Origin of the sequence: Streptococcus sanguinis (assembly GCF_050220005.1) — a bacterium.
GTDB lineage: Bacteria > Bacillota > Bacilli > Lactobacillales > Streptococcaceae > Streptococcus > Streptococcus sanguinis_Z.
The window spans coordinates 978,403-1,093,745 of sequence record NZ_CP071413.1 but is presented as its reverse complement, the minus strand read 5'-3'; the positions used below and the strand labels follow the sequence as shown (position 1 = coordinate 1,093,745).

Genomic DNA, 115,343 nt, shown 5'->3' with positions numbered 1-115,343 from the left:
TGATTACTCTCCTCTTCCTGCAGAAAATGAAGGCTTTCGGCTCCTCCGTGAACTCGTCGCAGCTTATGCTCGCTTTCCAATTCATCCAAATCTCTTCTGACAGTTGATTCTGAAGTGTTTAAAGAATGTACTAGATAGTCTAAAGAAACAAATTTTTCTCTTATGACTGTCTCTAGAATAACTTGCTTTCTTTCCGACTTCAGCATAAAGCACCTCCTTTGGAATCGTTTACGATTATTATTATACCTCTTTATTTTCCAATGTCAAGCATTTTCTATCAAAAACTTTCAATTTCTATCTTTTTATCGAACAAAAAAAGCTGGACTATATCCAACTTCTTTCATATCATTGCATAGCTGCCAAATAAAAGGCAATTAGCTTTTATTGATCAAGGATACAAGATAGGCTGCCATAACAGGCAGAAAGGTTCCAAGAAAAGTAAACACAACCAGAACCCAGAACCAGACTGATTTAAAAGCCTGTCGGTAGGTTCCTGGGAGCGAACGATTGGCATCAATGTATTCCTTAAATTTTGGCCATTTCAAGATTAAGAGCAAAAGAAATACTGTGCTGCCAGCAATTAATAGGCCGTAAAAAACGATGTTAACAATAGGCTCCGGAGCTTTTTTTGAAAGAAAAGCTATACCTTCTGCTATGACAAAGTTATTGAGAGCATGAAAAATGATAGACCAGATAATCGAATACTCAAAAGCGATATAACCAAAGCCCAAACCAATCAAACTAGCAAAATAAAACTGATAAAGATTTTCGTGAAAGAGACCAAACAAAATCGCAGTCAGAAGAATGGCAAAAATCTTTCCATGCTTCTCTAACGCTCTTAATCCAGCACCTCTAAAAATGATTTCCTCCGTAACTGGAGCCATCAAAGATGAATAAATCAGCATGGTCAGTGTTTCAGAACCGCCGCCTCCTGATTCCATACTAGAAAGATCTAGATTGAAGAGTTGCATGATAGCCTGCATGATCTGATTGACAACAGCTGTAAACATTTGGGCGAATAAAAGGAAGCAAATCATATAAAAGAAAACTTTAGGAGTCATCTTCCGCCCCTTGCGACGAAGGTCATATTTAAAGAGCTGCTTACCCCGAGACACAGTGAAAGTAAGAACACCGAGACAGGAAGCTAGAATATAGGCTCCACCGTCCTTTTCCATGAATTTGGTAACAATGTCTTGCGTCTTTTGAATGTCCATACCTTGCCCTGGCATGATGACAAAAAAAGCAACAAATACGTAAATGAAGACAGCAGCAAGCATAACCCATAAATAAGTAAAGCAAGTCGCTGAAAATCGTCCTAGATCTTTTTTAGGATTTAAAGGTTCGGGTATATAATACATAAAATCTCCTATATTAAATTTTCTCTTTACCCTTTCTGCTCAGGAAATACAGGGTCAAAAAGATTCCCTCATAAAGCAAAGCAAAAAGAATAAAGGCGTGCATGAAAAATTCTTCTGGCAGAATCCAAATGACTGGATCCTTGGCTGGATCAAACATCCAGGTATTGTCTCCGGCAAAGAGAACTTGATGAAAGAGTGTAAAAAAATTATTAAAACCAATCATAAAAGCCAAGCCAGCAAAGACAAGCGGCAAGAGACTAATCACCAGAAAAGCCCGTCTGTAAAGACCCAAAAATCCCTTTTTAACCACTTTTTTGATAAAGAAAATCAAAACCGGCAAGGTTATTAGAAAAATAGCTTGCGCCAAATGAAAAAGATACTTGACCACCTGAAAATGATGTAGCCCTGCAGCTGACGAGCGAAAATCTGGCATCGCCAGTTTCTGACTAAAAGGATTGGTCAGGTAATTCATCAAAATATTAAAATTATACTGGATGGTCTCTGCTTTCAAATATACTTTATCTGGCAAGTTGAAATAAGAAATCTCCATCGGGTATAAGAGCCAAGCCAGATAAATGGTCAGCAGGATAGCTACTGCCAGCAAGCACAAAACGCTGGCTGAAAATCTCAACTTATCACGCATCGAAGTCCCACTCCGCTAGACTGGACAAGACATGCGTCGGTTGGATAGGCAGATTAGGAACCTCTTCTGGCAGGGTAAAACCTGTTGTGACCAAGAGAGTCGGAATGCCGTTGTCGATCCCCGCTCGAATATCTGTCAGATAGTTATCACCCACCATGACCACTTCTTCACGCGCCAGTCCTAGATGCTCTATCGCTTTTTCCATGATAATGGCGTTAGGCTTTCCTATAAAAGTGGGCTCAACCCGAGTAGCGGCTTCCAAGAGAGCATTGATAGCACCCGCTCCCGGCTGCAGACCTCTCTCCGTTGGAATATTGAGATCAGGATTGGTTCCGATAAAGTGAGCACCCTTTTGAATGGCCAGAGTCGCTATTGTCAGCTTCTCATAGTCCACTTCCCAGTCGAGACCTACTACTACGTAGTCAGGATTTTCAGTGTCTTCTATATAACCAGCTTCTTCTATGGCATGTTTCAGTCCGACATCACCGATGACATAGACTTTCTTGCCCAGATTTTTCTCCTGCATGTAGTCAATAGTAGCTAGAGTTGCTGTGTAAATGGTATCAAGTGGTGTCTCAATATTGAAATTTTTAGCCAGCATAGTCTGCACTGCTTCTGGCGTGCGAGTAGTATTATTGGTCACTAAAAGATAGGGAATATTGCGCTTCTGCAGCTCATGCACAAAGGCTTCACCAGCCGGAATCCGGCTCTTGCCCTTATAAATCGTCCCATCTAAGTCAATCAAATATCCTTTATAAGTCATTTCTGCACTTCCTCATTCTCTTGTTTAAACTCCTGCCATGTCACCAAAGCCTGGGCATTGACCTCGCTGTCACTGGAAATTTGGTGATTGCTCTGCAGACCTTCTAGGTCATAGCTAGAAGCAATCATGCCGCCCGGTCGAACTTCCTTGACATACTTAAGATGGACTTTCTTGGGAATGTGCTGGGTGAGGAAATCTGCTCCCATAACCTCAAAAATCCAGTCCAGATACTTGCTATTGTTGACATGGCCGTTCATATCCAAGTCGTAAAAGCGTACATGGTAGTCCTTGCTGACAGGATTTTCCAAAGCTGGATACTTAGGGCCGCGCAGTAATTTCTTGGAAAAATCAGATTGATATGGCGCTACAATCTCTGGATCTACCGGACGAACCTTGCGGCTATCTCGATCCATAAGAACAAAGGTTGCCATCATCTGAATAATAGCCTGACCTGCTTCATCAAAAATCGTAAAGCGACGGTAGCAAAAGAGCCGATTGTAGGTTAAAGCTTCTGTTTCAATGGTAATTTCCTCTGCAAAGCGTGGCAGACGTGTCACATCAATATCATAGTCCGTGATAATCCAGACTAGATTATACTGCTCCAGCATATCCTTGTCACTGACACCAAGCTCGATTGACTGCATTCCCGATACCTGCAAGGATAGCAAGATGACATCCGGCAGCTTGATATGGCCATTCATATCTGCCATATCAAAAGGAATTTTCATTTTCATTTGATAAGTTAAGCCCATGATTTACTCCAATATAAATTTCTCAGCAACCGTATCGCCCAAAAAGAGGCCTTGTTTGGTCATACGCACAATGTCTCTGTCAGGCACTAGCAAGCCCTGCTCAGTCAGCTCAGACACAACAGCTCCGTACTGGTCTTCAAAGGAAATACCGAATTTTTCCTCAAAACGTTTTTTTGACACGCCTGATTTCTTGCGCAGTCCTAGAAACATCTCTTCTTCCATCTTTTCATTCAATGTCAGCGTTTCTTCCTGCACACGGGCATTGCCCGCTTCCACTGCCTGCAGATAATGACGAATGGGTCCATGGTTTTTATAGCGGACACCATCGACATAGCCAGACGCTCCAGCTCCAATACCATAATACTCCGCATTGTCCCAGTACATGAGATTGTGGCGGCTCTCAAAGCCTGGCTTGGAAAAGTTGGAAATCTCATAATGCTCGAAGCCGGCCTTTTCCAGCTCAGCTATAATGTAGTCAAACATCTCCGCTTCCAAATCTTCCTTGGGCAGAGGCAGCTTCCCCCGCCGCATCCGATTCATGAAAACCGTATGATTTTCCAAAATCAAGCTGTACAAACTCATGTGAGGAATGTCCAAGGCAATGGCCTTGGCAACATTGGTTTTCACATCTTCCATGGTCTGCTTGGGCAGGGCGTAAATCAGGTCAATTGAGATATTATCAAAACCTGCTTTTTTGAGATTGGCAATATTCTCGTAGATGTCCTTTTCCGAGTGACTGCGGCCAATTTGCTTAAGCATGCGGTCGTTGAAAGTCTGTACACCCAGCGAAACCCGATTGACAGGCGAGTCTTTAAGTACAGCAATCTTCTCCTGATCTAAATCCCCAGGATTAGCTTCAATGGTCAGCTCTTCTAGATAAGATAAATCAAGCTTTTCCGTTAGCTTTTCCAGCAAAAAGGCTAATTGAGGCGCAGATAGAGCCGTCGGAGTCCCACCACCGATATAGAGGGTACGGAGCTTTTTGATATCGTAAGAATCATACTCCTCAATCAAATGCTCCAGATAAGAATCTACAGGCTGATTTTTGATAAAAACCTTGGAAAAATCGCAGTAATAACAAATCTGAGTACAAAAAGGAATGTGCACATAAGCAGAAGTCGGTTTGGTTTGCATAGTACTTATTATACCACAGTTTTAAAGAGAGGACTTATTTGATTATTAAACAAAGGAAAAAAGAGTGAGCCTGTAAAGACAGAAATTGTCCTCGCAAGCCACACCCTTTCCTATAATCTAAAAAATTGAAGATCTAAATCAATTCTTCCCCAACTCCTGCGTCCTCTTGTAGGCGGCTTGAACGGCATCCATGACGGTTCCTCGAAAGGCATTTTCTTCCAGACTGGCTACCCCAGCGATGGTCGAACCAGCCGGACTGCAGACCTGGTCTTTGAGTTGAGCCGGATGTTGACCACTGACCTGACTTAGTTTGGCAGCGCCTAAGAGAGTTTGATTGGCCAGTTCAAGCGATATATCGCGACTGAGTCCTGCTCGGACACCTGCATCCGCTAAAGCCTCTATAAAGAGATAGACGAAAGCTGGTCCACAGCCAGCAAGAGCTGTTGCCGCATCCAGCTGCTTTTCCTCTAGTTTGACCAAAAGACCAGCCGAAGACAGAAGCTCCTGTAACAAATCTTCATCCGCTTGATTCGCCTGCTGAGATAAGCTATAGGTAATAACACCATCACCTACGGCTACTGGTGTATTAGGCATTATCCGAATCCAACGATGGTGGCTAGATGTCAATTTTTCTAATAGCTCCAAGGTCAGACCAGCAGCCATCGAAACTAGCAAAATAGAATCCCGATTTTCTAGAATTTCTTGATAATCAGCCAGCAAGTCAGCAAATTGAGCTGGTTTGATTCCCAGAAAAATCACCTCTGCCTGAGCAAAAACTTCTGCATTACTGACCGGCAGGCCACCAACTTCCGCAGCAATCTTTTCAGCCTTGTTCCTACTTCGGTTGGCTAATAATAATTCACTTCTAAATCTTTCATCTTGGGCAACTAGACGGGCTAAACTGCCGCCCATATTTCCCAGACCGATAAATCCAATTTTCATCATTATTTCCTCACTTGACCAGTTCCTTGGATGACGTATTTATAGCTGGTCAGCTCTTTCAGCCCCATAGGACCTCTGGCATGCAGTTTTTGAGTAGAAATCCCCATTTCGCAGCCAAGGCCAAATTGACCGCCATCTGTAAAGCGGGTCGAGGCATTGACATAAACTGCTGCGCTATCCACCTGTTCTGTAAAGTAAGCTGCCGCTGCAGCCTTCTCTGTCACAATAGCGTCCGAGTGATGAGTACCGTGAGCCTCAATATGCTCCACCGCTTCTTCCAGCGAAGAAACCACCTTGACCGCTAAGATATAGTCCAAAAATTCCGTATCAAAATCTTCCGATCTAGCTTGCGAGCCAGAGATATACTGAGCTGCTTTCTCATCCAAACGAAATTCAACAGGATTTTCTTGCGCAGCATCACGATCTGTCACCAGCATCTTCTGCAAAGACGGTAAAAATTCTGCTGCAATTTCTTCATGGACCAGCAATACTTCCATGGCATTGCAGACAGAAGGACGACTGGTCTTGGCATTCTCAATAATCGCCAAAGCCTTATCTTGATCAGCATCCTTATCTACATAGACATGAACAATTCCAGTACCTGTCTCAATCACTGGCACAGTCGCATTTTCAACGACCGCCTGAATCAGTCCCGCACCTCCGCGAGGAATGAGCAAATCCAGATAATCCTTAGCCTTCATCATAGCCTGGGCAGAAGCCCGACTGGTATCAGAAACCAACTGGATACAATCCGGCGAAATCTTTGTCTGAGCCAAGCCTTCTTTCAAAGCTGTGACAATAGCTAGCGCAGTCTGATAGGCATCCTTGCCACTTCTGAGAACGACTGCACTGCCACTCTTTAAGGCAAGAGCAGCAGCGTCAGAGGTGACGTTAGGCCGGCTTTCGTAGATAATCCCGATCACTCCCATAGCCACCCGCTTTTTGCTAATAACAAGGCCATTATCCAGCTCGATCGTTTCTAGGACTTGACCTACAGGATCCTCCAAGTCAATCAGCTGGCGAATACCTTCTGCCATGCCAGCAATCCGCTCCTCGTCCAGATAGAGGCGATCCAGCATCACATCTGAAATCTTACCTTTAGCTGCGTTCATATCCGATTCATTGGCTGCTAAAATATCCGCACGAGAAAGCCAAAGCTGCTTTGCCATTTCTTCCAAAGCAAGGTTTTTCTCAGCTGTTGTGGCTGTATTAATCGTTTTCTTGACTTTCTGAACCTTTTCAAAAATCGCTTGTGTTGAGGTCATCGCTTCTCCTTTCCTCGTCTTCTAAAATTCTGCAAATAAATCATTTAACTCCGGTGTCAGAGAAATCCAGTCATCCCGATGAATGACGACACCCTTAGGCTTATTGGACTTGAGCATATCTTTAAGAGCAGACTTGCCAAAACGCACACGCCCTTTACCAAGAATAGCTCCGCTGCCTTCTTCATAAACGGTCACCGTATCCTGATAGGCAAAGTTCCCCGATACAGATACAAGACCGGATACCAACAAACTTTTTCCCTTATTTCTGAGAGCGTTGGCTGCTCCTTGGTCTACATAGATTTCACCTTGACTTTTAGCATAGAAAGCCAGCCATTGCTTCTGCGTTTTTAGACCTTTTTTCTGAGCCAAAAAGAGACTGCCATCCTTGGTTTCCTCCGCTGCTTCCAGCAGAGCATCAGTCTTGAGTGAGGAGCAGATATAGACCGGCACACCTGACATGGTCGCAAGCGTTGCTGCCTTAATCTTTGTCAGCATACCACCAGTTCCATTGCTCGTTCCTGAGCCGCCTGCCATATCAATCAGCTCAGAGCTAATCTTCTCAATCTTTTCAAGTCGGCGGGCATCTGGATTGGTAGAGGGATTGGCTGTGTAAAGGCCATCTACATCTGTCAAGAGCACCAGGAGATCCGCCTGAACCATAGCCGCTACTTGAGCACTCAGTGTATCATTATCCCCAACCTTAAGCTCCTCGATGGCCACTGAGTCATTTTCATTGATGATAGGAATAGCGCCGCGATTCAGTAAGATAGACAAGGCCTGGTGAGCATTCTTGTAACGCCTCTTATCTGCAAAATCATCCTGGGTCAAAAGAATCTGAGCAGAAATGATTTGCTTCAAAAGAAGATTGGTTGTATATTCCTCCAAAAGCAAACCCTGTCCAACAGCAGCTGATGCCTGTTTATCCGCCACCTTGGTTGGTCGCTTTTTAAAGCCCAGAGAAGAAAAACCTGCCGCAATAGCTCCTGATGAGACCAGGATCAACTCATGCCCCGCCTCGTGCAAGAGAGCCAACTGCCGAGTAATTTCCTTTACCTTGGCGCGTGACAGACTGCCATCTGCGTTTGTCAATGACGAAGTCCCCACCTTAAATACGATTCGCTTTGCTTTCATTTCCTTTTCCTTCACTGCTAGATTGTCTTATTATACCACGATTTACGTAAAATAAAAATGACCGTGATTGAAGCGGTCAAAGGAAAATTTGTATTTTAATAATGAATGGACCTGACTAATCTTGTCGCAATTTTTCTAAGGTTTCTTGGAAAATGGCTGGTACTTCAGCTGTAAATTCCAGCACTTCACCAGTTCGAGGATGGGTGAAGCCCAGCGTTCGCGCGTGCAGAAATTGGCCATGTCCTTTTAAGGTCTTGCGCGGTCCATAGACCTCATCACCAGCTACAGGATGTCCGATGTAGGACATGTGAACGCGGATTTGATGAGTCCGTCCCGTTTCCAGCTGAAGCTCAACCAGAGTATAGTCACCAAAACGTTCCAAGACTTGGAAACGCGTCAGGGCTGGCTTACCTTTAGCCGTTACGGCCTGCTTCTTGCGGTCTTTTTCACTGCGGCCAATCGGTGCTTCAATCACTCCACGGTCGTTAGGCAGATTTCCATGAACAATAGCCCAATACTTGCGTAGGGATTTCTTATCCTTAAGTTCATCAGCCAGAGCCACATGGGCTTGGTCATTTTTAGCAATCATGAGAAGCCCTGAAGTGTCCTTGTCAATTCGATGAACAATGCCCGGGCGGAGGACACCGTTGATGCCAGACAGATCCTTAATATGGTACATAAGGGCGTTGACTAGCGTACCGCTTGTATGGCCTGCAGAAGGATGGACGACCATTCCCTGCGGTTTATTGACAACTGCCACATCCTCATCTTGGTAGACGATTTCTAGCGGAATATCCTCAGGCACATATTCGACGCCTTCTGGTTCAGGCAGTTCATAGGAAACGACATCGCCTTCTTTAACAGCATATTTAGCTTTTTTGGCTTGGCCATTGACCAAAATCTGGCCGTCCTTAATCTGCTCATTGGCCAAACTACGGGATAGGTCTGTCAGCTCAGCAACCGCCTTGTCCAATCGCTGACCAGCTACCGAAGCCTCAATTCTTACTTCCATCTTTTTCTTCCTTCAAAATCATCAACAGTAAAATAGCTACACCAAAGGTCAGATACATATCTGCCACATTGAAAATAGCAAAATTGATAAAATCTAACTGAAACATGTCCACGACAAAACCTTGCCGAATCCGGTCAATAAAGTTCCCCAAACCGCCAGCAATCACCAAGGTCAGCCCGGTCAGCATCCACTTTGAGGCATTGAGGTGCTTGATGAGGTAGTAAACAGCTCCGCCGATGACCAAAAATGTCACCAAAGTAAAGAGCCATTGCTGATTTTCCAGCATGGAGAAGGCTGCGCCGGTATTCTGGAGATAGGTCAGACTCACCAGATGCGGAATGAAACTCTTGACCTGCCCCAGCTTAAAATCGCTGACAATATATAACTTAACCAGCTGGTCCACAACAATAAGAACCAAGACTGCAAAAGGAATAATAATTTTTCTTTTCATACTTTATTTTTTCTGTGCAAAATACTCTTTCATAACCGATACAAAGTCTTCCCCGACCTGAGTCAACTCCACATCTTCACGCTTGACATAGACCATATGGTTGTCCAAGTTGTCGCGAAGCTTGATGACAGTAATGCCATTCACACTGTTACTGTCCAAAAAGCCAGATCCAGTCGCATAAGCATCAGTTCGCTCCAAAATCCCATTCAAGGTTGCACGGTCCGTCACATTAAACATCTGTGAGCTGGCACTGGTATCGACAAAGTTCTCTGAATAATAGAGATACTCGTCCTTTTCCTGAGTGAAGCGAACAGTCTGCAAAGCAGCCAAATCTTCCATGACAAGCTCATTTTTCTGAGTCAGAGGGTGATCTTCCCGCAGGTAAATGTGGGTCTGAAAAGGAATGAGCTCAATTACTTCCAAGCCTAGCTTTTCCACCCGCTGCATAATGCCCTTGGTATTTTGATTATTGAGGTAGATAATGCCGATTTCACTATGGCCCTGCGCTACTTCGTCCAGAATCTGTACGGTTGTTGACTCAAAAATTCGGAAGTTCTTATACTCTGGATAGGTCTGAGAAAATTGAGTAATCAAAGGCGGCAAAAAATCATAGTGCTGACTGGCAATTGAGAACTCATCACGCTCTTCCTCGGGATTGGCATATTGATTTTGAAAGACATCAAACCCCTTGACCAAATCTTGAGCTTTCTCGTAAAACTCCATTCCTCGGCGAGTCAGAAAAGTACCGCTGCTGGTCCGACGAAAAATCTTGAAGCCCAGCTCTTTTTCCAGATCACGGACAGAGATAGACAGACTAGGCTGGCTGACATACATTTTTTCCGCGGCTTCTCGAAAGGTCCCACTGTTAGCAATGGCGACCACATAACGCAATTGTTGAATATTCATAACATTTTCCTTCTTTACATATCGTCTCATTATACCATAAAGCAAGGCAGAACAAAAGAAACCAGCTGTAAGAAGCCGGTCTCTTCGTTTAAGTTAATTAATAATCTGAGAAAAATTTGCTATTTTTTTAGATAAACAACCTCTGTCATCTCTTTGAAGCCTAGTTTTTTATAAAGTTTCAAAGCTCGGGTATTCTGCTTTTCTACGACAATCTGAAACTCCTGTCCATTGAGCTTATTTAAATCCTGCATACTTGCAAGCAAGAGATAGCTTCCTAACCCCTGCCCCTGAAAGTCTTGATCAACCGCCAAGCCAAAGAAATAATTGGTTCCAAAATCTGTATCAACTGACACAGAAGCCACAACTCTACCATCTTTCTTCAAGATATAAAGCAAGCTGGATGCGCTGCTGACGGCTTCTTGGGCATATTTCAAGGCAACATCGAGCGGTGTCTCAAAGACTTGGGACTGAAAAGCAGCAATCTCTTCTGACAAGTCCAAACTCCCCTGCAAGACCTCTATCTCTTCTCTTTCTTCCAGAGGAAAAGTTTGAGCAGGCTGCGCCAGCCAGATTTCAGCTTCATCTGCTTGGTAATCAAATCTCCGAGCAAAATCGGGATGACCGTTCAAAAAAGCCAGCTCCGCTACATACTCAATCTCGGTCAAATCATACTGATCAACTACTTTGGCAAAAGCAGCTAGGAGTTGATTAGCCACACCCTGACGGCGATACGATGGCAGAACATAGAGAGAAACCTCAGCTTGGCCAGGTTCATCCGCGTAGACTGATAAAAAGCCGATGGTCTGGCCATCCATCTCAACCAAGAAGAAGGCTGGCATTTCCGGAACTGCATTATAATTATTATCCAGATAGGGCAGCCGATAGCCTCCGTCTGCCTTATTACACTCTTGAACTAATTCAAACAATTCTTGCTTTTCTTTCTCAGGTAATGCACTATAAATACTTACTTTCATCTTTTTCACTTCCTTCCAGTATTTCTTTCTATTTTACTACAAAAACCTTAGTCAAGCCATTCAAAAAGGGACTGGAAAAATCCAGCCCCAATGTCGCTAAGTGAATCGTTTTTATTTTTCAACGTGGTCAGCAAGTTCTTCCTGGGCTTTTTTATTTGCCGCAGTAGCCTCTTCTTTCCATTTTTTCTTAGCTGCTTCGTATTCTTTGGTCGTTACAACATCCTTCTGAAGTTGGGTCAGCTTGAAGTTGTAACTTGAACCTTTGACACCAACTGGTGAGTAGGCCTTTGTAAATGGCACTGATTTAGTAACAGACGGTGTTGCCCCTTGTGAAACAGTCGGGATAATCAAGCCACTATCTAGCAACCAAGCTTCCGCTTCTGCATACTTTTCGTAACGCAACTGCACATCGTTGGTTTCAGCATTGGCTTCTTCCAGCATCTTGGTATAAGTATCCAAGCCTAGCTCTTTAATCTTATCATTGTCTTGACCTGGTTCAAATCCAAAGTTTTGCAAGCTTCCGCCGTTCTTGATATTGAGAGTATCAAGATAAGTAGATGGATCTTGGTAGTCACCAGTCCAGCCACCAGTAGACATATCATAGTCTTTCTGAGCAGCAGAGTTAGCAAAATAGGTGATATTATTAAGATCGTCTGTGCTCATCTTTTGCAGGTCAATGACGACATTTTCCGCTCCAAGAGCCGATTCAATAGACTGCTTGGTTGAGCTAGCCCATTGAACGCCAATTGTACTAGACTGATCCACTGGCATATCTAAGTGAATCGGGAATTCAACTCCCTTAGCCTGCAAGGCTTGCTTCGCTTCTGCAAATTTCGCCTTAGCTTTTTCAGGATTGTAGTAAGGATCTTGAGCGTCAGAGAGGTCAATTCCTTGCCATTGGCTGCCATAATTAACTAATTTTTCCCCAACAACAGTTCCAAAATCCTTGTCGCCAATTTGGACAAAGCTAGGTGGTACCAAGGTATTTCTCAAGACCTTAGTCGCTCCATCTTCACCATTTCCTTGCGCACCATAAGATGTACGGTCAAAGGCAAAGTTGATAGCCTGACGGAAGTCTTTGTTCATGATTGCTTCGTTTGTAGCAGACTTTTGAGCGTCTGTTGTTTTAGAAGTATGATTGTAGGACTGACGGTTGTAGTTGAAATTATAGTAATAAGAAGTAGAATCCTGCGGGCTGTATACGATATTGTCCGCATATTTCTTCTTGACTGAGGCAAAGCCTGAGCTATTCGGATAGAGACGAGCTGTGCTGTAAACGCCATCGCTAAAGTTACGAATCAGTGCTTCCTGATCATTTCCATCGTAATAGGTCAGCTTGATACTATCCAGAGTGACATTGTCTTTGTCGTAGTAATTTGGGTTTTTGACAAATTCCATCACAGACTTGGAAGTCAGAGACTTGAGCAAGTAAGGACCATTATAGAGGATGCTAGATGGCTTGACAGAGCCAAAATTGCTTCCTTCTGCTTTCAGAAACTCTTCATTGACTGGGAAAAGAATCGTGCTGGTCGTTTTAGAGTTCCAGTATGGCTCAGGGCGGGCCAGAGTGTATTGGAGTGTATGGTCGTCAATAGCCTTGACACCAACATTGTCAAAATTCTTATCTTCACCCTTGATATAAGCATCCAAGCCCTTCACAGAGTCCTGAACTAGATAAATAGCTTCAGAATTTTCATCCGCAGCATACTTCAAGCCAGTCACAAAGTCCTGGGCCTTTACTTCTGCATATTCTTCACCATCGGATGTGTACCATTTAGCATCATCACGCAGCTTATAAGTATAGGTCAGACCATCCTTAGAAACTGTCCATGACTTGGCGATTGAGGGAACTAGATTCCCGTACTTATCATTTTCAAAAAGTCCATCGACCAGGTTGGAAATGACATCACCTGTCGTTGCACGGTTTGTAGCAAGATAGTTCAAGCTGTCAGGGTCTGAACTATAAACGTAAGTATAATTATTTGTGCTAGATGAAGACTGGCTACAAGCCGTCAGCAATAACCCGGCACTCAGTGCAACTCCAGTCGCAATCAGCCATTTTGATGCTTTCATGGATAGAACCTCCTTTGATGTTACATTTTATAACATGAACCATTATACCAAAAAACGTATAAAAAGTAAATAGTAAACCGATGACAGATGAGTAAAATATTCAAGCCTGTGTGTTTTTAGGAAATACACAAAGCTTTCTGTTACCGCATTCCTGCAAATTTCCAAGCAAAAAAAGAAGAATCCGCTTTTACCGCAAACTTGCTTTGGATTCTTCCTTTTTGTTATGTTATCAAGAATAAGTAAAACTGTGAGCCCTTCAACACTGCTCGCTCATTCTTTTATTGATTATAGTCTGCGAGAAGACAAGTCATATAGATAGACAGCTCCAAACAAGAACAAAGCACCCAGCAAGGACAAGAACAAGCTGCTTCCGGCTCCTGTTTCAGGAAGTTGGCTAAACTGTGTAGCCTGCTGACTTAGTTGCCGACGAGAACTTACAGGTTCAACAGAACGCAAACTCAACTGAGGAGGAGTTTGTTGGCCTGGAATCGTGTTCTGCCCAGCTGCAGTAATCTGAATAAGCTCCTTATAATAACCTTCTCCCATGCCGAATTCTCTATCTTGACTGTCAATCAAGGTTAGGGAAAGCACTGGACTGAACTGACCCTCTACTAAACCTTTCAAGCTGATCTCAACCGGATTGGTATCATTGGCTTTTTTAGAAATCAGAACAGTATCGCCAGAGATGGTATAGTCAGGACTTGGCAGGATGTTGAAATGCTGAGTATCCATCTTAAGGGCAAGACGGTAGTCATTTTTCTCTAGACCGTTTAGTCCACTCAGGGTAACTGTAGCTGTAAAAGGCTGATCTAGCTGAGCTGATGTAGGAACATTGACTTTGATATCCTTAACTGGATCGGTATAAAAGAGACCATGCCCGATAGGATAGGCTACCTCTGTCTCTGACATGATACCATCCTTGATACTCGGCACATTTACCGGTAACTTCCCAACATGTTTTTGAACATTGAAAATCACTTCCACACCAGCTGGGATATTAGGGCCGAAGGCACTGTCCGGCTTCAGAGACTCGGTTGGATCCATTCCCTTGTTTCCATAAACTGCTACAATAGCCTTGGCATTAGGATAATTCGCTACATCATAAGGTTTGGAAATGCTCATGATAGCTGCTTGTTTTCCAGTTGCGTTTGCATAGTCCACGACTTCTGTCGGAACTCTTGTCAGCCAGAAATCGCTGGCTAGTTGAGATTGACGTCCAATTTCAGAGATTAAGACAAGGTGTGTCGCTTGGTCAATCTTCCCTTTCAAATCTTCTAACTTGGTTGTTTTGCTGTAGTTTAGTGCTTCATATGTGACACCTGCTGGAATCACTCCGTCTGCTATCAGACGTTTGACACCCAGCTCTAGTCCAGGCACTTCATCGTCATAAGCCGCTAACAGCAAAATCCTGTCGCCAGATTTGACCTTAAAAGGCAGAACAGTATCATCGTTTTTAACTATTGTCACTGCACTAGCAGCGATTTTTCGTTCAGTATCTCTGTTAAACTCTGAGCCAACAGTTGCTTCAGCCTTAGCTTGGGTACGTTCAGATGGGTCAAAGTCTAAAATACCTCGTTTTTCTTTTAGATTCAAGATGCGAGTCACTGACTCATCCAATCTGCTGACTGGAATATCGCCTCTCTGAACTGCCTGTTCAATATCGTTGATAATCTTATCGATTTTAGCTAAATCACTCTTGCTACGTAAGACGGTTGGCATCAGCACCACATCTACACCAGACTTGATTGCCATGATAGCCGCTTCAGATTCTCCGAAGTTTTTGGCAATCGCATCCATGCCCATAGCATCAGATACTACTACACCCTTGTAGCCAAACTTCTTGCGAACAATGCCGGTAATAATGTCATCAGACAAGGTGGCAGGGATATAGATGGTTTCCCCAGTTTGCTTAGATATAACCGTGTCTTTCTCAATCTGAGGATACTGAATATGGGCTGTCATCAGCATATCAGCGTTTTTGTCAATGGCAGCCTTGAAAGGCAGCAACTCCAGCGCTTCTAACTCCGCATAGGACTTATCTACAAGAGGCAGACCAGTATGAGAATCTACCGCCGTATCACCATGCCCAGGGAAATGCTTAGCCGCTACTGCGACATTGTATTTCTGAATCCCCTCCATCATAGCCGTTCCCAAACGGGCAACCACCTTAGGATCTGAAGAGAAAGACCGCAAACCAATAACTGGATTCTGCGGATTGTTATTTGTGTCAAAAACTGGGGCAAAGTTGACATTCAAACCTAGAGCCGATAGTTCCCGTCCGATGATTTGACCTGCTTGATTGGCTAATTCTGGATCTCGCGTCGCGCCAACTGCCATATTGCCTGGAAGAGCTGTCCCGCTGCCCAAACGATAGACGATACCACCTTCTTGGTCAATCGCGAGCAAAAGCGGCAGCTTACCATTATTAGCTTGGTTACTGATAGCTGCTTGCTGCAAGGCTTGAGTCAAGGCTAAGGTTTGAGCAGTTCCTTTCACATTCTCAGCAAAAAGAATAACTCCGCCAAAGTCGTATTTATCAACCGCTTCTGCCACTTCTTTATTCAGCTCCGTCATATCTGACTGGGTGGCTTGGCCCTCTTGCTGCCATTTTCTGAAATCAGGCATCAGCATCTGGGTAATCTTCTGACGAAGCGTCATATCCGCCACAAGCTCCTGTACCCTCTTAGAAGCCAATGGTGGATCAGTCGCTGCCTGACCTTGAGCTTGATTAGCTTCTGAGGAAGCTTCTGCAGCCTGAGCAGTCGCTGGTTTGGCAGAATTATCCACCAAATTTTCTGCATTGGCAGCTTGGCTTGAAGCAGCCGTTTCAGTAGCTGCAACTGACGGAGCATCAGAGACTGGCAAGGCTTTTTCAGCAATCTGACTATCCTGACTTGGCGTGTCCCTAACCCCAGCACTACTATCAGAAGAGTCTGTTACAACTGCAGTACTTGCTTGTTCAGACTGGTTGGCAGATTCCGGTGGCTGATTAGCCGTATCTGCTTTTATGGCTCCCAATGGCCAAAAAACTAGTAATGACAAGGCAAGCGCCAATAGCAATTTATACCTTTTCATCATAGGCATTCTCCTTTCATCCCTATAATAATAGCACAAAAAACGATGTTTGTAAACGTTTACATATTATCTAATTGTTGTTTGTTTTTATCACCAATTAGTAATACAATCTCTATAAAAATGAAATAGTATTACAATATTATAGAAATGTTACAGAGGTATAATTTTATAGAAATAACATAACCTAACTGTTAAAAACAAGATTCTTTTATCTTGTGCTAACAGTTGCATAGAAAGGATTTGCTATGAGACAAGAAAAGAAGACTAAAGTAATGCTCAACCGCCGCTACTGGCTGGGGCTTTCCCTGGCTTCTGCTGCGACTTTAGCCGCTGCTTTGATTTCCACCGGAACAGTTCGAGCGGAGAACAAGTCAATCCCTGACTGGGCTTCTAGACGTGAAGTTGGTATTTACGATCCTAGTGTACCAGATATTGAGGACGACCCTACTATCTTTGATGATCCAGGACCTATTAAGGTTCCGGAAGCACCTAAGAGTGAGTTCCCTAATGCTTTTTATGATGAGTCTGGCGAAAGAATTACAAATAGAATCGTTCTTCACGAGGGTAAATACTACGGCGCGGACCTCTCTGGTTATACATACAAAGTTCAAGATGACCCAGCAGAACAAATTCCGACGAATCTAAAAAATTCCTTCTATACCAGCCCAACTGGTAACGTCTATTATTTTGATAACAAAGGACAAAGGGTCATTAACTTTTACACTGTTGATGGCAAGCAATACTTCTTTGATTCTTACGGACGACTGGTTAAAAACAGATTTATTGATTTCACTGAATATACCTTCTACATCGGAGGAGATGGATCGCCTTATAAAAACGGACTTTATAAGATTGGCAAGTACTATTATTACTTTACCGAGTATGGCGATCTTTTGAGGCAAGGTTCTTTCGACTACAAAGGAAAGACCTATTATACTAATTGGCATGGCGTTGTCAATATAAAAGACGAAGAAGTTACACCATAACGAAAAATACCAGAAATGAGGACGTATGTCTTCGTTTCTGGTATTTATTTTATTCAAAATCACTCAAATAGAAAATTCATTTTTTATAAGCAGATGGTTATTGTTCTTTTGATTTTCTTACACTAATATCTAGCCCCAATCCAGCCAGAAGCAAACCAAGCCCCACAACACTATAGACTGCCTTTTCGCTACTTCCTGTTTTAGGAAGAGACTGTTCTGATTTGGCCAAAAGTGTTGGTGCCTGAACATGGTAGACGGTAGATGTAGGCATTGTAGTACGACGCTCAAGATAGAATTGATAACTATCTTTTATGATTTTATAGTAACGAGCTTCATTGACACTTTCAACAATCCATGAAGTGGTTCCCTTTGTCAGAGCATCAGCCAAGTTATTTTCGATATCAAGCACTCTGCCTTCTGTTGCAAAATTTTTGTAAATTCCCTCAATCGCTTTTACCGTCGCTACAGTTCTTTCTATACCAGCAGCTTTTAGAGCAGCAAGTGTATCAGCAACCGTTGGAATTGAAGGGTCTTCTTTCATTTCAGCATCTGTCAATAAAACGACGAATTTCTTATTTTTAGATGACTTAGACCAATCATAGGTTGAAATAATCTGGTTCAGGGCAGGAGTTGGTGTTTCTGGAGTATCTCCTCCACTCGCTATACGAATTGCAGCCAATGCTTTTTCGAGCTCAGCCGGATCAGTTGTAAAATAAGATGACCCAAACCGTGTTAGAACCGTATCTTCATCTTTGCTGCCAGAATTACGGCCGTAGACTTCATCGCTAAATGTTGCCAAACCAAAACGTGCTGTAATACCCTCTTTAGTAATATTTCGCACAAATTCATTAATATTTGCACGAACAATATCAATTGTGCCACCCATGGATCCTGAACGGTCGACAACAAAGACAATATCAGCTGAACCAGCTTTTGTCACAGTTGGTGGCGTTGAGGTGTAGGTGATGGTTGTAGTCTTATCTACTCGCTCATACTGCGTATAGGGATTCCCATTTTCATCAGTGCCAGATAAAGTATTTTCAGTACGTCTAGTTATTGGCTCTGGCGCCTTATCAACCTTTGCCGGAGCCACTTCTGTCTTTGTAACATCAACGGTTGCCGTTTCTACACGGACTGTTTGATTGCTTTCTTGACTTTCTTTGACATCAACAGGCGATACTTTTTTTGAGACATCAATCAAATCTCCTGGTTTCGCTGCAGATTCTTCAACAACAGGTTTCGTCGTATCAGCAGCAATTTCAGCACCAGCAGCTTCAATCGGAGAGCTTACTGCTTCAGTTTTTGCTATACCGCTTGAAGATGGTGTCCCAACCTGGTCTGCAAAAACATGCGAAGCTTGTGAAAAGGCAAATAGAAGAGTTGCTGATGCTAATCCAACTTTCAATTTGTACAATGAAAAGCTTGGAAGTTTAAATGATTCTTTTTCCATAATTTCTCCTTATCTTTTTAGATTTAGAAACATGATTGCATCTATTTTATATAGAATAACATAAAAAAATAGGAACTGCAAGCGATTTCAAATATTTATTAGTCTAAAAATTAAAATTTTAGAATATTATCAGAGTTTGTATGCTAAAATTGATGAGCATCATCATGAATCATTAAACAAATGCTTTATCGTGCCGTCTCTAATAAGAAATCCCCATGCTCAATTATCCGAGCATGGGGATTTCTTATTAATTATTTAGCGATTGGGTAAACAGAAACTTGTTTCTTATCGCGTCCTTTGCGTTCAAAGCGTACTACGCCTTCAACTTTTGCGAACAAAGTATCATCTCCGCCGCGTCCAACATTGACACCTGCATGGATATGAGTGCCGCGTTGGCGGTAAAGGATAGAGCCGCCTGTTACGGTTTGACCGTCAGCTGCTTTAGCTCCCAGACGTTTCGCTTGTGAATCACGTCCGTTAGATGTAGAACCTCCACCTTTTTTGTGGGCGAATAGTTGCAAGTTAGCAAGATTCATTTTTAACATAATGTTTTTCCTCCGTGTTAGTTTTCTGTGATAACTCTGGTCTGGACGAACTCAGAAGAGTCCTCCGATAAGTTTGCCATTCCTAGGAAAAATGATTCAAAGAAAAGCTGAGTCATTTCTCTTTGGTGCGACGGTATATCCTGAGGAATTTCAACCTTCAGATAACCGCCTTCTATTTCGTTTAATTCTAAGTTTGGTTCGTAGCCTGCGAATTTCTCAACTGAATTGACAAAATTAATGGCGAGCGTCGAAACGGACGCACACACGACATCAAAGCCGTATTCACCACTCGCGGCGTGACCTGTGATTTCTGCACGCCTCAGTTCGCCATCTTCGGCTCTTTCAAAGACTGCTTGTATCATTTAATCTCCTTAAAATTAAGCGTTGATAGCGTTGATGACAACTTTTGTATATGGTTGACGGTGACCTTGTTTACGATGGCTGCCTTTTTTAGGTTTGTACTTGTAAGTAACAACCTTCTTTTGCTTGCCTTGTTTTTCAACAGTTCCGACAACAGAAGCTCCAGCAACAAGCGGAGTTCCGACAACAGTGTTTTCACCACCAACAAGAACAACTTCGTCAAAAGTAACGTCTTGACCAGCTTCAGCGTTCAACTTTTCAACGTAGATTGCTTGACCAACTTCAACTTTAACTTGTTTTCCGCCAGTTTTAATGATTGCGTATGTGCTCATTATGCACCTCCTATGATTTTTAGGGTTTCCCCGGATTTTGTGAAGACTCGCCTAGCATCGTGGGACGAACCACTTAAGAGAAGAGCTCTAAGTATAACAAAGAATAAACAAGGAATTGAGCCGAAGGCATAACTTGTGTTAGGCAAGGTGACAATGACGAAGTTTAAATTTGTTATACGACGAGCAACGATGTTCGTGCGGTTGCACAGGAATGTGCATAGTCAACTCTATAAGTATAGCACTTCTGCAGCTCTTTAGCAAGCTTTTTCATCTCATGAAAACGGATTTTTAAGAATTATCTTTAGATTTTGTCTGCTAATGAACAAAGACTATTTCTGTTATCCGCTAACCGACTTGTTAAATAATGATTAGATAAAAAATTTCTAAATATAACGCCGAACCTTATCTTGATAGTCTTGTCTTGATAAGACTTTCCGAATTTTTCAAGACACCAGCGCTCCTCAGATAGGATAATCCAGTGGGCCGCAGTTTGAAAAATCACTAAAATCAGAATGAAAATCATTGACTTAGTCAAAAAAAGCTATTCCCAAAAAACAAACAAAGTAAGCTACATACATGGGATTACGGGAATAGCGATAAAGACCCTTTGTATTCATGCCGTTTGCATCTGGTCTAGCGAAATCCCTCATACTGATAGCACACAAAGCCAAACCAAGCAGATAAATAGCTATACCAGCATAAAAGAAAATAGAAAAATCAAACTTAATTTCAAGCAAAAAAGGCGTTATGAACAAAGCTAGATTGCTCAATTGATAAATCATATAAGCTATCTTTTCTTTTCCTTGGACCGGTGCAAAATAAGCCGTGCGAGACAAAGCGTTTTTGCCGAAATGACTCAATAAAGGAAAACGAATCAGCAAAAAAAGGAATTAAGAGAAAAACAGCAAGCATAAACGTCACCTTCTCTCGCTTTTACAACAGCCCCTCAATCATCTCATCAACTTCATCAGCCTCTGCTTGAGGTCTAATTTCTGAGATCATGATGCCTGCAACGGCACGCTCTACCAGGCCTTCAACATCTAAACGAGCTTCGTACTGCTCTGCATTCTTGATTTTTGGATTGGTTTTAGGCCGGTCTGGCGCAAAAATGGTACAGCAGTCTTCAAATGGCTGGATAGAGATTTGGAAAGTATCAATTTTCTCTGCAATCTCAATAATTTCCAGCTTGTCCATCGTCACAACAGGACGTATAATCGGTGTATTGGTTACAGCGTTGATAGCCTGCATACTCTCAATCGTTTGACTTGCCACCTGACCAAGACTTTCTCCGTTGATAATGACTTGAGCGCTCCGCTCCTCTCGAATCCGGTCCGTAATACGCATCATAAAGCGACGGGTCAGTGTCATGAGATAGGCTTCTGGAGCCTTGGCCTTGATTTCCTCCTGAATCTCTGTAAAAGGCACTTCGATAAACTGGATGTTGCCGCCAAACTTGGTTAATTTCCGAGTCAGATCCTGAGCTTTTTTCAACGCACCTGGACTGGTGTAAGGCGGACTTGCAAAGTGAACCGCCTCGATATCTACCCCCCGCTTGAGAGCCAAATAGCCCGCCACCGGTGAGTCAATTCCACCCGACAGCATGAGCATGCCCTTGCCAGAAGTGCCGACTGGCAGTCCTCCAGCACCACGAATCGTCTCGTAAGAGATATAAGCCGCTTCTTCTCGGATCTCGACGCGCAGTTCAATATCTGGCGCTTTCATCTTGACTTGAACATTGGGAATGGCCTCAAAAACAGCATCACCAAGTGTCTGGTTAAGCTCGCGGCTATCCAATTCAAAGCTGTGGTCACTGCGCTTGCTGGTAATCTTAAAGGCCATGCCCTCTTGATAGACTTCCTTCATGATAGATTGGACAGCTTCGATTAGGGCTGGTACAGATTTTTCAATTTTGTAAGACGGCGAGAAATTCTGAATCCCGAAGATCTGCTTGAGTGACTCAGCGACTGGCTGATAGTCTGTACCGTGCAGATAAACATGGGTCCGGTCACGATCAGCCTTGACATGGACCTGCGGATAGACTGACAAGACAGCCTGGATATTGCGTTTAAGTTTGTTGATAAAGCGCATGCGGTTCTTCCCTTTGGTTGAGAGCTCGCCGTAGCGCACCATAATTTCTGAATATTGCATTGTTTACCTTACTTTTCTGGTTTTTTCGTAAATAATTTTAAAAGTTGTTAAAAACTGCTCCATCTGACTCATATCGTTGTCAAGATCCAAACTGATACGGACAGCAGTTTGAGCCAGAGACTTTTCAACGCCCATAGCGATTAAAGTCCCCGCTGGCTTTCCAGCCTTAGAAGAACATGCGCTGGTAGTCGAGATATAGATCTCGTAGTTTTCAAACGCATGGACGACGACTTCACCCCGCACTCCCTTGATACCAAAGGTCAGTATATGAGGCGCAAAATTTTCCATGTCTGAGAAAATTACCACATCTGGATACTTCTGCAGCTCTTCAAGGAGAATTCTCTTCATCTGAGCCGTCCGCTGGGCAAATGCTTCTTGCTTTTCCATAGACAGCCTCAGAGCCTTAGCCGTCGCTGCAATGCCAGCTAGATTTTCCGTCGTTGAGCGCTTGTCCGACTCCTGGCCGCCACCAGTCAAGAGCGGGCTGATTTTCTTGCCAGACTTGATATAGACAAATCCTACGCCCCGGACACCGTGAAATTTATGACTGGAAAATGTCGCAAAATCCACACGGTCCGTCAGATAAGCAGCTGTTGGAATCTTCGTAACAGCTTGTACTGCATCCACATGAAAGGAAATGGTCGGCTTATCTGCTAGCAGTTCGGATATTTTCTGAATGGGCTGAATACTGCCGATTTCATTATTGACAGCCATGATGGAGATCAGAGTGGTGTCTGGTCGAATCAGCTCTGCTAGCTTGTCTACATCAACAAAACCTGCCTTATCTATTGGCGCAAAATCAACTTCAAACCCTTGACTCTGCAGCCAGAGGGCTGATTCTTTAACCGCGGGATGCTCAATGTTGGATACGATGATGTGTTTGCCAAAGGGAACTTTTTCAAAAGCAACTCCTTTAACCACCCAGTTGTCCCCTTCTGTCCCTCCTGACGTAAAAAAAATCTCCGACGAAGACTTGCCTAAAAGCTCTGCTATTTGCCGGCGTGAAGCTTCTAAGAGACGGGTTGCCTGATTGCCTAAACTGTGCAGACTGGATGGATTTCCCCAGATTTTAGAAGCAACCTCCGTGTAAGCGGCCAAAGCCTCGGGATAAGGCTTGGTTGTCGCTGAATTATCTAAATAAATCATTTTCTTTCCTCAAAATTTCAATACTCCTATTGTAACACGAAAGAGAAACTGGAACAAGAAAGAAAAAGCCCTAAATTCTGCTAAAACTTAGGGCTAAACTTCACCGGTCATAAAACTCATGTAATAAGCCAAAGAGTTCCTGTTGTTGAGCTAACAAGCTCTGACCGATGGTAGTAGATTTGATGAGGGTTCGTTCCTCTACATTTTCAATCACCTTTTTCAGGGAGGTTTGAGCAAACGGCGATTCAACGACTTTTTGAGCGTTTTGGAAAGGCTGATGGGTCACCAACTGGAAGCCATAGGAATTATTGAGCAGTGAATAGCCAGCCGTTCCAGTCTTCTTCTGATAGGCCTTGCAGAGGCCACCATCAATGACAAAGAGCAAGCCGCCACCACGGATAGGCGACTCTCCCTTGCCCGTCTTAACCGGAGTATGACCATTGACCATCCTAGACTCTTGAGAAAAGAGGCCAAATTCTTCCAAAATCAGCTGAAAGACTCTCTCAGAATTACGATAAGAAAAATAAGAATTTTCCAATTCCTTGTGGGTGCCCTTATCTTCAATGAAATAGCGCTCCAAGGTAGTCATCTTTTCTTTGCCAAACAGAGGAGACAACTTGCCTTTCCAGCAATACCAAATCAAATCAGTCGACAAATCATCACCCACCTCCTTGTTCTTGGCCGACTGTCGAATATGATACTCAAAAAAATCCAGCAATTCCTTGCCCGCATAATGGGCTTGATTGAGAATGAAAGGCTGGAATTCTCCTGACGGCTCCAGCGGGATGCAGCCGTGAAAAAGCAAGTGCTGGTTGTAAATCTTATACATAGAGCCCTTGTTCATCAGAAGGCTCATATGCTCCGCCATCTTAAGCGAACTTTGGAACGAGGCCAGCATACTGTCTACAGCTTGATTTTCTTCTGGTGTCAAAGCTGACGGATTTTCTGGATTAACCGTTTGGAAACAGGTGTTGACTAGGGCATGCTTGGTATCGTCAATCGTAACACTTTCTTCCCAATAGTCAATCTTGTCCAGCATAACATGGTCCTGCATCTGGAATTCAGGCCGCCGTTTGATGAGTTGATTTTCCAGCTTGAACTGGATAATCGCTAAGGCTTGGTGAACCTTTTCCAGCTGCAGAATTTCCTCATCTGAAAACTCCTGCTCTCTACCACCTAAAATGGGTCTAAACTTAGGATTAGACTGGTAAGTCTTGTCCGCAAAAAGAGTCAAGGAGCGCAGGTTTAAACCATAATCTTTCTCGATATCCCAGAGATAGCCATAGCGAGCTGCGATGCGCAGCACGTTGAGCAAACAAGCCTTGGAGCCAAAAAAGGCTCCCATCCAGATAATATCGTGATTGCCCCACTGAATATCGAGCGAATGAAAATGCTGCAGTTCATCCATGACCTGAGCACTGCCAGCTCCTCTGTCAAAAATATCACCAACCACATGTAGATGGTCAATCAACAACTGCCGAATACTTCGGGCCAAGCCCAAAATAAAGGGCACCGCTTCTCTCAGTTCAATCACATAAGTCAGGATATTCTCAAAATAGGATTTTTTATCAGCCAAAGCCCTGTCACTATAGAGGAGCTCCTCGATGATATAGGCATACTGGGGCGGCAAGGCTTTCCTGACCTTGGAGCGACTGTATTTCGCACCTGCAAAAGCCAGCAAGTTCAAGAGCTGGGGAATAGTTTCCTGATACCAGTCTTGGCCTTTAGTTTCTTCCCCCAGCACAAGCTCAGGATAGGAAACCAGCGCTGACAGCCGATCCTTATGAGCTTCTGACAAGCTGTCCCCAAAACAGTCCTTAATTTTCTCATTGAGGATACCTGCACAGCTTCTCAAAATATAGTCAAAAGCAGCAAACTCCCCATGAATGTCACTGATATACAGCTCCGTCCCTTTGGGCAGGTTCAAAATTGCCTCTAGGTTGGTCAGCTCTGTAATGACTTTCTGGCGACTGTCAAATTCTTTCAGTAAAATACGCTTATATTGCTCCATCTTCAGTCCTCACTCTATAACCGCTCTCTCAATCTTATCTCTTATCTCAATTTCTTCAAATGGTCTTCAATCATGAAAGCCGTCTCCTCGATTGATTTGTCCGTGATATTGATGATATGTGCCCTATACTTTTTAAAGACTTCTTTTGAGTAATCTAGTTCTTCGTATATCTTTTCCAGATCTGTGTAGCTGGTCGACTGGGTCAATCCCAGAGAATTCAAGCGATTGCTGCGTATCTTAGACAGTTTTTCTGGCTCACATAAGAGGCCGATAATCCGCTCCGGATCAACCTTTTCCAGGACCTGAGGCAGAGGTACTTCTGGAATCAAAGGCAGGTTGGAAACCTTATAGCCTTTATTTGCCAGATAAATACTAAGGGGTGTTTTGGATGTTCGGGAGACGCCCAAGAGCACCAAATCTGAATCCAAAAAACCTTGTGGTGCTTTGCCATCGTCGTATTTGACCGCAAACTCAATAGCGGAGATTTTATTAAAATACTCAGTGTCCAGCCGGTGCAAGGTACCCGGCACCTCTATAGGACTGGTGCCCGTCTTTTCTCTGATAATCTCAAAAAATGGATGCATCAAATCCAGATAAGCAAGGCCATTGGCCTGACTGAACTCTCTAGCTGCAGCTGCTAGCTTGCCATCAACCAGAGTACTAATAACAAGGGCATCGTCCTTGATGGCATCGCGCAGAATATCCAGCAATTCTTCTTCTTTGTTGATAAATGGAAAACGATAGCTGTTATTAAAAATAATATCTGGGTACTGGGCTGTCACCGCAGACAATAGCTTCTGCGAAGTCCCCCCCAAAGAATCTGAAATGCTGTAAACAATAATTTCTTTCTTCATGTTTAATCCTCTTATCTATTAACCTCAGCGCTTCTGGCCTCTTGAATAATATAATCCAACAGAGCTGACTTGGTCACAGTTCCTAAAATTTTACGCTCATTATCCTTATCCACTACCGGCAGTGAATCAATCGCAAAATCCTGCAAAACTGCAGCCGCTTCCAAAATGTTCATATCCTTGTAGCAAGTTTTAATATGGGGCATTCGGGTCATGCAGACCGCTACGGGAGTGCTGTCAATGTTAGTATTGAGCGAAGCCCGCAGCAAATCCTTACGCGACAAAATCCCTAATAGCAGCTTATGCTCATCAATGACATAGAGAACATCCGCATCATACATAAATAAGGTAATAATGGCATCTTGAATAAAAGAATCATGAGATACCAAAACGGGAGAAGTCATAATCTCTGCCACTTCCTTTCGAAAGGTATCGAAAAAGAAAAGCGTCTCTAAATCTGAGCCCGAGTATGTGTAACCAACTTTAGGCGTAGCCTTCAAAATCCCAACCAAGGTCAGAAAAGACAGGTCCGAGCGCAGGGTCGCCCGAGAAATATCGAGTAATTCTGAAATTTTCTCGCCGCTGAGTGGCTGGTGTTCTTTTACAATTTCTACAATTTTCTTTTGCCGTTCACTTAATTTCAAATAGGTTTGGCTCCTTCGTTCTTTATAATAGATGATTAGCCTGATTTCGCTTAAAATTTAGGAATTATCGCTCATATTTAAATTTCAAACGTTTAAATAATCATCATTTTGTAACACATTATAACAAAAAAAGAAAAATTGTCAATAAAACAGGATACTTTTTTCAGTTGACAAACATATGTGATGTATATTACAATGTATTTGTCCTACAATATGACACATATTTCATAATTTTGGAGGTAAATATGGCGAAATGGATTTACTCCTTTGAGGAAGGATGTGCAGATGACAAAGCTTTGCTTGGCGGAAAAGGAGCCAACCTAGCTGAAATGACCAATTTGGGACTGCCTGTCCCTCCAGGTTTTACTATTACTACAGAAAGCTGTATCGAATATTTAGAAAATCCTTATTTCTTTGAATCTTCTTTAAAAGAAGATGTTTTGAAAGCGGTTACTGATTTAGAAGAGAAAACAGGTAAATATTTCAGCGGCAACGACTCAGCCTTGCTCTTAGTGTCTGTGCGAAGCGGAGCCAAGTTTTCCATGCCGGGCATGATGGACACTATTCTCAATCTAGGTCTGAACGATTTAAGAACCCAGACTCTGGCTGAGCAGACCAATGCTGACTTTGCCTACAACTGCTACCGCCGTCTGCTGCAAATGTTTGCTGATGTAGTTTATGGCATTTCCAAGGATGAGTTCGATGACCTTTTGGGCTATTTTGAAAGGAATGCTGGCAAACAGGCCAAGGATTTTACATTGGAAGAACATCAAGCATTAATCGACCAGTACAAGCAGCTTTATCGTGAGCATCATCAAACCTTCCCGCAAAGCTCTAAAGAACAGCTCTATGCTGCTATCAAGGCTGTCTTCAAGTCTTGGAATAACCCTAGAGCTAAGGTTTACCGCAACTTGAATGATATTCCTCATGATTTGGGAACAGCGGTGAATGTCCAAACCATGGTTTTCGGAAATAGCGACCAAGCCAGTGGTACAGGAGTTGTCTTCACGAGAAACCCTGCCAGCGGTGAGCATCAGTTATTTGGCGAATTTTTGCTCAATGCACAAGGAGAGGATGTCGTAGCCGGCATTCGAACACCTGAGCCTATCGCTGCACTTGAGACAGCTCTCCCTCAGGCCTATGCAGCTTTCCAAGACTATGCTAAGATTCTCGAAAACCACTATAAAGACATGCAAGATATCGAATTTACCATCGAAAAGGGTAAACTCTATATTCTCCAAACTAGAAACGGTAAACGGACCGCCAAAGCATCTTTGAAAATCGCCTTGGATCTGGTAGACGAGGGCATTATCAGCAAAAAAGAAGCTCTCCAGCGCGTATCTCCTGCTACGATTAGCCAACTCATCCATTCTGTATTTGAAGAAAAAGCTCTGCAAGATGCTCCTTTCTTGGCTCAAGGACTGCCAGCCAGCCCTGGTGCAGCAACTGGCGAGATTGTCTTTACAGCTGAGCGCGCCAAAGACTACCACTCCTTGGGTAAAAAGGTCATTTTAGTACGGCAGGAAACTTCACCTGAAGACATTGAAGGTATGGTCGTCAGCCAAGCCATCGTAACCAGTCAGGGCGGCATGACCTCTCACGCAGCTGTCGTAGCTCGGGGAATGGGAACCTGCTGTGTGGCTGGCTGTGGAGAGCTGACCATCAGCGAGGATAGCAAGACCGTTTCCCGCGGAAGCCTTGTCTTGACTGAGGGTGATGTCATTTCAGTTGATGGTAGCTCTGGACGCATTTATAGCGGAGAAATTCCGACCGTCCTAATCGAAAATGACCAAGAACTTCACCGCTTGCTTTCATGGGCAGATGAGTTCGCACAACTCAAAGTCCGTGCCAACGCAGAGACCGTTCAGGATTTGAAAACAGCTATTAAGTTTGGGGCAAAAGGTATCGGTCTTGCTCGTACTGAACACATGTTCTTTGGTCAGGAACGAATTCTAGAAATGCGGCGCCTGATTCTAGCCGACAACGAATTGGAAACCAGATCCGCCCTCAAAAAACTACTGGAATTCCAAGAAGAAGACTTCTATCAAATGTTCCAAGCCGTACAGGACAAACCTATGATTATCCGTCTTTTGGATCCGCCTATGCATGAATTTCTACCTAAAGATTCACAGGAAATCAAGGCTTTGGCTGACAAATTGCACGAGTCGTCAGAGAAGCTGACTCGCCGCATTGAACAACTGCAAGAAAGCAATCCTATGCTGGGCCACCGCGGCTGCCGTCTGGGGATTACGCAACCAGAGATTTACAAGATGCAGGTCGAAGCAGTCTTCAAGAGTGCTATCAAGCTGATTCAGGAAGGATTGACCGTTAAGCCAGAAATCATGATTCCGCTGATTGCAGACAAAGCCGAGCTGGACTCTGTCAAAGCCTTTCTCACCCAACATATCAACAAACTCTTTAGGCATCAAGGTCTGGAGCCTTTCCCTTATGAAATTGGCACCATGATTGAACTTCCGCGCGCCTGTCTGGTTGCAGACCAGCTGGCTCAGGAAGCAGACTTCTTCAGCTTTGGTACTAACGATTTGACCCAGATGACCTACGGTTTCTCACGGGACGATATTGGAAAATTCATCGGCCACTACAAAGAGAAAGAAATCCTTCCTTTTGATCCTTTCCAAAGTATTGACCAGGACGGCGTTGGTGAATTGATGCGCATAGCTATCAGCAAAGGGCGTCAAGTCAAGCCTGAACTTCCTATCGGCATTTGTGGCGAGGTCGGTGGCGATCCTGCTTCCATCCCCTTCTTCCAAGAAATTGGCGTCACCTATGTCTCCTGCTCTCCTTATCGAGTTCCAGCAGCTAGGCTGGCTGTCGCTCAAGCGGCACTCCAAGATGAGAAGGCATGATTACTTTGCTATTCTAGCTCAAGAAGCTGCTCAACCAAAACTTGAGCAGCTTCTTTTCTTAACAGCAATCTTCTGTGTGCGTTTTCATAGATAAAAATTTGATTTTTTTAAGACATTTTCAGATAAAAAACGTATAATGAGAGATAAGAAATCATTGAAATTTTAAAAGGAGATTCTTGCAAGCATGGAAAACTATTCTCGCAGTAATAAAAACAAGACAAAATCATCTAAAAAACCTACTAAACAGCATATTAAAACAGGTCTTTCAGCCTTCCAAAAGACTATTGCAACGGTTGCCAGTATCTTGTCTATCATCATTGCCAGCATCACGATTATGAATCTGACTGGCCAAAAGGATGAAAAATCAAAAACTGATACCAGCAGCTCTACTGCAACGACTACCATTATCAAGGAAATCGAAAAAGAAACAAGCAGCCCTGCTTCAACAACTGCAACTGATACAACTGCTTCTAGCAGCGATACAGCAGCGGTTGAGACTAGTGCATCCAGTTCTGCGGCAGATACAGCAGCAGGCGACACTACTGCCTCTAGCTCTGCGGCAGACACTGCAACCAATACTCAGACAGAATCTTCAAACTAAGCAAGCAGAAAACGCCCAGCTCATTGAGCCAGGCGTTTTTCTTGTATTCATCAAGCAACCTTGCTTTACTATCACTTCCGATACATCTTGACTTGAAGATAGAGGTCGTTGTAGGTCCCCAGCCATTTAGGGCCCAACTGCTCATAAACTTCCAGATGTTTCATCGTTTCCTCAGTCGGATAAAAAGCCTCATCTTCCTGAATTTCCTTAGGCAACATGGCCTTGGCAGGAAGATTTGGTGTCGAATAACCAACATAAAGGGCATTTTTATAAGCATTCTCCGGTCTCAGCATAAAGTTAATAAACTGATAGGCCGCTTTTTTATTTTTGACGGTTTTTGGAATGACGATATTGTCAAACCAAAGATTGCTGGCCTCTGTAGGCACGACATAGCGCAGGTCTTCATTGGCTTCCAGCATCTGACGAGCCTCACCAGAAAAGGTCACACCGATAGCGGCATTGTTCTGAATCATGTATCCTTTCATCTCATCAGCCACAATGGCCTTGATATTTGGCGTCAAAGTGTAGAGCTTGTCGACAGCCTCCTGCAGCTGATCTGCATCTTTGGAGTTAAGACTATGGCCGTCTGAGTTAAGACCAAGTCCCATGACTTCGCGGGCTCCATCAATCATCATGATGGAATTTTTGTATTCAGGACGCCAAAGGTCATTCCAATGCTCTGGAGCTTTATCAACCATTTTTTCATTGTAGACAATGCCCAGCGTTCCCCAAAAATAAGGAATCGAATACTGATTTCCTGGATCGAAAGGTTGGTCTAAAAAGTCAGATCCGATATTTTCCAAACCTTTAATCTGGCTATGATCTAGCTTTTCTACCAAGCCTTCCTTCATCATCTTGGCAATCATATATTCACTGGGAATGGCAATGTCGTAGGTTGTGCCGCCCTGCTTCACTTTCGTATACATGGCTTCATTGGAGTCAAAGGTATCGTACTGGATTTGGACACCAGTTTCTTTAGTAAACTCAGTCAGCAGCTCAGGATCGATATAGTCACCCCAGTTGTAAATAACTAACTTATCGCTCTCCTTGCTCTGCGTCCGACTTTCAATCTGGTAACTGACACCCCACAAAACAAAGATAATCAGCAGAATTCCCGCTAAAAATGAATAGAGCTTTCTCATACAGTCTCCTCCTTCTCACGGGTGATAAAGTAATACCCAATTACCAAAGCAATGCTGAAGAGAAAGACCAAGGCTGATAGGGCATTGATTTCCAGAGAAATCCCCTGACGAGCGCGGGAGTAAATCTCAACAGACAGAGTAGAGAAACCATTGCCTGTAACGAAGAAGGTCACAGCAAAATCATCTAGCGAATAGGTAAAAGCCATGAAATAGCCAGCGATAATGGCTGGAGTCAGATAAGGCAGCATGATTTCCCTCAGCATTTGCAATTGGCTGGCACCTAGGTCATAGGCAGCCTTAATCATATCATCATTCATTTCCTTCAGACGCGGAAGAATCATCAGCACCACAATCGGAATGGAAAAGGCTACATGGCTAGCCAGCACAGACAGGAAGCCCAGCTGGAATTTTGCAGTAGTAAAGAGAATCAGAAAACTGGCCCCAATCATGACATCCGGCGCTACCATGAGGATATTGTTGATAGACAGAAAGGCATCCTGATATTTCTTGCGGGCTTGATAAATATAGATGGCTCCAAAAGTTCCAATCAGCGTCGCAATCAATGAAGACAGGAAAGCCAGAAAGAAAGTCTGAACCAAAATCAAAATCAGGCGTGAATCCTCAAAAAGATTTTGAAAATGACTGAGACTGAATCCTGTAAAACGATTCATGTCTTCCCCAGCATTAAAGGCATAAGCAATCAGGTAAAAGATGGGTATATAGAGCACCAAAAAGACAAAGGCTAAATAGAGATTTGCAATTTTTTTCATCGCCCTCTCCTTTCCTTGGTTGCCCACATGGTAAAGAGCATAGCAACAATCAGTACCACTCCGATAGTAGAGCCCATGCCCCAGTTTTGAGTAGTCAGGAAGTGCTGCTCAATGGCTGTCCCCAGAGTAATCACTCGATTACCACCAATTAAGCGGGTCAGCATGAAGAGACTGAGACTTGGGATAAAGACCGACTGCACTCCACTTCTGACACCATTCAATGACAAAGGGAAAACAACCCGACGAAAAGTCTCCCAGCGATTCGCTCCCAAGTCATAGCTGGCATTGATAAGATTTGGATCCAAATCATCCAGAACATTGAAAATGGGCAGAATCATAAAAGGCAGCTCGATATAGCTGGCTACAAAGATAAATGAAAAGTCCGTAAAGAGAATCTGCTGCGGCCCTACTCCGATAAAGGTCAGAAATTGATTAATTGAGCCATTCTGGCCGAAAATACCAATGAAAGCATAAGCTTTGAGCAGGAGATTAATCCAGGTCGGCAGGACAATCAGCATCAGCCAGAGCTGCTTGTGCTTGAGCTGAGTCAAAAAGAATGCGGTCGGATAGGAAATCAGCAGGGTTACGACAGTAATAATCCCTGCATAAAGGACCGAGTTCAGACTCATCTTGAGATAGGTCCAGTTCTGCGATGTAAAGTAGGTCTGGTAATTTTCCAGCGTAAACTGGCCTTCAATGTTAAAGAAGGATTTCCAGATAATCATGACAACAGGTGCCAAGACAAAAAGGAAAATCCAGAGCAGGTAAGGCAAGAGAAAAAGATTAGAGGTTGTTTTCTTCATCGCGTTCCTCCTCAATAGCATTGATCAGACCCGCTTCTTGCTCTTCTACTTCTACATATTCTTCGATACGGGCATCGAATTCTTCTTCTGTTTCATTGAGACGCATGATGTGGATATCCTCAGGCTCGAAATGCAGACCGATTTCTTCTCCGACAATGGCCTTACGAGTCGAGTGAATCATCCATTCATTGCCAAGCTCATCATAAGCGATGATCTCATAGTGGACACCACGGAAAAGCTGTGTGTCGACCTTAACCTGCAGCTTGCCTTCTTCTGGAAGAGTAATCCGCAAATCCTCCGGCCGAATCACCACTTCAACAGATTCATTTGGGCGCATCCCACCATCTACTGCTTCAAAGCGCTTGCCGTTAAACTCAACCAGATAGTCTTCAATCATCTTACCTGGCAGAATATTGGACTCGCCAATGAAGGTTGCAACAAAATGATTAATGGGCTCGTCATAAATATCAACAGGCGTCCCCGACTGAACAATCTCGCCGTCATTCATAACGAAAATCCAGTCGCTCATAGCCAGAGCTTCCTCTTGGTCGTGCGTGACAAATACAAAGGTAATGCCGAGACGCTGCTGCAATTCCCGCAACTCATACTGCATATCTGTACGCAGCTTCAAATCCAGAGCAGACAGCGGCTCATCCAGTAAAACAACCCGCGGCTGATTAATGATTGCCCGCGCGATGGCTACACGCTGGCGCTGACCGCCCGACAGTTTGCGAATAGAACGGCGCTCAAAACCTTCTAGCTGAACCATTTTCAGCACTTCTGCAACTCGCTCTTGAATTTCTTTTTTATCAACCTTGCGTAGACGCAGCGGGAAGGCAACATTTTCAAAAACATTCATATGCGGAAATAGTGCATAGGACTGAAAAACCGTATGAACGTCTCTTTTATTGGTGGGAATATCATTGATGCGGACACCATCAAGAAAAATATCCCCATCTGTCGCATCCAAAAGGCCTGCAATAATATTCAGAATCGTTGATTTTCCAGAGCCGGAAGAGCCCAGCAAAGTATAGAACTTCCCTTCTTCCAGCTCGAAATTAATATCTTTCAGAACGACAGTATTATTATCTTCAAAAACTTTAGAAACGTTTTTAAACTCGATGATTGGTTTTTTCAATTGTCATAAATTCCTTCTTTCTCGTATTAACAGATTAAGGGTTCTGTCAGACCGCTGCTACCTCGTGAGGGCTGTAAAGGCCCTTTATAAATTCCGTGTCGATAGGCTTTCACCCCCTTACTAAGTTGCAGCCAGCTGCAGTTCCTTATCCAGCATACTTCTACTGGAAATCATATCTGTCTTACAGAGATTCACCAATGATGCGGACTTCGCGCTCCAGAGTAATTCCTGAATTTTCCCGCACTCTTTCAATCACATGGGCAATAAGATTTTCATAATCTTGAGCCGTTCCTTTATTGACGTTAATCATAAAGCCGGCATGTTTCTCAGATACCTCTACACCACCGATACGATGACCCTTGAGGCCTGCTTCACTAATCAGCTGACCAGCAAAGTGACCCAAAGGACGCTTGAAAACAGAACCGCAGGATGGATATTCCAAGGGCTGCTTGAGCTCTCGCAGATGGGTTAAGCGCTCCATTTCCTGACGAATCGTTCTGTGAACACCAGGAGAAAGAGCAAACTTAGCAGAAATAACAATGTCGCCCGTTTCCTGTACCAGTGAGTGACGATAGCCGAACTTCATATCCCGAACATCCAGAGTTTTGACTTGCCCCTGAGAAGTCAGTACCTTGCAAGACACCAAGACATGAGCAATTTCGCCGCCATAAGCCCCAGCGTTCATAAAGACAGCTCCGCCGACACTGCCTGGAATACCACAGGCAAACTCAAAGCCAGTCAGACTGTTCTGCAGGGCGATATGGGTTGTCTGAATCAGATTAGCTCCAGCCTCTGCTTCAATCATATAGCCATCTACCGCTACATTGTTGAGCTTGTCAAACATAATCACGAAACCTCGGATACCACCATCTCGCACAATGATATTACTGGCATTTCCCAACACCATCCAAGGAATGTCTTCTTGATTAGCAAAATTGACAATACGAGCTAGCTCGTAACGATTACGAGGGAAAACTAAGAAATCGGCTGCGCCCCCGACCTTTGTATAAGTGTATTGGCTCAAAGGCTCGTTGAAGCGAATGTCGATTCCCTCTAATTCAGATTTTAATTTTTCTAGTTTTTGCATCATTTTCTCTCTTTTAAGTAAACAAAATACACTCTATTATATCAAAAATCTATGGCATTTACGATAGATTACAAAGAAAAAGCTGAGAAAGATCAGCTTTTAAATGCTTATAATTGCCTAGTAGCATAACGTTGTGTTTGAGTAGAAAGAGCATTCCTGATGGCGCCGAAAGCTAGCTCAGTCGCTAGGGCCTGTAATTCTAAATGATCCATAAAGTGAATTATCCTCCTTTAAGCTAGACCCATTATAGCACAGTTAGGTATAAAAAGATAGGGATATCAAATCCTTATTTTACAAAAAGAAAAAAGAGGTTCATAGAAAACCTCTTGATGATTTATTTTTCTACTCGCACACCCTCAGTATCCACCTGAAGCCGGAAGATTTGTCCCTTGAAATTCTGTTTTTGCAGAAGCTGATAAATCATCTCCGTCTTGTGCTTAGGCGATAAGACCATAACAGTTGGTCCCGCTCCTGAGATATAGGTTGCATAAGAGCCTTTTTTTCTGGCTAAGAACTTAATATCTGAAAATTCCTTGATCAAAGGTTGACGGTATTTTTCGTGGAACAAATCAGACTCGATAGCCCGACCAGCGATTTTCATATCACCTTTTAAAAGGGCTGCAATCGCAACATTGGCAATAGAGCTAGCCGCAACAGCTTCCTTGTAAGAAAGCCGATTTGGTAAGACTTGGCGGCTCTCAACCGTCCGAAGCTCATAGTCTGGGATATAGGCGATGAAGTCTGCGTCCGGAAAGTCCGCTACCACAGCCGATACCTGATTCCTAGACGAGCTAGATACGACCAAATTACCATAAATCGCTGGCGCAACATTGTCAGGATGACCTTCAATCTTTGTAGCGATTTTTAGCTTCTGATAATCCGACAAATTAAGGTGAGCCAGCTGGTTGGCCAATTCAATCCCAGCCACAATGACCGAGCTAGAAGACCCAAGTCCACGAGCCAATGGAATATCACTAGACATTTTCAAACGGCGTGGCTGAATATCTGGAGCCAACTGCAGGGCAATCTTAACCAGTAAATTGCGCCGGTCCTTAGGAATTCTCGGATTGAGGTCATGTTCAATCACCCACTCCTTACTTTCTTCCAAGACTTCAATTTCCAGATATTTTGACAGAGCTACCCCAACGGAGTCAAAGCCAGGACCGATATTGGCACTGGTCGCTGGTACAATAATTTTCATCTTAATCTCCTAATACTTTGAAGGTATTGAGCAAGTCAAACTCAGCAACTTCTTTGAGCTTAGCAGTGACATTTTCCAGCTGTGTCTTGCTGACAGCATGGGTAATAATCACCACGCGCGCTTTCTCACCGTCCGTACCTTCCTGTAGAATCTGCTTAAAGGAAACATCCTCAGCATTGAAAATCTCAGCCAAATGCAGAACTTGACCTTTCGAGTCAGGAGCCAAGATAGAGAAGTAATAGCTGCTCTTCACATCTTCAGGCTGAGCCAGTACTAACTCACGACTAAATTCATTAAAGGACTTGCCAACTGTTCCTTCATTCAAACGGCGGCTGATACGGACAATATCCGCCACGACACTAGTTGCAGTCGGTTTTTGACCAGCTCCCGGTCCATAATACATGGATTCTCCGATACCGATGGACTCAACAAAGACAGCGTTCATCACCCCATTGACACTAGCAAGCGGATGCGCTTTTGGCAGAAAAGTTGGAGCTACTTCTGCTGCAATACCCGATGCTGTTTCTTCGATAGAACCTACCAGCTTGACTACATAGCCCAGGTCTTGAGCAACAGCCACGTCTTCTGGTGTGATATGACGAATTCCCTGATGACCCACATCTTCAAACTTAACATTCATACCAAAAGCGAACTGGCTAAGAATGACCATCTTGTATGCCGCATCAATACCATCTACGTCATTGGTTGGGTCGCTTTCAGCAAAGCCAAGGCGTTGCGCTTCAGCAAGAGCATCTTCATAAGACCAACCCTCTTCTACCATCTTGGTCATCATAAAGTTAGAGGTTCCATTGACCACACCCAAGATACGAGTGATTTTGTCAGAAGCCAATGAATTAACCAAGGTACGGAGGATTGGAATTCCGCCGGCAACAGCTGCTTCATAGTAGAGAGCCACATTTTGCTTTTGAGCAATTTCCAGCAACTCCGCTCCGTGAACAGCCAGTAAGTCCTTATTAGCTGTGACCACATGTTTGCCAGCTTCAAGAGCACGAGTGATGAAAGTTTTCGCTGGCTCGATTCGTCCCATCAATTCTACAACGATAGTAATCTCAGCATCCTTCAGAATTTCTTCAACATTTGTGACAAAGTTAAAGTTATTTCCAGCTACTAAAAGACGCTCTTTTTCAGCATCATCTTTGACCAATACTTTAGCAACCTCAATCTCTGAATGAGCTGCTTGAACGATTTTTTCTCCGTTTTCTTTCAGCAAAAAAGGCACACCGCTGGCCACTGTTCCAAAACCAAGTAAAGCTATTTTAATAGACATGAAGCACTCCTTGAAAATTTCTTGTATAAAAAATATTATAACAAAATTATATAAAAATGCCTACAAAACTACTTCTTTATTTGTTATAATAGATGTAAATTTCCGCAAGGAATTGTAATTTTTTTTTAAAAAAGGAGATATTATGACAGGAAAACACAGAGGAAATCGCATGCAGCAACGCAAAGCTAGGAAACGAGCTATTTTACTTTCTCTGACAAGTTTATTACTTTTTCTCGTCCTGATTGTAGGTGGCTTTTCTTTACTAGCCAAGCTGCAAAACTCGCATAATCAAAAAGAAGCTAATAACGTGTCAACGAACCAGGTCAATACTTCATCTAAAACTTCGTCAGCACCGACTCGGGAAAAAAAGACGGCTTCGGATGACAGCAGTAAAGACAAGGTCAAATGGGTCAAGCAAGACCAGCCAGTTCAAGTTCCTATCTTGATGTATCATGCCATTCACGTCATGGACCCATCAGAAGCAGCTAATGCTGGTTTGATTGTAGATCCAGCTACATTTGAAAGCCATCTGAAAGCCTTGAAAGACGCAGGCTACTATCCACTAACACCAGCAGAAGCATACAAGGTACTGACGGAGAATGTCCTACCAGAAAATAAAAAAGTCGTCTGGCTGACCTTCGATGATAGTTTAAGGGATTTCTATACTAATGCCTTTCCACTTCTCCAGAAATATGACATGAAAGCAACCAATAATGTCATTACTGGATTTGTTCAAGCGGGTCGTGAAGATATGCTGACGCTAGATGAGATAAAGGAAATGAAGGACAAAGGCATGTCCTTTGAAGACCACACCGTCAACCATCCTGACCTCTCAGCGACTGCAGAAGACCAACAAAAAATTGAGTTAAAAGACTCCAAGTCTTACTTAGACAAAGAACTGTCTCAAACAACAACAACCGTTGCCTATCCATCTGGACGATACAGTGATGCAACCTTGCAGATTGCTGAAAGCCTTGGCTATAAAATGGGACTGACAACCAATAACGGACTAGCTTCCTTATCTAATGGCTTGCTCACACTTAACCGAGTACGCGTTAACCCAACCACTACTGCAGAAGACCTGCTAAATGAAATCGCAACAAACTAATCTTAAGAAGCCCGCTTCACTTGAAGTAGGCTTTTTTTATTCCTATGATTATAGCTACTTTCAAATATCAAAAAACACCAGTTGCAAAGAACTGGTGTAAAGGTTTATTTAGACTTGATGTAGTTGATACCATCCGCTTTCGGAGCAACTGATTTACCAAAGAAAGCGGCTAAAACAATGATTGTCAATGCATAAGGCGCAATACGAAGATAAACCGCAGGTATATGAGCAAGGAAAGGAATCTGAGTAGAAACAACAGCTAGGGCTTGGGAAAGTCCAAAGAAAAGACTTGAAAGCATAGCACCTATTGGATTCCATTTACCAAAAATCATAGCAGCTAAAGCGATAAATCCAGGGCCAACAATCGTCGTAGCAGAGAAATTAACCGAAGCAGATTGAGCATACAAAGCTCCACCTATTCCTCCCAAAAACCCTGAAATCAACACTCCATAGTAACGCATAAGATAAACGTTAATCCCTAATGTATCAGCAGCTTGAGGATGTTCACCTACTGAGCGTAAGCGAAGCCCAAATTTCGTCTTAAACATGATGAACCAAGCTAAAAATGAGAATCCAACAGCTATGTAACCCATCAAGCTAGTATTTTTAAAGAAAATATCTCCAATAACAGGAATATTAGACAAAATCGGAAAATCAAATTTACCAAAAGATAAATCAATATTATTAGTTTGTCCTTTTCCATAAATAGCCTTCACAAGAAAGACGGCTAAAGCTGGCGCCAGCAAGTTCAGTACAGTACCACTAACAACATGATCAGCACGAAAATTAATGGTTGCTACTGCATGAATCGCAGAAAAAATGAGACCAACTAAACCACCTGCGAGAAGAGAAAGCCAAATAGTCATTCCTCCTAAGCTTCCAGCGAAAGTCAGGTTAAAAACAACTCCTGTAAAAGCTCCCATGACCATGATGCCTTCCAAGCCAACGTTAACAACACCAGCATGCTCAGAGTAAGCACCTCCAATACTGGTGAAAATGAGAGGAGCTGCATAGACCAGCATATTTGATACAAGTATTGTTAGAATAGCAACAATATTCATCTTTACTCTACTCCTTTCATTCGTTTTTTCGGTTTGATATATTTTTCAATAATGTAGTGAGCACTTACAAAGAAGATAATAGAAGCTGTTACAATATTGACAAGTTCTGGAGGAATAGTAGCCGTTGTCATACCAGGCGCACCAGTTTGTAATGTTCCAAGTAGAAACGCAGCAAAAATGATTCCGATAGGAGAGTTGCTAGCAAGAAGAGCAACTGCCATACCATTGAATCCAACAGCCAGAGATCCTGCTTGAACATAAACGTTCTGGAAAGTACCTATACCCTCAACTGCTCCTCCAATACCACAAAGAGCTCCAGAAATCACCATTGAAAGAATAATAGTACGTTTCGCCGACATCCCTGCATAATCTGAAGCATTTGGATTAAGACCTACTGAGCGAATTTCGAATCCAAGCGTGGTTTTCTTTATGATAAACCAAATTACAGCGACAGCAATCAAAGCAATGAAAATTCCAATATTCATGCGTGACTTAGTAAGCTCTGTAAGAAAGTCTAGACGATAGCTAGCGTTTGCCGAAACAGGAATACTTGATTCGGAATCAACCATTAGTTTTTTAGGGAAATTCCGAATAATTTCATTCCCAGCAAAAAGAACAATATAGTTCATCATAATGGTAACAATAACTTCGCTTGTACCTAAAAATGCTCTTAACAAGCCGGGAATTAAACCAACTAAACCACCAGCAACTGCTGCTACAAGGACAGTCAGCGGTAACATTGCAAAACGAGGAATGGTTGGAAAAGATAGGGCAAACCAAACAGCTGCAATCCATCCTGCCAAAGCTTGACCAGGTAAACCTACATTGAAAAAACCAGCACGGCTAGCCACTGCAAACCCAAGAGCAATCAAAATTAGAGGCCCCATGGTTCGGAAAATTTCTCCAATATTTTTAATGGAACCAAAAGCTGTTTTGAACAACTCTTCATAACCCCACAAGGCATCATAACCAAAAATCCACATGATGATGGCGCCAAGTAAGATTCCTAAAAGAACTGAAATAAAAGGAATAGCAATTTGCTGTGTTTTTTTATCCATTAGAACCCTCCTTGATTTTTCCACCAGCCATGAGAATACCAAGCTCTTGCTTATTAGTTTCAGATGGTTTTACAATTCCTTGAATCTTTCCATCGTGAATAACAGCAATACGGTCTGATAAATTAAGAATTTCATCTAATTCAAAGCTGACAACAAGAACGGCTTTCCCTTTATCACGTTCAGAAATTAAGCGCTTATGAATATACTCAATCGCACCAACATCCAATCCGCGAGTAGGTTGACTGACAATTAATAGATCTGGATTACGATCAACTTCTCGAGCAATAATAGCTTTTTGTTGATTTCCCCCCGACAAAGCACCTGCTGGAACAAGTTCACTAGCTGCTCTAACGTCAAATTCTTCCATTAATTTACGGGCATATGAATTAATTTGATTATAATTCAAAACACCTTTGTTACTGAGCGGTTCTTTATAGTAAGTCTGGAGGGCAATATTTTCAGAAAGCATCATTTCAAGTACCAAACCATCACGATGACGATCCTCAGGTACATGGCTTACTTGCATTTCTGTAATCTTTCGTGGAGAAAGTCCTACAACTTCCCTTCCTTTGATTTTAATACTTCCTGATTTTACTTTTCGAAGTCCTGTAATAGCCTGAATCAACTCACTCTGACCGTTACCGTCAATCCCAGCAACTCCTACGATTTCACCTGCATGAACATCAAGCGAAAGCTCTTTAACAGCTGGTACACCACGATTCTCATTCACTATCAAATCAGAAATTTGAAGTACAACGTCTTTCGGTTTAGCTTCTTCCTTTTCAGTAACAAAAGAAACCGAACGTCCAACCATCATTTCAGCCAAATCTTTATTTGAAACGCCCTCAATGCTAACAGTTTCAATTGATTTTCCACGGCGAATAACTGTGACACGATCCGCTACTGCTCGAATTTCATCTAGTTTATGAGTAATCAGGATAATAGATTTCCCTTCTTTAACAAGAGTTTTCATAATATCCATTAATTCCAAAATTTCAGCAGGAGTCAATACTGCCGTTGGCTCATCAAAGATCAAAATCTCGGCACCACGATAGAGGGTCTTCAGGATTTCTACACGTTGTTGGGCACCCACAGAAATATCTTCAACCTTAGCTGTTGGGTCAACAGCTAAGCCATAGCGTTCTGATAATTCAAGGATATCTGCATTAGCTTTTTTCAAATCTAATACACCTTTATTCGTTATTTCGCTACCAAGAATAATGTTTTCAGCAACAGTAAATGCTTCAACCAACATAAAGTGCTGATGAACCATTCCTATTCCGAGAGCTGCAGCCCTAGAAGGAGAATCCAATTTTTCCGATTTTCCGTTGACAAAAATTTCTCCACTAGTTGGCTCTAAAAGACCAGCCAACATATTCATCAAGGTAGATTTCCCAGCTCCATTTTCACCAAGAAGTGCATGAATCTCACCTTTACGCAGTTGTAGGTTGATTTTGTCATTTGCAACAAATTCACCAAAAACTTTGGTTATCTCACGCATCTCAATGACATTTTCATGTGCCATTAGAGTATTCCTTTCTAGAAAATTATATTTTATTTCAGTAGAGCCTACTAATCAAGTTAGTAGGTTCTATTGAGACAAAATGTCTCAATACCCTAAAAAAGCAACCCAAGAAGGTTGGGTCGCTTCTGGATCTTTATTATTTTTCAGGTGCTTTTACACTACCATCAATAATCTGTTTCTTAGCATCTTCTACAGCTTTTTTAGCATCTTCAGATAGGTTAGAAGTTGTCAATTCAACTCCACCATCTTTCAAACCAAATGTAATTACTTTTCCACCCGGGAATTTACCATCAGCAGTTTGAGTAGCAATATCTTGAACAGTTTTGCCAACTTGTTTTAAGCTGGAAGCAAGTACAAAGTTAGATTCCTTGCCATCTTTAGACTTGTATTTGCCTTCTTCAGCTTGATCACGATCGACACCGATTACCCAAACTTTTTCGTCTTCATTTTTCTTCTCATTCAAGTCTTTTGCTTCTTTAAAGACACCTGCTCCAGTACCACCAGCAGCTTGATAAACTACATCAGCTCCTGCGGCATATTGGGTTGCAGCAATAGTTCTTCCTTTTTCAGGATTATTAAAGTCTTCAGCATATTGAATATCAACTGAAATATCTTTGTTAACAGACTTCACTCCTGCTTCAAAGCCTTTTTCAAAACGAGTTATAACTTCGCCACGTGCCCCTCCAATAAAACCAACTTTGTTAGTCTTCGTAGTTTTTGCAGCAGCAACACCTGCAAGATAAGCAGCTTCATTATCAGCAAAAACAGCAGATGCTACATTCTTCTTGTCTTTGATAACAGAATCAATAATAACATAATTAATATCAGCATTTTCATCAGCAGCAGCTGTAACAGCAGGTGCTAATTTATAACCAACGCCATAAACTAATTTATAACCATTTGTAGCTGCTTGACTGAAGTTATTTGCAAAATCCGCTTCACTTGTAGACTGGTAGTAAGTAAAGCCGTTATCTTTAGAAAGACCGTTTTCTTTACCCCAAGCTTGCAGACCTTCCCATGCAGACTGGTTAAATGACTTATCATCAACACCGCCAGTATCAGTTACGATAGCAGCCTTCAAATCAGTTTTCGCGTTTGAAGAATCTGAGCGAGAAGCACGGTTTCCACATGCAGCAAGTCCGAATGCTGCGACAGTTACTAGACCAAGACCTAGCCATTGTTTTTTGTTCATTTCTGAACCTCCTAAATAAGATGTGCAACACAGTTGCAAGTTTGAGTTTGGTCAGATGACCGATAACAGACTTATGTTAAATCTGTAAAAGAATATGGAAGTAATTCCTTGACCGTCATCACGACCGTCGATTTATCTTTAGCGACCAAGGTCACTTTTAGATCCTCAGCAAAAAATTCTGCCATTACTTGGCGGCAGGCACCACAGGGCGATATGGGTTTTTCCGTCTCACCATAGACAATCAGCTCCTCGAAGTCTAAAGCTCCTTCTGAAACTGCCTTAAATATAGCTGTCCGCTCTCCGCAGTTGGTCAGACCAAAACTGGCATTTTCAACATTAACGCCGGTAAATACCCGTCCATCTTTAGCGACTAAAACCGCTCCGATAGGGAAATGAGAATAGGGAACATAAGCATTTTTGCTTGCTTGGACAGCCAAGTCAATCAACTCAGTAGTCGCCACTAGCTTCTTCTCCCTTCATAATCGCCACACCAGCTGAAGTTCCGATACGAGTCGCACCTGCTTCAATAAAGGCCAGCGCATCTTCATAAGAACGAGCACCGCCAGAAGCCTTGACCCCCATGTCAGGACCAACTGTTTTTCTCATAAGGGCAACATCTTCGACTGTCGCACCGCCAGTTGAAAATCCCGTAGAAGTCTTAACAAAATCAGCTCCAGCTTTCTGAGCTAATTGGCAGGCCTTAACCTTCTCCTCATCTGTCAGCAGGCAAGTTTCCAGAATTACCTTGACCAAGGTACCGTTAGCAGCTTCTACAACCGCACGGATGTCTCGCTCTACCAAATCATAATTTTTAGACTTCAGAGCACCGACATTGATGACCATATCCACTTCGCCAGCACCCTTTTGGATTGCGTCCTTCGTTTCAAAAGCCTTTACATCAGAAGTGTTGGCTCCTAAAGGAAAACCAATTGGCACACAAACCTTGACATCTGAGCCTTTCAGCTGCTCCGCAGCAAACTCTGTCCAGGTTGGATTGACACAGATACTGGCAAAATCATAAACTTTTGCTTCTTCAATTAAGTTCAGAATCTGCTCTTCTGACGCTTCTGGTTTTAAAAGCGTATGGTCTATGTATTTGTTTAATTTCATGTTGGCTTCTCCTAGAATCAAGCAATAACTTCGATAATCTCGCTTACTGCAACGCTTTCATCACCTATTTTAACATTTTTTTGAAAATCTGTAACTAGTTCTTGAGAAATTTTTTCATTTGAATAAATTTTTGCGAAAACTTCTCCAATTTCGACCTTGTCTCCGACTTTCTTTTCGAAAACAATTCCAGTTTCATAATCCAAGTCGTCAGATTTAACTGCCCGTCCTGCTCCAAGTCTCATGGCAAAGAGTCCGAATTCCATTGCAGGTAGTTCAGTGATATAGCCTGCCTGTTCTGCTTTCACTTCTATAATATGAGCTGCACTTGATGGACGATAGAGGTCTTCCAAGTCACCGCCTTGAGCAGCAATCATAGCTTCAAATTTCTTCAAAGCAGCGCCATTAGTCAACTGTTCTCTCACTTCTTCCACCGTTTTCTCAACATCTGCCAGTCCGAGCATAATTTGCGCCAGCTCACAAATGAAAGTTGTGATGTCTTCACGGCCCTTGCCCTGTAAGATATCCAAGGCTTCTAAGATTTCCAGACGATTGCCAATGCTGGTTCCCAAAGGCTGACTCATATCTGTCAGAACAGCTACTGTTTTTCTTCCGACAGCCTTGCCCAAATCTACCATAGTGCGTGCTAGTACACGAGCGTCATCAATATTTTTCATAAAGGCGCCTTCACCGACCGTCACATCCAGAAGGATACTGTCTGCACCAGCAGCAATTTTCTTACTCATAACAGAGCTAGCTATCAGCGGAATGGTATCAACAGTTGCTGTTACATCTCGCAAGGCATAGAGCAACTTATCTGCCAGCACCAATTGATCTGACTGACCAATTACAGACAGACCAATTTCCTGCACCTGCTTGATAAAGTCATCCTGACTGCGCTCTACCTGAAATCCTTTAATGGATTCCAATTTATCAATGGTTCCACCAGTATGACCAAGACCGCGGCCGCTCATTTTAGCAACAGGCACACCAAAGCTAGCCACCAAAGGAACCAAGACCAGAGTTACCTTATCACCAACACCGCCAGTAGAATGTTTATCTACTTTTATTCCCGAGATTTCTGACAAGTCAAACTGTTCGCCGGTTCCAACCATTGTCATGGTTAAATCAGAAATTTCCCGAGTCGTCATGCCTTTAAAATAGACAGCCATCGCAAAGGCTGCCATCTGATAGTCTGGCACAGTCCCGTCCACATAACCCTCAATCAGCCACTGGATTTCCTGACTGGTCAGCTCAAGACCATCTCTTTTCTTTTGGATAATATCTACAGCACGCATCCTATTTTTCGCTCCTTAGTATATAGTAGCCTTTGTCTTTCTTAACAATCTCACAATTACCGAAGACGGCTTCCATCTTCGACTTGGCACTAGGTGCTCCTTGCTTCTTCTGAATCACAAGGGTCAAATCACCGCCTTCTGTCAAATGCTCATAGCTTCCGCTGATAACCTCATGTACTACCTGCTTACCAGCACGAATAGGCGGATTACTGATAATATGGTCGAAAATGCCACTGACCTTTTCATAAACATTTGACTGGAAGATATGAGCAGATACCTGATTCCTCTCAGCATTCTTCTGAGCCAAGTCCAAGGCCCGCTGGTTGATATCAACCATGGTCGCAGTTACTTCCTGCGCTTTGGCTAAGGTCAAACCTAAAGGCCCATAGCCACAACCAACATCAAGCACTCTTTCTCCAACTTCAAAGTCCAAGACAGACAAAAGGACCCGACTGCCATAATCAATCATCTTTTTACTGAAGACACCAGCATCTGTCAAAAAAGTCAGCTGCTGTCCTAACAGTTCTACATTTAATTCATGAATATCATGTTTGGCATCAGGATTTTCTGCAAAATACATTTTAGTCATACAACCATTTTATCATAATTTTCCTAGATTTGTAAATCGTTTTCATTTCTCCAAAAAGTATGTTATACTAAAGTCCATCATACAGGAGTAACTTATGACTAACGAATTTCTTCATTTTGAAAAAATCAGCCGCCATACATGGCAAAACCTGCACCGCAAAACAACTCCGCCCCTGACTCAGGCTGAACTTAACTCTATCAAGAGTTTCAATGATAAGATCAGTCTGCAGGACGTGACAGACATTTACCTCCCCTTGACCAATCTCATTCAGATTTATAAACGTTCTAATGAAGACTTGGCTTTTTCCAAGGGGATTTTTCTACAAAAAGAGAGCCGGAAACAGCCCTTTATCATCGGAGTTTCTGGCAGTGTGGCCGTTGGGAAATCCACCACCAGCCGTTTGCTGCAGATTTTACTTTCTCGGACTTTTTCAAATGCGACAGTCGAGCTGGTTACCACAGACGGCTTCTTGTTTCCTAATCAAATTTTAGAAGCTAACGGCATTTTAAACCGCAAGGGATTTCCTGAAAGCTATAATATGGAGTTACTTCTTTCCTTTCTGGATAGCATAAAAAACGGTCAGGATTCCCAAATTCCTGTCTACTCGCATGAGACATACGATATCGTTCCTCAAGAAATGCAAGAGGTAAAGGCAGCTGACTTTGTTATTGTCGAAGGGATTAATGTTTTCCAGAATCCACAGAACGAGCGCCTATATATGACAGACTTTTTTGACTTTTCAATTTATGTCGATGCAGAAGTCGAAAATATTGAAAACTGGTATCTAGATCGCTTTAAAAAAATGCTGACTCTGGCCGAAAACGACCCCAAAAACTACTACCACCGCTTCACCACTCAATCAGAAGAGGAGGTAGTAACCTTCGCCCATAATGTTTGGAAAAGCATTAACCTTGTCAACCTGCTAGACTACATTGAGCCAACTCGCAATCGGGCAGAAATTATCCTGCACAAAGCTGGAAATCATGAAATTGATGAAATTTACTTAAAAAAATAAAAAAGCTTGTCAAATCCTAACTTTTCATATATAATTAGATAGTTAGTATTTTCAATGGAGGTGAAACAACTTGGCAAACATTAAATCAGCTATCAAACGCGCTGAATTGAACGTGAAACATAACGAAAAAAACTCAGCTCAAAAGTCAGCTATGCGTACTGCAATCAAAGCATTTGAAGCAAACCCATCTGAAGAACTTTTCCGTGCTGCTAGCTCAGCTATCGATAAAGCAGAAACAAAAGGTTTGATCCACAAAAACAAAGCAAGCCGCGATAAAGCACGCCTTTCAGCTAAACTTGCTAAATAATGCATACAAAGGGAGCTCTCAGGAGCTTTTTTTGTTTCTCACACAAAGGAGAAAAGGATGAAAATAGCAATTATTGGTTATTCCGACTCTGGCAAATCCACTCTAGCAGCACTACTGTTCAACCACTACTCCATTCCCAAACTTCACATGGATAGATTGCAGTTCCAACCTGGCTGGAAGGATAGCGACCGTGATTGGATGAGTGAACAGATGGATAATTTTTTGTCAAAAAATACCGACTGGATCATTGACGGCAACTACTCTTGGTGTTTTTATGAACGGCGGATGGCAGAAGCCGACCAAATCATCTTTCTAAACTTCTCTCGCTGGAACTGCCTTTATCGAGCTTTCAAACGCTATCTAAAATACCGCAATCGGACCAGAGAAAGCATGGCTCCAGGCTACCCCGAAAAGTTTGACTGGGAGTTTATCTGCTGGGTTCTTTGGAATGGACGGCGTCAGACAGCACTGGCAAGATATAAGAAAATCCGACAAACTTTTCCTCAGAAATTCTACGAATTAAGGAACCAAAAAGAACTGACCAACTTCTTACAGAAGCTAAAAACAAGCGAGCCCTAACGACTCACTTGTTTTATTTAATTTTCTTTTTCTGCGGGAAGAGAGGTAAACCCAGAGAGGCAATTTTTTCAGCTGGAACCTTCATGCCATCCTTAATCCACTTGGAAAGAACGGAAACAACTGCCGAACTCCAGAAGGAATTCATGTAAGAGTTAGTCATTTTCTTAGCATTGCGATTGCGCTTTTCCAAAAAGTCAAACACAGCCTGAGTCAGTAACTTTTCAAAATTATAGTCAATGGCTAGACTGATAACCCGAGCTTCTTTCTTGGCTTCTTTAAAAAGAAAAAGCCAGATCTGGTACATCTCAGTTTTAAAGTTAAACTCTTCCAATTTATCCGTAATACCTTGAACAGTGTTTTTAAAAATCTCTTCCAGAATCTGCTCTTTAGAGCTATAATTGCGGTAAAATGCCGCACGGGAAACCCCAGCCCGCTCAACCAGCTCTGAAATAGTAATTTTTTTGAGTTCTTTCTTCTCCAGCAGCTGCATGAGAGAAATTTCCAGAGACTCTCTCGTGATTTGATTGGATTCCTGATTGTATTTCTTTAAATTCGCGAGTGATTTTTCCGATATTTTCTTTTCCGACATAACAATTTCTTCCCTCTTGTATCAGCTGACAGTTTCCGCTTTCTAGTAAGCATTCTTCATGTTATAATTTTAAAAAAAGACAGGTTTTTTGTCAATTTTTTTATTGTACATACTTGACAAAAAAGGAGAAAAATATGACTTGGAAAATTATAGCTGACTCTGGCTGTGACTTTCGTGAAATGGCAAACTTGGCCAAAGACACCCAATTTGAAAGTGTTCCCTTGACCATTCAAGTGGAAAATGAGATTTTTATAGATGATAAGCAGCTTGATATTGACCTGATGATGGAGAAGATGTATGCTTCTTCTGCTGCTTCAAAGTCTGCCTGCCCTAGTCCAGATGACTATCTCAAAAGCTTTGAGGGAGCAGACAAGATTTTTGTTGTAACAATCACAGGCACTCTATCTGGTAGTAATAATAGTGCACAGGTTGCTAAGAAAATCTTTTTGGAAGAACATCCTGATGCCCAGATTCATGTCATTGATAGTCTTTCTGCCGGCGGCGAGGTGGACTTACTTGTGACTAAACTCAATGAACTCATTCAGCAAGATCTCAGCTTTGATGAAGTTGTTGAAGTCATTAGTCGCTATCAAGAGAAAACCAAGCTTCTCTTCGTTCTGGCAAAGGTGGATAACTTGGTCAAAAACGGCCGGCTTAGCAAACTTCTGGGAACCGTTGTCGGCTTGCTCAATATCCGCATGGTCGGTGAAGCCAGCCAGACTGGCACGCTAGAGCTTCTGCAAAAGGCACGCGGTCCGAAAAAGGCTCTTGCTTCTGCAATCGAAGAGCTACTCAAAGCTGGTTACAAGGGCGGCCGACTGATCATTGCTCACCGCAATAACCAAAAATTCTGCCAGCAATTTAGTCAACTAGTACAAGAAAAGTATCCCCAAGCTCAAATCGAAACGGTGCCGACTTCAGGCCTCTGCAGCTTCTATGCTGAGGAAGGCGGAATCTTAATGGGCTACGAAATTTAATAAGGTATCTAAAAAAAGTAAAGGATTAGGCTCAAATAATTGACCTAATCCTTTACTTTTTCGATTTAATTCGCTATAATAAAAACAAGTAAAGGAGTTGATATTATGGCCAGAGGACGAGGCGCAGCAAGCCCCCAAGACAAGGAAGCAAGTCTTCTCATTTCGAAAAAACTTAAAGAACTTCTCAAGGAAACAGGCAAAAAACAAGTCGAACTATCGCGTGAAACAGGCATTCCTGCTAGTACGTTGACTGGCTATATCAAAGGGACATCTCTGCCTATCGCTGCCAATCTAGAAAAGATTGCTGATTTTTTTGGTGTCGAGGTAGAAGAAATTGACCCTCGTTATCGCCTCATTGCAGACATCCCTCAGCAATTCCCTGAATTAAATCGTATTTATCAACAACTTGACCAAGACAGACAGGAGAAAGGATTAAAGCTACTAGAAGCTAGCCTGACTGAGCAAGAAACACAAGCCAGCTTAAAGGATGACTACTTCCCCTACTTGGTCTATGAGAATTACTATCTCTCTCAGCATAAGCCAGAACAAGCTGATTTAGTCTGGCTAGATAGAGAAATCGACTACGATATTGCCCTTTGGGTACGAACTGACTCGCTGGAACCCAAGTATCCGAGAGATTCCGTAGCCCTAATCAAGCAGACTCATTTCGAGCTTGCCGGTGCTATCTATGCTATTGACTATGACGGTCAAACCATTATAAAAAGGGTCTTCAACGATCCATCCGGTATCCGCCTGATTTCCCTTAATAAAAAATACAGTGATAAGTTTATCCCGCATGAGGAAGAACCTAAACTTATCGGTCGAGTTATGGCGACTTTCATGCCACTGGATGTAGAAAAAATAAAGAAAAACAAATAACAGTTCTGCAAATGTACAGAGCTGTTATTTTTCTGATTTTCAGTCAAAAAATCAGAAAGTCTTTCGACTTCCTGATGCTTGTTTAATAAAATACTGCTAAATCTTCATTCAGCTTCTTCATGTAGTGTTTGTGGACTATGTAAGACAACACAGCTAAGCCTGCTAAAACTAGAGCAACTATCACATAAATTACCAGAGGCGCAAGAACATTGGATATAAAGAAGAGAAGAGTAATGACAATCAACATTCCTAAAATCAGAGCGATGGCTAAGAGAGTTTTCACCATATTATTATCTCGGCTCATCAATTCTGTGACATTGGACCAATTAGTCACAAAATGCTTGTAGTCTCGGTAGTAACCCCAAGAACTCCACATTAGGCTAATTAAGGCCCAAACAATCACCATGCCCAAGAAAGTCACTGGATGCATACCGGAAACAAGGCTAGTTATCAAAAGCAAGGTCAAAGGCAGGATAGACTGGACGGCAAAGAGCTGCCAAAACTTCAGACGAATATATTGCTTCAAATCAAAGGGGAGAACCTTGAGATAATCAAAATTTTCCCTTTCCAGAGAAATCCCAATAGCAGTAAGGTTGCTACCGCCTGAGTTTAGTGTTGCAATCAAAACAGCCAGAGCAATCATTGGCAAGAGAAAGCGCGGTCCCAGATAAGAAGTCAAAGACAGGCCGCCTTGTATCATCCCCATTCCCATACTGAAAATAACAATGTAAGGGAGAAAGGCCGACATAAAGATGGTCTGCATAATGACAGAACCCTCGCTCAAGAGCCTGATATTGTAGCGCCAGACAAACTTTTTGAGATTTTTTGCTTCCGCAATATTGATGTCATGCACGCGCTCCCGCTTTCCTACTGAAGAACCCGTCATGAGAGCCGCCTCATAAAACTCTGGAATCACCTTGGTCTTTACGATAAAAAATAGAAGAGCCGCAACTGCCACCCATCCCAAAAATCCCAGCAAGGAAGCTGCATGAAAAGGATGAAGGATAAAATCATAAAAGGCTTGAACTGGCGGGAAGAAAGCTTTAACCTCTGTACGATTTACAACGCTTCTGCTGTTCATTTGATTAATCATAAAATAGAGGAAAAAGGATCCGACGGAAACAAGAGCCAGAATGACATTGGACAGGATGGTCTTGTACTTTCTGAAAAATGCTGTCTTGGTAATGAAATGGACGGCAATCAAAATCAGAAAGGTGATAACTGAACTTAAAATAAAAATAGCAAGCAGAGCCAAGGGAAGCCCAAAGAAAGGATTCCCACCTTGAAAAGCCAAAACCAAGAAATAACTGAACATAGGCAAAATGGCAATCAGCAAGGTCAGGATAACCGAAATGCTTTTTCCGACAATGATTTCTGTTTCGCTAAAAGCGTAGGGACGATAAGACTGCAAGTCCTTGCTTTCATAAAAGACATTGTAAAAAACCAGAAAGCCCTGAGACATAGAAAAGAGAGCAAAAGCGGAAACCAAATTGGCAAAGAGACCAGGATTGCCAACTAGTTGGTTCAGGGAGCCCATCAAACCGAAAAGAAAGAGATAGACCAGTCCTAAAATCAGATACATGCGGATGGCCTTCAGCGATACATTGACCTTGCGCTCAGGATTCTTAGCTTGCATCTTACGGTACTGCTGCAGCTGAGATGGCTGAATGGCATAGAGGATGTTGATATCAACGAGTTTTTTTATAGCTTTAATGCGCATCAGGACTCACCTCTTCTCTGCGGCCTGCTAGACCAAGATAAATGGTTTCAAGAGACTGTTCTGGATGTTGACCTTTTAGTTCTTCAATCGTTCCGTAGAAAATCAATTTCCCTTTTTTGAGAATAGCCACCTTATCACAGAGCTGCTCTGCAACTTCCAAGACGTGGGTTGAAAAGAGAACTGTATTTCCTTTATCTGCATGCTGGCGCATCATCTGCTTGAGGTCAAAAGCTGCCTGCGGATCAAGACCAGTCAGCGGCTCATCCAGCACCCAAATATCCGGGTCAGACAAAAGAGCCGCTATGACAAAGACTTTTTGCCTCATCCCATGAGAGAATGAATCAATGACCTCATAGCGATGAGAGCCAAAGTCAAAAATATGGAGCAGATTTCCCAAACGCTCTTCTACTTCTGCATTTGTCATATCGTAAGAAGTCGCTACCAGCTCCCAAAACTCATTGGCAGTCAGGCGCAAAAATAGATCTGGTGAGTCAGCTACATAGCCGATTTTTTTCTTGATTTCCAAGCGATTAGCGGATAATTCTTTCCCATCTACAAAAATCTGTCCGCTGCTAGGATTGATGACGCTGACCAATGACTTAATGGTAGTAGATTTTCCGGCGCCATTGTGACCAATCAGACCGACGATTTCTCCACTTTGCAAGGTCAGATTCAGCTGATTGAGAGCTACCGTTCCTTCATAAACTTTAGTGACATCTTTAAATTCAATCATAAGAGAGCTCCTTTACCGATTTCTATACAGATTAGTATACTCTTTTTGCGGCTTTTTGTCTAAGCTAAAAATGTTTCATGTTCAATTTTAAAAAGATTTTTCAAGTTATAAAAGAGCTAAGTTTTTATGATAGTGAAAAAAACAAACGATTGCGCCTTTCCTCTTCTTTTGGTACAATAAAGCCAATCAGTGAGAATGAAGAGGAAAATTTATATGGAAAACCAAACCTTAATGCAGTATTTTGAATGGTATCTGCCAGATGATGGTGAGCATTGGAGTCGCTTAGCGGAAGATGCACCAAACTTAGCAGCGAAAGGAATTCGCAAGGTCTGGATGCCACCAGCCTTCAAAGGAACAGGCTCTAATGACGTCGGCTATGGTGTATACGACCTTTTTGATTTGGGTGAATTTGATCAAAAAGGGACCGTCCGCACAAAGTATGGATTGAAAGAAGAATACCTCCGAGCGATTGAAGCACTTAGCCAGAACGGTATCGAAGCTATTGCAGATATAGTCCTCAATCACAAGGCCGCAGCAGATTACAAAGAGCGTTTTACTGTTGTTGAAGTTGATCCAAATGACCGAAATGTAGAAATCTCAGAACCATTTGAAATAGAAGCATGGATGCATTTTGCATTCCCCGGCCGCAATAAAGCCTACAATGACTTCGAATGGCACTGGTACCACTTCACCGGCACTGACTATGATGCCAAAAACAACAAGTCAGGCATTTTTCTCATCCAAGGGGACAATAAAGGTTGGGCAGATGATGAGCTAGTAGACAATGAGAACGGCAACTACGATTATCTCATGTATGCGGATATTGATTTCAAGCACCCTGAAGTCATCCAAAATCTATACGACTGGGCTCATTGGTTCATTGAAAGCACTGGTGTTCATGGCTTTCGCTTAGATGCTGTTAAGCACATTGATTCATTTTTTATGAAAAATTTCATCCGCGATATTACTGAAAAATACGGTGAAGATTTCTATGTCTTTGGGGAATTTTGGAATAGCGATGAGAAGGCTAATAATGATTATCTAGAAAATATTGACTACCGCTTTGACCTAGTCGATGTCAAGCTCCATCAGAATTTATTTGATGCCAGCAAATCTGGAGCAGACTATGACCTGCGAACTATTTTTGATCAGACACTTGCAAAAAATCATCCTGAATCGGCTGTAACCTTTGTGGACAACCACGATACTCAGAGAGGTCAGGCTTTAGAGTCTACAGTTGAAGAATGGTTCAAACCTGCGGCCTATGCTCTCATACTTCTAAGAGAAGCTGGATTACCATGCGTCTTTTACGGAGACTACTATGGCATTAGCGGAGAATTTGCACAAGAGAGCTTTCAAGAGCTACTGGATAAACTCCTAGACATCCGCCTCAATCTTGCCTATGGCGAGCAGAACGACTACTTCGACGATGCCAACTGTATCGGCTGGACCCGCCAAGGCAAGGACGATGGTCAGCCAATCGCTGTCCTTATCAGTAATGACCAAGCAGCCAGCAAATCCATGCTTGTCGGTCCAGAATGGGCTGGCAGAGAATTCAGCGACTATCTAGGCAACAGCTCCCAAATCGTAACCATTGACGACCAAGGCTGGGGAGAATTTCCTGTGGAGGAAAAATCAGTTAGTGTCTGGAGTGTTAGGTAATCAATTTTCTTACATATAACAAACTAAAAACCGATTCGCAGTACACTGACGAATCGGTTTTTAAGTTTCTAGCCTTTGAGATAGCTGAGGAAGAGCTCCTGTTTTCTATAGAATTGACATTACATAAAAATCCACGCCAATAAGATAGAATGAAGTTCACCTACTCAACCAAGCCACTCCTTAGATATGCATCCACCATACGCTCTGTCGCAACAACTGAATCAATATGGGTACGCTCATAAGAATGGCTGGATTCGATGCCAGCGCCTAACAGAGCATGCTTGACTTCTGCTCCTGCGCTCATAGCTGCAGAGGCATCTGATCCGTAAAATGGATAGATGTCCAGTTTATAAGGAATGTCTTGCTCCTTGGCTAAATTTACCAAATGCTGACGGAAGCCATAGTGATAAGGTCCTGATGCATCCTTGACACAGATGGAAACCGTATACTCATCTGTCTGCTGGTCGTCACCCATAGCCCCCATATCAACAGCCAGATACTCTACAGCTTGCTCCGGCAGGCTTGAGTTAGCCCCATGACCAACCTCTTCAAAGACACTGAAAGCAAAATGAGTCGTCACCGGAAGCTGAATATTTTCTTCTTTATAAACTCGCAAAAGATTGAGCAAAATAGCTGCGCTGACCTTGTCATCCAGAAAGCGAGACTTGATAAAGCCTGACTCGGTAACTGTGGTACGAGGATCAAAGGAAATAAAATCACCGACTTCGATTCCTAAATCTCGTGTTTCTTTCTCATTCGTCACCTTTTCATCCAAACGGACTTCCATATTGTCCTGAGTACGTTCAACCGTCCCAGCATCCTTATAGACATGGCAAGATGTCTGGTGAACTAAGATAGTCCCACTGATAGTCTTACCATTGCTAGCCACATGGACTAGACAGTTTTCTCCTTCAATCATGTTCCAAGGGAAACCACCAATCCGATCCAGCTTGAGACGACCGTCAGACTTAATAGCCCGAACAATAGCCCCCAGTGTATCCACATGGGCAGTCACTACCCGATGCTGGGCATCATTTTCACCCTTAACCACAACATGAACGCCGCCTTTATTGGTCCGGACAGGCTCATAGCCCATTTTCCCCAGCGTTTTCACTAGATAGTCTGCCACCTCAGCCGTAAAGCCTGTTGGGGAAGGAATAGCCGTTAATTCTTGTAAATATTGAACAGTTTGATTCATGAATGTCTCCTCATCGTTTTTCTTTATTATAGCATAAAGAAAGCCTAAGCTAGTAGTTTTTCAGCAGGCTTTTAAATGCAATAAAAACTCCTCAATTACTATCGCTGTACTGCTGCTCTTTCTCCTCTTGGACTTCATTCTTTCCCAACTCCCAAAAGAAGAGATTTCCTAACAATCCTAAGAGAAAAAGCAAGAGAGGAATGGCATAAGGTGCTAGGGGATTATAAGCTTCTCCAGCACTAATTTTCATCTGAGAGCCATATGGAGCTATCAACTGATAATAATTAAGACCGCAAAACAAAATCGAAAAGAAAAAGATAGAAAAATAAAGCCGATAGAGATGCCCTAGCAGCTGTCCTTTGAATAAATAAGTAATTTCCCCCATCAGTATTGCAAAATTCATAACAGCAACTACAAAATAAGCAATGACAATAGGAACTAAAAATAGAAAAAGGTAAAGATAACCATAAGCAACTCCCGGCTCTGGCTCAATTCCCGAAGAACCATACTGATAAACCAGTAGATATAAAAATAGGGGCAAAAAAGGAATCACCCTAAACTTCTTATTTTTCATCAACATCTCCCTTTAAATAAAGAAACTTTTTCTTATCTTATTATAACAAATCTTCTTTATAAAACAAGAATTCACTTTTATTTTAAAGTATTCATTGACTGTAAAATCAAGCTTAGCAAATATCAGATACCGTAAAAAAAAAGCCATTCAAATGTCTGTTTACTTTAGAGTTTATAAGTTTAAACATCAGTACATTATCGAGAATAGGTAGTGACAAACACAAGAAAAAATCATCTCAGCTAGCTGAGATGATTTGTCTGGCTAATATTAATTAGCTTTTTTGAAACGATAGACAAGAGCTGATAAAAGAATCAGTGCAAATCCTGCTGCTATCGCAAAGATAGATGTTTCACTGCCAGTTTTCGGCAAAACTTTTTTGCCAGTTGCTGATCCACGAACATCTTTTCCATCTTTATCTGACGAATTACCTGGGGTTCCATCAGTTGAACCGCCTGGTTTATCACCAGATGATGACGGTGGTGGTGTCGAATCTGAAGAAGATGGTGGTGGTGTTGGTCCTTGTGGACGTCTAGCTTCAAATGTCCATGTGCCTGTAAATTTGACATCTGAGCCTGCAATAGTTTTACTATCCGCGTCATATTTAAGGAATTTCCAAGTACCTCCAGTTACTTCAATAGAATCCTTAGCTGGCTGAACCGCTTGAACGGCAGCACCGTCTGTGTATTCATTAGCATCGGTCGGCAACAATTCTGTTACCTCTGCTGGTAAGGTGCGATTCGGATCTTCGCTTACAAATTCATACGTTACCTTATATTTCGGTGCTGGAGTGAAATTCCATTTACCGGTAAATTTAAGGTCCTTATCCGCAACAGTCTGTGCATTCGTTTCTGCATAGCCTTCGAAAGTCCATGTGCCTTCAGTAACTGTAACACTTGTTTTAGCAGGCTGCCTAGCGTCTACATTAGTACCACTAGTGTAGCGATTAGTATCTGCTGGAAGCAAATCAGTTACTTCTTTTGGCAGGTTTGGATAGGCTGGGTTAGAGCTGAGAAACTCATAGCTGACACCATAGTCTTTATAACTATTGGTGAATGTTGGATTGTTGTCTGTAATAGCAGCTTCCAATTTAGCGTTGTTTTCAGTCACTGTGACAGTCACAGTATGTTCTTTACTGTCGTATGTCACTCCAGCTTCACTTCCAGCTACTTCTTTCAGCTTGTAGGTATAAGTCCCCTCTTTATCATAGGTGATTTCAGGAAACTTGATATTACCATTGGCGTCATTTGTTGCTTGAAGTTCCACGTTATTTCCGCCAACTTCAGTCAGCTTGAAAGTGTACTTATCAGCTTCAAGTGCTTTACCATCCAGAACTTTCTTAGCGGTAATTGCTGCACTTGTTGGCTCTAACTTGTATGTATTAGTGAAAGCCTCACGGTCATAGGTAACCGCTGCTGTCTTGACGCCGTTATTGTCTGTTACAGTAACAGTGACATTGATGTCTGAATTGGCATCGTTTGTCACACCTGGCAGATTGCTCGCTCGTTCACGAATGACATAGTTAAAGGTTCCCTCATTTTTGAAACGAAGTTTCTTAAAGGTGACGGCACCGTCTTTGTTTGTCACCGTTTGAACAACTTTGTCGTTGTCATCCTTATTGATCAAATCAAAAGTAAATTCACCATCTGCCAAATTGCGGCCAGTCAATTCCTTTTTGACTTTGAAGATAACTTCATCCGAACGGGTACCTTCCCCGACACCATCAAGAGTTGTCAAAGGTGCAAATGGACGTGATACTAAATCTGGCATCTTTTGTCCATTAGCCGTAACGGTTACATCGTTAAAGGCTTTTTTGGTCACCTTATCAACTGGCTCTGTCAAACGTGTCCGATAGATAACATAAATACCTCTTCCACTCAAATCCCCAGCATTAACTGTGAAATGATTGGAGTCTGTAATTGAAACGACATCGCTTGGGTTAAAGGATTTACGTGTGCCAGAAGCACCTTCCCACTCAGTAAAGTAGTAACCTGTAATCCCTGAATCTTCATCCAGCTCTTGACCTTCTGGAATAGCGTCCTCAATGACAACTTGACCAAGATTTTGGACATCACGATTGACACGGATACGCCAGTTGACATAGTTAGGATCCTTAGAATCCTGAACACCCCACTTGGAATACCCCTGAGGTTCTTCATCAACCTTGATACGCTTCAGCCTATAGGTTCTAGCACCTGGGAAATTAACTTCTTGCTCTTGGTCATAAGGCATATTATCAGCCCAAACCACTGTGAAAGAAGATTGAATACGCTTGGTATCTGGCATTTTCGCAAAATACTCAGCATTTGTGACTGTAATGGTCGCTGTATTGGTAACAGGATCTGTCACCAACTTGGCAACAACAGTACCATCCGGTGCACTTATGTTTTCCTCCAAAGTTCGCTCAATTTTGAACTGTGATGGAACACGATAAACCATGGTATCACCATTATTTAATACTTTGCTATCCTCAAATGTATAGGTCGGAGCAATGTAAAATTTACCTTCACCGTAGCCTGTATCCTTTAAAGGATTAGTATTAATAGTGACATCTGTAGTTAGCTGATAATCACTTTCACCTAACTCTGCAGCAGAAACCCTAGGACTTGAGCTTAACAAGGGAAGAAAGGTTGATACCAAAAGCAGCAAAGTCATCAGAGCATGAGACACTTTATGATAAGTTTGTTTCACCTTGAATGCGGTCCTCCTTCTTTTTATATTTTATTTTAGACAAATGCTGGCAGGCACACCATCACCTGTCTACCCCCTCATTTTCAGCCGGTTCTAAATCAAGATTTATTACCAAACTAAAAATGATAGTACTCGTATATGATAAGCAAATATGACATATACATATCAATTATAACATAAAAATTATAATTTACGCCTTGTAAACTACAATTTTTATTAGCATTTTTCTATTCTTTGTCTACTTTCGTTACAAAAAAGTTACAAATTGTTTTTTTATCTAACTCGGATGGATTATTATTGATATATTAGAAATAGATGGCAGAAAAAATACCTAGACTTTTTTAGTCTAGATATTTTTAAATGTATTTCTGAAAAACATTTTGCCGCTTACTTATTAAAGATTGACTGTCTGAAGTCGTCTGTCTCACGAATATAAGCATTGTAAATCTTCTTCTTGAGCAAGTTGACCCAGCTAGCATCAACACGGCTGGTAGCATTGGTAATGTTTCGTACATCCTCTGCTACTGCTTCGTCCATCAGCTTCTGCATCTCTTCATAAGAGCGAATAGTTACTTTCTTGGTACTGCTTGGGTTTCTGAGCTCGTACTCAATAGTGATTGGCTTGAGCTTAATCAGCTGATCAATCCGCTCCTTATACATAGCTTTCTTGAAGACTACCCAGGAATCATATTCACCCTTGAATACATTTTCCAAGACTTTCTGGTCAGTTACGAGACCAACATCTCTTCCGGACCATCCATCCCACGTTTTCTTACCTTCATCAAAGGCTTCCTTAGAGTACTTACCAGAAACATACGGGATAAATCCTTCATGGTAACCCTTGGCTGCTAGTAACTCATATGCTGTGCGGCGGAACATAACATCACCCGGAGCTCCATTTGGATTGCTCAAAGCTGAGTAGATTGGTGAGAAGAGGCTGAGACTGAGATAGCCATTTCGTGCATACCTACCACTTTCCTTATTCTCCCGACGAGTGATAACATCATTTTCAATCAGAGAGTTAAAAGTCTTCAGCTGCTTGATTTCCTCAGCAGTAAAGCTTCGCGTCTGGTTACCGGCATGGGTCTCCTTACCATACTTATCTGTAATATAGTAATTCTCCATCTTCCTGAACCACTGGAGTTTAGCATCATCACTCTGCTTCAGCATAGAAGTACCTTCTAGGTAATCCAGCGTGTAAATCATGTCAAACATACCATGGACATAGTGTTGCAGGTCTTCTGCATTTTGAACGCGCTCCTTGAAGTTATATGTGTGTAGACGCGTCTTAGAATCCTTGTCCACCTTAAAGAGGGTATTGAGCGTAATGGTTGCCTCATCCGCACTTGGAGTGGACTGCAGGAGCCCGCGAGCATAAAGCTCAGCTCCCAGACCTTCGCGGCGGCCATTGCCCTCAAAGTAAATGCCACCGTCAGAGTTATGGGTCATTTCATGCGTGTAGACAGAGTTACCATAGTCTTCTAACAATTTAGCTGCATCAAAGTGGGTTACATTTCCTGTCGCATAGGCATTATAGCCCTTGCTAGGATACCACTTGCCGGCTGGTCCAAAGAATTCCTGCATAGCCAGTGATTTTTTGTCATTAGCTGGAGCCCAATATTTTTGACCATTCTTGTCAACCAATGAGAATCCATCGTAAACCAGAACAGAACGGAAGAGCTTGTCCTTGCTTTCATCGCTTAGAATTTTATACCAGAAGTCATAGTGATCGCGCTGGTATTCAGCTGTTTTTCTCACTCGGTCTTCGACAAATTCCGCTAGCTCTGCATCTGTCCGAACCCTGCCATTGGCATCAAGGCGATAACGGTCATAAGCCCCCATGGAGATGGTAGACATATTGGAGATAGCATAGACACCCTTCTCAGTCATGGTCAAGAGTGGCAAGAGCATGCCCTTGTGTTCCCAATTATCAGCAGTAATTTTGTCGTAAACGCCGACAGAATACTTACTCTTGTCTTCGGCTGCATCCTGAAGCTGTCTCGCTTCTGCTAAATCGGACTTAGCCTCAACGATGTAGGCCTTTGTATTGGTCTTGAGCCATTCATTATTGCTCTTGTCCGGCAGGAAGAGCTGACGATAGCCTTCCAGATAGTTGAAGAGTCCTCGTTTACCAGTCGCTTCAGAAAGTGAGGCATCATAAGCCATATAGTTGTTCTTAGCTTTAAGATTGTTCATGCCTGACTTACCAAGTGAAATGATGGTATCTAAGGTTGAAGCATTATGATTTCCAAAGAAGTCAAATTTATAGGCTGACAAATCCTTGACATTGATATTGTCATAGTTGATATTATACCAACGATTGAGATAGGTCAGACCAAGTAAGAAGGCTTCTTTATTGTCTTTAATTTGCTGAGCTATATAGTCTGCTACAACATTGCCTTCCGTATTGATAGACTTGTCCATAGCCAGTACCTTGCGTAACTCTTGTGACAGCTTGGTCTTGACTTGGTCAAAAGCCGTATCCAGATAGAGATCATCCAGAGAAGTGTCAGCATTCACGCCTAAAACAGTTCGCATAGTTGGTGAGTCAAGGACAACCTTGTTCAACTCTGGCAGCACTTGATTGAGAATTCTGCTATAGTCTGATAGGAAAGCCTCTGGAGTATAAAGGAGGTCTAAGCCATTTACACTGTACTCTGCAATTGCCTTATATTTGAAATCTCCCTTATAGGTCAGATTCAGGTAATCAACCGTATTATCCTCAAAGTGCAGCATCAGACGGTTAATTCCGGTCTTGTTGCTATTGATATCAGTGATAATCTGGTCACCCTTCATCGGAACAACATCCAGCAAGTACTCTGTATTGAGCTTGTGATTATCTGGAAGTTTATTTCCATAAGCAACGATGGTCTCCTTATTGTAGAATGGAAGGAGCTTTTCCATGTTAGCATAAGCTATCAGACGGTCTTCTCGAGCATTCTTTTCCTGAGCATAGTTGACAGAATAAAGGTTGAGATTCGTGTCTTCTAGCGTGGTCGTAATGTCTAAGCTAGCCAGCTTCTCTTCTGCCTGGTTCAGAGTCAGTGTTGATGTGACAAACTTGTCATTTTCCAGTGTTTTATTTCCTTCAACGGCATAAGCTTCTGTGATACGGTTGTTCTCATATCCCTGATCGCCAGAAATACTGTAAACATTTGTACCGCTGACATTGCTGATGACCTTATCGATCAAGCCATTAAAGTAATTGGAGCCAACCACGCCACCAATCTGACCGTTTTTAGTAGAGTTTTTGATTTTTCCAGCTACATAAGAACGACTGATGCGGGCATTGTTTTCTAAACGGCCAACCAGACCACCGAAGCGTTGGTTGTTGGCTCTAGCGCCTGCTAGAATAGTCACATCTGCCCTGCTTTGGCTAATCAAGGAGTTTCCTCCCTTAAGATTGGCAACCAAACCACCGACATTGTATTCTTTACCCTGTTTATCATTTGACACGATAGTTCCAGTAAAGGAGCTATTGGTAATTTGCGTATTGTTAGCAATAACGACCAAACCTGCCACCTGTGAAGCATTTTCTTTTACTTCTACTCTACCTTGGACTGAAACATCTGTGATTCGAGCATTTTCTGCATTGCGAGCCAGGGCAGCTGAGTCGTAAGTACCGACAATATTGACCTCTTTCAAATCCAGATTAGAAATAGAGGAACCACTCTTGAGATTTTCAAATAAAGGCTTGGCTAGATTATAAATAGCGTACTGCTTGCCATTATGGTTACCTGTCAGACTGCCTGTGAAGTTCCCTTTGAGGTAGACATAGTCTGCAGGTGCCAGACTAACTTCGCTAGCATCCAAATCAGCTCCCAGAACATAGTTGCCAGCCATATTTTGCTTCATAGCGTCTACCAAACCAGCAAAGCTAGTGTAGGCATTTTGCTGGCTAGGAACTGCCTTACTGATATAGAAGTCATAGCCAGACTTATAGCCTGTCTCACCTTCTTGGACCAGCTCAGGCAGAGAGACTGTCACCTTATAGACATCCCTGCCATCCTTATGACTTTCCGCTATGCTGTGAACCGGCAGGAGCATTTCCTTAGATTCACTTGATTTGACTTTGACGAAGTAGGTAGACAGATCTGTAGGCATAGAGCTCATGGACACGACGCGCTTAAACTGGTCGTTTTCTTTTCTGTAAAACTCTGCCGAATCAATATCTCGGAAGGCAATCTTCTTGTATTCCAATTCAAAATTGCGGCTGTCCGTTTCAAGTTCTGTTAAGCTGCCATTATCCAGTTCATAAGTCAGTTTAGTTTTCAGGGTATAGCCTGTGTAGTAGTCTAAGTCGCCAATCTTCAGACTTCCTGCGAAATTGGTAATCGGAAGAGTGCGAACAAGCTGATCTCCCTTGTACAATTCTGCAGTTGCTGAACGGAAGGACTGGGTCTGGTCTTCCAATCTATATTGAACCGTAACCGACTTGTCATCTGCATTTTCTGTCAAACTTAGAATAGAAACTGTCGGCTTGACTTTAGGCACTCCATTTAGAGCTTCCTTGGCTGCTGTCAGGCTAGCAAATGCTTGATTGACCTGCACTTGTGTTGCAGTTTGATTGTTCAGAACTCCTTCTGCCTTGGTCAATTCGTCAGTATAAGCTGTCTGCTTATCTGAATCCGCATTTTTATATTTAGCACTTGTTTTAACAGTTGGATTTAAATCGTACTCGTTTTGAAGAACCGTTTTGACAACCTCAAGACCGCTTAACTGAGTCTTGGCTTGATTGATTTGTTCCACCAGTTGGTTGACTTCTTCTTGGCTAGCATGTGATCGGTTCAGGATTGCTTGACCTGCTGTCAAAGCAGTATCATAGCTAGATTGATGGCTCTGACTATCGTTGAAATAACGTGCCTGAGCTTTAATCTGATCTGCTTCTGCTAATAGATTGTGTAGTGGAATTAAATCGAATTCTTCTAAAGCTTCTGCTTTTGGTGCATCGTCCGGTACCATATGTGGCTTAGCTGTTCCGACTTTGACAACTTGCGTCACTGGAACTAGAGTCTCTTCATTAGATAGTTCTTGACGATCAATTTCCTGACCGTTGGAACTGTAGACACGGGTCTTGATGGTCCGCTCGCCTTGCACTCCCGGTGTTGCGATTTGACGGGCATCTCGTACAAGCTCGTCTGTCTCTTCTTCGCGAATGGTGAAGTTAATCTTCTCAACTCGCGTTTCGTCGGTGTAAGTCAGTGGATACTCTGGTAACACGTCTGCTTTCGGAGCTTCACTTGGCAACATGTTTGGCTTAGCTGTTCCGACTTTGACAACTTGCGTCACTGGAGCTAGAGTCTCTTCATTAGAAAGCTCTTGGCGGTCAATTTCTTGACCGTTAGAGCTGTAGACGCGGGTCTTGATGGTCCGCTCGCCCTGAACACCCGGTGTTGCGATTTGACGGGCATCTCGAACCAACTCGTCCGTTTCTTCTTCACGAATAGAGAAGTTGATTTTTTCAACTCTAGTTTCGTCGGCGTATGTCAGCTGATATTCTGGTAAAGCCTCTGCTTTTGGTGCATCACCTGGTACCATGGTTGGCTTAGCCGTGCCGACTTTGACAACTTGCGTTACTGGAGTTAGAGTTTCCTCATTCGAAAGTTCTTGGCGATCGATTTCTTGGCCATTAGAACTGTAGACACGGGTCTTGATTGTTCGCTCACCTTGCACACCTGGAGTTGTGATTTGACGGGCATCTCGAACAAGTTCGTCCGTTTCTTCTTCACGAATAGTGAAGTTGATTTTTTCTACACGAGTTTCGTCGGTGTATGTTAGAGGGTATTCTGGAAGAGCATCGGCTTTCGGTGCATCACTTGGGACCATGGTTGGCTTAGCTGTACCAACTTTGACAACTTGCGGTACGGGAGCTAATGTTTCCTCATTAGATAGCTCTTGGCGGTCAATTTCTTGACCGTTGGAACTGTAGACACGGGTCTTGATTGTTCGCTCACCTTGCACACCTGGAGTTGTGATTTGACGGGCATCTCGAACAAGTTCGTCAGTTTCTTCTTCTCGAATTGTGAAGTTGATTTTCTCTACTCGAGTTTCATCCGTGTAAGTCAGCGGATACTCTGGAAGAACTTCTGCTTTCGGTGCATCACTTGGTAACATGTTTGGCTTAGCCGTACCAACTTTGACAACTTGCGTTACTGGAGCCAAGGTTTCCTCATTAGACAATTCTTGGCGGTCGATTTCTTGGCCGTTGGAGCTGTAGACGCGGGTCTTAATCGTCCGCTCGCCTTGGACACCTGGAGTCGCAATTTGACGAGCGTCCTGTGGCAATTCATCTGTGTATTGTTCTTCAATATTGAAGTTGATTTTCTCTACTCGGGTTTCGTCCGTGTAAGTCAATGGGTACTCTGGAAGAGCATCGGCTTTCGGTGCATCACTTGGAACCATGTTTGGCTTAGCAGTTCCGACTTTAACAACTTGCGTTACTGGAGCCAAGGTTTCTTCATTGGACAGCTCTTGGCGGTCAACTTCTTGACCGTTGGAGCTGTAGACACGAGTCTTAATCGTCCGCTCACCCTGAACACCTGGAGTCGCTATTTGACGGGCATCTCGAACAAGTTCGTCCGTTTCTTCTTCACGAATTGTGAAGTTGATTTTCTCTACACGCGTTTCGTCTGTATAAGTCAACGGGTATTCTGGCAAAGCGTCTACTTTTGGTGCATCATTCGGTACCATATTTGGCTTAGCTGTTCCGACTTTGACAACTTGCGTTACTGGAGCCAGAGTTTCCTCATTCGAAAGCTCTTGGCGGTCAACTTCTTGACCGTTGGAACTGTAGACACGAGTCTTAATCGTGCTCTCACCCTCAACACCTGGAGTCGCTATTTGACGGGCGCCTTGGACTAGCTCGTCCGTTTCTTCTTCACGAATAGTATAGTTGATTTTCTCTACGCGCGTTTCGTCGGTGTAAGTTAGCGGGTATTCTGGTAGTTCTTCAACCTTTGGTGCGTCAGCCGGAATCAGGCTTGATTTACTTGTTCCGACCTTAATAATCTGAGTGACTGCTGCAAGAATTTCTTCATCCGATAAAACTTGGCGGTCAACCTCTTGGCCATTCGAGGTATAGATACGAGTGGTAATAGCCCGCTCACCCTGGACACCTGGTGTGACAATTTGGCGACTGCCTTCTGGAATCTCATCAGTATACTGTTCTTCGACGGAAAAATCGATCTTTTCTCTTCTTGTTTCATCCGTCGCAGTCAGCTCTAATTCTGGAGCTTGATGCATGGGTGCTTCATCTGGTGCGGTACCATAAGTTGTTAGTTCCGGAACTTCTTGTACTGGCGCTGTATCTGGTGCAGTGCCATACGTTTTCAATTCGGGAACTTCATTCACAGGTGCGGTATCTGGCGCAGTGCCATAAGTTGTCAATTCGGGAACTTCTTGCACGGGTGCTTCATCTGGTGAGGTACCATAAGTTGTTAGCTCTGGGACTTCTTGAACCGGTGCTGTATCTAGCGTTGTGCCATAAGTCGTCAATTCGGGAACTTCTTGCACGGGTGCTTCATCTGGTGAGGTACCATAAGTTGTTAACTCTGGAACTTCTTGTACTGGAGCGGTGTCTGGTGCGGTACCATAAGTTGTTAGTTCCGGAACTTCTTGTACTGGAGCGGTGTCTGGTGCAGTGCCATAAGTCGTTAGCTCAGGCACTTCTTGAACCGGTGCAGTATCGGGCGTCGTTCCATAAGTAGTCAATTCAGGGACTTCTTGAACTGGCGCCTCTTTTGGCACAGATTTTACTGCAGCAGTTCCAACCAGCACAATTTCTGAAACTGGCTCTGCAGTTACCTGGTCTGAAACCACTTCGCTTTTTACAATTTCTTTACCTGCAATATAATTGCGAGTGACGACAGTACGTGTACCAGCGACACCTGCTCGAATGACCTGAGATTGCCCCTCTGCGAGTTCATTTGAATATTGGTATTCTGTTTGATAAGGCAGGACTTGGGTTTGGCTGCTTTCTTGGCTCTTGAATTCCAGTTCTGGTACTTCAGTGACTGGAGAAAGCCGAGCAAATTCGCGCTCTTTGGCAGCAATGATTTCTCTTTCTTGCTCGGTTAGTTTCTCTGTCTCAGTAGATACCGGCTTGTTGGCAGCACTCGGATTCCCAGAAAGGCTAGCAGATTTGCCCGCCTGCTGATCGACTTCAACAGCTGACAAGTCCTTCTGTGCCGTAGGAAGCTGATGACTTCCTGCTGCGTTCTCCTTGCCCTGTTCACCGCTTTTCAGATAGCCGACATACTCAAAACCAGCAATCTCTAAAGGCTCCGGCAGCTTATCTCCCACTGTCAAATCCAGCCTTTGATTGTAGGCGGCTAATTCAATATTGGTCACTGCAAATACAGAAGGAGCTAGGAGAATAGAACCTAGACCCGTCACTAGCAAAATAGAAGACAGGTATCGCTTGCCATTTCTACCTCGTGCAATTACTAAGACTGCTAAAGTCAGTCCAGCAGCTGCAAATGTCGCTTCCCACAGACTTGAGTAGCCCGTCTTTGGCAAACTTTTTGCCGAAAGCCCCTGGGTCTTAGGACGGTAAACCAGATAATAAGCATCAGAGTTTTCTTCCACAAACTTTGGAAGCTCCTTAACAACTGCATTCTTCTCAGCTTCAGTCAGCTCAGACTCTACTACGTAGTGATACTGGACTGGAACGGTTTTGCCGGCTGAGACTTCTGCAGCCTCAACCGTGCTTATATTTCCCCCTATTGCGGTACTCAAAAAGAAGCTTCCGATAGTGGCGGAAACCAATCCTACTGATAACTTTCTAAAAGAATAACGCTGGAGCGTATCGCCAGTGATTCTTTTTTCCATAATAATTCCCTTTTCTCCATATAATAATCTCTTAAAATTTTACAGAATTTCCTACAAAAATTCAATGCTTTTGCTTAAAAATATATCTTTGAAAGCTGAAATCATCATGTTTTTGAACAACCTGAAAATAGTGTTCATTTTTAACTAAAAAAACAAATCTTCGGTTAGAAAATTTGCTTTTTAAAATGTGATTTACTTTGTTAGTCAGGAGTTCAAATTCAACTCAAAGAGACCATACTCATGCTTGTCTCCTTGCAATTCCGCTGCATAGTGGCGCGTGACAGTTTTTTGATGAATCAAGGCACCGATAGCTGAAGCCTGTCGCTTCTGTGCTTCTTTAAAAATCGGATAGGCCAAGGCAGAGCCCAACCCCAAGAATTGCTCATCTACTCCTAGATACATAATCGTATAACGTTTTGGAAAACGCTTGGTCCAAAAAAGCTTGGCTAGGTTAAGAGGAGTCAGTTTTTGATAAACCAGAGAACCGTAGTCCGGCATGGCAATCAGAAAACCAGCCAGCTTGCCCTTCTTATAGGCTAGTTTAACCATAGAAAAATCAAGAATATACTGGTATTTTTGAAAAATCTGACTGAACTGTTGACTGGAAATAGACCGATAAATCGGAAAATCTTGATAGAGCCGATTGAGAAGCTCAAAAACCTGCAGCGAGGCTTCTTCCCAGTCCTTCTTTTTGGGAGAGCAAATGGTGAAACCCGCTTTTTCAAAAGCCTCAAAACGATGAGCCAGCTTATCCTGATGAGTTTGATTACTGACCTTGGGATAAAAATTGGACAGATAGCGCTCCTTGAGTTCAAAACCAGCAACCTGCCACAGCTGGGGATAATAGGCTGGATTATGAGGCTCCCCTGTAAAAGGGAGCTCCTCTGTTCCAGTCAGCTGCATTCGATACCCCAGCCAAAAACTTGCTTGTACGGGGCCGATTATCTTAATCGCTCCGAGACTGCGGGCAAATCCAGCTAAATGCTCGATAAAAGCAGATGCAATCTGCTGGTCATTGATTGACTCGAAAAATCCCAAGTAAGCAGCCTCATCACCTGGATAGAAGGTCAGGAGGCCTCGAATACAAGACTGACTCTCCTCATAGCCAATAAAAGCATAGGTTTCTAAGTCAGAACTCAGCGGGTGGCTGCCCTCAATTAAAGCCAGTTCTTCCTCTTCCGACTGCATGAGGTGGTCTGGCTGGTAAATCTTCTTGGGCAGAGCTAGAAAATCATCCAGCTCTGTCGTATTTGGTTTGACTGGTTTAATTTGCAGCATGGTCTTCCTCCTTGATCAGTCGAATCTTGCCAGTAAGGCCATCCATCTCAATCCAGTCTCCATTTTGCAATTGGCTACAAGCACCTTTGACATTGACAATAGAAGGAATACCCAACTCGCGGGAAATAATGGCCGTGTGGGAGAGCAAAGACCCCTGCTCGGCAATGACACCCTTGGCTTGAGTCAGAAGATAGACCCAGCCCGGATCGGTCATCTTGGTAACGATAATCCGGTCCTGAGCAGACTCAATCTCCTGCACATCTTCTACGATCAGAACCTGAGCCTTAACGCAACCAGGTGAGCAGCCAATCCCTTGTAAGGCTTGATTGCCCGTATTATGACTGCTGGTGTGGTTTTGCGGTTTCAGATATTTCTCGAAGACTTGTCCAGTAAAAACATAGCGACTAAAGGTTGGCAGTTCCTTGTCAGCCTCCAATTTCTCCTGACGCTCGGCTATCAAGCCGCTAACATCTCTGGGCTTTCTGGTCAGCTCAAACAACTCTTCCTTTGTCAGGTAAAAAACTTCGTCAGGGTTAGCCAGCAGCCCTTGCGCAGCTAATTGCTGCCCAAGTGTTCGGAAAATCTGCCGCATCATGCCGTAGATTCGTGTGCGGTTTAAGCGGGAGCTTTCCCGATATTTAACACCAGTCATGGCTCGCTTGCGAAGAAAATTCGTCCACCAGCCTGATTTTTGCTCCTCTTCTTCAAGTTTCTGAGGAGCCAACTTCTTCTCCTCTTGCTGGCACATTTGCAGCAGGAGCTTGAGCAGACGCTCTGGATGCGTTCGGAAGGTTGGTGTTTCTAACTTCAACTCTTCCGGAGCCCGATCGCCAAATTCATGGATAAAATGGACTATTTCTTGAACCAAAGGATGCTGGCGACTTAGAAAGACTGCTGAGCTTTCAGTTTCCATAGCCTGTCTAATCTCTGCATTTTCTTCTGCTTTCAGCTGAGCTGTTAAAGCCTGCAGAGCCAAAGCCGGCCTCATACTTTCAATCTGCTCAATTCCTGCAATCTCAGCCTGAACAGCCCCGCCGCGACGCGACTTCTTAAGGAGTCCGGTATAGACAAAAGCATAGAGATCATTGACCAGCGTAATGTCCCAGTGAGCCAGAATATCCTCTTTTAGCTTGCTTACCAAGGCAATCAAGGTCTCCGCACCTGCGTCGGGAGAAAAGCTCGCTTCGTATTCGCGCTGAATCTGGGCAAACTGCTCTTCTAACTGCCGCATTTGCTTGGGCGCTGTCCAGAACTCTCGGATGATACGAAGCATGATTTGCAGGCGTTTGAAAGCAAACAAGTGCACCGGCATCTGAGGTACCTCTGTCTCTCGCACTCCCAGCATATCCTGCCAGATAGGAATGATTTTCTTAGAAAAAGGCAGAAGCTGCAAGAGCTGATACCAGCTCTGAATCTGGTAATAAACTCGGCTATTGACCGGCTGCAGCATATTTTGAAAAGTGGCTTCATAGGCAGCCAACTCAGGGGCATCCTTGCCAACCAAGCGCTGGGCCAGACTACGAAAAATGCTGGCATAAGCCTCTTGGATAAAGCTAATAGTCAGAGGACTGGAAACGCCCGGATAACTCTCGACAATGTTGCTGTTATCCAAAATAATCCGCTGTCTCTCAGGCAAGGTAGTAATAGGTCGAGCCTGCAAGAGATAGAGCTGGCCATTTTCAAAGGTGAACTCCATATCCATATAAGGTCCGAAAAGCTGACTTACCTGACTCGCCAAGGCTTGCAGCTCCGCAAGTTGTTCCTGTGATACGTCTGGTGAGTCCTCCGTCTGCTCAGTATAAAAGAGCTGATCCTTGGGATGGAGCGTCACCATCGTTGTAGGAATCTTATCCTCAACAACCTTATTGCCCAAGCCCCGACCGATAACAATGATGTGCTCGTTCAGAATGCCCTTGGGATTAGCTGTGAAGTAAATCCCAGACAAGTCTCCCTCCTGCATGACCTGCACAAGGCAAATCATCTGTGCCTGCTTCAACGATAGGCCTTGCTCAAACAGATAACTAAGAGCTGACTCCTGATAAAGAGAGAGCAAGGTCGCTTGGATAGCTTCTTTAAGTCCATCTGGCTTCACATTGAGCTGGCTCTCAAACTGACCGGCAAAGGATGAAGCCTTCCCATCCTCAATGGTAGCAGATGATCGAACTGCGAAGCGACAGTCTTTCTGAGAAAACTCCTGATGAATCCAGTTTTCTGCTGCCGTCAGATCTTCTTGCGAAAACTGCTCTTTAGCCCAGTCCTGGAGCTGCTGACTGATTTGGGACAAGTCCAACTCTCCAGACCGATAGGCTGCTTCCATCCGCTCCAAGTCAGCAGAGCTGGCAGATTTTTGAAAAAAGTCAAAAACAAACACTGCAAAGTCAGGAATCGGCAAACCAGCAGCCTGCATTTTCAGCAAATGATAGGCCTTGCCTCCGACCTGGTCAAGCCCTGTCTGCTTGATTCTTTTCATCAAAGTACCCCCATCAAGAGATAAACAGCAACGGACAGAACCATGGTCGTCTCCGTGATATAGGTATAACGCTCTACCCGCTCCCGGATATTAAAGCGAGTCGGATCCTTGATAAACTGCTCAAACTGTACAGTCATCCAGATAACATTAAGGACCAATACTACCACTCCGACATGGGAAATATTCCAGAGCAAGACGAAATTGGTCAAGATATCCAGCAGAGTCACCACCTCAATAAAGCGAGTGGCTTTTTTGTAACCAAAGAGTTTAGAATAAGTCACATACTCGGTCTCGTCTTTTGGCGCCCGAATCTTGCGGCAAACTTCCCAGATCAGACTTGGGAAATACATGGTAAAGGCCAGCAAGACCGTCGGAAGAGACAAGAGAGGCAGATTGTACTTGTAGCAGACAAAAGAGATGGTATAGAGATTCAAAATCATCATGACCGGATTATGGGTCACAAGAGCCAGTGGCAGAGAATTTTGAATCTTGTCACGCTTGAAGAACCAGAAGGACATGAGGGTTCCGTAGATATAGAGAAAGAGGAACCAGCCGATATTGTTCATAAAGAGAATATTGAGAAGTACAGACACAGCTACGATAAAGCTGAGGGCAATAGCCAGGTCCTTCTTTTTTACCCGACCAGATGGCAGAGCTCGATGAGGAAAGAGGCGTCTATCAGTCTCATAGTCCTTGAAATCATCCGCAATTCGCAGAATCATCAGAAAGACAAAAATCGTAAAAATCCCGATTAACTCCTGATGGTCAAAGTGAAAGGTGGTCACTCCGTCATTGAGCAAGAGGACAAAATAAATCTCAAAAAACATGATGGCAGCCACAAAAAAGCGCGGCAGCAAAGGAAACATTTCCTTATAATAAACAGCTAATCGTTTAAACATAGCTTTTCTCCAATCTTTTCCCCCATTTGAATCTGGGTTTCTATTCCGAGGTCTGAGTAAGTCAGGATATCCTGATCCAAGCGAATCGTGCCTGCTGGATAGAGGACAAGAATGGTTGAGCCACCCAGACCAAAGCAGCCCTTCTCCTGTCCCCTGACCAAATGGTCCTGACTGTGATTGTATATTCTTCCGACCAAGAGAGCCCCTACTTCCATCTGCAGGACAGGTCCTAGGTCGGTATCTAAAAGACAGTATTCTCTTTTATTTTCCTTGTAAATCAAGCGCCGCTTCTGGGCTACCTGCCTGACCGTATGCAGGCGGCCTTTGATTTTTCGTCTTTGGGTAATTCTGCCGGATTCAGCTGCCAGATAGCGGTGCAGGTCTTCCACTCCCAAACGATAGACAAGCGCTGTTCCGCCACTAAACAACTGAGCCAACTTTTCATCCAACAGTAAGTCAGCTAGATTGTATATCTGACCCTTTATCGTTAGCTGTAAGTCCTGACTGATGGTAAAAGCCTCTAGCTTGGCATCTGCCACTGCCAGTACTTGACTGTCAGGACAGACTGGACGAAGACCAGACTTGATTTTCCGCTTGAAGAAAGCCGCGAAGCTAGAATAGGGACCATCTTCATAGTCAACCAGATCCAGCTGATAATTTTCCACAAAATCTGCCACTTTCTTGCGAGAACAAGGAGTGTAGTCTTTCAAAGTCAGAAGATAAGACAGGCTAGGTCGGGTCAAGATAGGCAATAGGAAGCGCCCCCAAGCAGTACCATAAAGCTTGTCTAACAGACCCGCCTTGTATTCTGTCGGTTCAACTACTTGGCCAGTCCTTCTCTGATAGACCTTAACCATGCGGGAGAACCCCCAGACCAATCAGACTTGCAACAGCTAGAATCGCAAAGACCAGATAGGCCAGCTTATTTGGCTTGGGAATCCGGCAGTTGTAGACAAATAGGAAGGGCAGCAAAAGAGACAAACCTAACCACACCCAAGCAAAGAGAGCAGGCGCCAGCCATTGACAGACCAGATAGGTCAATGGGAAAAATAGGGCGCTGTAAGTCACGGGCAAGCCGATAAAATAATAGCCAGATCCTTCATCATGCTTGGCCAAGCGATTAAAATGCGCCAAGCGCGTAACCGCAGCCAAGACATAGAGGACAGCCAAGACGATATTGGCCGCTCCCAAGGGCAGCTGAGTCATGAGAAGCACAGCTGGAAGAGCCGCAAAGCTAATCATGTCGCAGAGGGAATCAATCTCAATACCGAAACGCTTCTGACTTTCAGTCCGCTTCATCCGTCGCGCCACCAAACCATCAAAAAGGTCGCAGATACCGCTAACGATAAAGGCCATCATGGCCAGCCGCAGCTGGGACTGAATGATGGCATAGACTGCCAACAGTGCAAAAGTAGCGCCCATATAGGTCAGGATAACAGATTTGTCGTATTCACCAATAAACAAAGGTTCATTCTTCTTCATGAATTCTTATTTCTCCTCTTCTTCCATCTAAAGTAACCAGCATGCCAGTTTCTAGTAGCTGAGTTGCATTCTTAGCGCAGACTAGAGCTGGAATCCCGCATTCCCGAGCGACAATGGAGGCATGGCAGAGAACCCCGCCGTACTCTGTCACAAGACCGCCTAGAATACCGAAAACATAGCTCCAACCCGTATCTGTATAGCGAGTGACAAGGATTTCTCCTGGCTCAATCGTCTCAATATCAGCCAAATCCAAGAGAACTCGAACCCGACCGGTTACCTGACCGCTGCTGGCTGGCATTCCCGTCAGCAGGGCCTGACTCTCATGGGCCACCTCTTCCAGTCTCATCTCTTTGTCGGTCAAATCTCCCGCTGGCTCAAAATTCCGATAGGCATGGCAATAATGCCGATTATCTGCTGCTGCTTCTTGCAGCTGGTCAGCAGTCTTTTGCCCTTCCATAAAGGCGGTCAGACTTTCTTTCTTAATGTAAAAAACATCTTGAGAATCTTTCAGAAAGCCTCGCTTTTCATAGGTTCGGCCGAATTTGAGGCTAATCTGACGAATGAGGTGGTAATAGCGCGTGGAAATATCCTTGAATTCCTCCCGCCACCAAAGCAAGTTCCGCAGGTCTTCGCTGATTTTTTCTATCTTTTTCTGCTTGGTTCGAGATAGATGAGCCAAATCCAGCTCAGACCCTGAGACAGGACTGAGCGAAGCTTTGGCCGCTTGGTAATACGCTGAATCAGCAACCAACTGCTGGACCGCTGTCATAACCTGATGAGCATCTTCTTCGTAACTAGCTACTCGCAAGTCCAGCTCCCGAGCCGAGTGATAGCCAAAGTCCTTTTGGAAATCCTGAATCTTGATAAAATCTGCTCGCTCAGGATATTGTGCAGTCAGTTCCTGCAATTCTTCCACCGATAGCTTCAACCAATCGTCTGTCAGTTTCTCGTCTGCCAAAACAAGATCCGCAACTTCCAGCATCCTAGCCAAAGGCTTGGTATGCGAAACATTTCCCAACTTAGCAATCAGTTGGAAAAATTCATCAACCGTCAGCCATTTGAGTAGACTGGTCTTTTTCATAGACAGCTGGACCGTATTGATGTAGGCCTGCCAGAAATAAGTTCCCTCACTGTCTAAATAAGCCTGATTTAGCACTAATTGCCAAAGACTCTCGACTTGCTGGAGCGGACTTTGGTCGTTTAGTTCTTGGATTTCTTGATTCAGGCGGGTAAATTGCTGACGCAGCTCTTGCAGCTTGTCTGGCGCCTGATGCAGAAAAGTCTTAGTTACCTTTTGCGTTTTCAAGGCTACCCGCAGGAAATTCAAGAGCAAGGCTGGACTTAATTTGCTGGTAAAACCTTGACCTTGGTAGTCTTTATTGACTCCCAGCTCATCATCAAAGTCTCGCTCAATATAACCCGGAATCTGCTCCATACCTTGCTTGACCACGCCTAAGTTCCAGAAAGGTCGGGCATAATGCAGGCGCATCAGCGGCGGCATCACACCATCTGGCTCTAAGCCAATAGCCAGCAAAAAGCTGGAGAGTGCCTCTTGCCAAGAATGGCGATAAAGGCTCCACATCAGGTTTGGACAGGGCTGGGCCGCGACGCCTCCATCCCGAAAATTCGCCGTCGTCCAGCGGCCACTGTCGATTTTAGTTGGTACTGTTGTGATAGGCCTAGCCTGCAGCAGATAGACTTGCTCTTGGACAGCACACCACTCAATATCCATAGGCCGACCAAAATACGCCACAATCTCCAACACCTGGGCATGCAGTTTCTGCAAGACTGCCAGAGGCATTTCAACTTTTTCAAACTGGCTCCAGTCTGGCTTGTACCAAGGAAGAGTCAACTGATCAGGATTAACTAGACCGCTAACCAAGCTCTCAGCCGAGCCTTTTACATACTCCAACAGCATGGTCTGGTCCTGATTAGTCGCCACATCAAGGGAAAAGCAGACACCGCTGAAGTCAGGCTCTATCTGCTCCTGAATCAGCACTGCCATGGCAAAATCCTGCTCTGCCAGAACCTGACGCTGCCAGTAAGCCAAGGCCTCTGGATTAAAAAGAGAAAGCAGACAAGAACGAATGCCCTGCTCAATTTCTGACAGTGTCCAGCAGTTGCCAATCGAGTCATACTGACCAGCAAATGACATGGCCTGTCCGTCTTCTAAGATGGAACTACTGCGAACGATATAAGCTTGATTTTCCTGACAAAAGTCTGCTAACTGCTGTAGCCAAGCTGGATCCAAGGGATACTGCTGCAAACGATCCGCAATTTCCTCCTTGCCCAAATGAATTAACTCTTTAAGTCCCTCTTTTGAGTATTCTGGCAGAGCTGCGCTTAGCCAATCCATTACTCGGTCTGCTGGCAAAATCAAACCCTTAGGAACTGAAAGCCCCAGCTGACAAAGGTTGATTAACTGATTGATTTTACCGCCATAGACGGTCGAAGGCTCTTTTTCCAGCCATAGTTCTTTCATCAAAAACTCCCATCTCACATACGATTTTTTCTAAGCTTAGCCCAGTAGAGCAGACGATTGACTCCTAGATGCGTACCCGCCCCTAGGATTAGAATGCCCAATATCTGTTGCCAAGACAGAGGGATATAGAAAAGTAAGAAAATAATACAGCCAATCAAGGAATCAATCTGGTCTATCCAGATAAAGGTCCATTTCCAGCCATTCTCCGCCGTCTTGCCCTCTCTGATTTCCAAACGACGCTTGATGAAGCTATTGGGCAGCTCAAACAAAACATAAGCTAGCCCCAAAAGAGCCCCAAGCACCAGATTAAACAACACGGTATTTTCGTAGAAGGCATAGACCAAGTGCAGCTTCTCTAGGCTAGGAATACTCCTCAAGAGCAAGCCCCAAAGGAACTGAGCCAAAGCTCCCCAGACAATCATGCCCAGGAAACCTTTCCATGTCTTATTAGCCCCAAAAAGCCTCTTCCCATCCTTTAAAATCAACCCACCATCCATTGGTCGATAAGCCGCCTCTAGCAGTGAAGACTTGCAAAAGATCATATTCAGTACTCCAGCCAGAATGACCGGCATCAGGGTGATATATAAGGCAAGAATCGAACGCATACTTATTTCCTATTCTTTTTATGAAAATCAGCTTGAAAAGATTAAGAGACTTCTCAAACTTTTATGGCTTCATTATATCATAAGTCTCTAAAGCCCTTACACAACAAACTGTCAACAACTGTCACATCTGATTGTGATACAAAAATTCGTTATTCTAAAATGTTGCTTCCCGTCGCATCTGTAACTACCTGATTTTTTAAGACATACTAAGAGTTAGTAGCAACTAAACAAGATTTCAGATAATATGTCAATCAATCTTCTTTTTATTATAAAATGCTTTTAAAAATTTGTAAAGAAGGGTTTTATAATTCAAAGTAAAAAACCAGCCTTTCTAGCTGGTTTGTCAGTTTATCCTCTATCATCGTAACCATTTGGATGACTTGAGTGCCATTTCCAAGCAGTTTCGATAATGGTTTCGATATTGTCAAATTTCGGCTGCCAGCCCAGAACATTTCTTGCTTTTTCAGAGGAAGCAATCAGTGTATCCGGATCCCCTGGGCGCCGCTCTGCTATTTCCAAAGGAATAGGATGTCCGGTCACCTTGCGGGCGGCTTCTACAATCTGCAGATTGGAAAAACCAGTCGAAGAGCCAAGGTTAAAGGCATCTGAAGGATGTCCAGAACGCAGATGCTCGACAGCCAGAATATGGGCGTCAGCCAAGTCGAAAGGATGGACATAATCGCGGACATTGGTGCCGTCTGGAGTATCATAGTCGTCGCCAAAGACGGCAATCTTCTCACGTTTGCCCTGAGCCACTTGAAGCACAATGGGCAAGAGATGAGTTTCAGGTCCGTGGTCCTCGCCAATAGAGCCGTCGGGCTTGGCACCCGCCACATTGAAATAACGCAGGGCTACAAACTTAATGCCATAGGCCTGGTCTGCCCAACGCATAATGGTCTCCATCATAAGCTTGCTCTCACCATAAGGATTAATCGGCTTTTGCGGGGTCGTTTCCAGAATCGGCACTTCCTCAGGAATGCCATAAGTCGCAGCGGTTGAAGAAAAGACAATGTTTTTAACGCCGCATTCCTGCATGACTTCCAAAAGAGAAACCATACCGGATGTGTTATTGTCAAAATACTTGAGCGGGTCCGCCATAGACTCTGCCACCAGTGAAAAGGCTGCAAAGTGAATGACTGCATCGATGGATGGATGCTTAGCAAAGACATCACGCATAAAGTCCTTATCCGCCAAATCCCCCTCATAAAAGACTGCTTGCGGGTGGACGGCTGCCCGATGACCAGTCACCAAATTATCAACAACGACTACCTCTTCCTTACCTGCTGCTATCAAACGGTCAACCATGTGCGAGCCGATATAGCCAGCTCCACCTAATACTAAAATTGCCATAAAACCTTCCTTTCCCTGTTACGCTAGATTCATTATAACACATTTCCTAGGGCTGGATGCCGACGGATTGGACGAAGCGCATGAAAGCCTCCTGCCCTTCCTCTGTTCGCTTGTAAACTCCCGCGTCTTCCAACACACGGCTGAAAATTTGTCCAACCGATGCCTGAACTACTCCTTCCACCGTCTCAGCGGTAACATCTGGATTCTGGTCTTTGAGTTGATTGACCCAATCCCTATGATAGGCAGCGACTTGACAGTCATCTCCCAGCAAGAAAAGTTCCACCTGCTTGAGTTCTTCCTTGAGCCGAGGCGGCAGAATAGCCAGTCCCATAACCTCAATCAGGCCGATATTTTCTTTCTTAATATGCTGAACATCTCTATGAGGGTGGTAAATGCCGTCCGGATGTTCTGCGGAAGTTTGATTGTCCCGCAAAACCAAGTCCAGCTCAAAACATCCATCTTTCCTGCGGGCAATCGGTGTGATGGTATGATGCGGTTCACCCTCAGACTCTGCCAATACATGCACACTCGGGTCAGAATAGGTCCGCCAAGCTTGCAAGATCTTGTCTGCCAACTCAATCAACAATTGCTTTTTCTCAGACCTTAGACGAATGACGGACATGGGCCACTTGACAATGCCTGCCTCCACCTCTTCAAATCCGCTAAAAGTAAAGCTGCAATCCAGCTCTGCCATTTCCATAGGGAAGGTATGACGTCCGCCCTGATAGTGGTCGTGGGTCAGGATAGAGCCACCGACAATAGGCAAATCGGCGTTGGATCCTGCGAAATAGCCTGGAAAAGTCTCAACGATGTTCAGCAGGCGCTCAAAGGTCAGCCGGCTGATGGACATAGGAAGGTGCTGGCTGTGCAGAAAGATGCAATGCTCATTAAAGTAGGTATAGGGCGAATACTGGAAGCCCCACTCCTGTCCAACCAAGTCAAATCGAATAATCCGATGGTTGGCACGGGCTGGGTGGTCCAAGCGACCTTGGTAGCCTTCGTTTTCCATGCAGAGCTGGCAGGCTGGATAATTACTATTCTTAACCTTTTTAGCTGCCGCAATTTCCTTGGGATCCTTTTCTGGCTTAGAGAGATTGATGGTGATTTCCAAATCTCCATATTCAGTTGGCGATTTGAAAGCAATGTTTTTAGCAATGGCCTTGACCTTGATATAGTCATTCTTTTGACTAAGCTGGTAAAAATCAGCTACAGCTTGCTCAGGATTGGAGGAATAAGTCGTCCAGAAGTCCCGATTGAGCTGGCTAGGGGCAGGTGTGATTAAGTTCATGAGCTCAGCTCCCAGTATATCCTGCTCAGCCAGAGTATCGCCAATCTTCCCATTCTTCACAGCCACAGCTACCAAGTCATCCTTAAGGTCAATTAGCTGCTCAGCCTCAGTCTCCTCCTCTGCCACTGTCTCTCCAACTAGAGCCATGACACGATTGCTCAGATAGATGGTGTCCATTTCTTCAAAAGTACTATTGTCAATCACTGCAGATACAAAAGCAGTCAGTAACTTCTTGGACATAGATCTTCCTTTCTTTTGCTAGTAAAGAGAGTGGGACAGAAATCGGTAATTCGTTAGAATTCGATTTCGTCGTCCCACCTCCGCACAGTTGATTAGGGCTGTAAAAGCTGATGAAATCAGCGTAATAGAGCCCACTCAACCACTGCGTCTTGCTCGACAATCCAAAGACAATTGAGAGGCTAGGACTTTTGTCCCAGACCCAAGTTCCTTTTCTGTGATTTAGTCCAGCACTCGACTTCCGCCAGCTACTTCTGCAATATAAAAGCTAGGGGCATAGCCGACAACCTCCTGATATTTGCGGCCGACATTTTCTTTGAAAGATTCCACCGCATCCTTAGCAACTAAAGCAATGGCGCAGCCACCGAAGCCTGCTCCAGTCATACGAGCCCCCAGAACACCTTCTTGCTCCCAGGCCGTGTGAACCAAGGTGTCCAGCTCTAGACCAGTCACTTCATAGTCATGCTCTAAAGAAACATGGGACGCATTCATGAGACGGCCGAATTTGTCAAGATCGCCTGCCTGCAAAGCTGCCCGCGCTTGCAAAGTGCGTTGATTTTCCAAAACAGCATGGCGAGCCCGTTTGAGACGATTTTCGTCCTCTATCAGATAGCTATACTCGTCAAAGGACCACTCGTCCAACTCACCCAAGGTAGTGATAGACAGCTTGCGGTTCAGCTCTTCAACAGCTTTTTCGCACTCCGCTCGACGCTCATTGTACTTAGAATCCGCCAACTCCCGACGCTTATTGGTATTCATAATCACTACGACATTGTCCTTAAGATCAAGCGGCACCAAATCATACTCAAGAGTATTGGTATCTAAGTAAATAGCGCGCTGGTCAGCTCCCATTCCGATAGCAAACTGGTCCATAATGCCAGAATTAACCCCGATAAATTCATTCTCAGTTAATTTACCGATTTTCACTAGGTCCAAACGTTCCAACTGCAAATCAAAGAGTTTCTCAGCAATGACACCTGTCAAGAGCTCTAGCGATGCAGAAGACGACAAGCCGGAACCATTCGGAATATTTCCATAAACATAGACATCCATGCCTCGGTCAATCGTATAACCTGCCTTCTGCAGAAAATGCAGAACTCCTTTCGGATAGTTGGTCCAGTTATGCTCAGGCTCAAAGTGCAGGTTTTCCAGCGGCACTTCAATAATCCCTTTTTCTTCAAAATTCCCTGAGAAGAATCTCAAGAGCTGATCGTCCCGCTTGCGAGCCGCTCCATAAGTTCCTAGAGAAATCGCAGCAGGAAAGACATGGCCGCCGTTATAGTCCGTATGCTCACCGATCAGATTAATCCGACCGGGTGAAAAGAAAGTGTGATCCGCTTCTACTCCAAAAACCTTGGCAAAATCTGCGCGGACTTGCTCTACTGAAATGACATTTGACATAAGCTAAACTCCTTTAAAATAAATAATCGATATTGTAATCGTTTTCTTATCTTTATTATAACTATTTTCTAGTAAAACTTCAATAAATTTAGTAAAATTTTACTAATTTTATAGATAGATTTTTTGTAAAAATCCAAACAGTAATCTGTCTGGATTATTTTATAAGGAGCAATAGATTAGAAAATATTGTCTTCCGTCTCAGCATCAAAGTAATGCGCCTTGTTTAGGTCGAAGCCAAGTTTAATACTGCTTCCGGTATTCATATGATCACGTGCATCAACTTTGGCAACAAACTCACTGCCACCAACCGCACAGTAGAGGTGAGACTCCGCTCCAAGCAACTCAGAAACAGAAATCTTCGCAGTTAGAACCGACTCGGGGAAGGTTTCCAGAAAGGCTGGTTCCGTGTTGATATCTTCCGGACGAATACCAAAAATCAACTTATTGCCTTCATAGCCCTTCTCCCGCAACCCCTTAAGATTGCCATCTGGGACTTGGAGACTGAAGTCTCTGTTTGGTCCGACAAGACGGCCATCTTCCAGTGTCACTTCAAAGAAGTTCATAGCTGGGCTGCCAATGAAGCCGGCAACAAACTTATTTGCCGGATGTTTATAGACTTCCTGAGGAGTACCAATCTGCTCCACTCGACCAATCGTTCCAGTTCCAGCAGGATTCTTGGTCGCTGACATGATAACAATCCGATCAGCCAGAGTCATAGCTTCAGTCTGGTCGTGGGTAACATAGATAGTTGTTGCCCCGATACGGCGGTGAATCTTGGCAATCTCTGCCCTCATAGAAACACGCAGCTTAGCATCCAAGTTAGACAAAGGCTCATCCATAAGGAAAACCTTTGCATCCCGAACGATTGCGCGTCCCATAGCTACCCGCTGACGCTGACCACCAGACAAATCAGCTGGCTTACGTTGCAAGAATTCCTTCAAACCTAGGATTTCTGCTGCTTCATTAACTCGTTTGTCAATATCTTCCTTGCTGTACTTGCGCAGCTTGAGACCAAAGGCCATGTTGTCGTAGACAGTCATATGTGGGTAAAGGGCATAGTTCTGGAAGACCATGGCGATGTCGCGGTCTTTTGGCGCCACATCATTGACCACTGTACCGTCAATAGAGGCAGTTCCTTCTGTGATGTCCTCAAGACCTGCAATCATACGCAGTGTAGTTGATTTTCCACAACCAGACGGACCGACAAAGACGATAAATTCTTTGTCCTTGATATCTAGATTGAAGTCTTCCACTGAGTAGTGGTCGCTGTTGGGATATTTTTTATAGATATTTTTCAGATTTAATTCTACCATTCTTCTTCTCTTTTCTTATCTCTATTCAAAAGTGATAGCGTGGCCATTTTCACTCGCGCTATATGTCAATTCTTTGAGGTTAATAACTACTTGAGCTATGACTGATTTATCTGCATTGCTACGGACAATCCGGAGGCTATTTTCATCCAATAGATTCACTTCAATAGTGCCATCTAGGTCAAAGGCAGCAGACTGGTTGCGGTAACTGAAAAGCTTGAGCAAGGCTTGCACAACTGGACGCTTTACTTCTTCAGCAATCTCCTCATTACTGTAATAATGACGGTTGATATTGCGGCCTTCCTTAGTGTTTTCTAGCAGTTCAAGGTCATTTTTCCCAGCTAAGAAACCAACATAATAGACCTGTGGAATCCCTGGAGCAAAAGCCTGAATCAAACGGCTAATGAAGTACTTCTTGTCGTCATCGCCCAAGGCTGAGTAGTAAGTCGAGTTAATCTGGTAAATGTCCAGATTATTGTACTCAGCTGAGGAATACTTACGCTTGACATTGGCCCCGACCTTATATAGTTCATTGGTCGCAAAGTCAATTTCTTCATCAGTCAGAATATCCTTAACATCAACAACCCCAATACCATCGTGGGTATCCAGTGTTGTGAATTGCTTCATAGGACTCATTTCCAGCCACTTGACTAGACGCTCTGCTTTACCACTGTATAGAGAATAAAGAGTTACCATCGGCAGTGCAAAATCATAGACAAAGTAGCCATGCTCTGCAATCTTGAACTGAATAGAATAATGCTCATGAATTTCTGGTAAAATATCCGTCCCAAACTCAGCCGCTTGCTGCTGGACTTTTTCTAAGAGTTCCCAGATTTCTGGCTCAACAAAGAAATCATTGGTATCTAACTTTTTGACTGCATAGGCAAATGCATCTAAACGAATCAGATCACAGCCATGCTCTGACAGTTGACGCAACGTTTTCTTGATGAAATCATTAGTTACCTGACTGCGAACATCTAGATCTATCTGCTCTTCACCAAAGGTGTTCCACAGATACTCGGTGCTTCCATCTGCAAAGACGATTTCTTGCTTAGGTGCACGATCCTTACGCTTATAAATCAAATCAACATCAGCTTGCGTCGGACGATTTTCTGGCCAAAACTTATCCCAGCTGAGAAAGAGGTCACGATACTCACTCTGATCCTTCTTTTCCTGAAAATCCTTATAATACTTAGACTGGCGTGAGATGTGGTTGATCATAAAGTCAAACATGAGATAATATTTCTCGCCCAGCTTTTCTACATCCTCCCAGTCCCCAAAGGCTGAATCAACCTCTTCATAGTCTACTGGGGCGAATCCCCGGTCACCAGTTGATGGGAAGAAAGGAAGCAAATGCACTCCTCCAACCGCATCACCAAAATGCTTTTCTAAATTGTCATATAAATCTTTTAAATTCTCCCCCAGGCTGTCTGAGTAAGTAATCAGCATGGTCTTATTTTGAATAGCCATAGTCTTCTCCTCTAAAATCTTGTCTTCTATATCCTTTCCTAGCGGTTTTAGGTTTTCTATCCCTTAGCTCGGTTTCCACTCCAGTACGCCTAATAGGACATGCCCTAAGCTTTGTGCGAAAGATGAATCTTCCAAGAAGCTGAAGCTTTTTTTCGGATTCCCTATTTTTCTACAGCCGTTACTAATTCAGTAGTTTATGGATGTGGTTGCCTTTGTATGCACTGTGAGCTTTTTACAGTCTTTGTATCTTGAGCTTACTTCACTGCCCCATTGCTCATTCCAGCAATAATATTGCGCTGGAAGATGAGATAAACGATAGTAATGGTGATAATCCCAACAACATAAGAAGCAAAGCTCGGTCCATAATCATTAAAGTATTGACCTGTGTAGTTATATTGGAAGAGTGGCAGAGTCCACATCTTGGAGTCTTTATTGAGTACCAAGAGAGGAAGCATGAAATCATTCCAGAACCAGAGGGCATTGATAATCATGGTTGTCGCATGCATGGGTTTCATCATAGGAAAGATAATCTTGAAATAGGTTGTAAACTTTCCAGCACCATCAATTTCTGCTGCCTCATCCAGACTGTCTGGAATGGAAATCTTAATGTAGCCTACATAGAGAAAGAGAGTCTGTGGAACAGCGTAAGCCAGATAGAGGATAATTAATCCCCAAGTGTTGGCTAGTCCTAACTTACTCATCATAACTGTAATAGGAATCATGATAACTTGAAAAGGAACGAAAATCCCTAAAATCAAAAGCGTATACATAATACCAAAAGCTTTTCTCTTAGACATATTACGAGCGATAGAGTAAGCAGCCATGGGAATAAAAATCATGACAACAGCCAAAGATAGAACCGTGATTACAATTGAATTCCAATAGTAGCCTCCGATACCATCAGCCAAAAGGCGTTGAAAATTTTCTAAGGTCGGTTGAGTTGGAAATCCGAAAAAATTATTAACGATGTCTTTGGTAGACTTAAAGGAACTGAATATCGTTGCTAAGAGTGGAATTAAAATGATAATAGACCCCAGTGTTAGCAAGATATATTTACTAAAATTAGCTTTTCTTTCTGCATTTTTCATCGGGCTTCTCCTCTTAGATTTCAAATTTCTTAGACACTCTCAACTGGATAATAGAAATAACCGCAATCAAGAGAAACAAGATAACAGCAATGGCATTGGCATAACCAAATTGATTGCTCTTAAAAGCATAGTTGTATACCAGAAGTCCTAGAGAGGTGGTCGCATTATTCGGACCGCCGCCTGTCATGGCAAAGACCTGGTCAAATGCAGTCAAACCACCTTTTAGAGCCAAGATAAAGACCATGGAAACGCTTGGTAGCAGATAAGGAAGTTCCACCTTCCAAAAAATTTGTTTGCTGCTAGCTCCATCAATTCGAGCTGCTTCTGTAATCTCAGTCGGGATAGACTGAAGACCAGCTAAGAAGATGATAATAGGCATGGCTACCCCTTGCCAAAGCAAGACGAAGATTGCTGCAAAGATTGCACCGCCATTCGTTCCTAGAAGGCTGGTTTTAAGAAATTCAATTCCTAAGGAATTCCCTAAAGCTGGCAATCCGTAGTTGAAAAGTTGCTTAAAGATAAGAGCCACGGTCAATCCAGATAGAACAGCGGGGAAGAAAAACCAAGCTCGGAAGAAAGTTTTCCCCTTTATCTTCGAGTTGAGAGCTCGTGCTATCCAGATTCCCAGCATAATCTCACCAACCACCATACAAATAGTAATGATCAATGTAAAGCCTATCGCGTTCATAAACTTAGGATCGCTCATGAGGAGCATAAAGTTATTGAGTCCGACAAACTTATAATTATAGGTCAAACCAGTCCAGTTTGTCAGGCTGTAGAAGGCACCTTGAAACATGGGCACATAGAAGAATACAGCCTGTAGTACAAGGGGAACTAGGACAAAGAGCCAGCCCCAATATTTCTCAATCAATTTTTTCATAGTAGATCTACTCCTACTCTACGTCTGCTTTCATCGGATTGAAGAAGGCATTTAGTGCTTTCGCCATATCCTCTTTGTCTCCAGTTGTAATATAATTCCCAGTCAAGGTATAAAAATCACTTTCACTGGTCCAGTCTTGAGCTAGCCAAACGAGGTGTCGGTCTGTAAATGCTAGTTCAGCAAGACCGGCAAGCGGTGCATCTGACCCAGCTTCCTTGACACCTTCAATAGCTGTTGGTGAGCCGTCCACATCATAATATTTCTGCATAACTTCTGGACGTGACATATATTCAACAAAAGCATTGGCTTCTTTCTTGTGTTTACTACTTGACGAGATAGACCAAGCTAGGTCTCCTGCTCCAATGGTCAAGCTTTGTCCTTTTTGCTTTCCAGGGAAAGGGAAAGTTCCAACATTAAACTTAGGATCTTGCGCATTGATTGCTGTGATAGCCCAAGAACCATTTGGAGTCATCAGGGCATCGCCTCTAGCGAAGGCACCGACAACATCAGTATAGCCCGCTCCCTGCCAGTTGGTTTGCATGGCTCCTTTTTTGCGGAATAAATCTAACAGTCTGAAATCATCTTTAAGTACTGAATCTGAGGACTTGATGGCATTTGGCTTGGAAAAACGTAGGTAATCATTCGCTTCCTTACCGCCACCTGTAGAAGTGGCAAGAGCCAACTGATGATAACCATTCAAGGTCCAAGTATCTGCTCCTGCAATGGCAAAAGGTGTTTCCCCTTTTGCTATAATCGTATCAACTAATTCCTCAAATTCCTCCCAAGTCTCTGGAACTTTCAATCCCAGTTCTTTAAATTTATCCTTGTTGTAATAGATACCATAAGCATTAGCAGTATAAGGGATATTGTAAATCTTTCCATCTATCGCATATTTATCTGCGTAATGATTCTTAACTCGCTTGAGATAATCTTTATTAGATAAATCTTCAAAGTACCCAGCTTTAGCCCATTCTTGCAATTCAATAGACTGGGGATAGATATTGACAACATCAGGAACATCTCCAGCTAGAACACGAGTTTTGAGTACTTCCCCAGCGTTAGGGACATTCACCACTTTCACATGCACATTCGGATTTTCTTTTTCAAAGTCTTTTGCAATCTCACGAAGGGTATCAACCATTTCACCCTTCTGATTGAAATACTCAATCGTTACCTTACCATCTGTTGACTCCCCTTGGCTGCTACAAGCTGACAGCCCCAAAAGGGACAGTCCTGTAATAGCAGCTAAGCTCATCTTTTTATACCATTTCATGATCTAGCCTCCTTATTTTTTAATAAAATGCAGCTGTCTGCTAAGATAATCTCCTTGCGGAAGATTCATAGTGATACCAGCATACATGAGTTCTGCACCAGAGTAAACTGCGCCATTTCCCTGCAGCTCGTAAAGCCCTTCTTCCTCTAAGTCTTTTAGTTTCAAGGTTGTTTCCATTGTTTCCACAACTGATAAGACTCGGACATAGGTTACAATCGTTTGATCTTCATAATTAAATTGAACTGCTGCTTCATTGGAGCCAACATCTGGATTGATTAGTCTGTACTGACGCCCTAACTGGACCACTGGCCGTAATTCTTTATACAACTTCACCTGGTCTGCAATCGCCGCTTTCTCTTCATCTGATAAACTAGTCAAATCAAGCTCATACCCCAGATTTCCCATCATAGCAACATGACCACGAGTTGCCAGCGGAGTAATTCGTCCCATCTGATGATTAGGCACTGCCGACACATGGGCACCCATTGAAATAGTCGGATAAAGATAAGAAGACCCATATTGGATTGGCAAACGAGCTATGGCATCGGTATTATCACTAGCCCAGACTTGAGGGAAATACCGCATCATACCAAGATCATTTCGTCCACCACCACCTGAGCAGGACTCAAATAAAATATCCTCATATTTCTCTGTCAAATATTTTACAATTTCATAAAGCCCCAAGATATACTTATGCGACTGCATTTTGGTCGCCAGATAGTTAGTGCCATTCCCAAGATTGGTAATATTACGATTCATATCCCATTTTATGTAGTCAATATCGTGCTGACTCAACAGCTGATCCAGTATTTCTTTGATATAGGCTACCACATCTGGATTAGCATAATCCAATACAAGTTGATTGCGAGAGTAAGTATGATCCCGATCAGGTACTTGAATAGCCCAGTCTGGATGTGCCCGATAAAGCTGACTGTCTACGGAAATCATTTCTGGCTCAACCCATAAACCAAATTGCAATCCTCTGCTATGAACTTCTGCTATGAGCTCTGTCAAACTGCCACCTAGCTTATCTTCATTGACAAACCAGTCACCCAGAGCCCGATTGTCATCAAAACGGTTGCCAAACCAGCCATCATCGAGAACAAAGAGCTCAATACCAACTTTCTGCGCCTCATCTGCTAACTCTAGCAACTTCTCTTTTTTGAAATCAAAGTAAGTTGCTTCCCAGTTATTGATTAAAATTGGTCGCTCTCGCTTCGCAAATGCTTTAGGAATGATATGCTCTTGAACAAAAGCTTGGCTCTCGTGACTAAGACCAGTCAAACCCTGAGCCGAATAATTCAACAGAGCAACAGGGCTATAGAACGTCTGCCCCGCTTCCAGTTTCCAAGCAAAGTTATCTTCATTGATACCGATACCTAGCCGAACTTCATTCAACTGATTTTGCTGAATCCAAGCTTCAAAGTTTCCGCTATAAAGGAGCTGAATTGCCCAAACTTGACCAGCCTCTTCCGTCGTTTCACTATCACAAAGGATAAGGCTTGGAGTCTGCGCGTGACCAGAAGCTCCTCGGTTAGAAGCTATTTTAAAAATTCCCTGTTCTAGCTTGTGACGACGAACTGTTTTTTCCCTAGCATAAGCTCCCTGTAAACTAATCACATCATAAGTACTTGCCGGCAAATCTGCCATTAAGCTCAAGTTCTTATGTATGACTGCTGTCTCTCTACCGATATTTTCCAGCTTAGTAAAGGTTGCAATAGTATTGCTATCTTCAAAAGCTGTGTAATAGAGAGTGAGACGTAAGTGAGCTACTGCATCCTCTAAAATAAAGGCCAGTGTTTCTGCATCTTCTGTACTGTGAGTGCTAGGCAGTCCTGGAACTTCCAAACCTCCCTTAATCAGCTGACTCTCAACAAACCGAAAATCTGTTACTTCATTATTAGCATGTTGGACTTGCAGAGAAGGTTGCCGAAAGTCTCCTAAACCATGCTGACCCAAAACCTGCCGCTGGGTATCTAAGCTAAAACTCCGCTCATTCGACCTCGGATTACCAGAAAATGCATGATCTCGCTCAAATACTGTATTGGAAAAATGATAGGATTCGATTTTTCTGCCTAAGTGTTTAAGCAAAAGGTAGCCATCCCTTTCCTCAATGATAAGACTGGAATTTTTTGTATTGATGTAGAATAGATGTTTGTCTATTTTGATAGCCATTTCTGAACCTCCATATTTACTAATATTTTACCTTATGAAATCGCTTCCCAAAATAGAATTATGTTAGGGAAATATGGTAAAATGTTAGGTAGGAGGCAAAATATGCTTGTTTTTTCAGAATACCAAACAGGAACAATTGATCTTGCACTTAGCTTTTACGGATACGAAGAGTGCACTCCTAACTACTCTTTTGGGCCAGCAATTAGAGATACCTATGTACTTCATTACGTTAACAAGGGGAAAGGTCAATTTCATTACAAAGGAAAAATTGTCGATTTAAGAGCTGGAGATCTCTTTCTGCTCAAGCCAAATGAACTTACCTTTTATCAGGCTGACAAAGAAGAACCTTGGTCCTACTACTGGCTGGGAATGACTGGCGGTAGGGTTTATGACTACTTCAATCACTCTCAGATTGCCGAAGACTGCTACCTACTTGCTAACCAGGAACGAAAAACAGATAGGATTGGGAAAATTGTTGAGAACTTGGTTTACTTCGCCGAGCAGACCAAATCTAACCAACTAGCTCAACTCCACATTATGGGCCAACTTTATGAACTCATCTTTCACTTGGGCAGCGTTGCCTATAAGCCCCAAGCGAATACCCTATCTGCAAGCCAGCAACTCTATCTAGCTTGCAAGCAGATAATTGACACTCAATATCCCAATCCTAACCTCAGCATTCAAGATATGGCAATTAAGTTGTCCGTTCATCGCAGCTATCTAACAACCATTTTCAAGGAGGAGCACCAAAGCTCACCTAAAGAATATCTGGAATATGTCCGAATGCATCGAGCTAAACAACTCCTCAAAAGCACCCGTGAGCCTGTCCAATTTATCGCCTATTCTGTAGGTTTCTCAGATCCCCTTTACTTTTCAAAGGCTTTTAAAAAATATTTTGGCTTTTCACCCAGTTCATTTCGAGAACAAAGTTAAGTTTTACTAAAAATATCTTTGTTATTTACTAATTTTTGAGTTATAATTTATGTAGACAGTAAATTGAAAAGGACCAAATCAAATGGCTACTATCAAAGATATCGCCCAGACTGCTGGTGTTTCTCCCGCAACTGTTTCGAGGGTTTTGAACTATGATAAGTCCATGTCTGTCAGCGATGAGACGCGTAAGAAGATTTTCGATATCGCTGAACAGCTCAACTACAAAAAAAGTAAAAGGCAGAAAAAGACTGCACCTCATACCCATCGCATCGCTATCGTTGAATGGTACACAGAGCTGGAAGAGCTGGATGATCTTTACTACTACTCCATCCGCTTAGGTATTGAAAAGAAAGCCCAGGAACTGGGCTATGATATCGTGCGTATTTTCAACAACGACTCTCTGAGCCAGCTAGAACAGATTGACGGCATCATTGCCATCGGAAAATTCAGCACCAAGCAAGTCAAGGAGCTGGAGCAATACAGTCCTGCCCTGGTTTTCGTGGACAGCGATACGCTCGACCAAGGCCACAGCTGTGTGACAACGGACTTTGAGCATGCCGTTACTCATGTTCTCCACCATTTTCTTCAGCAGGGCATTCGAGAAATCGGGATGATTGCTGGACGTGAAGAGACTACAGACGGAACGACAAGTCTTGATGATCCGCGCTTGGCCTGCTTCTGCCGTTACCTTAGTGACAAAGGCCTTTATCAGCCGGCCTATGTCAAGATCGGCAAGTTCTCCTCAGAGTCTGGCTACCAGCTGATGAAAGACATGATTGACCAACAAAAGGAACAGATGCCCCAAGCATTCTTCATTGCCAGCGATGCTCTGGCAGTCGGTGCCCTTCGTGCTCTTCAGGAAGCGGGAATAGCTGTTCCCCAAGATGTCCAGATTATTTCCTTTAATGATACATCTATTGCCAAATACGTCTATCCGCCTCTCAGTACTGTGACAGTCTTTACAGAGGAAATGGGCAAGCAAGCTCTGCAGATGCTGGACCAGTTGATCAAAATAGACGAAAGCCCCATCCCTTACATGATCAAGCTCTCTACCAAGCTGACACTAAGAGAAAGCAGCCTTTAAGCTAGAAAGACCACCTATGAAAACCTACGAAAAAATCTTTGACATCCTCAGCCAGGCTGACGACTATGTCAACGGTGAAAAAATAGCCCAAGAATTGGGCATTTCACGAACTTCCATTTGGAAGGCCATTCAAAAACTGGAGAAAGAAGGAATCCAAATCGAGTCAGTCAAGAACCGAGGTTATCGATTGACAGCGGGTGACTTACTGATTCCTGATTGGATTGAGGAACATTCTCCTGTTCAGGTCTCCTTTAATCCTGACTGCCAGTCCACTCAGATGGATGCCAAGGCTGGCATGGAAGCCGGTCGCCCTGCCAACACTCTCTATCTTGCTGCTGCCCAATCTGCTGGCCGAGGCCGCTTCGGTCGTGCCTTCTTCTGCCCCAACCAGGGCGGCTTTTACATGTCTCTCCACCTCAAACCCAACCTCCCCTTTGACCAGCTCCCTTCCTATACTATCTTGACTGCAGGAGCTATCTACAAGGCAGTGAAAAATCTAACCCTCATGGAGGTTGACATCAAGTGGGTCAATGACATTTACTATCGAAACAAGAAAATTTCCGGCATCCTGACCGAGGCTACAACTTCTATTGAGACAGGGCTTGTCACCGATGTCATCATCGGTGTTGGCTTTAATTTTTTCATTAGAGACTTTCCAGCTGACATCAAAGAAAAAGCTGGCTCCCTCTTTGAAGAGAAACCAGCCATTAGTCGCAATGAGCTCATTGCCGAGATTTGGAAATGCTTCTACGAAAGTGACCCAGAAGAGCTCATCTATCTCTACAAGCAGCAATCCTTGGTGCTGGGACGACAAGTGACCTTTAGCCAAAAAGGTGTGGACTACCAAGGTTTAGCCAAAGACATCTCAGACAGCGGTCAATTACTAGTCCAGCTGACAGATGATCAGGAAATCTGGCTCAATAGCGGCGAAGTCTCGCTGACCAGTTGGTAATCAAAAATTTCATTTCAAAAGGACTGAGTCTCATAGCTCAGTCCTGTTTTCATTATTTCGGTCCTAAATGTTTATCGATTTCATCCACAATCCGCCCCATGACATAGGAAATCTGCAGATTGCGCAACACCAAAACTGCCCAGAAAGCAGCCATGAAATAGCGCCCCGCCATGATGGATTCATTGAAAAAATAGGTTTCTAAGGCTGTGAAAACAGCCATCACAATAAATTGTCGTCTGTTCATAGATTTATTATAACACGAAAGCCTAGAAAAATCTTTTTTTAGTCCTCTTGAATGGTAATTTTTTCTGCTAAAAAGTCAAATCCCTCTGGAATCAAGCTTTCCTCTTCCTTCTCTTCAACCTCTGCCTTGCCATTGCGGCTGCGAGCTGAAAAGTCCGCCCGAATCTTGGTCCACTCTTCTAAGGAAATGGCCAAAATCTCTGGTGAAAATCCAGCTGCATTGCTGAGGATATTGCCAAACATGGTATTGAGATTGTCCCGCTTCATGGTCTGCTCAGCGTTGAAATTAGACTCAAAAGCTAAGATAGCATGGCTTTCATTAGCTGCCACTGGCTGCGATCCTGCCAGCAAGGCCTTATCAGCTCCAGCCAGACTTTCAATAATCTCACCCCAAGCATTCTGCAGCTTAGTCAGATTGCTGCGAGCCAGGCTAGGATTGTCAACAGCCTCTTCTAAGATGGCATTGACCTTATTGCGGTCTGCTCGGTAGCCCTTAGACTTCTGCGGCCGAATATCCGAAGTTTTGACAGCTGCTGCAGGTTTCCCATTGCCATTAGCCAGCTGCTGTTTAAGACTATCTATCTCTTGTCTCAGACCCTTGAGCTCATCAGCTAGATTATCCGGAATCGCTGCTGCTACTGGAAGACTGCTAGTCTCTGCCAGTCGAATGGTCATCATTTCTGTATAAATCTTAGGCTGTAGGCTATTCTTGATATCTGCCAAACTCTTGGTCGCCATATCTATCATGGCAAAGAGAGTGTCCTGCGGTGTCTTTAGATTTTCCAGAAAGAGCTCGCTAACATGATGATTCTCCCCGCCAGTTTTGACAATAATCAAGTCACGCAGATATTGCAGGAGGTCCGTCACAAAACGGGCCATGTTTTTTCCGCTGTCAAAAATCAGATTGAGATTATCCAAGGCTGCAACTGCATCATGAGCAATCAAAGCTGCTACATAGGCATCCAAAGCTCCTAAGCTGATAGATCCAGTGATTTCTTCAGCAATATCAGTGGTCAAACGATTTTCTTGGGTTAAGCTAAGAGCCTGATCGAGGATAGACAAGGCGTCCCGCATACCGCCCTCAGCTCGACGGGCAATAATCTGCACACCTTCTTGCTCGAAATCAATCCCTTCCTGCTCCAAAATCCACTCAATATGTCCAATAATGTCCTGCGTCTTGATAGATTTAAACTCAAAACGCTGGACACGGGAAAGAATGGTCGCTGGAATCTTATGCAGCTCTGTCGTTGCTAGGATAAAGACCACATTTTCCGTTGGCTCTTCCAAGGTCTTGAGCAAGGCGTTAAAAGCCCCTGTCGAGAGCATGTGCACCTCGTCAATTATATAGACCTTGTGCTTGGCGAGACTAGGCGCATAGGTGGACTTGTCCCGAATGTCACGAATCTCATCTACTCCATTGTTAGAAGCCGCATCGATTTCAATGACGTCTTCAAGGCTCCCCTCAGTGATAGCCTGACAGATATAGCAGTCATTGCAGGGCTCACCGTCTTTTTGATTAGGACAGTTCATAGCCTTAGCAAAAATCTTGGCAACACTGGTTTTTCCTGTTCCACGCGGGCCAGAAAAGAGATAGGCATGGCTGATTTTCCCTTGCTCAACAGCCTGCCGCAGAGTAGTGGCTACCACCTGCTGCCCCACCAGCTGACCAAAGGTCTGACTGCGGTACTTTCGATATAAGGCTTGATACATTAGGCTTTTTCTCCAAACATTTCAAAATTCCAAGTCGTTTTTTCGAGCAACATCTGGACGAATTTTTCCAGATATTCCTGATCTACCTTATCATAATCACCTGTCAAGGCTGAGTCCAAATCCAGCACTCCTAGCAGGCGACCGTCTTTTACCATGGGCACCACAATTTCACTCTTAGCCCGGCTATCACAGGAGATATAATTGGCATGCTGGGTCACATCATCTACGATAATCGTCTGCTCTTTCTCCGCAGATTCCCCACAGACACCCTTACCTAAGGTAATATGGACACAGGAAACACCGCCCTGAAAAGGCCCCAAAATCAGCTCTTTCCCATCAAAAAGATAGAAACCAGTAAAAACCGAATGAGACAAAGCTTGATTGAGCAAGGCGCTAGCATTGGAAAGATTAGCCAAAGCATTGGTCTCCCCCTCCAACAAGGCTTCTAACTGAGCCAGTAAAAGTTGATAATTTGAAATTTTATCTTTTGTGTTCATAGAGTCTATTATATCAAAAAGCCGGTCTTTCAACCAAGCTTTTCTTATTTTTTAGCATTAAAATGTGATTCAGTACTTATCATGAATCCAAAATAGCATGAAATCGCTTCTTACGATCCAGCTGACTAACCGACCATACAACTAAGGGCATATAAACACGATTCCATAACTTCATCATCCATAACCCAACCAAACCGAACGGCCTTTTTGATTGATAAATCAAGTAAAGAAAAGCAAGAATAATCAGAAGGCCAATCATTGCTATATAAATCATCTGTCTTCCCCCTCATATCTTCTGCCATAAAGCTTTTTAGCTTTCTCTGTATAGTTCTTAATAAACTCCGTTTTCGCCTCTGTATAGGCATCACGGTTGTGCTCATATTGCTTCCACAAGGATAGCTTGAGCTTTTCATAGTCTTTAGCTACAGTAGGGTGCTCCTGTAAATAGTCTCTAAAGTACAGTTCATCATGATCACCTTCATAGCGCAAATGCAGATGGAAAACCCGCTCTGCAAAACCACTCGGTGTGTAGCCTTTATTAAATGACATCCGCCCTTGGCTTTCTGACATGAGCAGATAACCATTTTGCAGCAGCAAGTCTCTCGTTACCGCCATATCTGTTTCTTTGGGAATTTCCAGCAAGATATCCACTATTGGCTTAGCTCAGATGGTCTCAAGGGATGTCGAGCCAATATGACCAATCCGAACCAGCTGATTTGCAGGAAAAAAATTCAAAAGCCGAAGCCGTTCCTCCTCATACCATTCTTTCCACTCATCTTGATACTCTCTCAAAAAAATCGGAAAAAGCTGCCACAGCTCCTCCAGTGACATTTCCTCTAAAGATGGACTCATAAGCACCTCCTTAGGTAATTTATACAAGCGTTTTCTATAGTTATGATTATAGGAAAAATACACATCCTAGTCAAACCTAGTACTTATTGAACAGATATTTATTTTTGTAATATTTTTGAAAAGTTTTAGTTGTCAAACAATCTATTTTTTAGTAGAATGATGTCGGAGATATATTATTTAAAAGGAGTTCTTTATGAAAAAGTTTAGGTTTGGCACTTGGCTTGTCCTGTCAGCCGGCTCTTTGTTGTTACTTTCACAGGCTCTTCCTGCAGAAAATGTTGCTGCGAATCAGAAGAACCAGATTAAGGTCCAGCTGCTTAACCATAGCGATGAAACAGCTATCGGCACTCTGGAGTTGAATGGAGAGTATCAGCTAAAGCTTGGGAAAAAGGACAAATACGGTCGGGCTACTGCTGCTCATGTCCAAATGCAGGAGCAACACAAAGCCAAAAAGAAAAAGGAGACCAAGGTCACTTACAATCCCATCGGTTGGCACAATTACAAATTTTACTACGGTAATGGAGATGATCGGGCTTGGCTCATGAATCGAGCTCATCTGATTGGCTTCACTTTCAGCGGCCTCAATAACGAAGGGAAAAACCTCGTTCCGATGACCGCTTGGCTCAACTCTGGCAGTTTCCAAGGACTGGATGACAATAACCCAGATAGCATGCTCTATTATGAACATCGCTTGGAGCGCTGGTTAGAGGAAAATCCAGATTATTGGCTGGATTACAAGGTTACTCCGATTTACACGGACAATGAGCTTCTTCCTCGCAAGATTGAGCTCCAGTATGTCGGGCTTGACGCAGAAGGCAATGTTGTCAGCATCCAGCTAGGAGGCAAGGAAACCATAGATGAAGACGGAATGTCTCATGTCCTCTTGGACAATGTTTCTCCAAATGCAGAGATTGACTACCAGACAGGCACTGCTGTCAATACCATGATTGAGTAGAGTTATAGATCAGAACATACAAACAGACCATCGCTATGATGATCTGTTTTTTTATTTATTTTTACCAATACAGACAGCCGTAAAGCAGCAAGACGGCAATCATACTGAAAAGCGAGCCAATCAGGTAGTATTCAGCAAAGGACTGGCTTTCTGAAATCTTATTATAGCGAGCGATAGACTTAGCCGTAAAAACTAGCCCAATGGCAGTAAACTGCCCGAAAATAAGAGAAAGTCCCATAATCAAGCGCTCCAAAATCCCAATCATGGCACCAGCCCCAGCAATGGTCTCTCCGCTGTCTTCTCCTGCCTGATACTTGCTGAAGAAGAGTTTAAAGAGGATATTAACCGGCTTACCAGTCAGTGCGAAGAAAAAGAGAGCCTGCAGCATGAGGTAACGGTCAGTCAGCCAATTAGGAACTGGAATTTGCTGCTGCCCTAAGAGAAAATAAAGAGCAAAAATACTAATCAGATGCAAGATCTGATCCAGTATAAAGGCAAGCTTTTGAGCATGATGCCGGACAATCAATGAATTCAGCCTATTCTTCAAGAAGTCAATAAGCGCATGACTGAACCAGACCAAGGCGAAATATAGCAGATAATTAGGTAAGATGAGCCCCAAGAGCAACAGGGGCAAGAGAACAATTCCCAAGTGGAGAATTAAGAAATTCATCCGCCGGCTTTTTAGGTCGGCCATTTTCTGACTTTGAAGCTGAAAATCAGCTAGTACATGAGCCAGCAAAGTCAAAACAAGAATCGGATTCTGCATGAAAAATTCTGAAAATCCCATAAAATTTGTCATTCTTCAGCCTCCTTTGCTGCCTGTAGAATCATTCTCATAGCTAAACGGCGATTTCTCAGATAAATCTTCAAACCAGAGGACTTGAGTCGCTTACTAAGCGCACTGGGACTAATCTGCAACAGCTCTGCTATTTCTCCATGAGAAAAATTCTCGTCATAGATATATTCCATGAGCATCCGCTCCAGAACCTCTTTCTGACTGGTATTCCACTTGCTTTGGATAAATGAAGTAGCTGCCAGCACCGTATTGACCGCCTGACTGAGCTCTTCATCTCCCAAGGATACAGCTATACGGCTGCTACCATAGTCGTTCTTCTCATGAATAGCCTCAATGGCTGCGCGTGCCCTCCAGTAGGCCGGACCGTCCGCACCAATACTCTGCTCTCGATTGATGTCCGTCACAATCTCCCCCAGACCAAGTCCAAAGCGAATCGGATGAGGAAAGCCCAAGGCAATCTGATCAAGGAGCTGCATAATCTCTGGATTAGGCCGCAGCAAAGCCTGAAACTCATCTCCAGTTGTTACTGTAAAAGGTGACACCAGATAATCCCGATAATCCTGATTTAGCACCGCCATCATGTCCTGCAGATCCTTCTGAGCCTGCTTACGATTTTTCAGCTGTTTGGATTCTATTAAATCTCCAATAAGAGCAATATAAAGCATACCAAACCTCCTTTAAGTCCATTATAAAGGAAAATTTTAAAAATGTCTATTTAAACGGCAACTTTTTAGAATATCCATTGTAAAGGAAAGACTATTTTTTCTTTTTTGGTGCTGGTAAGGCAGGATAGGCAGCTTCAAGCAGATTACAGAGAAAGGCAGCATCTTCTACTTCTTTTATATGAAGCATTGGCTTTGCGCCTGGATAAGGAGACTCATAAACTGGATTTTCAAAAAAGTCCAGGGCTGGCTGGACTGACTTAAGCAACAAACGATTGTCATAAATCCCGCCGAATAAGCGACCTCGATAATAAAGCAAATACTCTCCCATCATCTTGCGAAAGCTAATTTCTTGCTCTAAGCCCTGCAGCTGCTTCAGGATAAAATCCAAATATTCTTGACTAGATGCCACGGGATACCTCCATGAATTGATACTTTATTATACCAAAATGAATGAAAATTTCCTGACTAAGAGATCAACTCATCTCCTCCAATCCGTAGTCTGTCTATCCTCAAGTAAGCAAAAAAGCTAGACCTTACAAGTCTAACTCTTTTACTTATTATTTTTTTAAAAGTCCTTCCTTGACCAGATAATCACGCGCAACAGCTTCGGCCTTTTTACCTTCAATGCCAACTTGATAATTCATCTGGCTCATCTGGCTTTCCGTAATTTTACCAGCCAACTTATTGAGAATACCTTCCAATTCAGGGTGTTTTTCGAGCAATTCAGCTTTCATGAGAGGGGCACCTTGATAAGGAGGGAAAAGGTGCTTATCGTCTTCTAAAACTTGTAAATCATAACGCGCAAGTTCTGCGTCAGTCGAATAGGCATCCGTGATTTGAATATCACCCGACTGGATAGCTTGGTAGCGAAGGGCTGGCTCCATGGTTGACACATTAAGGTTTAGTCCATAGACAGATTGAAGTCCTTTGTTCCCATCTTCACGGTCGTTAAATTCCAAGGTAAACCCTGCCTTGAGCTTGTCTTGGACTGCTTTAAGATCAGAGATGGTTTTAAGATTGTATTCTTTGGCGACACTCTTAGGTACTGCGATGGCATATGTATTTTGATAAGCCATGTGATTTAGCAAGACTAGATTGTCCTGTTTTTTGATTCCATCACGTGCTGCTTCAAAAACTTCTTCAGCATCATTGCTGACCTTTGGAGCAGGCTGCAAGAGAGTTCCAGTAATCGTACCGGTAAACTCAGGATAGATATCAATATCGCCTTTCTTTAAAGCTTGATAAAGGAAGTCGGTTTTACCAAAGTTTGGTTTGACCGTCACAGTCATATCCGTATTTTCCTCGATGAGAAGTTTATACATATTCATGAGAATTTCTGGCTCTGGACCCAATTTCCCAGCAATAACCAGATGCTCCTTCTCCTGCTTAGGAAAGAGACTCGGTGTGTAAGAAGCGCCGAGGCCGATGATTAAGACAGCAAAAGCTGTAAATACCGTCTGAAGCTTAGCCTTTTCCATCCATTTAAGGAGACAATTGAAAAGAATAGCCAAAACTGCGGATGAAATAGCTCCAATCAAGATCAGACTGGCATTGCGACGGTCAATTCCTAGAAGGATAAAAGAACCTAGTCCACCAGCTCCGACAAGGGCTGCTAGAGTTGCTGTTCCGATAATCATAACCGTTGCTGTCCGAATTCCAGAAACGATGACGGGCATAGCTAGAGGCAGTTCAAACTTTTTGAGCCGCTCCCACTTGGTCATCCCAAAGGCGATTCCAGCTTCTTCTAAACTAGGATCAATCCCATTCAAAGCCGTGACAGTATTTTCTAAAATCGGGAAAATAGCGTAGATCACCAGAGCAGTCAGTGCCGGCAATGTACCAATCCCCATGAGGGGGATAAAGAGCCCCAGCAAGGCCATTGAAGGAATGGTTTGAAAAATTCCCGCAATTTGCAGCACCCAATTGGCTGTCTTTTTGTGACTATGGAGATAGATAGCGAGCGGAATAGTCAGGAAGATGGCCACTAGTAAGGTCAGAAGAGACAGCTGGAGGTGTTGCCCTAAGGCTGCCAACCATTCGCCAAAGCGCTCCTGAAAGGTAGAAAACAAATTAGCCATGTTGAACACCTCCAAATAAATCTGCTACGAAGTTAGTCGCAGGTGAAGATAAGATTTCCTCGGGTGTCGCCACTTGACGAATCTCCCCGTCCTGCAAAACAGCAATCCGATTCCCCAACTTTAAAGCCTCATCCGTATCATGAGTCACAAAGATTGTTGTCATTCCAAACTGGTCATGGATACTCTTGGTCAAGCTCTGCAATTGCTTACGCGAGATAGCATCAAGAGCTGAAAAAGGCTCGTCCATCAGCAGGATTTTGGGTTGGGCGATAATGGCACGGACAATGCCCACCCGTTGCTGCTCACCGCCAGACAGCTCGCTCGGCATACGCTGAGCATAGTCTTCTGCCGGCAAGCCTACTAGCTCCAGTAATTCATCGGTCTTCTGCTGAATATCTGACTTGCTCCATCCTTTCATTTCAGGAATGAGAGCAATATTTTCAGCCACAGTTAGGTTGGGAAAGAGGGCAATCGCTTGTAAGACATAGCCTGTAGAAAGGCGCAGCTCACGCTCATCATAGTCCTTGATGCGCTTGCCATCCATGTAAATATCGCCATCTGTTGGCTCTAAAAGACGGTTGATCATCTTAATCATGGTCGTCTTACCTGAACCAGATGGCCCAACTAAAACCATAAATTCACCATCTTCAATCCGTAAGTTGACATCTCTCAAGACATCCTTTTCTGTATAGCGTAGCGCTACATTTTTATATTCAATCATTCTTTGTCCTCAATTTAAAACTTCCCTCGATTGGTCAAGTCTTCTACCTTAGGCATGACTTCTTTATTGTCCCAATGCTCTACAATCAATCCATTCTCTAAACGGAAGATGTCATACTGGGCATAAGCCACCCCATCTATCTGAGCCTGCCCATAGCTAACCACATAGTTTCCTTGTCCCAAAAGCTGGAAAACAAAGTCAAAAGCAACTCCATGCTCAGCTACATAGTCTTTATAAGCCTGACTTCCTTGGCCAATCTCGTGATTATGCTGAATCAAATCTTCTGCCACATAATCACTCCACTGCTCTAGCTCCCCATTTTGGAAAATTTCTGTCAGGAAACGACGAACGGTTTTCTTATTTGCTACTGTCTTGTCCAAATCCGTGATTTCAAAGTCCCCAAAGATCTGATCTAACTGTCCATTTTCAGGTGTTCGATAGTAGCCAATAACATCCCAATGCTCCACGATGCGACCATTCTCATCCGCACGGAAAGTATCCGTCGTCACCCATTGAGCTTCCCCGCCATTGAGATATTGGTGAACATGGACGAAGACTAGATTGCCGTCTTCAATGGTGCGAACAATCTTCATCTCACGCTCGGGATGACGCTCAAAGAAATTTGCAAAGAAAGCCGCAAACCCTTCTTTCCCATCTGGCACACCTGTCGAGTGTTGAATGTAGGTATCCCCAACAGACTGAGCTTGAGCCTCGGCAACACACCCATCTTGAATGGCATGAATGTATAAATTTTGTGCATTTTCAACTTGTTTTGACATGATCTAATCCTCTCTTTCTTTCAAATTTTCTAAAATACGTTCCTGATAACTTTCAAACTGGCGAATTTCTTCCTCTGAGAAGCCTTTATAAAAAATAGCATCCAGTTTTCGACTGATACGATGGCCGACTTCTTTCTGGGACAAACCTTGCTCTGTCAACTTGACATATTTTTTTCGCTTGTCTGAACCACACTGACTAAAGGTCACCAAATCCTGCTCTTCCAACTTTTTCAGCATAGTCGTCAGCGTATTATTGGCAAGTCCTGTCGCCAGCGCAATGTCTGTCGCCGTCGCGCAGCCCGTTTCACTATTCCATAAAACTGTGAGAATCTTGCTCTGTTCACTCCGATAAAGGGCTTCAGGATCCTGATTCAGTAACTTTTGAAAAATCCGCCCATTCAACAAACGAATATGATAGGCAACTAAATGACTATCTTTCATACTCCCTCCCAATTTATTTCTATATCGAATTGTTTTCATTAATTGTAACACTTGTTGTTTCATCTGGCAAGAATTTTGTTCTATTTGGAAATAATTTTAAACTGGATAAAGATTTTAAACTCAAAGTTCCAAACAAAAAAGCCCAGTGTAAAGAGGAAATATCCCCCCACACACTGAGCTTCTTTTTTATCTTAGTAATATTCACCCTGACGGTAATCCCATGAGTTGAAAGTATCAGATAGGTGCATCATGATTTTGTCGATGTCCAAGCCTTTGCGGATGACTACTGGTGCTGGTGAGATGGAACGTTGGCCACCTTGTTCTGGAATCAGTTTTCCATCCTTGTCAACCATTGAGACCATAACACCTTGCTCGTAGCGAGTTTCAATGGTCTTGTCTGGCTGGATAGAGGCTACATAGTCATCTGCTTCAATGACGAGGTCAACAGCGTTTTCGATGCGATCGCCAATTCCTTCTACCTTGCCGCGGTTTCCTTTACCAGATGGGTTGGCTGAGGAAGCATAGACCATCTTGCCTTCTTCCCAAAGCTTAGCTGCCAGCTGCTCGCCCGCCTTACCAAACTTAATAACAAAACAGCTAGTGCCACGAACATCTGTCATCAGCTCTTCCCGACCGTCACCATAGGCTTTAAGCTTTTCAAATGCTTCTGGCTTCCATGGAAGGATACAGCCCAAGAGGATGTCTTCATCCCAATGCTTTTGATAAAAAGCTTCAATTTCCAGATTTAGCTGAGCCAAAGCACGGAGCTCATCCATACTGCCACAGAGTACAACACCTGGCTTATTACGGTTACGAGCCTTAGCTTCGAACTTACGCTCCAAACCTGCCTTATCGCTGGTCATAATGATGTACCCCACCTTGGTCGGGCAAACGATACAGCCGCCATCGCCTTTCAGTATGTCATAACCTTCTTGTGAAAGCTGTCCGTTCCATTGAATGTGTTTTGTCATAAGTTTCTTCCTTTTCTATTAAATTAAGATTTATTTTACCATATATTTTTATCGGTTACAAGGTTTTTTCAGAATTTTCTCAATATAGCAAAAATAAGGTTACTGCCAATAAGATGGACGATTTTTTTCATATTCTGCAATCAAATCCTCATACTGAAGCGTAATGCCGATATCATCCAGACCGTTGAGGAGCTTATGTTTCCATTCTACATCAATGTCAAAGGAGAATTCTCCCACTGGTGAAAAAATCTTCTGCTGCTCCAAATCCACCGTCACTTCATCCGTTGGCTTCAGATTAGCTAAGGCTTGCCGTACTTCGAGCGGCTGGACGATAGGCAGCATACCGTTGTTTAGTTCGTTATTGTAGTGAATATCCCCGAAAGATCCGGCAATGACTACCTTAAAACCATAGTCAGCCAAGGCCCAGGCGGCATGCTCCCGAGAGGAACCGGCTCCGAAATTATCCCCTGTAATCAGAATAGTCGCCTTACGGTACTCCGGTCTATTAAAGACAAAATCAGGATCTTCCGTGTACTGATTGTCCAGATAGCGCCAAGCGTACATGAGGTACTTGCCAAAGCCTTTTTTATCAATCAACTTGAGAAACTGCTTGGGTAAAATTTGGTCCGTATCGATATTATCGTTCATGAGGGGCACCGTTGTCCCCGTATAGATTGTAAATTTTTCCATAAACCTTCCTTACTGGACCTCCGGTAGCTGGCGGACGTCTACAAATCGCCCGGCAATGGCTGCCGCTGCTGCCATGGCTGGACTGCAAAGATGGGTCTTTGCTCCAAATCCCTGCCGATCCTCAAAGTTCCGATTGCTGGTTGAGGCACAGTGAACTCCATCTGGCACCTTGTCTGGATTCATTCCCAGGCACATAGAACAACCAGGATCGCGCCACTCAAAGCCTGCATCCATGAAAATTTTATCCAGTCCCATCTTTTCAGCAGCCCGCTTGACCGGACGAGAGCCTGGTACGACGATAGCAGTCAGATTGGGAGCAATATGCTTGCCAGCGACAAACTTAGCTGCCAGCTGCAAATCGCTGAGTCTGGCATTGGTACAGGAGCCGATAAAGATATAACCTAGGTCAATATCTTCTGCTTTCTTACCCGGGGCGAGGTCCATGTAATTGTAAGCCCGCTCGTCGTTCATATCGCGGATTTCTGGGAAAGCCGCGCCGAACTCTACCCCCATAGAAGGATTGGTTCCCCAAGTCACCATAGGCGCCAACTGGGAAACATCAATCTCAATGACCTTATCATAGACAGCATCAGGATCACTGACCAGAGTCTTCCAATCAGCCACCGCCGCCTCAAAGTCCTTGGGAGCACCCGGCCGGCCTTGAACGTAATCATAAGTCTTCTGGTCGGGGTTCATAATGCCCATCTTAGAGCCAAACTCAATAGACATATTGCAGATGGTCATGCGCTCTTCCATGGTCAGATGGTCAATCGCATCACCAGCATACTCGACCACATGACCGACACCTGCAGCCACACCATATCGGGCAATCAGAGCGAGGATAAAGTCCTTGGAATAGACACCTTTAGGTGGCACCCCAGTAAATTTGACCAGCATTTTCTTAGGCTTGACCTGCCAAATGGTCTGCGTGGCAAAAACGTGCTCCACCTCTGAAGTACCGATTCCAAAAGCAATGGCACCAAAAGCACCGTGAGTGGCCGTGTGACTGTCACCACAGACGATGAATTTGCCCGGCTGAGTCTTGCCTGTTTCGGGTCCAACCATATGGACAATCCCCTGCAGTTCCGATCCGTGAGCCGCGTGTTCAATGCCAAAATCCTTGACATTCTCAGAAAGTTTATCAATCTGAGCCTTGGAAATCACATCCCGAATATCATAGATATTGACCGTAGGAACATTATGATCAAAGGTTCCAAAGGTCAAATCCGGCCGTCTAACTTTGCGCCCTGCATCTCGAAGACCTTGAAAAGCCTGAGGGCTGGTTACTTCATGAATATAATGCTGATCCACATACATAAGCTGGGGCTGACCTTCTTCACCAGTTATCAGATGCCTTTCCCACAGCTTATCAAAAATCGATTTTCCAGCCATACTAGCTTCTCCATATGTAATATAAAATTCCGATTTCCACTATTATTCCGCAAATCCAAGCCAACCAGAAATACCATTTTCTGGTCTTGTGGTGAAAGAGGCGGCCGCCTAATAAAGCGCCCAAACCTCCGGATGCCAATGCTGCCAGGAGCAAAGTCTTCTCTGGAATGCGGTAGTGATTTTTCTTAGCCTTTCGCTTATCCCAACCATAAAGCAGGAAAACGACAAGGTTCCATAGCAGGCAAATACCCGTTAATATCCATTTCATAAGTTATTAATAATTGACTCCGTCATTTGAGCTGTCCCTGCCTGACCACCCAAATCTCGGGTTAAGATACCCTGAGCCAAAGTCTTCTCCACCGCTGCTTCAATCGCTTCTGCAGCTTCAACCTCTGCAAAACTATCCCGCAGCATCATGGATACAGAAAGTATCATGCTGATAGGGTTGGCAATGCCCTGCCCCGCAATATCTGGAGCCGAACCATGGATGGGCTCGTAAAGACTTGGTCCAGATGCCGAATGACTGGCCGATGGCATAACTCCCAGCGTCCCTGACAAGACACTGGACTCGTCGGATAGAATATCTCCAAAAAGATTTTCCGTTACCACAACATCAAACTTAGCAGGATTGGTAATCATGAGCATCGCAGCGCTGTCCACCAGCTGGTGCTCCAAGGTCACATCTGGATAATCCTTGGCCACCTCATTTGCTACTCTGCGCCAGAGTTTAGATGTCGCTAGCACATTTTGCTTGTCAATACTGGTCACGCGCTTTCTGCGACCACGCGCAATGTCAAAGGCTTTACGGACAATTCGCTCCACCTCTTCATAACTGTAGTCGTTAATATCACGCGCAGATCTGTCCTCCAAAATATGCTCACCAAAGTAAATCCCACCAGTCAGCTCACGCACGACCACGAAGTCCACGCCAGCAATTCTTTCAGCCTTCAAAGGCGACAAATGCTTCAAAGAATCGAAAATCTTAACTGGGCGGATATTGGCATAGAGTTCAAGCTCCTTGCGCAGAGCGAGCAAGCCTTGCTCTGGCCGAATCAGAGCATTATCATACTGGGGACTGCCGATAGCTGCTAGGAGAATAGCATCCGCCTCCTTGGCCGCTTCTAGAGTTGACTGAGGGAGAGGATGACCTTCCGCATCAATACCAGCACCCCCAAAAGCTTTCTCCGTGATATGATAAGTAAAACCGAACTTGCCCGCAACAGCAGCCAGTACTTGGAGACCGGCTTCCATGATTTCTGGGCCAATACCATCACCCGCCAGAGCTACAATTTCTTTTGTCATAGTCGCTTCCTTCTAATTATTTGTAGGCAGATCGCGATAAGATACCTGATGGCCGATTTCACCAGCATTTTCCTTTTGCACAAAGGTGTTGGCATGGATATAGGCAATGGCGCTGGCCTTAAGAACATCAAAGTCAATACCAGAGGAGTTGAAAATTGTATCTGTATCCGTATTTTCAACAGCTACCAAGACGCGAGCCTGAGAGTCAATACCATCCGTTACCGCTTCAATGTTATAAGACAAAAGTTGGACAGATTGGTTAAAGAATTGGTCAATGGCATTAAAGATAGCTTCAACACTTCCTTTACCTTCTGCCACACAGCTGACCGTCTCTCCGTCGCCATTAACCAGCTGCACATCTGCTGTGATGGTATGGTCATCATTGGTCGTCAGCTGCAGATCATCAAAGTGGAAGCCTTCAGGATTTTCGACCGTCGTTCCAGCAATCAGAGCCCGAATATCAGCATCCGTGACTTCATTTTTCTTATCAGCCAAGACCTTAAACTTAGCAAAGAGATCATTGATTTCAGATTCCGCAAAGTCCAGAGCCAGTTCTTTGAGTTTTTCGACAAAGGCATGGCGGCCAGACAGTTTACCAAGCGGAAGCGAATTGCTCTTGACTCCAACCAGCTCAGGTGTGATGATTTCATAGGTCAGTGGATTCTTAAGAACACCATCCTGATGGATACCGGACTCATGAGAGAAGGCATTGCCACCAACGACCGCCTTGTTCTTAGGCACTGGAATACCAGAGAAGCGGGATACCAGCTCAGAAGTGTTGATAGTTTCATTAAGGACAATGTCTGTCTCAACTTGGTAATAGTCCTGACGAATCTCTAAGGCAACTGCTACTTCTTCCAATGCTACATTTCCAGCCCGCTCACCAATTCCATTGATAGTTCCCTGAACACGACCAGCACCGTGCTTGATAGCCGTCAAAGTATTGGCCGTTGCCATGCCAAGGTCATCATGGCAATGAACACCAAAAACAACCTTATGATCAGAAGTCACATTTGCCACTAGGTAGTCGAAAATATTTGCAAACTCTTCTGGCGTGGTAAAGCCGACTGTGTCTGGAATATTGATATAAGTCGCACCTGCATCAACTGCTGTTTGTACCACCTGAAAAAGGAAATCCAGCTCTGTTCGTGTCGCATCCTCTGGTGAAAACTCGACTATATCGAACTTGGAGCGCGCGTAGGAGACATGCTCTTTCACAGCTTCTAAAATCTCTTCCTTAGACTTTTTCAGCTTAAACTCTCTGTGAATAGGACTGGTCGCAATGAAGACATGAATCTGTGGATGCTTGGCATCCTTGAGCGCCTCGTAGCAGGCATCAATGTCAGATTTAACCGAACGCGCCAGACCAGTGACGGAAGCTTTAGTGATGACTTTAGCAATCTCCTGCACCGCCGCAAAAGAATCTGGACTCGCAGCTGGAAAACCGGCTTCAATGACTGAAATCCCCCACTTCTCTAACTGCTTGGCAATAGCCACCTTTTCCTTGATAGAGAAATTCACTCCTGGTGTCTGCTCGCCATCCCGGAGGCTGGTATCAAAAAACTCAACTTTGCGTGTCATAGACAACTCCTTTTCTAAGATACATAGACCATTTAGGAAAAACTCTTCCCCAACTTCTAGGTCGTGTTCAATGACTGAGACAGTATGGGACAAATTGATTTCAGAAAAATCAAGATGTACTCCCACTCCCGTCGCTCCTTTAGAAACCATTTCTTCCTCATCAGAGTTTGAGGTAAGATAGGTGAAATAAAAAACATCTCACTTGAGGAACAAGCGAGATGTTGATTTACTCCCGCTTGGTAAGCCAAACAGGACTAATGCTTTTGCACTAGCCCGAGTAACGCAACAACAAAGCAAAGTTTGAAGATTGGGTTGACTTCATGTTTGACTAACTCCTTTTTGAGATGGTTTCTTATTGTTAAGTATTTTAACACAGTATCATAAACCTGTCAAGAAAAAGTCGATATTTTCTGAAAATTTTTAATATGCTGGATTATTTTTGGGGATTTAAACTGTAAATACGAGAAAAAGGAAGTGAGGTAACTTTGCTTCTTCTATTTTTTCAGGAATCGTAACATGATTCATTCTACTTTCTTCATCTCCTCACATACTGAATGCCTCGGAAAAGGAGAAAGGCTGTTAGAATCAGAGAAACAAGCCAGATGGTCTTTAAGAGGTAAAATTGAATCAGATAGGTAGAGATGATGGCTCCAACTACAAAGCTTGCCAGTAGAGCTACAAAGAAAAGACCTTCTTTCAAATCTTTCCCTTTCTTGTTTCGAGCATAGTTGCCAAAAGCTACCATGGTTTTCTTGATATTCCCCGTCATAAAGGAGTTGTTATAGACAATGCCATCCACCTCGCCAAAAGCTGTCGCAACTAGGCCCATGCAGAAAGCAAGTGGCGGCACGATATAGAGATGGGGCACATTTGCTGGCAAAAATCCAGCGACAGTTGTCGTCAATATCAAAGGAAAAACGCTGGACAGCCTGCGCCAAGAATGCTCAAAATGATGCTGAAAAACGGTCATCAGAAAAATACCCAGCATAAAGGCCAACATAGTTGCCAATTTCACTTCGATTCCTCTTGTCTCCTGATTGATGAGCTCAACCGAAAGGAAAACGACATTTCCCGTCTGACCTGCCACCAAGGTGCCTCCCCTCTCAATGAAAGTATAGGCATCGATAAATCCTGCACAAAAGGTCAAGAGGCAGGCAAAAAATTTTGAACGAGAGTGAAACTCTCTTTTTACAAATTGTTTCATAAACCACCTACAAAATAAGGGAGTGACCAGACTACGAAAATCATGGATTTCAGTCCGTCCACTTCCCCTTGCTAGAATACATTACAAAAACCTTGCAGCTACTGCGATTCACCAGATTGACAACTATTTATTTCCTCAAATGACAGAGCTAGAAAGCTACGTGTGCTAACCTTCTCTGGCTTCCTTAAGGATTTTTTCAATCTTGGTCGTAATCAGGTCAATAGCCACCTTATTAGAAGCTCCCTCTGGAATGATGACATCCGCATAGCGCTTGGTCGGCTCGATGAACTGATGGTACATAGGCTTAACGACACCCAAATACTGTTCGATAACGCTATCCAAACTGCGGCCACGCTCTTCCATGTCCCGCTTAATCCGGCGTATAATCCGAACATCATCATCTGTGTCCACAAAAATCTTAATATCCATCAAATCCCGCAGGCGCTGATCCTCTAAGACCAAAATTCCCTCAACGATGAACACATCTTGAGGCTCCTGACGATAGGTCTTTTTGCTGCGGGTATGCTCCGTATAGTCGTAAGTGGGAATATCCACTGGTCGACCAGCCAAGAGCTCCTTGATTTGCTCAATCATGAGATCCGTATCAAAGGCAAAAGGATGGTCATAGTTGGTCTTCACTCGCTCCTCAAAAGTCAGATGCGTCTGATCCTTATAGTAGGAGTCATGCTCAATCATGGCAATATTTTCATTTGGAAAATTAGCCAAAATTGCTCGAGAAACACTGGTCTTTCCGCCTCCGGAACCACCAGTTACACCAATAATAATAGGTCTATTTTGCATTATAAGCTCCATCTCTTGTTATCTTATCTATTTTACCGCAATTCATGTTATAATGAAAGAGCTAAAATAAAAAAAGTACATGCTTAAAAATAGAAAAAAGGAGGTTTTTATGCTCAAACTTGGAATTATCGGAACAGGTTCTATTTCTCATGAGTTCATCAAGGCTGCTCACTCAACAGGCGACTATCAGCTTGCTGCTGTCTACTCTCGGACTTTAACTTCTGCTGAGCGCTTTGTGCAAAACTATGAAAATACAGCCATTTTTACTGAAATGCTGGACTTTCTGTCGTCTGATATCGATGTCGTTTATATCGCCAGTCCCAACAGCCTGCATTTCAAGCATGCCAAGGTAGCCATTCTGGCTCGTAAACATGTCATTGTCGAAAAGCCTGCGGTTTCTCGTCCCAAAGAATGGCGGGAATTGGTCAAGCTGGCTGACGAGCATCAAGTCTATCTCTTTGAAGCTGCCCGCAACTATCATGAGCAGGCCTTTGATACGATCAGTGATTTCCTCAAGGAAAAGACTGTCTTGGGAGCCAACTTCACCTATGCCAAGTATTCTTCAAAAATGCAGGCTCTGCTTGCGGGAGAGCAGCCTAACGTTTTCTCAGCTAAATTTTCTGGCGGCGCTTTGATGGATCTGGGTGTCTATCCAGTCTATGCGGCTATCAGACTTTTCGGCCATCCGCGCTTCGCTCGCTACAGCGCCCAGCAGCTAGCCAATACGATTGATTTAAATGGAGCCGGTTGTCTCATCTATGCAGATTTTCAAGTTCAGATTCAGGCTGGTAAAAATATAAACAGCAATCTGCCTGCAGAGATTTACACAGATCAGGGAACTCTGACTTTAGACGGGATTGAATTTATCAGCTCTGCTATTTTCCAAAATCTGGACGGTCAAGAGGAGCTGCTGCCTATCCAGCGTGCTTCCCACACTATGCTGGAAGAGGCTCAGGCTTTCGCCCGAGTGCTCAAGGGCAGACAGGATGCGGCTTATGAGAAATGGTTGGATGCGGCAGCGGCTGTTCATGAAAGCTTATTTGCCATGCGCAAGGACGCTGGCATTAGATTTGAGGTTGATGATGATTAAGGAACAATTTCCTCTGAGCTGGCAAAATCAGCTGGCTCAGCTAGGCTTTGAAGATTTGACAGCTATTCAGGAGAAGATGTTTGAGCCTATTTCTGCAGGCGATACGGTGCTGGGAATCAGTCCGACTGGTACTGGTAAAACTCTGGCCTATCTCTTTCCCAGTCTGCTCAAGCTGACACCTAAAAAAACCCAACAGCTATTGATTTTAGCTCCTAATACTGAGTTGGCAGGACAAATCTTTGAGGTCTGCAAGACTTGGGCGGAGCCTTTAGGGCTGACAGCCCAGCTCCTGCTCTCCGGTTCCAGTCAGAAGCGACAAATCGAGCGCCTTAAGAAAGGTCCAGAGATTATCATCGGAACGCCTGGGCGGATTTTCGAGTTGGTCAAGCTCAAGAAAATCAAGATGATGAATGTCGAAACCATCATTTTAGATGAATTTGACCAGCTGCTCAGCGATTCTCAGTATCACTTTGTAGATAAAATCACCCACTATGCGCCTCGTGACCACCAGCTGGTATATATGAGCGCCACCGCTAAGTTCGACCACGATAAGATTGCTGAAAATACTCTAGAAATCAGTATTGACGACCAAGTTTTGGACAACATCCAGCATTTTTACATGCAAGTCGAAAAACGTGATAAGGTGGACTTGCTCCGCAAGTTATCCAATGTTGAAGATTTCCGCGGACTAGTCTTTTTCAACGCTCTGTCAGACTTGGGAAGCGCTGAGGAAAAACTCCAATATCATGAAGCCAATGCCGTTTCTCTTGCCAGCGATGTCAACGTTAAGTTCCGCAAGGTGATTTTGGATAAGTTCAAAGAGCACCAGATTACTCTCCTGCTAGCCACTGACCTAGTTGCTCGCGGCATTGATATTGACTCGCTAGAATGCGTCGTCAATTATGAGCTTCCGCGCGATTTAGAAACCTATACCCACCGCTCTGGCCGAACCGGCCGCATGGGCAAGGAAGGCTATGTCATCACCCTCATCAGCCATCCAGAAGAACTGAAGACATTAAAAAAATACGCTTCTGTTCGCGAAATTGTATTAAAAAATCAAGAACTTTATGTAACGAGTTAAACTAAAAAAGCTTTGGAAACATTAGATTTCCAAAGCTTTTTTTGCTTTTACTCATTACCAACAATGATTTCCAAAATCTAAACCCAAGGACCGTCTTAGTCTCTGCCGTAATAAATACGATGGGGCTCTAGCTGACCTTCCAGCAGCTCATCGACCGTCACCAGAGTATAGCCGTTACTCTTCAGATATTCGAGGACACTTGGCAGAGCGTCAATACTGGTCTGGTGAATATCATGCATGAGGATAATCGAGCCTGGTTGAGTTTTAGCAATCTCTTGCATAATAGCTTTAGTATTGCGTGTCTTCCAGTCTAGACTGTCTACATTCCACATGATAAAGGACTGGTCAACCGAATTTTGAATTGTAGCATTAATAGCTCCATAAGGAGGCCGCGTAATCGTTGGCTTGATGCCTATGACATTGTTAATAGCGGTCTGGGTATCAAGGATTTCTTTTTGGGCTGACTCCAGAGGAAGTTTGGTTAAAACTGGATGGTCCCATGTATGAATCCCAATCTGATGACCTTCATTGTGCACGCGCTTGACAATCGCTTCATTACCAGCAATGTTTTGCCCAACCATAAAGAAGGTCGCCTTGGCACCGTATTTCTTAAGGATATCCAGAGCCTGCGGTGTTGTCTTAGGATCTGGACCGTCATCAAAGGTCAGAGCAACCATTTTCACATGCTTCTTAGCCTCGAAACTCTGATAAGCCGCCAAGTCATCTCCGGTCAGATAGTCCGCATTGATCTGGTCATAAAAGCTGGATAACGGAACGTCAATGCTGGTTAAGCCTTGCACTTCCTTGCTCAATTTAATAGAAAAATGGCTGTACTCATAACGGAAAGACCACTGACTCAACTCAGTTCCATTAAGGTTATTGAGAATTTCCGTCTGCACCGCCTCATCGGCCTGTCTAAAGGTCAGCTGGCTGGATATTTCATTGATGAAGATTTCCTTAGCTGCATCAGGATCCTGAAAGAGCTTATCCAGAGTGAAAGGGCTGCCGTCTGCACCAAGGTAGCTGTCAGCAACTTCCCGCTCTTCTCCTTTACTGATTTTCATCTCTTTGACATGATAGTCCTTACGATGCACCAGTACTTCTTTGACATCCTTCAGGCTCGTTTCTTTTTCCTCAGCATAGTAGAAAGTCAATTCCTCAATCTTATCGCCCTTCTTCTGATTATCCTTAATCGTCTGGCTATCAGCGTCCATCTGCTCCTTGACACTTGCCATAACCTGACCATCCAGAAGAGGATAAAAGGCCTCTACATAGTGGCTGCCAATCATCTTGCTCTGCTTTTCAGTTTTTTCAGCGTGGAAAGTCTCTTCTTGAGAAATCAGCACACTAACCTTCTCTTGCAGTTCCTTTTCTTGGAAAATAGCGTAAATCTTTACAGCACCCAGAAATAGAGCAGCAACAAAAGCTAAGCCTAGCAAGCTGAGAACGATGAGTGTTTTCTTACCGTGTTTCTTGTTATTTTGTCTTTTCATACACCTGTCCTAAATGAATAAAAATCATCATTTATCTTGCAAAATTAACTGCAGCTAGATGTTAGAGACTCTTCTCACGAATAACTTCCACCTTGTAGCCATCAGGATCTTTTACAAAATAATAATTAGGCGGGTTGCCAGGAAGGCCCTTTGGATCTGTCACTTCATAGCCTTTAGCCTTGTGCTCAGCATGCAGACCTTCCAAGTCCGGCGTGCTAAGTGCCACATGAGCAAAGCCGTCGCCAATCACATAAGGACCATGATCATAGTTATAGGTCAGTTCCAGCTCATAATCATCACCTTCCAAACCTAGATAAACGATAGTAAACTGATAATCTGGAAAATCCTTGCGGCGCAGCTCCTTAAAGCCAAAAGCCTCTGCATAAAAAGCGATAGACGCTTCCAAATTCTCCACACGCAAACAAGTATGTAACATTTTTGATGCCATAATTTCACCTCATTCTTTCTTGTTTATTATTATACCCTATTTTAGGCAAAACTTATATTAAATTTTTAAAAAAGTAAATAGGTACCAGATAAAAAGCAAGCCATTAAGGCCTGCTAAGAATTGTTTTTCAAAAAATGTTCAATGAAGTCGCTATACGAATTCCATTGAGGCATGGGAATGCTTTCCTTTTCAGCACTTCTTTTGATTTCAAAATATTGATCAACCCACTCGGCATAGCCTGAATGCATATGATTTGTGACCATTTCGGCAACCAAAGGCTGACTCAACATGAACTTCATTACTGGAACCAAGAGAAATAAGGGCAGGGATAGATATTTAGTAGGTTTATAACGATGTTT

99 protein-coding genes and 3 pseudogenes (2 of these 102 only partly in view) are annotated in these 115,343 nt (G+C 43.5%); 16 read left to right on the top strand and 86 right to left on the bottom strand.

Features of this window, described 5'->3' with window-relative positions:
* The 15 genes from J1C86_RS05250 to J1C86_RS05180 form a co-directional block, all read right to left on the bottom strand.
* Positions 1-206: the 5' end (the start) of a DeoR/GlpR family DNA-binding transcription regulator gene (locus J1C86_RS05250; protein ID WP_125406698.1), read on the bottom strand. It extends 538 nt beyond the left edge of the window; 206 of the gene's 744 nt are visible here — the first part of the coding sequence; it begins with the start codon at positions 204-206; the stop codon falls past the left edge of the window.
* A gap of 168 nt (positions 207-374) precedes the next feature.
* Positions 375-1,358, bottom strand: coding sequence for a CPBP family intramembrane glutamic endopeptidase (locus tag J1C86_RS05245; protein ID WP_125406700.1), 984 nt, complete (start codon positions 1,356-1,358; stop codon positions 375-377).
* A gap of 13 nt (positions 1,359-1,371) precedes the next feature.
* Positions 1,372-2,001 carry a TIGR01906 family membrane protein gene (locus J1C86_RS05240; RefSeq protein ID WP_125406702.1) on the bottom strand — a complete coding sequence of 210 codons (630 nt, stop codon included), beginning with the start codon at positions 1,999-2,001 and terminating at the stop codon, positions 1,372-1,374.
* A complete protein-coding gene (locus tag J1C86_RS05235; RefSeq protein ID WP_125406705.1) occupies positions 1,994-2,764 on the bottom strand; it encodes a TIGR01457 family HAD-type hydrolase in 771 nt (256 codons plus the stop codon). The genes J1C86_RS05240 and J1C86_RS05235 overlap by 8 nt, the downstream gene beginning before the upstream one ends.
* Positions 2,761-3,516: an acyl-[acyl-carrier-protein] thioesterase gene (locus J1C86_RS05230; protein WP_125406708.1), complete on the bottom strand. Its 756-nt coding sequence runs from the start codon at positions 3,514-3,516 to the stop codon at positions 2,761-2,763. Before J1C86_RS05230 ends, J1C86_RS05235 begins: the two co-directional genes overlap by 4 nt.
* Before the next feature lie 3 nt (positions 3,517-3,519).
* The gene (hemW, locus tag J1C86_RS05225) at positions 3,520-4,650 is read right to left on the bottom strand and encodes a radical SAM family heme chaperone HemW (protein ID WP_125406711.1); all 1,131 of its coding nucleotides are present in this window, start codon (positions 4,648-4,650) and stop codon (positions 3,520-3,522) included.
* Positions 4,651-4,788: 138 nt separating this feature from the next.
* Positions 4,789-5,592: a pyrroline-5-carboxylate reductase gene (proC, locus tag J1C86_RS05220; RefSeq protein ID WP_125406981.1), complete on the bottom strand. Its 804-nt coding sequence runs from the start codon at positions 5,590-5,592 to the stop codon at positions 4,789-4,791.
* 2 nt (positions 5,593-5,594) lie between these two features.
* Positions 5,595-6,857 (bottom strand): glutamate-5-semialdehyde dehydrogenase, encoded by a 1,263-nt coding sequence (locus J1C86_RS05215; RefSeq protein ID WP_125406713.1) that lies wholly within the window; start codon positions 6,855-6,857, stop codon positions 5,595-5,597.
* Between the two features lie 21 nt (positions 6,858-6,878).
* The gene (gene proB / locus J1C86_RS05210; protein ID WP_125406716.1) at positions 6,879-7,988 is read right to left on the bottom strand and encodes a glutamate 5-kinase; all 1,110 of its coding nucleotides are present in this window, start codon (positions 7,986-7,988) and stop codon (positions 6,879-6,881) included.
* Between the two features lie 115 nt (positions 7,989-8,103).
* Positions 8,104-9,000, bottom strand: coding sequence for an RluA family pseudouridine synthase (locus J1C86_RS05205; RefSeq protein WP_125406719.1), 897 nt, complete (start codon positions 8,998-9,000; stop codon positions 8,104-8,106).
* Entirely contained in the window at positions 8,984-9,451 is a 468-nt protein-coding gene (gene lspA / locus J1C86_RS05200) for a signal peptidase II (RefSeq protein ID WP_125406721.1), read from the bottom strand. The genes J1C86_RS05205 and lspA overlap by 17 nt, the downstream gene beginning before the upstream one ends.
* 3 nt (positions 9,452-9,454) lie before the next feature.
* Positions 9,455-10,357: a LysR family transcriptional regulator gene (locus J1C86_RS05195; protein WP_427150826.1), complete on the bottom strand. Its 903-nt coding sequence runs from the start codon at positions 10,355-10,357 to the stop codon at positions 9,455-9,457.
* 119 nt (positions 10,358-10,476) lie between these two features.
* The gene (locus J1C86_RS05190) at positions 10,477-11,331 is read right to left on the bottom strand and encodes a GNAT family N-acetyltransferase (protein ID WP_185757524.1); all 855 of its coding nucleotides are present in this window, start codon (positions 11,329-11,331) and stop codon (positions 10,477-10,479) included.
* 111 nt (positions 11,332-11,442) lie between these two features.
* Positions 11,443-13,404 (bottom strand): peptide ABC transporter substrate-binding protein, encoded by a 1,962-nt coding sequence (locus J1C86_RS05185; RefSeq protein WP_125409393.1) that lies wholly within the window; start codon positions 13,402-13,404, stop codon positions 11,443-11,445.
* Positions 13,405-13,689: 285 nt separating this feature from the next.
* A complete protein-coding gene (locus tag J1C86_RS05180; RefSeq protein WP_185757523.1) occupies positions 13,690-16,488 on the bottom strand; it encodes a glycoside hydrolase family 3 protein in 2,799 nt (932 codons plus the stop codon).
* A gap of 236 nt (positions 16,489-16,724) precedes the next feature.
* Between J1C86_RS05180 and J1C86_RS05175 the strand changes: the two genes are divergently transcribed.
* Positions 16,725-17,465 (top strand): hypothetical protein, encoded by a 741-nt coding sequence (locus J1C86_RS05175; protein WP_101771298.1) that lies wholly within the window; start codon positions 16,725-16,727, stop codon positions 17,463-17,465.
* A gap of 97 nt (positions 17,466-17,562) precedes the next feature.
* Here the strand turns inward: J1C86_RS05175 and J1C86_RS05170 are convergent, their stop codons facing one another.
* The 10 genes and pseudogenes from J1C86_RS05170 to J1C86_RS05125 form a co-directional block, all read right to left on the bottom strand.
* Complete coding sequence (locus J1C86_RS05170) at positions 17,563-18,915, bottom strand: vWA domain-containing protein (RefSeq protein ID WP_125409166.1); 1,353 nt, start codon at positions 18,913-18,915, stop codon at positions 17,563-17,565.
* Positions 18,916-19,166: 251 nt separating this feature from the next.
* Positions 19,167-19,460, bottom strand: coding sequence for a 50S ribosomal protein L27 (rpmA, locus tag J1C86_RS05165; RefSeq protein WP_002895619.1), 294 nt, complete (start codon positions 19,458-19,460; stop codon positions 19,167-19,169).
* Positions 19,461-19,477: 17 nt separating this feature from the next.
* Positions 19,478-19,822 carry a ribosomal-processing cysteine protease Prp gene (locus tag J1C86_RS05160; protein WP_002900460.1) on the bottom strand — a complete coding sequence of 115 codons (345 nt, stop codon included), beginning with the start codon at positions 19,820-19,822 and terminating at the stop codon, positions 19,478-19,480.
* A gap of 15 nt (positions 19,823-19,837) precedes the next feature.
* Positions 19,838-20,152, bottom strand: coding sequence for a 50S ribosomal protein L21 (gene rplU / locus J1C86_RS05155; protein ID WP_002904398.1), 315 nt, complete (start codon positions 20,150-20,152; stop codon positions 19,838-19,840).
* A gap of 383 nt (positions 20,153-20,535) precedes the next feature.
* Positions 20,536-21,064: pseudogene (locus tag J1C86_RS05150) on the bottom strand (methyltransferase family protein).
* Positions 21,065-21,085: 21 nt separating this feature from the next.
* Positions 21,086-22,300, bottom strand: coding sequence for a tRNA uracil 4-sulfurtransferase ThiI (gene thiI, locus J1C86_RS05145; protein ID WP_125406741.1), 1,215 nt, complete (start codon positions 22,298-22,300; stop codon positions 21,086-21,088).
* A 3-nt stretch (positions 22,301-22,303) separates the two neighbouring features.
* Positions 22,304-23,446, bottom strand: a complete 1,143-nt coding sequence (locus tag J1C86_RS05140) for a cysteine desulfurase family protein (protein WP_125406744.1) — start codon at positions 23,444-23,446, stop codon at positions 22,304-22,306.
* Positions 23,447-23,546: 100 nt separating this feature from the next.
* Positions 23,547-25,457 carry a fructose-1,6-bisphosphatase gene (locus J1C86_RS05135; protein WP_125406747.1) on the bottom strand — a complete coding sequence of 637 codons (1,911 nt, stop codon included), beginning with the start codon at positions 25,455-25,457 and terminating at the stop codon, positions 23,547-23,549.
* A 41-nt stretch (positions 25,458-25,498) separates the two neighbouring features.
* Positions 25,499-26,311: a pyruvate, water dikinase regulatory protein gene (locus J1C86_RS05130; RefSeq protein WP_125406750.1), complete on the bottom strand. Its 813-nt coding sequence runs from the start codon at positions 26,309-26,311 to the stop codon at positions 25,499-25,501.
* 11 nt (positions 26,312-26,322) lie between these two features.
* Complete coding sequence (locus tag J1C86_RS05125) at positions 26,323-26,952, bottom strand: CBS domain-containing protein (RefSeq protein ID WP_002900467.1); 630 nt, start codon at positions 26,950-26,952, stop codon at positions 26,323-26,325.
* Positions 26,953-27,197: 245 nt separating this feature from the next.
* On the opposite strand from J1C86_RS05125, the gene ppdK reads away from it, so the two are divergent.
* Together ppdK and J1C86_RS05115 are read left to right on the top strand one after the other, a co-directional pair.
* A complete protein-coding gene (gene ppdK, locus J1C86_RS05120; RefSeq protein WP_125406753.1) occupies positions 27,198-29,819 on the top strand; it encodes a pyruvate, phosphate dikinase in 2,622 nt (873 codons plus the stop codon).
* 184 nt (positions 29,820-30,003) lie between these two features.
* Positions 30,004-30,420, top strand: coding sequence for a DUF6556 family protein (locus J1C86_RS05115; RefSeq protein WP_125406755.1), 417 nt, complete (start codon positions 30,004-30,006; stop codon positions 30,418-30,420).
* 71 nt (positions 30,421-30,491) lie between these two features.
* Here the strand turns inward: J1C86_RS05115 and J1C86_RS05110 are convergent, their stop codons facing one another.
* The 7 genes from J1C86_RS05110 to J1C86_RS05080 all read right to left on the bottom strand — a co-directional run bounded on the left by J1C86_RS05110 (position 30,492) and on the right by J1C86_RS05080 (position 37,849).
* Entirely contained in the window at positions 30,492-31,562 is a 1,071-nt protein-coding gene (locus J1C86_RS05110) for an ABC transporter substrate-binding protein (protein WP_002909866.1), read from the bottom strand.
* Positions 31,559-32,332, bottom strand: coding sequence for an ABC transporter permease (locus tag J1C86_RS05105; RefSeq protein WP_125406758.1), 774 nt, complete (start codon positions 32,330-32,332; stop codon positions 31,559-31,561). The genes J1C86_RS05110 and J1C86_RS05105 overlap by 4 nt, the downstream gene beginning before the upstream one ends.
* Positions 32,329-33,135, bottom strand: coding sequence for an ABC transporter permease (locus J1C86_RS05100; RefSeq protein WP_002895634.1), 807 nt, complete (start codon positions 33,133-33,135; stop codon positions 32,329-32,331). Before J1C86_RS05100 ends, J1C86_RS05105 begins: the two co-directional genes overlap by 4 nt.
* Positions 33,116-34,273 carry an ABC transporter ATP-binding protein gene (locus J1C86_RS05095; protein WP_002904388.1) on the bottom strand — a complete coding sequence of 386 codons (1,158 nt, stop codon included), beginning with the start codon at positions 34,271-34,273 and terminating at the stop codon, positions 33,116-33,118. The genes J1C86_RS05100 and J1C86_RS05095 overlap by 20 nt, the downstream gene beginning before the upstream one ends.
* 181 nt (positions 34,274-34,454) lie before the next feature.
* Positions 34,455-35,360 (bottom strand): UDP-N-acetylmuramate dehydrogenase, encoded by a 906-nt coding sequence (gene murB / locus J1C86_RS05090; protein ID WP_125406984.1) that lies wholly within the window; start codon positions 35,358-35,360, stop codon positions 34,455-34,457.
* Between the two features lie 334 nt (positions 35,361-35,694).
* On the bottom strand, positions 35,695-36,561 hold the full coding sequence (thrB, locus tag J1C86_RS05085) for a homoserine kinase (protein WP_009660269.1): 867 nt from the start codon (positions 36,559-36,561) through the stop codon (positions 35,695-35,697).
* 1 nt (position 36,562) lies between these two features.
* The gene (locus tag J1C86_RS05080; protein ID WP_009660498.1) at positions 36,563-37,849 is read right to left on the bottom strand and encodes a homoserine dehydrogenase; all 1,287 of its coding nucleotides are present in this window, start codon (positions 37,847-37,849) and stop codon (positions 36,563-36,565) included.
* A gap of 142 nt (positions 37,850-37,991) precedes the next feature.
* On the opposite strand from J1C86_RS05080, the gene J1C86_RS05075 reads away from it, so the two are divergent.
* On the top strand, positions 37,992-38,957 hold the full coding sequence (locus J1C86_RS05075) for a polysaccharide deacetylase family protein (protein ID WP_032915937.1): 966 nt from the start codon (positions 37,992-37,994) through the stop codon (positions 38,955-38,957).
* A gap of 104 nt (positions 38,958-39,061) precedes the next feature.
* Here the strand turns inward: J1C86_RS05075 and J1C86_RS05070 are convergent, their stop codons facing one another.
* From J1C86_RS05070 to J1C86_RS05035, 8 genes are all read right to left on the bottom strand, one after another.
* Positions 39,062-40,018: an ABC transporter permease gene (locus tag J1C86_RS05070; RefSeq protein WP_009660512.1), complete on the bottom strand. Its 957-nt coding sequence runs from the start codon at positions 40,016-40,018 to the stop codon at positions 39,062-39,064.
* A 2-nt stretch (positions 40,019-40,020) separates the two neighbouring features.
* Positions 40,021-41,076 carry an ABC transporter permease gene (locus J1C86_RS05065; protein WP_125406760.1) on the bottom strand — a complete coding sequence of 352 codons (1,056 nt, stop codon included), beginning with the start codon at positions 41,074-41,076 and terminating at the stop codon, positions 40,021-40,023.
* Positions 41,069-42,601 carry an ABC transporter ATP-binding protein gene (locus J1C86_RS05060; RefSeq protein WP_002900481.1) on the bottom strand — a complete coding sequence of 511 codons (1,533 nt, stop codon included), beginning with the start codon at positions 42,599-42,601 and terminating at the stop codon, positions 41,069-41,071. Before J1C86_RS05060 ends, J1C86_RS05065 begins: the two co-directional genes overlap by 8 nt.
* Before the next feature lie 136 nt (positions 42,602-42,737).
* Positions 42,738-43,793: a BMP family lipoprotein gene (locus J1C86_RS05055; RefSeq protein ID WP_009660277.1), complete on the bottom strand. Its 1,056-nt coding sequence runs from the start codon at positions 43,791-43,793 to the stop codon at positions 42,738-42,740.
* Positions 43,794-43,864: 71 nt separating this feature from the next.
* Complete coding sequence (locus J1C86_RS05050; RefSeq protein WP_002906685.1) at positions 43,865-44,254, bottom strand: cytidine deaminase; 390 nt, start codon at positions 44,252-44,254, stop codon at positions 43,865-43,867.
* On the bottom strand, positions 44,241-44,903 hold the full coding sequence (deoC, locus tag J1C86_RS05045) for a deoxyribose-phosphate aldolase (protein ID WP_125406763.1): 663 nt from the start codon (positions 44,901-44,903) through the stop codon (positions 44,241-44,243). The genes J1C86_RS05050 and deoC overlap by 14 nt, the downstream gene beginning before the upstream one ends.
* Positions 44,904-44,920: 17 nt before the next feature.
* On the bottom strand, positions 44,921-46,198 hold the full coding sequence (locus tag J1C86_RS05040) for a pyrimidine-nucleoside phosphorylase (RefSeq protein ID WP_125406766.1): 1,278 nt from the start codon (positions 46,196-46,198) through the stop codon (positions 44,921-44,923).
* Position 46,199: 1 nt separating this feature from the next.
* Complete coding sequence (locus J1C86_RS05035) at positions 46,200-46,787, bottom strand: class I SAM-dependent methyltransferase (RefSeq protein ID WP_125406769.1); 588 nt, start codon at positions 46,785-46,787, stop codon at positions 46,200-46,202.
* 94 nt (positions 46,788-46,881) lie between these two features.
* Here J1C86_RS05035 and coaA point away from each other — a divergent pair, with 94 nt between their 5' ends.
* The 3 genes from coaA to J1C86_RS05020 all read left to right on the top strand — a co-directional run bounded on the left by coaA (position 46,882) and on the right by J1C86_RS05020 (position 48,688).
* Entirely contained in the window at positions 46,882-47,802 is a 921-nt protein-coding gene (gene coaA / locus J1C86_RS05030) for a type I pantothenate kinase (protein ID WP_125406772.1), read from the top strand.
* A gap of 70 nt (positions 47,803-47,872) precedes the next feature.
* Entirely contained in the window at positions 47,873-48,109 is a 237-nt protein-coding gene (gene rpsT, locus J1C86_RS05025; protein ID WP_002895661.1) for a 30S ribosomal protein S20, read from the top strand.
* Positions 48,110-48,166: 57 nt separating this feature from the next.
* Positions 48,167-48,688, top strand: a complete 522-nt coding sequence (locus J1C86_RS05020) for a DNA topology modulation protein (RefSeq protein WP_125406775.1) — start codon at positions 48,167-48,169, stop codon at positions 48,686-48,688.
* 13 nt (positions 48,689-48,701) lie between these two features.
* On the opposite strand, the gene J1C86_RS05015 is transcribed toward J1C86_RS05020, so the two are convergent.
* Positions 48,702-49,277: a TetR/AcrR family transcriptional regulator gene (locus J1C86_RS05015; protein WP_002921461.1), complete on the bottom strand. Its 576-nt coding sequence runs from the start codon at positions 49,275-49,277 to the stop codon at positions 48,702-48,704.
* A 134-nt stretch (positions 49,278-49,411) separates the two neighbouring features.
* Here J1C86_RS05015 and J1C86_RS05010 point away from each other — a divergent pair, with 134 nt between their 5' ends.
* The gene (locus J1C86_RS05010; RefSeq protein WP_125409160.1) at positions 49,412-50,254 is read left to right on the top strand and encodes a DegV family protein; all 843 of its coding nucleotides are present in this window, start codon (positions 49,412-49,414) and stop codon (positions 50,252-50,254) included.
* 105 nt (positions 50,255-50,359) lie between these two features.
* The gene (locus J1C86_RS05005; RefSeq protein WP_048773253.1) at positions 50,360-51,133 is read left to right on the top strand and encodes an XRE family transcriptional regulator; all 774 of its coding nucleotides are present in this window, start codon (positions 50,360-50,362) and stop codon (positions 51,131-51,133) included.
* A gap of 82 nt (positions 51,134-51,215) precedes the next feature.
* Here J1C86_RS05005 and J1C86_RS05000 read toward each other — a convergent pair whose 3' ends face one another.
* Together J1C86_RS05000 and J1C86_RS04995 are read right to left on the bottom strand one after the other, a co-directional pair.
* Complete coding sequence (locus J1C86_RS05000; RefSeq protein ID WP_125406784.1) at positions 51,216-52,853, bottom strand: hypothetical protein; 1,638 nt, start codon at positions 52,851-52,853, stop codon at positions 51,216-51,218.
* The gene (locus tag J1C86_RS04995) at positions 52,843-53,586 is read right to left on the bottom strand and encodes an ABC transporter ATP-binding protein (RefSeq protein WP_002906701.1); all 744 of its coding nucleotides are present in this window, start codon (positions 53,584-53,586) and stop codon (positions 52,843-52,845) included. Before J1C86_RS04995 ends, J1C86_RS05000 begins: the two co-directional genes overlap by 11 nt.
* 195 nt (positions 53,587-53,781) lie before the next feature.
* On the opposite strand from J1C86_RS04995, the gene J1C86_RS04990 reads away from it, so the two are divergent.
* The gene (locus tag J1C86_RS04990; RefSeq protein WP_125406790.1) at positions 53,782-55,248 is read left to right on the top strand and encodes an alpha-amylase; all 1,467 of its coding nucleotides are present in this window, start codon (positions 53,782-53,784) and stop codon (positions 55,246-55,248) included.
* Positions 55,249-55,408: 160 nt separating this feature from the next.
* On the opposite strand, the gene J1C86_RS04985 is transcribed toward J1C86_RS04990, so the two are convergent.
* The 20 genes from J1C86_RS04985 to J1C86_RS04890 all read right to left on the bottom strand — a co-directional run bounded on the left by J1C86_RS04985 (position 55,409) and on the right by J1C86_RS04890 (position 90,225).
* Entirely contained in the window at positions 55,409-56,446 is a 1,038-nt protein-coding gene (locus J1C86_RS04985) for a M42 family metallopeptidase (RefSeq protein ID WP_061592875.1), read from the bottom strand.
* 91 nt (positions 56,447-56,537) lie between these two features.
* On the bottom strand, positions 56,538-57,026 hold the full coding sequence (locus tag J1C86_RS04980) for a hypothetical protein (RefSeq protein ID WP_061592874.1): 489 nt from the start codon (positions 57,024-57,026) through the stop codon (positions 56,538-56,540).
* A gap of 261 nt (positions 57,027-57,287) precedes the next feature.
* Positions 57,288-59,708 carry an SHIRT domain-containing protein gene (locus J1C86_RS04975; RefSeq protein WP_125406793.1) on the bottom strand — a complete coding sequence of 807 codons (2,421 nt, stop codon included), beginning with the start codon at positions 59,706-59,708 and terminating at the stop codon, positions 57,288-57,290.
* A gap of 387 nt (positions 59,709-60,095) precedes the next feature.
* On the bottom strand, positions 60,096-68,537 hold the full coding sequence (locus tag J1C86_RS04970) for a ZmpA/ZmpB/ZmpC family metallo-endopeptidase (RefSeq protein WP_125406796.1): 8,442 nt from the start codon (positions 68,535-68,537) through the stop codon (positions 60,096-60,098).
* 204 nt (positions 68,538-68,741) lie between these two features.
* Positions 68,742-69,815 (bottom strand): hypothetical protein, encoded by a 1,074-nt coding sequence (locus J1C86_RS04965; protein WP_125406799.1) that lies wholly within the window; start codon positions 69,813-69,815, stop codon positions 68,742-68,744.
* On the bottom strand, positions 69,802-72,285 hold the full coding sequence (locus J1C86_RS04960) for a phosphoenolpyruvate synthase (protein ID WP_125406802.1): 2,484 nt from the start codon (positions 72,283-72,285) through the stop codon (positions 69,802-69,804). The genes J1C86_RS04965 and J1C86_RS04960 overlap by 14 nt, the downstream gene beginning before the upstream one ends.
* Entirely contained in the window at positions 72,285-73,184 is a 900-nt protein-coding gene (locus tag J1C86_RS04955) for a UbiA family prenyltransferase (RefSeq protein ID WP_125406804.1), read from the bottom strand. The genes J1C86_RS04960 and J1C86_RS04955 overlap by 1 nt, the downstream gene beginning before the upstream one ends.
* The gene (locus J1C86_RS04950) at positions 73,169-74,041 is read right to left on the bottom strand and encodes a phosphatidylserine decarboxylase (protein WP_125406807.1); all 873 of its coding nucleotides are present in this window, start codon (positions 74,039-74,041) and stop codon (positions 73,169-73,171) included. The genes J1C86_RS04955 and J1C86_RS04950 overlap by 16 nt, the downstream gene beginning before the upstream one ends.
* Positions 74,034-74,666, bottom strand: coding sequence for a CDP-alcohol phosphatidyltransferase family protein (locus J1C86_RS04945; protein ID WP_049542814.1), 633 nt, complete (start codon positions 74,664-74,666; stop codon positions 74,034-74,036). The genes J1C86_RS04950 and J1C86_RS04945 overlap by 8 nt, the downstream gene beginning before the upstream one ends.
* Positions 74,653-77,148: a PEP/pyruvate-binding domain-containing protein gene (locus J1C86_RS04940; protein ID WP_125409627.1), complete on the bottom strand. Its 2,496-nt coding sequence runs from the start codon at positions 77,146-77,148 to the stop codon at positions 74,653-74,655. The genes J1C86_RS04945 and J1C86_RS04940 overlap by 14 nt, the downstream gene beginning before the upstream one ends.
* Positions 77,149-77,162: 14 nt before the next feature.
* A complete protein-coding gene (locus tag J1C86_RS04935; protein WP_125406812.1) occupies positions 77,163-77,753 on the bottom strand; it encodes a CDP-archaeol synthase in 591 nt (196 codons plus the stop codon).
* Between the two features lie 348 nt (positions 77,754-78,101).
* Positions 78,102-79,103, bottom strand: a complete 1,002-nt coding sequence (gene galE / locus J1C86_RS04930; protein ID WP_002912295.1) for a UDP-glucose 4-epimerase GalE — start codon at positions 79,101-79,103, stop codon at positions 78,102-78,104.
* 46 nt (positions 79,104-79,149) lie between these two features.
* Positions 79,150-80,631, bottom strand: a complete 1,482-nt coding sequence (gene galT / locus J1C86_RS04925; RefSeq protein ID WP_125409629.1) for a UDP-glucose--hexose-1-phosphate uridylyltransferase — start codon at positions 80,629-80,631, stop codon at positions 79,150-79,152.
* A gap of 219 nt (positions 80,632-80,850) precedes the next feature.
* Positions 80,851-82,029 carry a galactokinase gene (locus J1C86_RS04920; protein WP_125406818.1) on the bottom strand — a complete coding sequence of 393 codons (1,179 nt, stop codon included), beginning with the start codon at positions 82,027-82,029 and terminating at the stop codon, positions 80,851-80,853.
* Positions 82,030-82,205: 176 nt separating this feature from the next.
* Positions 82,206-83,342 (bottom strand): ABC transporter ATP-binding protein, encoded by a 1,137-nt coding sequence (locus J1C86_RS04915; RefSeq protein WP_125406821.1) that lies wholly within the window; start codon positions 83,340-83,342, stop codon positions 82,206-82,208.
* Positions 83,343-83,363: 21 nt separating this feature from the next.
* Positions 83,364-84,809 (bottom strand): sucrose phosphorylase, encoded by a 1,446-nt coding sequence (gene gtfA / locus J1C86_RS04910; protein WP_125406824.1) that lies wholly within the window; start codon positions 84,807-84,809, stop codon positions 83,364-83,366.
* Positions 84,810-85,063: 254 nt separating this feature from the next.
* Complete coding sequence (locus J1C86_RS04905) at positions 85,064-85,897, bottom strand: carbohydrate ABC transporter permease (protein WP_002912289.1); 834 nt, start codon at positions 85,895-85,897, stop codon at positions 85,064-85,066.
* A gap of 13 nt (positions 85,898-85,910) precedes the next feature.
* Positions 85,911-86,777 (bottom strand): carbohydrate ABC transporter permease, encoded by an 867-nt coding sequence (locus tag J1C86_RS04900; RefSeq protein ID WP_125406827.1) that lies wholly within the window; start codon positions 86,775-86,777, stop codon positions 85,911-85,913.
* A gap of 13 nt (positions 86,778-86,790) precedes the next feature.
* Positions 86,791-88,050, bottom strand: a complete 1,260-nt coding sequence (locus J1C86_RS04895) for an extracellular solute-binding protein (RefSeq protein WP_125351393.1) — start codon at positions 88,048-88,050, stop codon at positions 86,791-86,793.
* Between the two features lie 12 nt (positions 88,051-88,062).
* Positions 88,063-90,225, bottom strand: a complete 2,163-nt coding sequence (locus tag J1C86_RS04890) for an alpha-galactosidase (RefSeq protein ID WP_125406830.1) — start codon at positions 90,223-90,225, stop codon at positions 88,063-88,065.
* Between the two features lie 102 nt (positions 90,226-90,327).
* Between J1C86_RS04890 and J1C86_RS04885 the strand changes: the two genes are divergently transcribed.
* From J1C86_RS04885 to birA, 3 genes are all read left to right on the top strand, one after another.
* Positions 90,328-91,158 carry an AraC family transcriptional regulator gene (locus tag J1C86_RS04885; RefSeq protein WP_185757504.1) on the top strand — a complete coding sequence of 277 codons (831 nt, stop codon included), beginning with the start codon at positions 90,328-90,330 and terminating at the stop codon, positions 91,156-91,158.
* Positions 91,159-91,240: 82 nt separating this feature from the next.
* A complete protein-coding gene (locus tag J1C86_RS04880; RefSeq protein ID WP_125409027.1) occupies positions 91,241-92,242 on the top strand; it encodes a LacI family DNA-binding transcriptional regulator in 1,002 nt (333 codons plus the stop codon).
* A gap of 16 nt (positions 92,243-92,258) precedes the next feature.
* Positions 92,259-93,194 carry a bifunctional biotin--[acetyl-CoA-carboxylase] ligase/biotin operon repressor BirA gene (gene birA / locus J1C86_RS04875; protein WP_125406839.1) on the top strand — a complete coding sequence of 312 codons (936 nt, stop codon included), beginning with the start codon at positions 92,259-92,261 and terminating at the stop codon, positions 93,192-93,194.
* Between the two features lie 52 nt (positions 93,195-93,246).
* On the opposite strand, the gene J1C86_RS04870 is transcribed toward birA, so the two are convergent.
* The 5 genes and pseudogenes from J1C86_RS04870 to J1C86_RS04850 form a co-directional block, all read right to left on the bottom strand.
* Positions 93,247-93,438, bottom strand: a complete 192-nt coding sequence (locus J1C86_RS04870) for a DUF3272 domain-containing protein (RefSeq protein WP_002895701.1) — start codon at positions 93,436-93,438, stop codon at positions 93,247-93,249.
* Between the two features lie 38 nt (positions 93,439-93,476).
* Positions 93,477-95,147 carry a DNA polymerase III subunit gamma/tau gene (dnaX, locus tag J1C86_RS04865; RefSeq protein ID WP_125409026.1) on the bottom strand — a complete coding sequence of 557 codons (1,671 nt, stop codon included), beginning with the start codon at positions 95,145-95,147 and terminating at the stop codon, positions 93,477-93,479.
* Positions 95,147-95,644: a GAF domain-containing protein gene (locus tag J1C86_RS04860; protein WP_125406844.1), complete on the bottom strand. Its 498-nt coding sequence runs from the start codon at positions 95,642-95,644 to the stop codon at positions 95,147-95,149. Before J1C86_RS04860 ends, dnaX begins: the two co-directional genes overlap by 1 nt.
* 85 nt (positions 95,645-95,729) lie before the next feature.
* Positions 95,730-95,918 (bottom strand): annotated as a pseudogene (locus J1C86_RS04855) (class I SAM-dependent methyltransferase); the annotation flags it as partial.
* Positions 95,915-96,496: pseudogene (locus J1C86_RS04850) on the bottom strand (GrpB family protein). The pseudogenes J1C86_RS04850 and J1C86_RS04855, both read right to left, overlap by 4 nt.
* 193 nt (positions 96,497-96,689) lie before the next feature.
* On the opposite strand from J1C86_RS04850, the gene J1C86_RS04845 reads away from it, so the two are divergent.
* Entirely contained in the window at positions 96,690-97,451 is a 762-nt protein-coding gene (locus J1C86_RS04845; RefSeq protein ID WP_002895710.1) for a DNA/RNA non-specific endonuclease, read from the top strand.
* Between the two features lie 61 nt (positions 97,452-97,512).
* On the opposite strand, the gene J1C86_RS04840 is transcribed toward J1C86_RS04845, so the two are convergent.
* From J1C86_RS04840 to udk, 15 genes are all read right to left on the bottom strand, one after another.
* Positions 97,513-98,250, bottom strand: a complete 738-nt coding sequence (locus tag J1C86_RS04840) for a DUF3307 domain-containing protein (protein ID WP_125406849.1) — start codon at positions 98,248-98,250, stop codon at positions 97,513-97,515.
* Positions 98,247-98,912, bottom strand: coding sequence for a SatD family protein (locus J1C86_RS04835; RefSeq protein WP_125406852.1), 666 nt, complete (start codon positions 98,910-98,912; stop codon positions 98,247-98,249). Before J1C86_RS04835 ends, J1C86_RS04840 begins: the two co-directional genes overlap by 4 nt.
* 91 nt (positions 98,913-99,003) lie before the next feature.
* A complete protein-coding gene (locus tag J1C86_RS04830) occupies positions 99,004-99,321 on the bottom strand; it encodes a TfoX/Sxy family protein (protein WP_125406855.1) in 318 nt (105 codons plus the stop codon).
* A 148-nt stretch (positions 99,322-99,469) separates the two neighbouring features.
* On the bottom strand, positions 99,470-100,990 hold the full coding sequence (locus tag J1C86_RS04825) for an ABC transporter permease/substrate-binding protein (protein WP_125406858.1): 1,521 nt from the start codon (positions 100,988-100,990) through the stop codon (positions 99,470-99,472).
* Complete coding sequence (locus J1C86_RS04820; RefSeq protein ID WP_125406861.1) at positions 100,983-101,711, bottom strand: ABC transporter ATP-binding protein; 729 nt, start codon at positions 101,709-101,711, stop codon at positions 100,983-100,985. The genes J1C86_RS04825 and J1C86_RS04820 overlap by 8 nt, the downstream gene beginning before the upstream one ends.
* Before the next feature lie 14 nt (positions 101,712-101,725).
* Positions 101,726-102,490 (bottom strand): nuclear transport factor 2 family protein, encoded by a 765-nt coding sequence (locus J1C86_RS04815; RefSeq protein ID WP_125406864.1) that lies wholly within the window; start codon positions 102,488-102,490, stop codon positions 101,726-101,728.
* 3 nt (positions 102,491-102,493) lie between these two features.
* Positions 102,494-102,931 (bottom strand): MarR family winged helix-turn-helix transcriptional regulator, encoded by a 438-nt coding sequence (locus J1C86_RS04810; protein ID WP_125406867.1) that lies wholly within the window; start codon positions 102,929-102,931, stop codon positions 102,494-102,496.
* A gap of 191 nt (positions 102,932-103,122) precedes the next feature.
* Positions 103,123-103,902, bottom strand: a complete 780-nt coding sequence (locus J1C86_RS04805) for an L-threonylcarbamoyladenylate synthase (RefSeq protein WP_125406870.1) — start codon at positions 103,900-103,902, stop codon at positions 103,123-103,125.
* Between the two features lie 99 nt (positions 103,903-104,001).
* Complete coding sequence (gene leuD / locus J1C86_RS04800; protein ID WP_125406873.1) at positions 104,002-104,592, bottom strand: 3-isopropylmalate dehydratase small subunit; 591 nt, start codon at positions 104,590-104,592, stop codon at positions 104,002-104,004.
* Between the two features lie 9 nt (positions 104,593-104,601).
* Positions 104,602-105,984, bottom strand: coding sequence for a 3-isopropylmalate dehydratase large subunit (gene leuC, locus J1C86_RS04795; protein ID WP_002933988.1), 1,383 nt, complete (start codon positions 105,982-105,984; stop codon positions 104,602-104,604).
* 1 nt (position 105,985) lies between these two features.
* Positions 105,986-106,252 (bottom strand): DUF1294 domain-containing protein, encoded by a 267-nt coding sequence (locus tag J1C86_RS04790; RefSeq protein ID WP_125406876.1) that lies wholly within the window; start codon positions 106,250-106,252, stop codon positions 105,986-105,988.
* Positions 106,249-107,286 carry a 3-isopropylmalate dehydrogenase gene (gene leuB / locus J1C86_RS04785; protein WP_125406879.1) on the bottom strand — a complete coding sequence of 346 codons (1,038 nt, stop codon included), beginning with the start codon at positions 107,284-107,286 and terminating at the stop codon, positions 106,249-106,251. Before leuB ends, J1C86_RS04790 begins: the two co-directional genes overlap by 4 nt.
* 12 nt (positions 107,287-107,298) lie before the next feature.
* Positions 107,299-108,867 (bottom strand): 2-isopropylmalate synthase, encoded by a 1,569-nt coding sequence (locus tag J1C86_RS04780; protein WP_185755768.1) that lies wholly within the window; start codon positions 108,865-108,867, stop codon positions 107,299-107,301.
* A 535-nt stretch (positions 108,868-109,402) separates the two neighbouring features.
* Positions 109,403-110,071, bottom strand: a complete 669-nt coding sequence (locus J1C86_RS04775) for a YoaK family protein (RefSeq protein WP_125406885.1) — start codon at positions 110,069-110,071, stop codon at positions 109,403-109,405.
* Positions 110,072-110,236: 165 nt separating this feature from the next.
* Positions 110,237-110,872, bottom strand: a complete 636-nt coding sequence (gene udk, locus J1C86_RS04770) for a uridine kinase (protein ID WP_032909529.1) — start codon at positions 110,870-110,872, stop codon at positions 110,237-110,239.
* 79 nt (positions 110,873-110,951) lie between these two features.
* Between udk and J1C86_RS04765 the strand changes: the two genes are divergently transcribed.
* Positions 110,952-111,962 carry a Gfo/Idh/MocA family protein gene (locus J1C86_RS04765; RefSeq protein ID WP_125406887.1) on the top strand — a complete coding sequence of 337 codons (1,011 nt, stop codon included), beginning with the start codon at positions 110,952-110,954 and terminating at the stop codon, positions 111,960-111,962.
* Complete coding sequence (locus J1C86_RS04760) at positions 111,952-113,043, top strand: DEAD/DEAH box helicase (protein WP_185755769.1); 1,092 nt, start codon at positions 111,952-111,954, stop codon at positions 113,041-113,043. Before J1C86_RS04765 ends, J1C86_RS04760 begins: the two co-directional genes overlap by 11 nt.
* Positions 113,044-113,138: 95 nt before the next feature.
* Here J1C86_RS04760 and J1C86_RS04755 read toward each other — a convergent pair whose 3' ends face one another.
* The 3 genes from J1C86_RS04755 to J1C86_RS04745 form a co-directional block, all read right to left on the bottom strand.
* Positions 113,139-114,536, bottom strand: a complete 1,398-nt coding sequence (locus J1C86_RS04755; protein WP_125406890.1) for a polysaccharide deacetylase family protein — start codon at positions 114,534-114,536, stop codon at positions 113,139-113,141.
* 61 nt (positions 114,537-114,597) lie between these two features.
* Complete coding sequence (gene gloA / locus J1C86_RS04750; protein ID WP_002895748.1) at positions 114,598-114,984, bottom strand: lactoylglutathione lyase; 387 nt, start codon at positions 114,982-114,984, stop codon at positions 114,598-114,600.
* A 113-nt stretch (positions 114,985-115,097) separates the two neighbouring features.
* Positions 115,098-115,343, bottom strand: partial view of a ketopantoate reductase family protein gene (locus J1C86_RS04745; RefSeq protein WP_125406893.1) — the end only. It continues 693 nt past the right edge of the window; 246 of the gene's 939 nt are visible here — the last part of the coding sequence; the start codon falls outside the window, past its right edge; it ends in the stop codon at positions 115,098-115,100.

Bases quoted from the DNA above. Each gene is read 5' to 3' on its own strand.
- gtfA (WP_125406824.1), bottom strand. From the start codon at position 84,809: ATGGCTATTCAAAATAAGACCATGCTGATTACTTACTCAGACAGCCTG.
- birA (WP_125406839.1), top strand. From the start codon at position 92,259: ATGAAAACCTACGAAAAAATCTTTGACATCCTCAGCCAGGCTGACGAC.
- J1C86_RS04970 (WP_125406796.1), bottom strand. From the start codon at position 68,537: ATGGAAAAAAGAATCACTGGCGATACGCTCCAGCGTTATTCTTTTAGA.
- J1C86_RS04920 (WP_125406818.1), bottom strand. From the start codon at position 82,029: ATGTCAAATGTCATTTCAGTAGAGCAAGTCCGCGCAGATTTTGCCAAG.
- J1C86_RS04945 (WP_049542814.1), bottom strand. From the start codon at position 74,666: ATGAAGAAGAATGAACCTTTGTTTATTGGTGAATACGACAAATCTGTT.
- J1C86_RS05215 (WP_125406713.1), bottom strand. From the start codon at position 6,857: ATGACCTCAACACAAGCGATTTTTGAAAAGGTTCAGAAAGTCAAGAAA.
- J1C86_RS05190 (WP_185757524.1), bottom strand. From the start codon at position 11,331: ATGAAAGTAAGTATTTATAGTGCATTACCTGAGAAAGAAAAGCAAGAA.
- J1C86_RS04860 (WP_125406844.1), bottom strand. From the start codon at position 95,644: ATGAACACAAAAGATAAAATTTCAAATTATCAACTTTTACTGGCTCAG.
- leuC (WP_002933988.1), bottom strand. From the start codon at position 105,984: ATGGCTGGAAAATCGATTTTTGATAAGCTGTGGGAAAGGCATCTGATA.
- deoC (WP_125406763.1), bottom strand. From the start codon at position 44,903: ATGAAATTAAACAAATACATAGACCATACGCTTTTAAAACCAGAAGCG.
- J1C86_RS04780 (WP_185755768.1), bottom strand. From the start codon at position 108,867: ATGACACGCAAAGTTGAGTTTTTTGATACCAGCCTCCGGGATGGCGAG.
- J1C86_RS05205 (WP_125406719.1), bottom strand. From the start codon at position 9,000: ATGGAAGTAAGAATTGAGGCTTCGGTAGCTGGTCAGCGATTGGACAAG.
- J1C86_RS04885 (WP_185757504.1), top strand. From the start codon at position 90,328: ATGCTTGTTTTTTCAGAATACCAAACAGGAACAATTGATCTTGCACTT.
- J1C86_RS04990 (WP_125406790.1), top strand. From the start codon at position 53,782: ATGAAGAGGAAAATTTATATGGAAAACCAAACCTTAATGCAGTATTTT.
- J1C86_RS05140 (WP_125406744.1), bottom strand. From the start codon at position 23,446: ATGATTTATTTAGATAATTCAGCGACAACCAAGCCTTATCCCGAGGCT.
- gloA (WP_002895748.1), bottom strand. From the start codon at position 114,984: ATGGCATCAAAAATGTTACATACTTGTTTGCGTGTGGAGAATTTGGAA.
- J1C86_RS05060 (WP_002900481.1), bottom strand. From the start codon at position 42,601: ATGGCACATGAAAATGTCATTGAGATGCGTGAGATAACCAAAGTTTTT.
- J1C86_RS05040 (WP_125406766.1), bottom strand. From the start codon at position 46,198: ATGCGTGCTGTAGATATTATCCAAAAGAAAAGAGATGGTCTTGAGCTG.
- J1C86_RS04820 (WP_125406861.1), bottom strand. From the start codon at position 101,711: ATGATTGAATATAAAAATGTAGCGCTACGCTATACAGAAAAGGATGTC.
- J1C86_RS05080 (WP_009660498.1), bottom strand. From the start codon at position 37,849: ATGTCTATTAAAATAGCTTTACTTGGTTTTGGAACAGTGGCCAGCGGT.
- murB (WP_125406984.1), bottom strand. From the start codon at position 35,360: ATGCAAAAACTAGAAAAATTAAAATCTGAATTAGAGGGAATCGACATT.
- J1C86_RS05185 (WP_125409393.1), bottom strand. From the start codon at position 13,404: ATGAAAGCATCAAAATGGCTGATTGCGACTGGAGTTGCACTGAGTGCC.
- J1C86_RS04940 (WP_125409627.1), bottom strand. From the start codon at position 77,148: ATGAAAGAACTATGGCTGGAAAAAGAGCCTTCGACCGTCTATGGCGGT.
- J1C86_RS04935 (WP_125406812.1), bottom strand. From the start codon at position 77,753: ATGCGTTCGATTCTTGCCTTATATATCACCCTGATGCCGGTCATTCTG.
- J1C86_RS04805 (WP_125406870.1), bottom strand. From the start codon at position 103,902: ATGACAAAACACATTCAATGGAACGGACAGCTTTCACAAGAAGGTTAT.
- J1C86_RS04900 (WP_125406827.1), bottom strand. From the start codon at position 86,777: ATGAAAAAATTGATTGAGAAATATTGGGGCTGGCTCTTTGTCCTAGTT.
- galT (WP_125409629.1), bottom strand. From the start codon at position 80,631: ATGTCCAAGAAGTTACTGACTGCTTTTGTATCTGCAGTGATTGACAAT.
- J1C86_RS05235 (WP_125406705.1), bottom strand. From the start codon at position 2,764: ATGACTTATAAAGGATATTTGATTGACTTAGATGGGACGATTTATAAG.
- J1C86_RS05240 (WP_125406702.1), bottom strand. From the start codon at position 2,001: ATGCGTGATAAGTTGAGATTTTCAGCCAGCGTTTTGTGCTTGCTGGCA.
- leuD (WP_125406873.1), bottom strand. From the start codon at position 104,592: ATGGAAAAATTTACAATCTATACGGGGACAACGGTGCCCCTCATGAAC.
- J1C86_RS04840 (WP_125406849.1), bottom strand. From the start codon at position 98,250: ATGACAAATTTTATGGGATTTTCAGAATTTTTCATGCAGAATCCGATT.
- J1C86_RS05195 (WP_427150826.1), bottom strand. From the start codon at position 10,357: ATGAATATTCAACAATTGCGTTATGTGGTCGCCATTGCTAACAGTGGG.
- dnaX (WP_125409026.1), bottom strand. From the start codon at position 95,147: ATGTATCAAGCCTTATATCGAAAGTACCGCAGTCAGACCTTTGGTCAG.
- J1C86_RS05105 (WP_125406758.1), bottom strand. From the start codon at position 32,332: ATGAAAAAAATTGCAAATCTCTATTTAGCCTTTGTCTTTTTGGTGCTC.
- J1C86_RS05000 (WP_125406784.1), bottom strand. From the start codon at position 52,853: ATGCGCATTAAAGCTATAAAAAAACTCGTTGATATCAACATCCTCTAT.
- J1C86_RS04845 (WP_002895710.1), top strand. From the start codon at position 96,690: ATGAAAAAGTTTAGGTTTGGCACTTGGCTTGTCCTGTCAGCCGGCTCT.
- J1C86_RS04880 (WP_125409027.1), top strand. From the start codon at position 91,241: ATGGCTACTATCAAAGATATCGCCCAGACTGCTGGTGTTTCTCCCGCA.
- J1C86_RS04980 (WP_061592874.1), bottom strand. From the start codon at position 57,026: ATGTTGATGAAAAATAAGAAGTTTAGGGTGATTCCTTTTTTGCCCCTA.
- J1C86_RS05175 (WP_101771298.1), top strand. From the start codon at position 16,725: ATGAGACAAGAAAAGAAGACTAAAGTAATGCTCAACCGCCGCTACTGG.
- J1C86_RS05070 (WP_009660512.1), bottom strand. From the start codon at position 40,018: ATGAATATTGTTGCTATTCTAACAATACTTGTATCAAATATGCTGGTC.
- galE (WP_002912295.1), bottom strand. From the start codon at position 79,103: ATGGCAATTTTAGTATTAGGTGGAGCTGGCTATATCGGCTCGCACATG.
- J1C86_RS04985 (WP_061592875.1), bottom strand. From the start codon at position 56,446: ATGAATCAAACTGTTCAATATTTACAAGAATTAACGGCTATTCCTTCC.
- J1C86_RS04890 (WP_125406830.1), bottom strand. From the start codon at position 90,225: ATGGCTATCAAAATAGACAAACATCTATTCTACATCAATACAAAAAAT.
- J1C86_RS04755 (WP_125406890.1), bottom strand. From the start codon at position 114,536: ATGAAAAGACAAAATAACAAGAAACACGGTAAGAAAACACTCATCGTT.
- J1C86_RS05170 (WP_125409166.1), bottom strand. From the start codon at position 18,915: ATGGAAAAAGAATCATTTAAACTTCCAAGCTTTTCATTGTACAAATTG.
- udk (WP_032909529.1), bottom strand. From the start codon at position 110,872: ATGCAAAATAGACCTATTATTATTGGTGTAACTGGTGGTTCCGGAGGC.
- J1C86_RS05160 (WP_002900460.1), bottom strand. From the start codon at position 19,822: ATGATACAAGCAGTCTTTGAAAGAGCCGAAGATGGCGAACTGAGGCGT.
- J1C86_RS04790 (WP_125406876.1), bottom strand. From the start codon at position 106,252: ATGAAATGGATATTAACGGGTATTTGCCTGCTATGGAACCTTGTCGTT.
- J1C86_RS05245 (WP_125406700.1), bottom strand. From the start codon at position 1,358: ATGTATTATATACCCGAACCTTTAAATCCTAAAAAAGATCTAGGACGA.
- J1C86_RS04835 (WP_125406852.1), bottom strand. From the start codon at position 98,912: ATGCTTTATATTGCTCTTATTGGAGATTTAATAGAATCCAAACAGCTG.
- thiI (WP_125406741.1), bottom strand. From the start codon at position 22,300: ATGCAATATTCAGAAATTATGGTGCGCTACGGCGAGCTCTCAACCAAA.
- J1C86_RS04905 (WP_002912289.1), bottom strand. From the start codon at position 85,897: ATGAAAAATGCAGAAAGAAAAGCTAATTTTAGTAAATATATCTTGCTA.
- J1C86_RS05100 (WP_002895634.1), bottom strand. From the start codon at position 33,135: ATGAAGAAAACAACCTCTAATCTTTTTCTCTTGCCTTACCTGCTCTGG.
- J1C86_RS04810 (WP_125406867.1), bottom strand. From the start codon at position 102,931: ATGAAAGATAGTCATTTAGTTGCCTATCATATTCGTTTGTTGAATGGG.
- J1C86_RS04965 (WP_125406799.1), bottom strand. From the start codon at position 69,815: ATGCTGCAAATTAAACCAGTCAAACCAAATACGACAGAGCTGGATGAT.
- J1C86_RS05020 (WP_125406775.1), top strand. From the start codon at position 48,167: ATGAAAATAGCAATTATTGGTTATTCCGACTCTGGCAAATCCACTCTA.
- J1C86_RS04895 (WP_125351393.1), bottom strand. From the start codon at position 88,050: ATGAAATGGTATAAAAAGATGAGCTTAGCTGCTATTACAGGACTGTCC.
- hemW (WP_125406711.1), bottom strand. From the start codon at position 4,650: ATGCAAACCAAACCGACTTCTGCTTATGTGCACATTCCTTTTTGTACT.
- proC (WP_125406981.1), bottom strand. From the start codon at position 5,592: ATGAAAATTGGATTTATCGGTCTGGGAAATATGGGCGGCAGTTTAGCC.
- J1C86_RS05110 (WP_002909866.1), bottom strand. From the start codon at position 31,562: ATGAGAAAGCTCTATTCATTTTTAGCGGGAATTCTGCTGATTATCTTT.
- J1C86_RS04870 (WP_002895701.1), bottom strand. From the start codon at position 93,438: ATGAACAGACGACAATTTATTGTGATGGCTGTTTTCACAGCCTTAGAA.
- J1C86_RS04765 (WP_125406887.1), top strand. From the start codon at position 110,952: ATGCTTAAAAATAGAAAAAAGGAGGTTTTTATGCTCAAACTTGGAATT.
- J1C86_RS04825 (WP_125406858.1), bottom strand. From the start codon at position 100,990: ATGGCTAATTTGTTTTCTACCTTTCAGGAGCGCTTTGGCGAATGGTTG.
- J1C86_RS05065 (WP_125406760.1), bottom strand. From the start codon at position 41,076: ATGGATAAAAAAACACAGCAAATTGCTATTCCTTTTATTTCAGTTCTT.
- J1C86_RS05005 (WP_048773253.1), top strand. From the start codon at position 50,360: ATGGCCAGAGGACGAGGCGCAGCAAGCCCCCAAGACAAGGAAGCAAGT.
- J1C86_RS04955 (WP_125406804.1), bottom strand. From the start codon at position 73,184: ATGTTTAAACGATTAGCTGTTTATTATAAGGAAATGTTTCCTTTGCTG.
- J1C86_RS05055 (WP_009660277.1), bottom strand. From the start codon at position 43,793: ATGAACAAAAAACAATGGCTAGGTCTTGGTCTAGTAACTGTCGCAGCA.
- J1C86_RS05015 (WP_002921461.1), bottom strand. From the start codon at position 49,277: ATGTCGGAAAAGAAAATATCGGAAAAATCACTCGCGAATTTAAAGAAA.
- rplU (WP_002904398.1), bottom strand. From the start codon at position 20,152: ATGAGCACATACGCAATCATTAAAACTGGCGGAAAACAAGTTAAAGTT.
- coaA (WP_125406772.1), top strand. From the start codon at position 46,882: ATGACTAACGAATTTCTTCATTTTGAAAAAATCAGCCGCCATACATGG.
- J1C86_RS05130 (WP_125406750.1), bottom strand. From the start codon at position 26,311: ATGAAGAAAGAAATTATTGTTTACAGCATTTCAGATTCTTTGGGGGGG.
- J1C86_RS04995 (WP_002906701.1), bottom strand. From the start codon at position 53,586: ATGATTGAATTTAAAGATGTCACTAAAGTTTATGAAGGAACGGTAGCT.
- ppdK (WP_125406753.1), top strand. From the start codon at position 27,198: ATGGCGAAATGGATTTACTCCTTTGAGGAAGGATGTGCAGATGACAAA.
- proB (WP_125406716.1), bottom strand. From the start codon at position 7,988: ATGAAAGCAAAGCGAATCGTATTTAAGGTGGGGACTTCGTCATTGACA.
- lspA (WP_125406721.1), bottom strand. From the start codon at position 9,451: ATGAAAAGAAAAATTATTATTCCTTTTGCAGTCTTGGTTCTTATTGTT.
- J1C86_RS05180 (WP_185757523.1), bottom strand. From the start codon at position 16,488: ATGCCTATGATGAAAAGGTATAAATTGCTATTGGCGCTTGCCTTGTCA.
- J1C86_RS05010 (WP_125409160.1), top strand. From the start codon at position 49,412: ATGACTTGGAAAATTATAGCTGACTCTGGCTGTGACTTTCGTGAAATG.
- rpmA (WP_002895619.1), bottom strand. From the start codon at position 19,460: ATGTTAAAAATGAATCTTGCTAACTTGCAACTATTCGCCCACAAAAAA.
- J1C86_RS04915 (WP_125406821.1), bottom strand. From the start codon at position 83,342: ATGGTAGAATTAAATCTGAAAAATATCTATAAAAAATATCCCAACAGC.
- J1C86_RS05135 (WP_125406747.1), bottom strand. From the start codon at position 25,457: ATGGAGCAATATAAGCGTATTTTACTGAAAGAATTTGACAGTCGCCAG.
- J1C86_RS04960 (WP_125406802.1), bottom strand. From the start codon at position 72,285: ATGAAAAGAATCAAGCAGACAGGGCTTGACCAGGTCGGAGGCAAGGCC.
- J1C86_RS04815 (WP_125406864.1), bottom strand. From the start codon at position 102,490: ATGTCAAAACAAGTTGAAAATGCACAAAATTTATACATTCATGCCATT.
- J1C86_RS04950 (WP_125406807.1), bottom strand. From the start codon at position 74,041: ATGGTTAAGGTCTATCAGAGAAGGACTGGCCAAGTAGTTGAACCGACA.
- J1C86_RS04775 (WP_125406885.1), bottom strand. From the start codon at position 110,071: ATGAAACAATTTGTAAAAAGAGAGTTTCACTCTCGTTCAAAATTTTTT.
- J1C86_RS05075 (WP_032915937.1), top strand. From the start codon at position 37,992: ATGACAGGAAAACACAGAGGAAATCGCATGCAGCAACGCAAAGCTAGG.
- J1C86_RS05230 (WP_125406708.1), bottom strand. From the start codon at position 3,516: ATGGGCTTAACTTATCAAATGAAAATGAAAATTCCTTTTGATATGGCA.
- leuB (WP_125406879.1), bottom strand. From the start codon at position 107,286: ATGACAAAAGAAATTGTAGCTCTGGCGGGTGATGGTATTGGCCCAGAA.
- J1C86_RS05035 (WP_125406769.1), bottom strand. From the start codon at position 46,787: ATGACTAAAATGTATTTTGCAGAAAATCCTGATGCCAAACATGATATT.
- thrB (WP_009660269.1), bottom strand. From the start codon at position 36,561: ATGAAAATTATTGTACCAGCGACCAGTGCCAATATCGGTCCTGGCTTT.
- J1C86_RS04760 (WP_185755769.1), top strand. From the start codon at position 111,952: ATGATGATTAAGGAACAATTTCCTCTGAGCTGGCAAAATCAGCTGGCT.
- J1C86_RS05115 (WP_125406755.1), top strand. From the start codon at position 30,004: ATGGAAAACTATTCTCGCAGTAATAAAAACAAGACAAAATCATCTAAA.